This window comes from Streptomyces sp. NPDC047982 (assembly GCF_043204165.1).
GTDB lineage: Bacteria > Actinomycetota > Actinomycetes > Streptomycetales > Streptomycetaceae > Streptomyces.
In genome coordinates this window covers 115,344-230,686 of sequence record NZ_JBIDBS010000003.1, presented here as the reverse complement: position 1 = coordinate 230,686, position 115,343 = coordinate 115,344, and the positions used below count along the sequence as shown (strand labels likewise).

Below are 115,343 nucleotides of genomic sequence, written 5' to 3'. Positions count from 1 at the left end.
CGGAACCATCCCCACGCACACAACCCGCACCACGTACGGAACCGGCTCCGCGTCCAGAATCCGCATCGCGTACGGAGGTCGGCACGGGTGCGGCAGCCACCGCACAACGCACAGAGCTCGACCGGCTGCACGCGGCCTGGCTGGGCAGGGCCATCGGATGTCTGCTGGGCAAACCCGTGGAGAAGATTCCGCTCCCCGGCATCCGCGCCATCGGCCGGTCCACCGGCAACTGGCCCCTGCGCACCTGGTTCACCGAGCGGCGCCTGGATCCGCGGATCGCGGCGGCGTACCCGTGGAACCGCAGGTCCCGCCCCACTTCCCTGGCCGAGAACATCGACGGCATGCCGGAGGACGACGACCTCAACTACCCGCTTCTCAACCTGTTGCTGCTCCGACGCCACGGCCACGGCTTCACCACGGACGACGTGGCGCGACTGTGGCTGGACGAATTACCCGCCGGACGCACGTTCACCGCGGAGCGCGTCGCCTACCGCAACCTGCTGGCCGGGCTGGAGCCCCCGCTGACGGCCACGTACCGCAACCCGTTCCGCGAGTGGATCGGCGCGCAGATCAGGGCTGACGTCTTCGGCTGGACGAACCCGGGCGCTCCCGCACGGGCCGCCGAACTCGCCCGCCGCGACGCGGTGCTGTCACACACGGCGAACGGTGTCTACGGCGCGATGTTCGTGGCGGCGGCCATCGCGCACGCAGCCGGACCCGCCCCCACCACGGTCCACGAAACCCTCACCGTCGCCCTGGCCCACATCCCGCCGAACTCCCGCTACGCACAGGCGATCCGCTTCGGCGTCGACACCGCCCGGGCGGAACCCACCGGCACCCCGGCCGGCTTCGAGCGGGTCGTCGACACACTGCACGCCCGCTATGCCGCCGACCACCACTGGGTGCACGTGCTGCCGAACGCGGCCCTGCTCGCAGCCGCTCTCACCCACGCGGACGGGGACTTCGCGGGTGCCATCTGCCGTGCCGTGTCCGGCGGTTGGGACACGGACTCCAACGGCGCGACGGCCGGTTCGCTCACCGGCCTGCTGGCGGGCGACCCTGACTCGCTCGGCGAACGCTGGACCGCCCCGCTGAAGAACCGCCTCGCCACTGGCATCGGCAACTTCGACGGCGTCGGCTTCGACGAACTGGCCCGCCTCACTCTGGAGACCCGGGAGTTCGAAGGCAGGGCCTACCCTCGGCGACCATGAACCGCACAAAGCAGAAGAAACTGTCGCAACACCTCGTCGCGGCCGGCGCGTTCGGTGCCGCCACCGACGTGGACGCACGCCTGCGCAGGGGAGCCCGGCCGGAGGCGGTCGATTTCTACGGCACAACCCCTCTGTAAGCGGCGGCTGTTCAAGCAAACGCCGACATCAACCGTCGTCTGCCGGCGGCCGGAGCGCCGCCCGACGAGGAGAGCGGCTACCTCACGGAGGGCACACCGCTGTGCGCGGCCGAGTACTGGGGTCACACCGAAGCGGTGCGCGAACTCCTTGCCCACGGCGCCGATCCCGATCTCCGCGAGGATCACGGTACGGGCCGCTCCCCGCTCGAATGGACGCGGAGCGGGCCCGCACCCGGAGACGGCCGCCGCACTGCTCGCCGCAAGGCCACTCCTCACGAGGGCTTCCTCGCGTAGCCCGTGGACGCGCCGCCGAGAGGAAACCCTCCTCGCGCGTCACATCCCTCAGGGGGTTTCCAACGGCCTCACGGTGAGTATCTGCTGGGCCTGTCCGACGGGTCCGTGGACGTCGTGGAGGACGGTACTGGTGAGGCCGTGCCCCTCGGCGCCGAAGACGACGGAGGTGTCCAGACCGACCCAGCCGCCCCGTGGTTGGCGATGCAGATGAATGGTCAGATCGACGTTCGGGAACATCCACTTCCCGGGCGGCTGACGTACCGCGACACCATTGGCGGTGTCGACGAGGCCCACGTAGGACGCCAGCGGACTCGCCGTCTCACCGGTTACGAGGGGCGTGCCGGTCGACACCCAGGTCCTGGCCCGGCCGGGCTGCGGCGGATCGACGGCCCGTGCGTCGAGCGACGCGATGAACCCGCCGGGCCAGAGCGAGGCCATCGGCCAGGGGTCCACCCCGTCGGGATCGGGAAGCGCCTCGGCCTCGCCTCCGGCGACGGAGGCGGTGTCGCCCGCCGCGAGCAGCCAGGCGCGGGCGCGCACCGTGGACCGCCCCGCGATGACCACGGTGGCCTCGACCAGCTCGATGGTGCGGCCGGGGCGGATCGTCTCGACGTGGATCTCGGTGTCGTCGAGGGCGATACGGCCGAGGATGTCGTAGCTGACGCGGCTCAGGTGCAGTTCCGGCCCCGTGCGTTCGCGAGCGGCCAGGAAGCGCTCGATGGCATGGACGACCAGCCCGCCGAGTGGGCTGAAGTGCTGTTCGTCCGACTGCCAGGCGCCACCGGCGTGGACGGTGGGCCGGTAGGTCCGTGCGTCGATGCGCTCGAAGTAGCCGGCCGGGGGAACGTCCGAGGTGTGCAACTGGCCTCCTGCGTCCGGTGACGGGGTGATCACTTGCAGGGTACGACCACGTCATCCGGCCGAGGACGGGGAGGGTGCCGGTCGAGCGGTGGGTTGATGGCCTCGTGGTTCGGGCTCCTTCTGACCGTCCGGGGCGGTCTCGTCCGAGGGCCGACAGGCGTAGGGTTCCCTCATGACGGATGAGAGCGAGCGGTTCATCCAAGCGGCCATCGACGGCGAGATGCGGCTTCTCGACCCCGCGGTGCGTGCTGTCCCCGACCGTGTCCTGGAGCTTCTGGACCCGGAGTTCCACGAGATCGGCGCTTCCGGACGCCGATGGGACGCGGAGTCGATCCTCGCGGTCACGAGTGGCGACACCGTATCCCCAAAGTCCCCTGCCGAGGTCAGCGACATGTCGGGGACGGTCCTTGCCCCGGGCCTCGTCCACCTGACGTACTTCACCGACGACCAGGGTCGTCGGGCATGGCGAAGCTCCCTCTGGCGCCTGACGGAGACGGGCTGGCGGATGTACTTCCACCAGGGAACCCTCGTCGGCTGAAGCCGCCGGCGCCCGGCGCCCTGCCACACCCTCACGGTACGAGCAGCACAGCACACCACGTGGCTGGAGCAAGACCACAGGCGTCTGGACAGTTGTCTTCGTCCGCCCGAAAGCGAACTTCATACGCGCAGCAACGGTCACAAAACGTGATCGACGACCGCCCCTGGAGCAGCACCTACCAGTCGGCAGGTTCGTGTTCTGCAACCGGGGCACCAGTACCCGGCGGTACAGCAGTCGAAGCAGTCGTAACGACTCACGAAAGCGGGCTGGTGTGCCTGGACGGATCTATCACCCTGGCTTCCAACCGAACGGCCGACGCGTCAGATGGTGATGGAGTGGTCACGGCAGGCTCATGGTCCGCTTCTGATTTCCACACCGTCACCCTAGAATCCGTCTGTCCGTGGGGGGCAGGACGATGAGACGAACGTGTCGTGCGCAGGGGGACTGCTCGGGGAAACATGCGGTCGTTCGTGCAGCCACGCCCCAGCGAAGACGTCGATGCTTCCTTCCAGGCCCCGACAACGCAACGTGAGAGCAGGGACGACCAAGCGTGACAACTATTCCGGGTGAATTCGGGGGCAGTAGCGATCTGGAACGCCTCAAGAAGGTCCTGTCGGGTTGGCGCAGGTCGCTCGTGGATCTCAGCGGGCGCAACAGGCTGTTGAACTTCCGGCATACCCGCACCGCGACGCTTGAGCTGTCGGCCCCGTCACCGTCGGTTCTGATGAGCCAACTCGACAACCGCTCATTACACTTCGCCGCACTGCCGGACGAACTTCCTGCGGAAGAAGAGCAGTTGGCACTCCCTGCGCCCGGGGAGCACGAGATCGTCACGCAGAAGACCACAGCCCCAGCCTTGCAGAGGGCGTTACGCACCCTCCGTTCCAAAGCGACGCAGGTGTTCAACGACTACGGGTTGTGGACGCTTCAGCTCGGCATCGGCATCCTGCACTGGCGTGAGGACGGGGCCTCCACAAGTAGTCAGGCACCACTGATCCTCTTCCCGGTGGAACTCGTACGCACGTCCACCGGGCAAGTGCTGCTCCAGGCGAACAAAGACGAGGATCCACAACTCAATCCCGCACTGCCCATCAGGCTGGAACAGTTCGGCATCGACTGGGCACCTGTCGCGGAGACCGACTGCCGCGACGTGGACGCGGTGATCGAAGCCGTGCGCAAGGCCGTGGTCGGCAAGTCCCTGTGGAAGGTGGAAGAGCGGGCCGTCATGGCGCTCTTCGCCTCTCACAAGGAGTCGATGCACCAGGACCTGCTGGAGAACGAGAGCCGGCTTCTCTCAAGCGATCTGGTACGCGCGGTGGCCTTGGGCGCCGGGAACGCGGTGGCCTCCGACCGCTTCGACTTCGAGGAAGTGCCGTCGCAGCGGGTCGACGAGCTGGCCCCTCCGGAGGACACGCCGTTGGTCCTGGACGCGGACACCTCGCAGCGGCAGGCCATCGCCGCCGCCGTGGCCGGCAGGTCCTTCGTGCTCAACGGTCCTCCGGGAACGGGCAAGAGCCAGACCATCACCAACATCATCGCCGGGTTGATGCATGCGGGCCGAAGCGTGCTCTTCGTCAGTGAGAAGGCAGCGGCGCTCGACATCGTGCTGCAACGCCTGAAGTCGGTGGGACTGGACTCGTACGCCTTCGCCCTGCACAGCCGCAACACCAGCCGCAAGGCCGTGGCGCAGGAGCTGGGCCGCGCGTTGTCCGAGCAACCACAGGCGTCCGGGCTTCCCGACCGGGAGCGGATCCAGGCACAGCTCGACCGCGAGGCGCTGTCCGCCTACGCCACCGCGATGAACGAGGTACGTCAGCCCCTGGGACGCACCTTGCACGATGTGATCGGACGGGTTGGCCGGCTCGATGACGCCCCTGTCGCCTACCTCTCCACCTCCGGTGACGACACGTCCCGGCAGTTCGATGCTTCATCCCTTTCCTCAGCCGACATGGACAACGTGCTCACAGCCGCCAAGGACATCGGCGAGGCATGGCAGGCGGTGGCCGAACCCGACTTTCCGTGGCGCGGCCTGCGTACGGACCGGCCCTACCCCGGTCCGGCTCTCGAAGAGGCACGCACGGCCCTGACAGCTCTTTTGTCCGCCCTCGACGGCTACCAGGATCTGAACACAGCGGGCGCACCCTTCACCACGTCGCACCAGGTGGACCGGCTCGTCCGGCTGCTCGACCTACTGGACGCACGGCAGCCCGTGCCTCCGTCGTGGCTGACCGACGCGGACGTCGCCCTCGCCATCACCGATCCGGTCGAGTCCTTCCTGAACCTGCTGCGTCACGTGCGACGTTCCCAGCAGACCGCGCGGGACCTGGTGGGTGTCCGCTGGCAGGAGATCTCCCCGAGGCTTCGCCCCCAACCACCCACGGTGGAAGAAGCGCTGGCTGCCCTTGAGCCGCGAGGTCTGCGGTTGGCGCATCTGACTGAACGTCAGGCCCGGGCTATGTACGTCGACTTCAGCGAGGCAGCCGACCTGCTCACGAAAACCACCGCATCGGCTGGCGAGCTCACGCGGCTCCTGGGCGTCGATGAACCGCGCTCACTGACCGAGGCCATGGACCTGTGCGACCTGGCAAACCTGTCGGATGTGCCGCATCGCCCGCTCAAGGCGTGGTTCGCGCCGGAGGACTTCGCCGCCGCGCAAAAGGCGGCACTCGATGTCGTGGCAGCCGCGGTGGAAGAGTTCGAGGCTCGCCGCCACCGTACCGTGGCGGCCCGAACAACCGCACGGGAACATGCGGGGCCGGGTTGGGCGGACATGCCCTCCCAGCTGCCGCAGCAGCCGGAAGCCGCTGAGCGAGCGGTCGCCGCCCTGCAACCGCCAGGTGTCGATCTCACGGGCCTCGGCCGGGACGAGGCAGAGTCGCTCGCGTCCCGCTGGGGCGTTCTCGCCGACATGTTGGAGTCCACCGCGAAGTGCGCGGTGGACGCGTCGGACCTGCTGGGGTGCGAGTCGCCGGACGACGCGGCCGGGGCGCAGTCCCTGACGGAACTCGCCGCACTGGCCACCGTCGGTCACCGGGCACCCGGCGCATGGTTCGATCCGGCGGTACTGCCGCGTGTACGCCAGGTCGTGGACGAATTGCACCGCCTCATGGGTGTCCTCGATACGTGCAGGCGGGAGGCTCAGGCCGTGTTCGGTCCCGACACGCCCCGTACCGCGGGACTGACCGACGCGGTGAACCGTCTCTCGGAGAAGGGCCGACGCTTGACGGCGGGCCTGTCCCCCCGAGTCCGGGCCGACCGGAAGCTCGTCGGCGGTATCAGCGCGAACGGGTCGTGGAAGAGCGAGCTGATGGAAGAGCTGACCAAGGCAACGGCCTGGCAGCAGGCGCATCAGTCCGTACGGACCGTGATGACCGAGCATGCCGACCTCCTCGGTGCCTATGCCGGTGACGGCCTGCCCGACTGTGACGCGTTGGCCGCCGCGCTGCGCCAGGCCGAGGACGCCCACCGCCTCGCCCCGACCGTGTTGGCCGATCCGGCCCGGCGCCGCTGTCTGGTCGCGCAACTGGCCGAGGGATCCACCACCTCACCCGCTCTCATCGAGTGGGGTGAACGATTGGAGGACGATCTCGGTACGTGGGCGTCGGCTCTGCAGGAACCGCGGCTGCGCGGGCTCCGCACGCCTCCGGCCCACCTCGCTCCGGCCGCGGCCTCGGCATGGTTGCGCGCCCATGTTCCGGCGCTGGAAGACGCCGTACGGCTCATCGACGCCGTCCAGTCCATGGGGCGCCGGGAGTTCGCCGGGGGAACGGCGCACACTCTCGCCTCCGCGCGTGCGGCTCTTGCGGCGGCGCGCGCGGCGCAGCACGAGGACGCCGCGTTCTTGGCCCACGAAACCCGGGACCGGGACCTGCTGGGAACCTGGTACGCGGGGCTGGACACCCGGCTCGACGAGCGGCTTCAGGACGCCCCCGGCACAGCGGTGGAGGACGAACTGCTGTGCCGGGCCCGGCGGCAGTCGGTCGCAGACGGCGGTTCCCGGGCGGATACGAATCCTCCCGGGCCCGTCGAGCTCCTGGGCGAGTACGCACCGGCCGGCCGGCCTCGCACGGCGGCCCTGGCAGCGTCGCTCGCCGTCGCGGCGAAGGCGCACCGGCTGGCCGGCCCGGTCCTGGCGAACCCGGCACCGCGGGGCGGGGTCGCCCGCGCCCTCGCATCCGGGCAGCCCGCCGTTCCGAGGTTGCTCGAGACGGCCGCCCGCCTGCGGGAACAGTGCGCCGACTGGGAGACCTTCACGGACTCGCCCGCCCTGGCCCCCGCCGCCTCCGGTCTGCGGGCCCGCTCCCTCCCCGAGTGCACGGCCTGGCTGCGCGCACACCTGGAACCCCTTGACGAAGCCGCTTCGTTGGTCCACTCGGTAGCTCGCGCAACTGACACCTCGGAAGGAGCGGCCGATCGGCTGACACTCGGCGAAGCGCGCTCCGCCGTGACGGCCGTCGTCGCGGCGCGCGCCGCCGAGGAGGAATACCTGAAGGGCGAAGCGGAGCACCGCCGCCTGATCGGTGACCTGTACGAGGGAATCCACACCGTCCCGGAAACCATCCACAGTGCCCTGGACTGGGCCCTCAATGCCCGTCGCGTCGCTTCCGGTACCGGCTCCGCGGGTCCCCTGCCCCCCGAGGCCGCACGTCTGCTGCTGGACGCGGCGCCCGACACGTCGGTGAAGCGCCGCAATCGCGACTGGCTGGAGCGGGCAAAGGTGCTCGTCGACCACTTCGCGCCGCCCCGGGCCGCCTCCATCAAGGCGGAACTGGAGGCGGACTTCCCGTCCGTCGAGACACTCCTCGACCGCATGTCCCGCGACCCGTACGGCCCGGAGGCCTGGATCCGGGCCGCCAGGGCCCGCGATGTGCTCGGCAAGCACGGGCTGGAAGAACTGCCGGATCAGCTTGCGGACCGCGCGGTCGCGGCGGACCTGTTCCCCGTGGTCGTGGAACGCGCTGTGCTGCGCGCCTGGGTGGAGCACCAGTTGGCGACCGACAGCCGGCTCTCGGTGACGCGCGCCGCTGACCGGGACCGGTTGGTGGAGCGTTACCGAGAACTCGACCGCGGGCTGGTACAGGCGGCGCACGCGACGGTGATCGCGGCATGCAACGAACGACGTCCGCGCAGGGCGACGGCGGGACAGGCCGCGGTCCTGAGCCGTCAGGCCAAGTTGCAGAAAAGACACATGCCGGTACGTCGGCTCCTCGACGAGACTCGGGATGTCGTGCAGCGGCTCAAACCGTGTTTCATGATGAGCCCGCTGACGGTCAGCCAGCACCTTCCGGCCGACTTCCGCTTCGACGTGGTGATCTTCGACGAGGCGTCCCAGGTTCTTCCTCAGGATGCCGTGAACGCCGTGTACCGCGGTGACGCCCTGATCGTGGCAGGCGACCCCAAACAGCTCCCGCCCACATCGTTCTTCAGCGCCGGCGACGACGCGGACGATGACGACGAGTGGGACGAGGAGGCGCCCGACTCCTTCGAGTCCATCCTGGACGCCTGCACGACCAGTGGGGTGCTGCGCGAGCTGTCGCTGCGCTGGCACTACCGGAGCCGCCACGAGAATCTGATCGCCTTCAGCAATCGCGAGTTCTACGAGAACTCCATGGTCGTGTTTCCCGGCGCGATCACCCGCGGCCATGACGTGGGTGTCGCCTTCTACAAGGCCGACGGTGTGTACGACCGCAGCAACCGGCGCGACAACGTCCGCGAGGCCGAGCTGGTGGCCGAGCGGGTCATCCACCACTACTCGACGCGGCCCCATCTGACCCTCGGGGTCGTCACGCTTTCGAAGGCGCAGGCGGAGGCCGTCGAGGACGCGGTCGCGCATGCGCGCAGGACCCGTCCCGATCTGGACGAGTACTTCACCGAAGACCGTCTGGGCGGCTTCTTCGTGAAGAATCTGGAGACGGTGCAGGGCGATGAACGTGATGTGATCGTCCTGTCGATCGGTTACGGCCCCGACGCCCAGGGCAGGCTGCGCGCCGCATTCGGTCCGATCAACCGCGAGGGCGGCTGGCGGCGGCTGAACGTGGCCGTGACCCGGGCACGCCATCGGGTGGAGGTCGTGGCGTCCTTCCATGGCGCGGACCTGCCGGACAGTGCGAACAAGAGCGTGCAGCACCTCAAGCGCTACCTGCAGTACGCGGAACAGGGCCCCGCGGTCCTGACCACCGCGGCACCCGACGCGGACGCGGCACCGGAGAGTCCGTTCGAGGAGGACGTGCTCGACACCCTGCGCCGCGAGGGCTACGACGTACAGCCCCAGGTGGGCGTGGCAAGCTACCGAATCGACATGGCGGTCCGGCATCCGAAGGCTCCCGGCTCGTACGCCCTCGGGATCGAGTGTGACGGAGCGATGTACCACTCCTCCCGCGCGGCCCGTGACCGTGACCGGCTGCGTGAGGAAATCCTGCGTGGCCTGGGGTGGACACTGCACCGGATCTGGGGAACCGACTGGTACCGCAACCGCAAGGAGGCACAGCGGCGGTTGCTCGAGGCCGTCGAGACGGCCTGCTCAGCGGATCCGTACGCATCCGCACCGGAGCCCACGCCGGTCCCCGCGCCCGAAGAGGCACCGACAGGACTGGCGATCGTCCCGGTCGCCGAGTCCGACCGTTCCGGATGGAGTCGGCCGTACCGCGCTCTGAGCTGGGAGGACTTGTGCGGCCTGAAGGTCTCCCTGTCCGCGGGCGCTGGCCTTCCGGGCATCGGCCTCCACGAGCCCGAGGCCCAGCCGGTGGTGGCCGAGGTGGCACGCCACATCATCACGGTGGAGGGTCCCATCGAGGAAGAAGTACTGATCGGACGGGTCCGCGACGCATGGCAGCGAGACCGCGCGACCCAGGTCGTACAGAGCAGTGTCCGCGAGGCCCTGGCGCAGCTCCGCCGTACGAAGCAGGCGGTCCGCTTCGGCACCGCCTGGGACCTGCCCGGGCGGGATGTGACGGTGGCCCGTACGCCGAGCCGGGAGTTCGACCGCAAGGTCTCCCAGGTGCCCTCGGTGGAGCGCCGGATCGCGCTGCTCGGCGTCCTGTCGGAGTCGCCGGGCATGCGCCGGGAGGAGTTGGCCAGGGAAACCGCCCGGTTCTTCGGATGGCTGCGCCTGGGGTCGGACATCCGGACCGCTTTCGACGACGACATCGAGGTGCTCCTCACCAGGAACGTGATCGAAGAGGGCCCGTCGGGCCTGGTACCGGTGGAGGCCCCTCCAGGAGGCCCTTGACGGGGAGCGGGGCGCGGCGGCTTCCGCCCGCCTTCCGTCGGCTCCGACGGAAGGCGAAATAGCCCACCCGACAACGCGACGGCCTCGCGAAGAAGCGAAACGCGGGGCCGTCGACGAGCGGGTTCGGGCGCTCAACTACCCCCCTCCAAGGGTTGGTGACCGTAGTGGTCCCGGACTTGCCGGACGGATGGCGCGGCCCCGTAGGCTGAGCCCCCGTCCGCACTGTCTGGGAGAGTAATGACCAGTAGGTTCACCGAGTTGGTTGTCGACTGCCACGACCCGGAGCGGCTCGCGGCCTTCTGGTGCACGGTCCTGGGCTTCAAGGTGATCGACCGGAGCAAGGGGAAGGTCGAGATCGGCTCCTGGGAGCCGACCGTCGAGGAGGTCCGGGCCCGCCAGATGCCGCCCACCCTGCTGTTTATCCAGGTTCCCGAGGACAAGACGGTGAAGAACCGGCTCCACCTGGACGTCAGCCCGATCGACGGCAGTACTGACGACGAGGTGGCCAGGCTGCTCGGCCTTGGCGCCGCCAAGGTGGACGTGGGCCAGGGCCCTGGCCGGAGCTGGGTGGTCATGACCGACCCGGAGGGCAACGAGTTCTGTGTCCTGCGCACCCTGGCACCGTCCAACTGAATGATCCCTCCCAAGGGTTAGCAGGCGTAGGCGGTCAGTGAGCACAGGACGGGCTGTCTGCTCCGGCCGTTGCCCAAGAGGGCGGTGGTCAGCGTGACGATGCGCAGCATGACGCGGGCGATACCGGCGGGCGTGCGGTCGTGGGGCCGTTCCAGGTCGAGCTGACCCTTGAAGGTCTCGTTGACCGACTCGATGACCTGCCGCAGTGGTGTGAACAGCTCGGCTCCGGGCCGCTCCGGCTCGCTACGGCTTGCTGATCGCCAACGCGGACGTCAGCGACGATCGCGACGGGCACTCCGGCCCGCGTCGGACCGCTCGGCCACGGAGACCGCGTCGTCGTGGAGATCGAGCGCGTCGGTCGCCTGGAGGTCGGTGTCGACGGCAGCAGGGCCACCTCCTACGAGCAGCGACCGGGCCGTCGCAACCACTGACCCGGCGGCGCCTGCCGCCCTGGTGCCGCCTGACCATAGACTCACGGGCGAGCCGCCGCGGCGGGCCTGCTCCTGTTCGCCATGCGAGCAGGGCGGCCCACGCCCGAGCGGACTCCACGGCGTCCTCGCTCCCCCTCGGCGTCCTGCGCAGCCGGCGACATCTGTACGGACAGTCGGGCACAGTGCAGATCGGCCTTTGCCGGCCTCCTGCCCTGACGAGGCGTCAGGGCGAACGGCATTCGGGCGGCCGGCTCCGGCCCCACCAGCGGCGAGCGCGGTGCTTGTCGCTGTCGGCGCGTCAGACGGCCGGCTTCTGGAAGGAGGTCGGCTTGGTGGTGAGCAGTGCGGTGATCTCATCGGCGAGGTGCGGACCGAGTTCGCCCCAGCCGTCCTTGTAGCCGTAGACGCCGGCCAGGGTGCGGGCGTCGTAGTCGCCGTTCATGATCTCGATGTCGGTGGCTGTGATGAGTGCCGGGTGGGCGACGCCGACGGCCGCCGAGACCTTCATCAGCTCCTTGCGCAGGGTGCGCAGGTAGACAGCGGCCCGGGTGGCCTTCGAGGTCGGGTCGAGGCCGCGGGCCAGCCACGGGTTCTGGGTGGCGACGCCGGTGGGGCACATGTCGGTGTGGCACTTCTGCGACTGGATGCAGCCGATCGACAGCATCGCCTCACGAGCCACGTTGATCATGTCGGCACCCAGAGCGAAGGCGACCGCGGCGTTCTCGGGCAGGCCGAGCTTGCCGGAGCCGATGAAGGTCAGGTCGTCGGTCAGCCCCAGCTCGGCGAAGGTTCCGTAGACGCGGGAGAAGCCCATCCGGAACGGCAGCGACACCGAGTCGGTGAAGATGAGCGGCGCCGCCCCGGTGCCGCCCTCGCCGCCGTCGATGGTCACGAAGTCGACACCACGGTCACCACGCGCCATCAGCGTGGCCAGCTCCTGCCAGAATTCCATCTCCCCCACCGCGCTCTTGACCCCGACCGGCAGACCGGTCTCGGTGGCGAGCAGCTCGACGAAGTCGAGCATCGAGTCGACGTCGCTGAACGCGGTGTGCCGCGACGGGGAGGCGCAGTCCTTGCCGGGCGGTATGCCGCGGATCTTGGCGATCTCCGGGGTCACCTTCGAGCCCGGCAGCATCCCGCCCAGCCCTGGCTTGGCGCCCTGGGAGAGCTTGATCTCTATCGCCTTGACCGGGGCGCCGGCGACCACGTCCTTGAGCTTGTCGAGGTTGAAGCTGCCGTCCTCGTTGCGGCAGCCGAAGTACGCCGTACCGATCTGAAGGACGAGGTCGCCGCCGTTGCGGTGGTACGGCGAGAGGCCGCCCTCGCCCGTATTGTGCATCGTCCCCGCCAGCGCCGCCCCCTTGTTGAGCGCCGTGATCGCCGCGCCGGAGAGCGATCCGAAGCTCATCGCCGAGATGTTCACCACACTCGCCGGCCGGAACGCCTTGGCGCGCCCGCGCGGGCCGCCCAGCACCTTGGCCGAGGGCAGCGGGGCCTGCGGGTCCTGCGCGTCGGGCAGCGTGCCGGCGAACGTGCGCTGCTTCAGGTATGCGTGCCCCTGCACGTGCTCGACGTCGACGTCGGTTCCGAACCCGAAGTAGTTGTTCTCCTCCTTCGCCGACGCATAGATCCAGGTGCGCTGGTCACGACTGAACGGGCGCTCCTCCTCGTTGGAGGTCACGACGTACTGCCGCAGCTCCGGCCCGATCGTCTCCAACAGGTACCGGGCGTGCCCGATCACCGGGAAGTTCCGGAGCAGTGCGTGCTTCTTCTGGATGAGGTCACGGGCGGCCACCAGCGCCAATGCTGTTGCGGCGGCCACGCCGATGCTCCGGGCGCGCATAAACGTTCCTCTCCTCGATGCTCGACTCCCTCGCCATGCGGTGGATGTCATCGCATCGTGTTGGGCGTTGGCCGGCGGGCACGGCCGAGCGGGCTTCAGTGTCCGCCAAAGCATGTCAAATGATATTAGAGGCCCCATAGGTAAGGCGTCGTTTCACGGCCGCCGTGGCAGACGGGGGCCACTCCAGGCCCTGGGGATTGATGACACCCGTGATACGCAAGTTGCGCATGCTACGGGTGTGCCACGTGACGTCGCCTCTTTCGTCGACGAGTTGGCGGCCGGGAGCGGTTCGGGGACGCGCCCGACGCACGGCCCGCGCCGCCGGACCCCGGGGTCCGATTGACGGCACGGCCGGGGCGGTGTGACGATGCGCCGATGTCGGACCTGCACGCCCGGATGGCCGCCCGGGTCGGTGACCTCACGGCCGTCGTGGTCGCGCGCTGTGCGGCGGAGGCGCCGTTCTACGGGGCGCTTCCCCGCGCCACTCTCCAGGGCGAGGTGGCGCGGTCCATCGCGGCGGTGCACGCGCTGTTGCTCAGGGCACTGCGCGACGGCGGCGGGGGTCCGATCGGGCCGGGCGATCTGACCCGGCTCATCGAGTGGTCGGCGCGCCGGGCCGAGGAGCGCGTCCCCCTGGAGGCGGTGATCGCCGCTTACCTGATCGGCGCCGAGGTGTGGTGGCAGACGCTGACCGAGGTCGCGGAGCCCGGTGAGCTGGCCGGGGCGGGCGGCAAGCTGCTCGCCTGCCTGCACGCCGCGCTGCCCGCGGTCGTCCTCGCCCACCAGAACGCCCAGGAGGACCTCCACAGCGAGGACAAGCGCGTACGGCGGGCCCTGCTCGGCGCCCTGCTGGCAGGACAGCCGTACGAGGAACTGGCGGGCGTGGCGCGGGTGGCCGTGGTGGGTGAGCACGAGGTGGTTGCCTTCGCGTTCGAATCCGACCCGCCGAGCAGATTGGTGCAGTCCTCGCTCGACGCCTTTACCGGGATCCCTGTGCTGATGGACCACGTCGCTCGGATCGCCTTGTTGCCGGGCAGGTCCGACGTGCCGGGCCTGGTGGCCCGGCTGGGCAAGGACGTGGGGCAACCCGTGCGCGCCGCCGCCGCCCGCTCCTCCGTACCAGCGGCCATCCCCTCGGCGGCGCACGAGGCCGGCCGCGTGCTGGATCTCGTCCGGCGCCTGGGACGTCCGCCCGGGTGCTACCGCCTCGACGACGTGCTGCTGGAGCACCAGCTCGCGCGCCCCGGGGACGGCCTGGTGCGGCTGGCGGCCAAACTCGACCCCTTGGAGGAGCATCCGTACCTGCTTGAGACGCTGCGCGTGTTCGTGGAGCGGGGGCTCAACCGCCGCCAGACGGCGTTGGAGCTGTGCGTCCACCGCAACACCCTGGACTACCGGTTGCAGCGAGTGAGCGCGCTGACGGGCCTCGACCTCGCCATTCCCGCGCAGGCGCGGCTGATCCAGGCGGCGCTCGTCGCCAGGGACCTGGCCGGGCCCGCGGATCACCGCGAGGTCACCGGATGGCAGGGATCCGCAGGAGCAGCGGAAAGCGGATGAACCACGGCCGGCGTCGGCGAGCGCTCGGCCTGTCATCTGTCAGAGCCAGACGCAGAGTTCCTCGTGCCGGGGTGCGAGGACCGGGCCGGTGCCGGGGTGGTCGAAGACCATGACGGGCCGGTCCGCGTTCCAGCCGGACCAGCCCGGCTGTCCGGTAGTGGCGAAGGCGACCCAGGCCCGGTGCATGGCGTCGGCCAGCGGCTGGGGCGCGCCGGGCCCGGTCAGGTCCTCGGCGGCGCGCAGGTTGTCGAAGACGAAGCCGAGTTCCAGCGCATGGCACGCGCCGAGTCCCATCACGGGCGAGCGCCAGCAGAATTCGTAGACGAAGGTGCGGGCGGGCCGGGAGTCGGCGAGGCGGTTGAGCGGCCCCCGCAGCAGCAGGTCGGTGGCCATCTCCCCCAGGATCTCACCGGGTTTGGCGTGCGGCCGGGTGGCTCGGTACAGGCGTGCCGCACGTTGCGGGACACGGAGCTTCAGCAGTGCCAGCCGCAGGGTGAGCCGGCTGATCCGGTCCACGGTTCCGCCGGGTACGAACCACAGCCGGTACTCCTCCCGGTTGCAGCCCAGCAGCAGGTCGGCCTCGGGAAGGGGCGGGGCGGCGGGCACCACGTCGCCGTCGACCACGATGTGGAAGCCGGGACCGCCGCCGATGGGGTCGGACCGGTCGACGACGGCGGCCTGCGCGTCCAGCAGCCGGTCTCGGTCCACCGCCGCGAACGCCTCGGCGGTGGCCGGGATCCGCAGTCTCTTCGCCATCGACCGTACGGTCTTCGCGCCCTCGCGGCGCGACACCGTGTGCGGCGGGCCGCTCTGCAGGATCGCCCGGTGGAACAGCCCGGCCGCGCCGGGGCTGGTCATGAGGGCCGCGACGCTGATCGCGCCGGCGGACTCCCCGCACACGGTGACGTTGGCCGGATCTCCGCCGAAGGCGGAGATGTTGTCGCGGACCCAGATCAGGGCTGCGATCTGGTCGAGGAGGCCCCGGTTGACGGGGGCGTCGGGGAAGACCCCGAACCCCTCGACGCCGAGACGGTAGTTGACGGAGACGAGGACCACCCCGTCGCGCGCGAAGGCGCCCCCGTCGTAGAGCGGCAGGTTCGCCGAGCCGTTGCGCAGGGAACCCCCGTGGATCCAGACCATGACGGGCAGCCGGCCCTCGCCGACGGATGGGGTCCAGACGTTGAGGTTGAGACAGTCGTCCCCGGCGATGCTCGGATCGGGTATCAGCCGGTCGAGGGGCGGGCGGTAGGGGCGTTTGGGGGCGGTCGGCCCGTACTCCAGAGCGTCTCGTACCCCTTCCCAGGACTCGACCGGTGCGGGAGCGCGGAAGCGGTGGGCGCCGAAGGGCGGGGCGGCGTAGGGGATGCCGAGGAAGGTGGCGATCCCGTTGTGGAAACGGCCTCGGACCTTGCCCTGCCCGGTGGTCGCGATGAGGTCCATGTGGTCCTTCCATGTGCGAACGGGGGCCGGCCTCCCCCGGTCGCCGGAGCGTCAGGGGCGGGCGGCGTGGATCGGGACGGCCGCCGGTCACGGCGGAAGGGATCTCCGGGAGCGGGTCACCGGTTCGCGAGGCCGTTGCGGCGGACGTCGGACCAGGTGCCGCTGTCGGTGCAGATCCCGCAGCCGGCCCCGAAGAACTGCGCCCTCGCCGTCTGGTCCCCCATCAGGTGGGCCTTGAACCAGGCGGTGGTGGGCGCGGCGAACGGGCCGGGGTCGCCCACGACCGTGAGGTGATCGGCGCCGCGCAGTTCCCCGTAGATGGCCGGTATGTGGTCGGCGTCGTTGTAGAAGGTCTTGACCAGGGAGGGGAAGACGATGCTGTCCTTCTGCCCGGCCAGGAGGAGCGCGGGTACGTGTACGTCGTCGATGTCGGCGAGCGGCCCGGGCTGGATGGGCAGGATGGTATCGATCCGCGGGTCCGCGCCGACGACGATGGCGGCGGCGCCGCCCTGCGAGTGACCGGACGCGCCGATGTGCTCCAGGTCGACACGGTCGTGGAAGGGGCTGCCGTGGTCGGCGTTGCGACGGGTGAGCAGGTCGATCCCGGCGCGCATGGAGATGCCGAGGTTGGACTGCGGGGTGTTGGCGGCGGCGACGATGAAGCCCTGACTGGCCCAGTGGAGCAACAGGTCGCGGTAGACGACCGGGAAGGCGAAGGTGCCGTTTCCCCACACGATCACGGGGTGGCGGCGGTCGCTGGTCGCGATGTCACGCGGGTAGTACAGGGTGGTCACCGCCCCGACCTCCACCGCGGTGGCGTAGGGGCCGGGAGCGCCGTAGTCGGCCGCGGCCGCCTCGGCACTGGCACCGGCGGGGGAACCGGTGGACGCCGCTGCCGCTCCCGCGCCGGCAGAAGCCGTCAGCAGGAGCAGGAGCGAGGTCAGGGTGACGAGCAGTTTTCTCCAGAGCACAGCGGACTCCCGATGTCGTCACGGTGAACTGGATGTTTCATCCGGCTCACGCCTTGTCTGATCGCACATCCTGAAGCACGGTTCGAGACCCGTCTCTGCGCAATCGCGGCAAGCAGCGACGTCGGAATTTGTGCAACATGCCGAGAGCCCGAGCGCGGTGAGGGTGCCGTGCTCGGTTCCGCCACTACGACACAGAGCCCGCCGCCCGGTCCCGACAGGCCCCGGAAAACCCCAGGTCAGACGCATTCTTACGGCTCGGTCCACGAGGCACGCCGGACTACGAGCTGGGGGTCCAGTGCCTGGCGGAACGCAGACGAGACCTCGGACACCCGGGCGGCGACTCTCCTCCTTCACCCGACGACGGCCCTCCCACGTCCGGCTCCGGAGGCGCGCGGTCCCGTGCCTGCGCCCGTACGGGACCGTTCTCCGGCCGGATACCGTGTGCGGTGCGACCGGACACGTCAGCTCTGCCCTCACGCATCCGAGACCATCCGAGCAGAAAGGCCCCTCGTGCACATCGCCCCCCTGAGCCCGCATGACCCCGTAGAGCTGGGCGGCTACGAGCTGCTCGGCCGCATCGGGCACGGTGGCATGGGGCAGGTGTACCTGGGAGAGTCCCCCGGCGGGGAGCCTGCCGCCGTCAAGGTGATCAAGCCGTCGGTCGTGGACTCCGAGACCCGGCAGCGCTTCGCCCAGGAAGTGGAGATCCTCAAGACGATCTGGGGCGCGCGGATCGCGGCACTGCTGGACGCCGACGCGGAGGCCGATCCACCGTGGCTCGCGACCGAGTACATCGAGGGGCTCGACCTGAGCCGGCACGTGGCACTCCACGGCCCGCTCCCCTCACTGCTCGCCGCTTCCCTCGGGGCGACGCTCGCCGAAGCCCTCGCCACCGTGCACAAGCAGGGCCTGCTGCACCGGGACCTCAAACCCGCCAACGTGCTGCTCGGCCCCAACGGGCCGAAGATCATCGACTTCGGACTCGCGGTCTTCGCCGAGTCGAGCGTGTCCCTGACCGCACCCAACACCGTGGTCGGCACCCCGTCGTGCATGGCGCCGGAACAGGCGAGAGGCGACCGGCCGCTGACACCTGCGGTCGACGTGTACGCGCTCGGCGCCGTGATGCTGTTCGCCGCTTCCGGCCACCTCCCGTACCAGGCGGCCAACATCCATGTCCTCTTCCACCAGGTCATCGATCCGGAAACGGCTCCCGACCTGTCGTCGGTCCCCGACGAGCTGGCACCCCTGCTGACAGCCATGCTGGCGCACCGGGCCGAGGACCGGCCCGCCCTGAGCGCCGTCGTCCAGCAATGCCGGGCAGTGATCGAGGCACAGGGCTACAAGGTCGCCCAGGCACGGCGTCGCCTCACGACGCACACGGCGGCTCCTTCGCACCTGCTGGACAGTCTGTTGCCCACGATTGCCGCCCCGTCCCTTCCCACCGTCCCGACGGACCCGGCGGTTGCCGGGACGAACACGTCGCCGACGACAGGGACGACCGTGGTGCTTGCCCCGGCCACGCCCGAGCCGACCCCCACGCTCGTCGACCGTCCCGACCCGCACTCCGGCACCGCCCCGGCCGAGTCCTCGCCCGGTCCTGCCGCTCAGGAACCCGCCACAGGCACAGGCGGCGCCTCGTCCGCACGGCCGGGTGCTGCCGGTTCGCCCCGCAGCCGCTCCGGGCAACGGCTGCATTCGGCTCAGGCCCGGATCACCGCACAGCGACTCCGCGAGTCGTACGCGGCCCAGGCGGCGTTCTGACACCGGCGGACCCTTGATGTCGGCGGACCCGCGATACTGAAGGGCCTGCCACATCCGTCACGAAACAGCACAGGAGGCCACGGGTGACCGCCGTCCAGACCAGCCCCGAGCAGAACGGCGACGCACCGGATACGGCAGGGCAGGAGCAGTTCCCCGCAGGCGCGCAGGTCCTCGTACGCGACGAGGTGTGGCTGGTCAGGAACGCGGTACCCACCAGGGACGACGGTACGCGGGTGGAAGTGGTCGGGGTGTCCGACTTCGTTCGGGACCAGGAGTCCGTGTTCTTCACGGGGCTGGACACCGTCGAACTGATCGACCCGCGGGACACCCGGCTGATCGCGGACGACTCCCCCACCTATCGACGCTCCCGACTGTTCCTGGAGGCCGTACTGCGTCGCACGGCCCTGCCGCAGTCGGAGCGGCGGCTCGCGCTCGCGGACTCCTTCCTCCTGGATTCGCTTCCCTACCAACGCCGTCCCGCCGAGCTCGCGCTCTCCGGCGCCAACCTGCGTCCCCGGTTGCTGATCGCGGACGTGGTGGGCCTGGGCAAGACACTGGAAATCGGTCTGACGCTCGCCGAGCTCATCCGTCGCGGCCGTGGCGAGCGCATCCTCGTCGTCACACCCCAGCACGTACTGGAGCAGTTCCAGCACGAACTGTGGACGCGGTTCGCCATCCCGCTGGTCCGTCTGGACTCGGTGGGCATCGAGCGGATCCAGCGGGAGATCCCCGCGGGGCGGAATCCGTTCACGTTCTTCAAGCGCGTGATCGTCTCCGTCGACACGCTCAAGAACACCGATCAGTACCGTCACCACCTGGAGCAGATCCGCTGGGACGCGGTCGTCATCGACGAGTCGCACAACCTGATCAACCGCGGCTCCCTGCGCAACCAGCTCGCCCAGACCCTGGCGCCGCGAACCGACGCCCTGATCCTCGCCTCCGCCACCCCCCACAACGGAGACGCGAAGTCGTTCGCCGAGCTGATCGCCCTGCTGGACCCGGCGGCGATCCGTGACCCGGAGAACTACCGGGCCGAGGACATCGAGCACCTCTTCATCCGTCGTACGAAGATCAGTACCGAGGTCCGCGAGCAGATGAAGGGCCAGTGGGCGGACCGGGGGCCGTCCCGGGCGGTGCACTGCGCGGCCACCCCTGCCGAGGAGAGGATCTTCAAGGAGCTGGCGGCCGTCTGGCTGCCTCACGACGGCAGCCCGTCCGTGAGCTCGGTCCCGCTCTTCCCGTACACCCTCCTGAAGTCCTTCCTCTCGTCCCACGCGGCGCTCAAGGCCACCGTGACCGCCCGCATCAAGACGCTGGAGAAGAAGGACGACCCCCAGGGCACGGCAGCGGAGCTCTCCGCCCTGCACCGGCTCACGGAACTGACCGCGGACCTGACCGAGGGGGACTCGGCGAAGTTCGGCGCGCTGGTGGAACAGTTGAGGAGCATCGGTGTCGGCCCGGCCTCCGACACCCGCGTCGTGGTCTTCTCCGAGCGCGTCCGGACCCTGGAGTGGCTCGCGACCGTCCTGCCCGCCGCCCTCGGGTTCCGGGGCCGCGCGGCGAAGGAATGCCTCCGCGTCATGCACGGCGGTCTCTCCGACGAGCAGCAGATGCAGGTCGTGGAGGAGTTCGGGCTCGCCGGCGCTCCGGTACGGATCCTGCTGACGGGCGACGTGGCCTCCGAGGGTGTCAACCTGCACCGCCAGTGCCATCATCTGGTCCACTACGACGTGCCGTGGTCGCTGATCCGCATCGAGCAGCGCAACGGCCGCATCGACCGTTACGGGCAGGCCCACCCGCCGCAGTTCCGCGCCCTGATCCTCACCAGCGAGACGGAGGGTGCGAAGGACGACACCCTGGTCTCCGAGCGGCTCCTGGAGCGGGAGGACCAGGCTCACCGTTCGCTCGGTACGGCCGAGGCCGTCACCGGCCTCTACCGCGCGGAGGCCGAGGAGAAGTCCCTCATCCAGGATCTGCTGCGCGGCAGGACCGTGGACGAGTCCCTCGACGGGCGCCGGTCCGGCGAGGACTCCGGTACGGCGGCGATGGACGACTTCCTGGCGGACTTCTTCGGCTCGGTCGGCGAGGAGCCGGAGGCGGGGGCCGGCGGTGCCGCCGAGGAGTCCGCCGCCGAGGCGGTCGGAGGCGACACGGGTACGGGCACGGGCGCCGTACTCCCCCGCCTCTTCGACTCGACCGCTCACTTCCTGGACGAGGCGCTGCGCGAGGTGTATCCGGACGCCCGCGACCGGCTGGACCTCGACCGCGACGAGCAGTCGGGCCTGCTGTCGTTCCGTCCACCGGCCGACCTCCTCCACCGCCTCAAGGCGTTGCCTGTGGACTACCTACGCGAACAGCGGCTTCGCGAGCGGCTGTTGGTCACCTTCAACCGGCGTCTCGCCCAGCACTCGCTCCAGCGGGCCCGCGAGGCGGGTTCCACTTCCAGTTGGCCGGAGATCTCGCTGCTGACCGACCTGCACCCGGTGGTCGAGTGGCTGACGGACAAGGTCCTCGTCCGGCTCGGACGCCAGGAGGCGCCGATGATCACGGCGGAGGTGGCGGAGCCCGTCTATCTCGTCCAGGGCGTGTACTCGAACGCCCTGGGCAAGCCGACGGTCGTCAAGTGGATGGGCGTGACGCGGAGCGGGGCCGTGGACGACGACATGGTGTCCCTGCTGCGCCGTTCCGGAGTCGGCCCGACGATGGCGAACAAGCTCCGCTACCGGGACCCCGCCCCGCTGGCCGACGCCATCCCGGGCGTGCTGGAGGCCGCCGAGGCCTTCATGGAGCAGCACCGGGACGCCTGGGACCGGCCCCTGCGCGAGTCGATCGAGCGCCACAAGCTGCGACTCGGCGACTGGGAGCAGCCCACTCTCGCCGGCGAGCGCACCAAGCAGCGGCTCACCGACCTCGCCGACGACCTGCTGACCACCGGGCAGCGCCCGATGCTTCGCGTCCTCGCGGTGCTGCTGCCCGACCCCGACGCACCACCGGCCGCGTCCGCATCCCCGTCCGCCACGCCCGCCGCCCTGTGAGAAGAGCCCTGCCATGACGTACGACTCCCTGGTCAACCGCGGCGACTACTTCTCGGCCCACTACCTCGCCGAGGTGCTGCCCAAAGACCTCAAGTCGGGCCTGCTCCAGACGTGGAAGGAGCGGGAGGAAGCCGCCAAGCCCCCGACCGGTAAGGACGAGGCTGCGCCCGCCGACGGCCGGAACACCCCGCACGAGGACGCCGACCGGGCGCTGCCCGTCACCCCGCGGGCCGGGCTTCGGGCACTGCGCCGCGACTACTTCCGGGCCCGCTCCTTCTTCGCCCTCCCCGAGGACGCCGAGGGCACCACTTCCACGCCCGACACCGGGGACGACTCGGTGACGTACGACGCCCCCGCCTGGCGGGAGCGGATCCGCGCGCTCAACGCCGAGGTCCTGCGCGCGTTGGGCTACGACGCCAAGGCGGGCACACTCACCGTGGAGCGGGCGGGCCAGAGCCACGACATCACCGTCGCTCACGCCGAGAAGGGCCTCGTCGCGGTCGACTGCGGCTGGGCCGCCGAGGCGGACGCCGCCCTGGACCCCGACGGCCCCGGCCGTCTCCTCGACCCCGTCGTCCTCGACGGCTCGAACCGCCTGGTCACCGGCTCCAAGCTGGCCTCGTTCCTGTTCGCCTGCGACGAGGCCCCGCGCTACGTGCTGCTGCTCGTCGGCGGAGTCGTCGTCCTCGCCGACCGCATGGCCTGGGGCGAAGGCCGCTACCTCGCCGTCTCCCTCGACACCGCGCTCCAGCGCAACGACACCCGGCCGGGCGGCGAGATCGACACCGTCGCCGCGCTGTTCGGCGCCGACTCGCTCCGCACCCCCGAGGAAGGCGGCGAGAACCCGCTCGCCGAACTCGTCGGCAAGTCCACCAAGCACGCGGTGGGTGTCTCCAGCGAGCTGCGCGACGGGCTGCGGCTGAGCGTCGAGCTGATCGCCAACGAGGTCCTGGAGCGCCTGCGCGAGCAGGGCGTACACCCGCAGGACATCGGCGAACTCCCCGAACTGGGCCGTCAGTTGACACGCGAGTCGCTGCGCTACCTGTACCGCATCCTGTTCCTGCTGTACGCCGAGGCCCGCCCGGAGCTGGGCATCCTGCCGTCCGACTATCCCGAGTACCAGCAGGGCTACGGTCTCGGGCGGCTCGGCGAACTCGTGGCGGAGCGCGATCTCGTCGACGAGAAGTCCCGCCGGGGCTTCTACCTGTACGAATCCCTGGACCTGCTGTTCCGCAAGGTCCAGGACGGCTACCGGCCGCGCCGCACGCACGGGGAGGCCGCCGAGGAGGCCGAAACCGCCGATGTCGTCGGGTCGAAGACCAGCGAGGACCTCGGCCTGCGCTTCGAGCCCCTGCACTCCACCCTCTTCGAGCGGGACTCGATCAAGCTGATCGGCGCGGACACCGTCGCCGACCCCCGTCACGACGCCGACGAGGCCCTCGCCCGGGGCGAACGCGTCCGCTACCTCGACACCCGGCTCCGCAACGCCACCCTGTACGAGGTCTTGCACAAACTCATGCTCACCAAGGGCAGGAAGGGCGAGCGCGGCGGTTTCATCTCGTACGCACAGCTGGGCATCAACCAGCTCGGCGCCGTGTACGAGGGCCTGATGTCGTACTCCGGATTCATCGCGGGCGAGGAGCTGTACGAGGTCGCCAAGGGCGGCGACCCGAAGGACGGCTCCTGGCTGGTGCCCAAGTCCAGGGCCGACGAGTACCCGGACGTGGTCTTCGTCCGGCGCCCCGACCGGGACACGGGCGAGGAACTGCGCGTCCGGTACGCCCCCGGCTCGTTCGTCTACCGGCTCTCCGGCCGCGACCGCCAGACCTCGGCCTCGTACTACACCCCGGAGTCGCTCACCAAGGTCACGGTGCAACTGGCCCTCCAGCACCGTCTGGACCAGGACGGCACGGTGACCGAGGCGCGCGAACTCCTTGACTGGAAGATCTGCGAACCGGCCCTCGGCTCGGGCGCGTTCCTCAACGAGGCCATCAACCAGGTGGCCGCCGAGTACCTGCGCCGCCGGCAGAAGGAACTCGGCCGCTCCATCGACACCGAGCAGTACGCCGTCGAACTCCAGAAGGCCAAGGCGTACATCGCCCTGCACAACTCGTACGGCGTCGACCTCAACGAGACGGCCGTCGAGCTGGCCGAGGTCTCCCTGTGGCTCAACACCATGCACCCCGGCATGGAAGCCCCCTGGTTCGGCCTCCACCTGCGGCGCGGCAACTCCCTGATCGGCGGCCGGCGCGAGGTGTACGGTCCCGAACGCCTCAAGAAGGGCGGCTGGCTGGGCACGACCCCGGAGCGCTACCCGCTGGCGGACGCGCAGGCGGGTGTGCCACTGCCGGAGGGTGCGGTGCACCACTTCCTTCTCCCGGCAAAGGAGTGGGGCGCGGTCGCCGCCGAGAAGGAGGCGAAGGCGCTCGCACCGCAGGCCGCGAAGGCTCTCGCCGCGTGGCGCAAGGCGCTCACGAAGTCCCCGACGGCCAAGCAGACGGCCCAGTTGCAGGGCCTCGCGCGGCGGGCCGAGTACCTGTGGGACCTGGTGGTGCAGCGGCTGACGATCTCCGAGCGGGAGATCTCGCGGCGCGTGGACGTGTGGGAGGCGGAGCCCGAATGGCTGCGCCGGCCGAAGGAAGCGGTGTCCCGGGAGAAGGTGTTGGCCGACCTGACGGCGGTGGACACCCCGTACTGGCGGCTGAAGAAGCTCATGGACGCGTGGTGCGCGCTGTGGTTCTGGCCGGTGCAGGAGGTCGGGCTGCTGAACGGCACGGATGCGCGGTACGAACGCGCGGAGGTCGTACCCGCGTCGCAGGGTGGTGCCGGTGCGGGGTTCGGGGCGTCGGACGTGATCCGTACGTACGAGGAGGTCGACCTCCTCGGCAACATCACGGTGAAGGAGGTCAGGCGCGGCGACATCGACAAGCGGCGCAAGGGTACGCGCAAGGGCGAGCAGTCCTTCGCGGGCCAGCGCCGCGAAATCATCCCGCTGGCGAACCTGGACGACTGGCTGGACTTCGCCGAGGCGCTGCTGGGCACGCATGACGTGCCGGCGGAGTCGCTGGTGGCGTCTTTCGATTCGCTCGACGCGCTGGAGCGGTACGAGGACGAGCTGCCGGACTGGATGGGCATGGACCGGTCTCAGTGGCTGGAGAACCGGTTCCCGTGGGCTGGTGTCGCGGGGGACGTGGCGCGGCAGCAGGGGTTCTTCCACTGGGAGTTGGAGTTCGCCCAGGTGTTTGCGGGGCGGGGCGGGTTTGATCTACAGGTGGGGAATCCGCCGTGGGTGAGGCCGCGGTGGCGGGAGGACCTGGTTCTTGCGGAGCTTGATCCGTGGTTCGTTCTGGCAGAAAAGCCGAGCGCGGCCGAATGGAGACTACGCAAGGGCGAGCTGCTCGCTGCCAGGGAAAGTCGCCAAAACTTCCTACTCGGCGAGTTGGCTGTTCACGCGGGCACTGTCGCAATTCTGGGCAGCCACACCTCATATCCACTAATGGCGGGCACACAAGGCGACCTGTATCGGGCGTTCATGAGTCAAGTGTGGCGCCACCTTTCCCGTCATGGCAACGCAGGCTTGGTCCATCCAGATACGCACTTTGGCGGTGTACATGAAGGCGCGATCAGGGCAGCCGCATACCAACATCTTCGAGTGCACGGCCACTTCGTGAACTCGTCACGTTGGGCATTCGGCGACCTGAACTGGTCCCAGGAGTTCGGAATGCACATCTACGGGACTTCACGCGAACCCGACTTCTTGCACCTCAGCGAGCTGCGTGACGCCGACGTCCTTCCCAACTCGCTCACTCATGACGGACGCGGGGAAGCGCCCGGCATCAAGCATCACGGCTCCTGGGATATTCGGCCGCACCGCGAGCGAGTAGTGCACGTGGATACGAGCCTTCTAGCTAGTTGGCAGGCCCTGACCAATTCGGCAGGAAGCCCCCGGGAGACACCTCTGCTTTACCCTGTACTCGACAGCGAGCAGGAGGCAATTAGTGCGCTTGCTCGCTATCCGTTGTCACTCGGAGACTTCCAGCCGCCCATCACGCGAGGATACGACGAGGACACCGCCAAGAAGGTTGGTCTCATTCGCTGGCAAAACGAACCTGTCCAAGATATCTCCCGCGTAGTCCTTCAAGGGCCACATTTCGCCGCAGCGCTCCCCTTTTCTAAGCAACCCAGAATTCCCTGTCGAAGCAATCGAGACTGGGATCTCCTGGCACCCCAGGATCTTCCTGCTTCGCATATCCCAGTAACCAACTACGTGCGAGCCGCCAGCGAGGACGAGCACCTAGCAGCGCAGGACTCTTGGGGTGGTAAGCCGTCCACCTCATACTTCCGGTTGGCATGGCGGAGAATGATTCCGTTTGACAGCAGTCGCTGTCTCCATGCCGCGCTTATCCCACCCGGCCCCGCGCACATCCATGCAGTGCACTCAACGGCCCTGGCAAACAGTCGCCTCACCACGCTCAGCGCTGGATTCTGGGCATCTCTACCGCTCGATTATCTGCTGCGTATCACGGGGCGTGCCGACCTCACCCCTGCTGGCGCTAAGCAAATGCCTGCCCCTGACCCCAAGCACCCCCTGGCTCCTGCTCTCCTCCTGCGTTCCCTCCGTCTCAACTGTCTTACTGACCACTACACCCCTCTCTGGGAAGAGTTGTTCGACCCCCGCTGGGCGGGCTACGAGGACTGGGCCAACCCCGACTGGCCAGGGCTGGCGCCCCTCGCCGCAGGCCTGAAGCCCACCTGGGAGTACGCCACCCCGCTCCGCACCGAGCACGAACGTCGCGCCGCCATGGTCGAGTTGGACGCCCTCGTCTCCGTGTGGCTCGGCATCACCGCCGACCAGCTCGTCGCGATCTTCAAGTCGCGCTATCCGCAGCTGCACGACTACGAGTCGAGGACCTGGTTCGACGCCAACGGTCGCAAGATCGCCCAGAACTACAACGCATATGGCCACGGCCAGACCAAGCAAGACTGGCTCGACTTCGAAGCCCACCTCGCCGCCTCCGCCAACACCCCGCCCCCTGCCGGCTACGTCGCGCCCTTCTACAAGGCCGACCGTGAAGCTGAGATGCGGGCCGCGCACGCGCACTTCCAGGCGCGGCTGGACAAGGAGATCGAGCTCGGGCGATGGACGCCCCCGGCCCGCAAGGCGGCCGGGGAGAACGCGGCGTGACATACGGCTGCCCCGGACCCCTCCGAGGTCCGGGGCAGCCACGTTGCAGCTCTACCGGCTCGCAAAGCCGACGAAGGCAGTCCACGCAGATCCGTCGACCACGAGCCCGGGGCGGTTCGTGTCCTTGGAGTCACGGACGCGGACACTGCCCAGGCATTCAGCCACCTCGACGCACTGCCCGCCTTCGCCGCTGCTGTAGCTGCTCTTGACCCACTGAAGGTCCGGCACGCTCGGGTCAGGTATTGCCTTTTTCATGTCGCTCCAAGCAACTTCTCAATGAGTTCCAGCGATTCACGCGGAGTGAGGGCCTGGGCGCGGAGAAGGCCGTACTGTTCTTCAAGCTCCCGGACAGACTTCCGCTCCGTGTAGAGGCGACTGTGCTTGTAGGCCTCCACATAGGCAATCCTCCGCCCCTCCAGCGTTTCGATCAAGGTGAAGGGTCCGGCCAGTCCGGCATGCTCCTCCCGCCCGTTCGGCATCACCTGGATCTCCACATTGCGCCGTTGACCGCAGAGCAGAAGGTGTTCCATCTGCCCTCGCATCACGCTCCCGCCACCGAGCGGTCGCGTCAGTACCGACTCCTCGATCACGAAGCTGGTGGTCGGCAACGGCTGTCGGGTCAAAATGCCCTGCCTGGCCAGGCGGGCCTGCACACGCTCGTCGATCGTTTCCTCGCTCAGAAGCGGCCGCCTCATGGTGAAGATCGCCTTGGCGTACTCCTCGGTCTGCAACAGCCCGTTGACGATGTGCGTGTCGTACACGTGCAGCGCAACCGCCTCCGCCTCCAACTTGGCCGCACCCTGGAAGAACGCCGGGTACTGCGCCCGCGCCACCTCCTCCTTCATCTCCTTCAGGACCTCGCCCGCGTCCAGCAGGTCGTCCGCCTGGTCGATGAAGCGAGGCGGCGGCACCCTCCGCCCCTGCTCGTACGCCGCGATCGTCGAGGCGGAGTACCCCAGCCGCGCTCCGAACTCCGAGCGCTCCACCCCTGCCCGCACCCGGAACCGTTTCAACTGGCGGCCGAAGACACGCAGGATGCCCGAGCCCGGGTCCGGCGCGGCGTCGCCGCCTGGGTCGTCGTCCGGCTGCTGGGTGGATTCGTTCATGCTCGCCATCACCTCCACCGGCCAACGCCGCTCCGCGTCGGCCGTCACGCTCCGCGCCGCCTACAGACACCGACACGTCACATACCGCTACCGCCTGTAAGCGCTCCGTGTCTTACTCAGCGTAAGTGGCGCAGGAAACCCTGTGTCCCATGAACAGCGAAACTTCCCCCGCATCGGCGGCCCTTGAGTTCTCGATGCGCTTCACGTCCTCGCCTCGCGGCGCCCGCCTCGCTCGCCGGCTCGTCTCCCACCGCCTGGACACCTGGGGCCACCCCTACACCTCCACCGCCAACGAGACGCTGACGCTGATCGCCGCCGAGCTCACCGGTAACGCCGTACGTCACGGGCACGTCGCCGGACGGGACTTCCACCTCCGGCTCACCGGCTCGGCCGACACCTTGCGTGTCGAGGTCTCCGACGCCCGCACCGAGCGCGTACCCCTGCTCTCCTCCCACGAGCCGCCCGGAGACTCCGAGTCGGGTCGCGGGCTGCTCCTCGTCGCGCGACTGGCGAGCCGGTGGGCGGTGACGCCGCGCGTCGGCGCTCCCGGCAAGACCGTCTGGGCAGAACTATGCCTTTCGCGCCAATGACCAGCAGGGTTTCGGAAACCAGCCGACGGTCTGTCCGTGCGAGCCGCTAGCGTCGTCCGTCCGTGTGTGCACCGCACGGACAACCCAAGAGGGAGACCGCGAACCGTGAGCACCACCCCCACCGACCCGGCCGCCGGCTACCGCCTCTCCATCGTCGACGACGATCCGCTGCGGGCCCGGCGCGAAGCCCGCGAGCTGCTCGCCGCCCTCGCCGAGACCGACCCGCATGCCGCGCTCGACGTTCCGGCCCGCCCCGCGAAGGCCGGCGAGACCGACAAGGGCGGGCCGGTCACCGACCTCCTCAGCCTGGTGTTCAGCGGCGGCTCCCTGGCCGCCGCCGGGATTCAGATCTGGCTGGCCCGCGTGCCCCAGCGGACCATCGTCGTCACGCGGCCCGACGGCGCGACGCTGACCATCTCCGGCAAGCAGGCCCGGGCCGACGACGCGCGGATCGAGCGGTTCCTCAACGGGAACACGGATCCGGCGGACGACGACGGCGAGCAGGACGGGCCGGGCACGGCGTGAGCGAAAACGACCGGTACGCCATGCTCATTGGCGTATCCACGTACGACAGCGACCGCTACCACGATCTGCCGCCGGTCCGGGCAGACCTGCACTACATGCAGGCGGTGCTGGAGAGCACCGAGATCGGCATGTACAACGAGTGCGCGATGGTCGCGGAGCCGACGCGCGCCGAGATGCTGCACGCCATCGAGGGGTTCCTGGAGGAGCGGCAGGCCAGCGAGACGGCCCTGCTCTACTTCAGCGGACACGGGGAGTTCTGCGAGGCCGACGGCCAGCTGTACTTCCTGACCCGGGACGCCGACCCGGACGATCTTCCGGGCACCGCCGTGCCGGCCGAGTTCCTGGAGCGGATGCTCCAGTCCTGCCGGGCCTCCTCGAAGGTCGTGCTGCTCGACTGCTGCTCCAGCGGCTCCGTCGTCCAGGGGTGGACGGCCAAGGGGGCGTCCGACGGCGGTGAACGGCCCGCGCCCAGCACGCTCCTGCGGCCGACCGGCGTGTACTTCATCACCGCCTCGGACGCCCTCCAGGCCGCCTCGGCGATGGCGCCGGCCGGGTCCTCGCTCGGGACCTCGCGGTTCACCGGTGAGATCGTCGAGGGGCTGCGCAGCGGGCGGATCAAGGACAGCGGCTGGATCACGCCGGACGACCTGTTCGAGTACCTGACCGCGCAGATGGTCCGCATCGGCGTGCCCGAGGAGCAGCGGCCCACGAAGTCCACCCTCCGCGCGACGCATTCCCTGCCGCTGGCCCGCTCGGTGGCGCGGTCCGTCCAGCTTCCCCGACCGCCACGGGATGACGCCGAAGGTCTCCCGCCCTCCTCGGCCCTGCGGAAAGCCCGCAGCCTTGCTCTTCAGGATGCACAGGACGGCATCGACTGGCAGCGCCTTCTGCGCTACTACGCGCACTGTCTGGGGGCGCAGGCCGCGTCGAAGATGCTGCCCGACCGGGACAGCGGCCGGGGCTCCGCGTACTTCCTGCTGGGGAAGGGGTCGGAGACGATCCAGTCCGGGCTGGGGTCCGGTCTTCCCGCGCCCGGTGGGCTGCCGAAGGCGAAGAGCACCGGTGCGAAGGTCGACGAGGCCGGGCTGCAGGAGTACTGGTACGGGTACCCGGCCGTCACGCTGCCCGAGCGCGGCGGGAACGGCGGGCGCCGGGCGGCGGTGCGCATCGCGCCGCTGCTGATCCAGTCGATGGAGCTGGCACCCGACGAGAACGGACGGGACCAACTGAGACCGAGCGGGGTGCCGGCCCTGCACAACGGCGTGCTGACGGAACTGCTGGAGGACGAAGAGGCCGCCGAGTTGCTGGCTCACTGGCAGCCGACCTGGCAGGAGGGCAACGCCGCCCAGATGGTGAAGGCGGTGCGGGAACTCCTGACGCGGCTCGAACTCCCGGAGCTGGAGCCGCTCGACCTGTCCGCGCTCAGCGAGCGTTCCGTCATGGACTCGTTGCGTCCGGGTGCCCACAACGCCGCCGTCCTCCTCGCGCCCTCGGGGCTTGAGCGGACCGCGACCGACGGCCTCGTGGAGAACCTGCTCCAGATGTCCACACGCACCGCCCATATCCCCGGCACCGCCCTGGACGCGCTTCTCACCGGTGGGGGCGACGGCGGACCGGGCGGGCGGGACGCGCCGGTCCTGGTCTCCCCCGGGCCCTGCAACGAAAGCCAGGCGCAGGTGATCACGTCCGCGATGACCCGGCCGCTCACCGTCTCCACCGGGCCGCCGGGGACCGGGAAGAGCGAAGTGGTGGCGGCAGTGGTCGCCACGGCGGTGGCCGCCGGACAGTCCGTCCTCGTCGCGTCCACGAACAACGAGGCCGTGAACGTGGTGGCCGAGCGCTGCGACGCGATCTCCCCCGGACTGCTCATGCGGACAGGCAACAAGGAGGCCCTGGAAGCCGAGGCCGCGAAGCTGGAGCGGCTGCTCGCCCAGCCGGTCGAGGGCCCGGCGCGGGGGTCGGCGACCGTGGCGGGCGACCTCAGGAACCGGTATGCCCGGGCCGCCGTGCACGACGCCGAGGCGGCACGGCTGATCGGCGAGGAGGCGCGGCTGCTGGAGCTGCTGCGGGAGCGTGCGCGCCAGGCGGACGAGCTCCGGCTGCCGGTGGAGCTGCTGGACCGAGCATGGGCCGAGAGCGGAACCGCCACGCTCGCCGGCTGGGAGGAACGGGCGCGGAGGGCCGCCGTCGCCCGGTGGTACTCCTTCGGTCGATGGCGCAGAGGGCGGGCCCTGTCCGCGTTCGTCTCCTCGGCCGGGGAGACCTCTGCGGGCTCCTGGCCGGCCTGGGCCGCGGAACGGCCCGTACCGCCCGAGCTCCTGCTCTCCCTCGCGGAGGTCGCGGCGGTGGAAGGAACGCTCAGGAAGCTCGTACCGGGGCATCTCGCCCTGGACGAGGAGGCGCTGAAGCAGGCGCGGCTGGAGAGCCGCGCCGGCCTGTCGGAGGTTTCGGGCGAGCTGGCCCGGGCCGTGTCCGCCGAGGCGATGGCCCGTGGGCGGTCGCTGATGGCCCAGCGGCTCCAGGCCCTGCGTCAACGATCCAACTTCCGGAAGAGCCAGCGTAATCTGATGGCGCATCTGAAGGGCTGGGCCATCAGCACGCACTCGGTCCGCCAGCTCGAACTCACCCCGGAGCTCTTCGACCTCGTCGTGATCGACGAGGCCAGCCAGTGCTCGATTCCGGCGGTGCTGCCGCTGCTGTTCCGGGGGAAGCGCGCGCTGATCATCGGCGACCCGATGCAGCTCGGGCACATCCCCGGGATCACGGCGCAGCAGGAGCGGCAGGCCCGCGTGCGGGCTGGGCTGAGCGCGGCTCAGCTGGAGGATCACCGGCTCACGTACCACGTGTACACCTCGTACCATGCCGCGGCGCAGCACGGTGAGGCAGCGCTGTTGCTCAACGAGCACTACCGGTGTCACCCGGCGATCGCCGATGTCGTCAACGGTTACTGCTACGCGGGACAGTTGCAGGTCCTCACCGATGTCAGGAAGCAGGTCCCGGCGCTCGATCCGGTCGGGCTGAGCGATCCGGCTCCCGCGCTGGGCTGGGTCGACGTGCCGCACGGCGAGTCCGCGCGAGGCGCGGGTGGTCAGTCCTGGCGGAATCCGGCGGAGGCCGCACGGGTACGGGAGACGGTGGACGAGCTGCTCGCGCGGCTTCCCGAGGATGCGACGGTCGGTGTCGTGACGCCGTTCCGCGCCCAGAAGGAGGCTCTGGCACGGGTGTGGGCGGACGACGACCGTGTGCGGGTGGGTACCGTGCACGCCTTCCAGGGCGGGCAGCGGGACGTCATGGTCCTCAGCCCGGTGGCCACCGGCAACACCCCTCCCCGTACGACGCACTGGGTGGCGAGTCAGGTCAACCTGTGGAACGTCGCCGTCACGCGGGCGAGGTCGCAGCTGGTCACAGTGGGGAGCCATGCGTTCTGGCAGGGGCAGGCGGGGCTTCCGGCGCTCCTCGCTGAGCGCTCGGAGGTGCTGGGTGCGGGATCCTCGGTGGACGGGGCCGGCCCCGTCTTCGGCGCCAGGCCCCACAACGGCTTCCGCGAGGAGCTGATGGACCGTCTCCAGGACTACCTCGGTCGCCGTGGCGTCACCGATCTGGAGCGCGAGACGGTGGTCGGCGGGCACACCGTCGACCTGCTGTTCACCACAGATGGGGCGAACACCGCGATCCTCATCGACACCGGTCCCGAACACGAGCAGGACCTGGCGCGGCATCTGCGGTTGACGCACGCGCGCGGCGACCTGCTGCCCGGGCTGTCGTCCGGCGGATCGGGGGCGAAGCCCGGACCCGTGACACGGACGGTCCGGGTGCCGGCGTGGCGGATCCTGGCCGGCGAGACGATGCTGGAGCCGCTCTTCACCTGAGCCCGGCACCACGACAGGGTCAGGGCTGCAGACTCCGGACGACGTGCGTCATGTGCTGGACGTTGCCCGCCTGCAGCCAGGCCGCGGCGTTTCCGGTGCCTTTCGAGCCCTGCCCGTGCGCGCAGTCGCGCAGCCAGGTCTCACCCGCGCTCGCCGCCGCACCGCGGAAGTCCGGCAACGCCAGGACCTCTCGCGCGGCGGCCCGGATGGCGGCGGCGCGGTCGGCGCCTCGTGTCGGCACCTTCACGAGGACGAACGACTCGTCGGTGGTGTACCGCAGTACGCCCCAGGGCGGGCCGCCGTTGCCGGAGGAGGGTCCGCGAGTGATGCCGCGGGTGGAGTCGATGCCGTAGTCACCGTAGGCGAGCAGGCGGACGAACTCGCGCGTGCTGTCGGTCAGCTCGCCCCGAAGGAGCCAGTCCCAGCGGGGTTCCACGGCCGTGCCGTGTTCCAGGAGCCGGGCGGTCACATCGGGGAAGCCACCGCCCAGGACGGCGGCCGTCCGCCACGGCATCAGCGGTACGAGGGCTTCGAGTGCGCGCAGCGACTCCTTCGCCGCATCGGTCCGGTCGGCGCGCAGGGCGCCCAGGTCGAGCAGGAGGTCCGCCTCGACGGCGGGATCGACGCGGGCGACCAGATCACGGACTGCACGACCGAGAAGGTCGTCCCATTCGCCGGGCATCATGACGCGTATGGCGAGCCCGTTCCCGGTGGAGCGGGCGTGCTTGAGCATCGCGGCCTGATGGGCCTCGGAACGGTCGGGACCCGTCACCGGGCGCAGCGGACTCGCTTCGGCGTCCGTGGACAACACATCAGCCAGCACCGACAGTTGTGCTTCGTCGGCGAACGGGGCATCAACCCAGGCCGGATGGTGGCGATGGGCCTTTCTCACGCCCCACAGGTCCTCTCGTAGGCCCGTGGCGAGTGCGTCAGGGTGCAGGCATGCACGGGGCGGAAGGTTCCACAGCGGCATGACAGCCGCTTGTACTGATGGACTCAGCTGCCGGTACGCCTGACGGGCGTGCGGCTTCGCCGGCAGGACGGGAACGTACAGCGGTCCGGACATGGTGGCTCCCCCTCGGCTCTGCCCGCGTCCTCTTCCCTCGCGCCTTTCCTCGTTCCTCCTGCTCCCTGCTTCAGGATCCGCCTCATCGCCCCCGCACGTAATGACGCCTTTTCGGCCTTCGTGGCTGGAACGTTCAAGAACGTGGTGGCGCTGTGACCAGCGAGGTACTGTTCGTGAAGCCCGGCAGCCGAACTGCACGACGTCTGCACGTATATGACGGTGCGTCTGTCGTGGCACCGCTTGTCGGCCACGGCCCGGGCGAAGCTCCGGCCGCGGTTCCAGAAGATCAAGAGGTATGCGGTGGCCGTAGCCGGCGAGGCCGGGCTCGTCGGCGTCGTCATGTGTGCCGGCCTCGCATCGCGACCTGGCACGAGGCCGCGTAGCCCCGCGGCACAGGAACTCAGGAACCTCTATACGGTGGTATCGATCACCGGGCATCGGCAAGGCAAGGGAGACCGTCGTGAAGCCCACCATGGCCGCCGCCCAGTTGCGCGGCAGTCTGACGCAGTACCTCACGACGACGTACGCCCTCGCCGACGAGGGCACCCGGCGCGCCCTTGAGCGCTTCCTCGGGCACCCCGAGACGGGGATCTTCCGGGGACCGTACCTCCGGATCAGGACGCCGTTCCATGTGGCCGACGACGGCTGGCAGCGGGAGTTGGAGTGGACGGCAGGGTTCCCCGGCTTCGCCCCGTACCGGCATCAGGCCAGGGCATGGGCGCGCCTGTCCACGCTGCACGGCCCGGCTCGGCCGACGCTGGTGACCACAGGGACGGGATCCGGCAAGACGGAGTCGTTCCTCATCCCGGTGCTCGACCACTGCCGCCGCCGACGGGCGCAGGGCCACCGGGGCGTCAAGGCCGTCCTGCTGTATCCGATGAACGCGCTCGCCACCGATCAGGCCGGCCGCATCGGCGACTATCTGGCTCGCCCGGAGCTGGCGCAGGTCACGGCCGGTCTGTACATCGGTGACCGGCCCGACACCGACTTCCGCCGGGTGATGACGCGGCGCGAGGAGATGCGCGTGTCGCCGCCGGATGTGCTGATCACCAACTACAAGATGCTCGACCTGCTGCTCCAGCGGGGCGAGGACCGTTCGCTGTGGGAGGACGCCGACCTCACGTACGTCGTGCTGGACGAGTTCCACACGTACGACGGGGCACAGGGCACCGATGTGGCCATGCTGCTGCGACGGCTGGCCGCTGCGACCGGTGCGTCACGGCCGGGCAGGCCGCTCGGGTCGATCTGCCCGGTGGCGACGTCCGCGACCCTGGGTGAGGGTGCGCCGGGCATGGAAGCCGGCGGCATCCTCGACGTGGCGTCGCGGGTGTTCGGGATGCCCTTTCCGGCCGACGCCGTGGTCGGTGAGGAGCGGATGTCGGCCGAGGAGTTCACGGGCGCCGTGGACTACGAACTCCCCGAGCCGCCGACGCCGCAGGAGGTCATCGACTTCTCCGGCGGTCCCGGCGTGGAGGCCCAACCCGGCCTGCTGGACCTGGACCGACTGGCCGAGAGGCTGCTGGGCCACGCCGGCCTCGATGCCTTCCGCATCGGGAGGCTGCTCAAGCGCCACGACTTCACCCACGGCGTGCTGTCGCTGCTCGGCGGGGAACCACTGGACGAGTGGGGGCTGCGGGACCGGCTGGCCCGCTTCGGATACGCGTGGGGGCGCACGGCGCGGGAGAATCCGCAGCTCGTCCTTCAGGCGCTGTCCCGGTTCGTCGCCCTGCTGTCGGCGGCGCGGGACCCGGAATCCGACGAACGCCGCCCCCGGCCGCTGCTGCACATCGAGGCGCACCTGTGGGTCCGGCCCGTCACCCGTGTGCTGCGGGGTATCGGGTCGACCCCGGAGTTCCGCTGGTACGAGGACGACCGCACCACGGCTCGCCGGGCCGCTCTGCACGCAGCTCCGGTCACCGACGACGAGCCCGACGGATCGTCCGGTGGCTGGCCCTCGTCCTCCGCGCGGCCGCAGCCGCTGCCCGGGACCGACACCGCGGTCCGGCCCGCCGAGGTGCATCTGCCGGCGGTGTACTGCCGCAACTGCGGCCGCTCCGGCTGGGCGGCCCTGTCACCCGAGGCGGATCCCCAGCAACTGCTCATGGCGCAGGACCGGATCTGGCGGGCCGCCGTGGGCCGGGACAAGAGGCGCATCCGCTATTTCATCGCCGCCACGCAGAGCGAGCGGCAGCAGACGCTGGACGCGCTGACCGGCGCGCGGCCGTCGGACGGCGGCGTCGATCCTCTGTCGGTGGTGGTGCTGGACGGCGGGCAGGGCACGTACCGGCTGCCCACGCCGTCGGACGCGGGCGAGCTGATCGACGCCTGGTTCGCCCTGGCCGTGCTCGACAAGAAATCGGCCGACCGGGCCGCCAAGGACGACCGCTGCCCGGCCTGCCACACCGACAACAGCATCCGCTTCCTCGGTACCGCGCAGGCGGCGCTCGCCTCGGCGACCGTCACCCAGCTCTTCACGGGCGGCGACATCGCGCTCGTACCGGAAGAACGCAAGACGCTGCTCTTCAACGACTCCACCCAGGACGCGGCCCACCGGGCCGGATACGTCGCGAACGCCTCGTACACGTTCTCGCTGCGCTCGCTGCTCGCACACAACCTGGACGAGTCGGGTGCCCCGACCGCGCTCAACGACCTGATCGGGCATGTACTGGAATCGGTGGACGATCCCGAGGCGCTGGCCGCCGTCGTGCCTCCCGACCTCCATGACGAGCCCGGGGTCGACCGCCTCCTCTCGGGACGCGGTACCGGCGACGCGCGGACATGGAAGCTGATCGGCGAACGTCTCGCCTTCGCCACCGTCATGGAGTTCGGGCTGCGCAGCCGCATGGGGCGCACCCTGGAACTGACACGGACCGCCGCGGCCGAGGTGGTGGTCGCGGAACCCGACCGCGTCACGGCTCTCGCCCGCGACATCCATCTGTCCCTGCCGGGCCAGCTCCTCGTCACGGGCGGGCTGCCCACGCCCGACCGCTACCTCGCCTACGTGCGCGGCCTGCTGGAGCGCCTGCGGTTGCGAGGCGCGGTGCACCACCGCTGGCTCGCCACCTGGATGAAGGAAGCCGGCACGAACCGGTACCTCATCTCCGGTCGCAGGCCGGAGGGCATGCCCGCGTTCCCCGAGGGTGTCGCTCCTCCCCGCTTCCTTCTGGACGGGCAGAAGGACAAGTCGGAGTTCGACGCGATCACCGGGCGTCTGGGCTGGTACCAGGACTGGACCCGCCGCTGTCTGGGCCTGGAGGCCGCAGGTGCCACCGAGTACCTGCGCCGGCTGCTGCCCGCACTCGCCGACGAGCGGGTGCTCGCGGTGCGCACCACGCGTGACCGGCAGACGCGGCTCTACGGCCTGCAGCCGGGGCACATCGAGGCGCGGCTGCTCGACGACGCCGTCGTCAACAAGGCCTTCGTCAGCTGCGAGGACTGCGGCTGGCAGCAGGTGGTGGCGCCGGAGCGCCGCACCCGCTGGTACGGGCACCCGTGCCCCCGCTACCGGTGCAAGGGACTGCTGACCGTGCCACAGCCGGGCATGCCACGAAGTGGGTCCAGTACCTCCGGATTCGGCTCGACGGTCCGCGAGCGGGACTACACCGGGGACTACTACCGCCGTCTCTATCTGACCGGTGGGACGTTCCGCGTGGTCACCGCGGAGCACACGGGCATGCTCAGCAGACCGGAGCGCGAGCAGGTCGAACGCAGCTTCAAGGCGGGTACGCACTACACCGACCCGAACGTGCTGTCGTGCACCCCCACGCTGGAGCTCGGCATCGACATCGGGGAGCTGTCCGCCGTCCTCCTCGGCTCCCTGCCCAAGGGGCCGGCCAACTACGTGCAGCGGGCGGGCCGTGCCGGACGTCGTACGGGCAATGCACTGGTGGTCGCCTTCGGCGGGCGCCGGGCCCGCGATCTGTACTACCTGGACGAGCCGCGCGAGATGATCGCGGGGACGATCCTTCCCCCCGGCTGCTATCTGTCGGCCGTGGAGATCCTGCGCCGTCAGTACACGGCACGGCTGCTGGATCTCGCGGCCCGCGGCGAGCTGCGGACGTCCGACGGCGAACTCCTTGCGCCGGTGCCCCGGTTGTCCTCCGCCCTGTTCGGCACCACGGGCTGGTGCCAGGACCTGACGGACGCCGCGCAGACCCACGGTGCCACGCTGGTCGAGGAGTTCCTCGCCCTGTTCCGGGCCGGCAGCGACGGGGACGACTCCGAAGGCGGCGTGTCGGCCTACGCGGCGGAGGAACTCAGGGCATACGCCGCGGGCGGCATCGTCAGGGCACTGCAGGAGGCGGAGGAGGACTGGACCGGGCGGCGCGAGGAGCTCCGTCGCAGGATCGCGGCGATCGACGAGGCCGCCGAGCATCTGGTCCGCACGGACGTCGTGCAGGACCGCGAACGCCGGGAGCTGCTCGCCGAGCGGCGCAGCGCCGGGGATCTGCTGAGGGAGCTGAGCCAGTCGAGTGCGCACGGCACCCTGGTGGAACTCGGTCTGCTGCCGAACTACAGCCTCACCGACACCACCACGCAGCTGGAAGCGACGCTGTACTGGACTCAGACACCGGACGACGAGGAGGACACCCGGTCGGAGAACCCGGCGGGGGACCCGGCCAAGCGGGTGTACCGCAGCGAGACGAGGGACTACGAGCGCTCCCGCAAGCTCGCCCTGACCGAACTGGCTCCCGGGAACAGCTTCTACGTCAACGGCTACCGACACGTGGTGCGCGCGCTCGACGTCGGCGCCCCGGACCGCCGGGCCTGGGCGGAGTGGCGGCTCTGCCCGGCATGCGGGTACGCCCGCACGCACAACGCCAGGAAGGACACCAGCCCGTGCCCTCGCTGCGGAGGGCGGGAGATAGCCGACGCGGGTTGCGTGCAGCACGTGCTCCAGCCCAGGCGCGTCGTCTCGCGTGACAAGCGGGACGACGCCCGGGTACGGGACGACCGTGACGAGCGGGACCGTCGGCGCTACGCGGTGCTGACGACGGTCGACATCGACCCGGAGCGGATCACCCCCGGTTCCTGGCGGCACGAGACGGCCGTCTTTGGAGTGGACTTCACCCGACAGGCGAAAATCCGTACGTTCAACCTGGGGCTGGACCGCGAAGAGGGCAGCAGCACCGTGCCGCTCGCCGGTGCGGACGTGCGGCTGAATCCCTTCTACGTGTGCACCAGTTGCGGTGGCGCGACGGCGGAGGGGCGTCCCGTCGTGGACGTTCCGCAGCACGCGCTGACCGATTCCGGGGCGGCGAGCACCTCGGCCGCCGCCCACCACTTGCTGTGGTGTCCGCGCCGCCGGGTCAAGGGAACCCCCGCAGCCGGGTCGGACGAGCAGCAGGGCAAGGGACAGGACGTACCGCTGTTGCTCGCGCACGAGCTGAGCACGGAAGCGGTACGCGTGCTGCTCCCCGCTTCCGTGGCCCGCGCCAAGGAACGGCTGGCGTCGTTCACGGCCGCGCTGTTCGCGGGCATCGCGGCGCAGTACGGCGGCGATCCCGACCACATCGACATCGCCGAGGCGGCGATGCCCGACCACGCGGACAGCGACGGAGCCGACTGGCCGCGGCGGTTCCTCGTGGTCTACGACCGCCTGCCGGGAGGCACCGGCTACCTGCACCGGCTCGCGTCCGCCGACGGCTTCCGGGAGGTGCTGCTCAAGGCCCGTGACGTCATCGAGAACTGCGGTTGCCGCGAGAAGGGACTCGACGGCTGTCACCAGTGTCTGCTGCGCCGTGTGCCGGCGGCCGACTATGACAAGGTCAGCCGCAATGAGGTGCGGCAGATGCTGGAGGATCTCCTCGGCGAGGACGGCACGCGCTGGCGGACGTCACCCGTCGCGACGACCCGGCACATTCCGCTGGAGCGGCAGGCCGAGAGCGACCTCGAGATCATGTTCATCGACACGCTCCAGGAGTGGGCCAGGCTCACCGAGTCCAGGGCCGCGGCCGACGCGTACACCACATCGGCCGGCACGTACGCCCTCGACCTGCGGCTGACGGGGGACGACGGGACGACCGTGAGCTGGCGTGTCTCGCAGCAGCGCGCGCTGGACGGCACACGGCCCGACATACTCCTCGAACGCCTCGACGCGCCCAGCCCTCGCGTAGCCGTCTACCTCGACGGCTACGCCTATCACGCGACCCCCGCGCACAACCGGCTGGCCGACGACGCCACCAAGCGAACCGGGCTGCGCAGCGAGGGGCTGCGGGTGTTCCAGCTCACGTACGACGACGTCAAGGAGTGGCGTGAGCGCGTACGGGACACCGGATACGCAGGCGCGGGTCCAGCCGACCCGGTCTGGGAGCCCTACCCTGCGGAGGCGCAGAACCGGGCACGCGACTACTACAGCCGCATCGGCGGAGGGCTGCCCGGCGAGCTGTCCGACGCCGTCTGGGTCAACCCCTCGCAGCTCCTGCTCACGTACCTCCGTTCGCCCGACGCCTCACGCTGGCAACGGCGGGCCGAAGCGGCCGCCGCAGGACTCAGCGGCGCCGCCGGCACCCGAGGCGCCGCCCTCGGAACCGCCGACCTCGGGCCTGCCCTTCAATCGGCGCTGCGAGGCGGAGCGGCCACGGGCTCTGCGGGGCCGATCCGGCTGGTACACGGGCCTGACGCCTCCGGCTGTCAGCTCGTCCTGGCCGCGGACGGCAGGCGCACTCCGCCCGTGTGGACGGGTCTGACGGTCCTGGACGACAGCGTCGAGGCCATGGCCGACGCACCGGCCCATCGGCGGCGCTGGCGGGCCTGGCTGTACTGGAGCAACGTGCTGCAGTTCCTGGACCACGGAGGCGGCGACAGCGCCCAGCTCACCACCAGCCTGCTCGACGGCTTCGCCACCGAGGTGCTGACCGTGACCGGCGGCGAAGGATGGCTGCCGTCCACCCGGACCGAAATCATCCGGGCGGAGCCCACAGCGGTCGCAGCCGCCGCGTCCGCGGTGGAGGTCGGCGCCGTCCGGGACAGCACACCGGCAGCCGCCGCTGCCGAGGCATCCACGCCCCCGGCAGTGGGCCGGGCCCCGGGGTGGGAACCGGTGCTGGAATACCTCGATCCCGACGAGACCGGCCTCGCCGAGCTGGCTCGGGCCCTGGCCGATGCCGGGGTACCGGCGCCCGAGGACGGCTACGAGCTGGACGAGCGGGGATGGCAAGCCGAACTGGCCTGGCCCGCAGCCCGCATCGCAGTGGTTCTCGCCGCCCGGGAGGACGGCCCAGAGCCCGACCACGAGGCCATGGACAGGGACAAGGCGTTCACCGCAGCCGGCTGGGAGGTCCGTACGGCGACGGCCTGGGACACCGCAGACCTGGTCGCCCGGTTGCTCGGACGAGGCCACGGCATGAACCACGACAGCACGAGTGACGGGGAGCACACACGATGACCGCCTCGGGCGTGACGCTGCGCCTGCTCGACAAGGCCGACAAGGAGATCCTCAAGCTCCCTCGCACGGTCAAGGGCGCCTTCTTCGACTTCCAGCACAAGTTCAAGACCAATCCGCACACCACCGGTCTCAAACTCCAGCAGCTCAAGGGAGACAGCAGACTGTGGTCGGCGCGCGTCAGCGACGACTACCGGGCGCTGTTGATCCGACTCGCCGACGACGACTGGCTGATCGTCTCCGTCAAACACCGCAAGGATGTCTACGACCGGCTGTCGGCAGGGGTCAACCAGGTCACCGGTGGTATCGAGTACGTCGACCTGGAGGTCGTGGAGGAGAGCATCCTTCGCCGCCTTCCCGCTCCGCCCGTCACCCCGACGACCACGCCTGAACCTGCCAAGCCACAGGAGCTCTTCGCGGCCTGGTCCGACGCCCAGCTGTCGGACCTCGGAGTCGCCGAACCTCTGCTCCCGGTCATCCGGACGCTCACCACCGAGGACCAGCTGCTGGGTCTGGTCGAGTACGCGCCCCAGCTCACGGGTGAGGTGCTGCTCGCCCTCTTCGACGGCAAGCCGTACGACGACGTCCTCGACCAGGTGACCACGCCCGTCGCCACCGCCGAGCCGGTCGACCCCGACGACTTCCGGGCCGCGGCGCAGCGCCCGGCCACGGTGGTCACCACGTCCGACGAGGCGCTCCGAGAGGCCCTGGAGGGCGGCGACTTCAGCCGTTGGAAGGTCTTCCTCCACCCCACGCAGGCCAAGCTCGTGGAACGGCGTTACTCGGGCCCGGCCCGGGTCGGCGGGGGGCCGGGCACGGGCAAGACCATCGTCGCCCTGCACCGGGTACGTCATCTGGTGGGGCAACTGCCTCCTGGTCGTGACAAGCCGGTTCTGCTGACCACCTACAACAAGAACCTCGCCGCGGATCTCCGGTCCCGACTGCTGGAACTGGGCGGCGAAGACCTGCTGGCCCGTGTCGAGGTCAGCCACGTCGACCAACTGGCGCTGCGCATCGTGCGCGAAGCCGAACCGGGCAGCGGCAAGCAGGTGACGGACGACAGCCAGGCCGTGCGGGAATGGCGGGCGATGCTGGACGAGCTGGGGGAAGAAGGCTGGGACCCCGAGTTCCTGCACGACGAATGGACCCAGGTGATCCTGGGACAGGCCGTCGCCACGCGCACCGACTACTTCCGCGCCCGGCGGGCCGGACGCGGCCGGAACATCACCCGCGGTGAGCGCGCCGAGATCTGGCAGCTCGCGGAACGCTTCGCCCAGCGCCTGGACCGGCTCGGACGGCAGACCTGGGACCAGGTCGCCGAGCGCGCCGCACGTCTGGAGATGGGCCGCGAGCAGCGGATCCTCTCTATCGCACGCCAGCGGGAGGAGGCCGGCGGTCTCGACAACATCCACCTCCAGGACGGCTCGGGCGGCTGGCTGCGCTACCGGTATCGGCACATCGTGGTGGACGAGGCACAGGATCTGCGCCCCGCGCACTGGAAGATGCTGCGTGCGATGGCCCCTCGGGAGGCGGACGACCTGTTCCTCGTCGGCGACACCCATCAGCGCATCTACAAGAATCAGGTGACGCTCGGCAGTCTGGGCATCAACATCCGGGGTCGGTCGTCCAAGCTGAGTCTGAGTTACCGCACGACGCGTCAGATCCTCCACTCCGCACTCGACGTGCTGGGTGAGACGGACTACGACGACCTCGACGGCAGCAAGGAGACACTGGCCGGCTACCGGTCCGTGCTCAGCGGAAGGCAGCCATCAGGGCACTCGTTCCCGGACTGGACCGCAGAGCGTGAAGGCATCGCAGCCCTCATCAAGGAATGGGACGCCAACCCCGATCTGAGCATTCCACATGAGCAGATCGCCATCTGCGTGCCGACGAACCAGATGGCCTCCGAGATCGGCTACACGCTCGGGTTGCATGGAATCCGACCGGTGGAGATCCGTGCCGACGGGCCGCACGGGGACGGCGGGGTGCATATCGGCACAATGTTCCGGTTCAAGGGACTCGAATACCAGCGGATGATCATCGCAGGCGTCGCGGACGGCCTGGTTCCACGCGATGCTGTGAGCCGGTTGCGCACAAGCGATCCAGCGCGGTATCGCCATGAGATGCAGCGCGCTCGGTCCCTGCTGTTCGTCGCAGCCACCAGGGCCCGGGACAGCGTGGATGTCTTCTGGCACGGCAACCCCAGTCCATTCTTGGGCCCCGCGCTGACGCAACAGGAATAGAACCGGGAGATCCCACGGCCACACCCGATGGGAGCCCCTCTGGGACTTCCGGCCGCACCAATCGGCACGACCGTGAAACAGCCGAAAGACAATCTGCGCAGGTCAGCCAGTCAGGGAGATGGAGCGCAGCAGGTCACAGAGCCACCGATTCTTTTCCGCGACATCTGAAGGTCTTCAGAAACCACGTCACTAACCTGCAATACCGGCAACTTAGGGGGGAATCCGGTCGTTGTTGTTGGTATGCCAAGAGCGGGTCAGCTGAAGTCGCCGGTCAGAGCCAGTGTTGCAACGACTGGTTGAATCCGGGCTCCACTCTTCTCGCCAGCCCCGGCATCTACGACGTGGTCCGGATAGCGCAATTCTGGCGCCCTGACCGGGAGCTTCTCCAAGCGTGCGCAAGGCATCGAGAGCGGGTAGCGCCGGTCAGCCCCGCCTGTCCGTCTCGGATAGCGAGAGAAGGGTCGTTCTCTGGAAGGAATTTCCAAACGCTTGAGGTCTTGCGCTTTCTGTAGCGCCCTGGGTCGCTCAGGGAGAGGAGCGAAGCCGGCACCACGACCTGAACCGTTCCGGGTTCGGTAGAGACTCTAGATTGTGGCTGTGACCTGCTGTTTCTGCGTGCTCTGGTAGTGGGTGGTTTCGTATTCGGCGGGTGGGACGTGGCCGATCTCACCGTGGAGTCGACGGTGATTGTACCAATCGACGTACTCAGCCGTGGCCAGCTCGGCATCGCTCAGGGCTTTCCAGGGCCGCTGCGGCTAGATGAGCTCGGTTTTGTAGAGCCCGATGACTCTTCTGCACAATTCGCGAGTCAGGCCGTGAGTCGGTAGGCGAGGCGTTCGAGGCGGCTGATGCGGGGGCGGTGCTGGTCGTGGCCGGTCCAGTAGGCGTCGAGTCTGACGACGTTGAGGGCGGTTGCGGAGAAAGCGTGTTGGAGACGGACCTTCGGGAGCCCGCGGTAGCGGGCCCAGCGGATGCCGGTGATATCGAGGGCCTGGTTGATGGTGCCCTCGACTCCCGCGCGCAGTGCGTACTTCGTTTTCCAGGTCTCTGTCTTCTGCTCGGCCCGGGCCCTGGCGAGGGCTTCTTCGGGTTCTCTCGGCCGCAGAGTGAGCATGCGACGGCCCAGGACGGAGCTGGTGCACTGCTCGCGGAAGGGGCAGGGGCGGCAGGTCAGGACGCCGAAGGTGATGACGATCGCGTCCGTCCCGTGCTGTTTGACCGGGTTCCAGTGCGCGTTGGTCTTCCCGGCGGGGCATCGGACCTGGCGGGCCTTCCAGTCAATGGTGAAGGCGCTCTTGTCGAAACCGGCGGCGTCCTTGGCTTGGGCGGAGTGGTTCAGGAGGACCGGGGTGACCATGCGGACGCCCTGGCCGGCGGCGGTGACGATGTCGGCCGAGGGATAGCCGGAATCGAGGTAGTGCTCAGCGGGCTTCAGACCGCGCTCTGCGAGACGTCGTTGGACCGGAGCCGTCGCCTTCACATCAGGCACGGTGGCGTCGGTGGTGAACACGTCCGTGGTCAGGTTCGGTGCCCCCCGGACACCGGCTTCGGCTTCGGCTTCGGCTTCGGCTTCGGTGGGAGTGTCACAGCTCTCCGTGAGATGGATCTTGTAGGTCGAGGAGGGCGTGGACTTTGTGCCAGCGCTCGCGGGTGGTCTGCTCGCGGACGCCGCCGGGCCGGGGCGGGTTGACGGCGGCCCAGCTGGGAGCGTGGGCGCGGACCTCGGCCAGGGCTTTGTCGCACAGGATCCGCCACAGATGCCAGCGGTCGCTGACCTGCACCGCGTCAGGCAGGGCCCGGCGGATCGCCTCGGCGTAGGTGGCCGAGCCGTCCCGGCACACGACTTCGATCCCTTTCTTCCCTCGCAGCCATGCCTCCAATGTGGCGGCTTCGCGGTCGGGCAGGACATCGATGCGCTCGCCTGTTTCGGCGTCGATGATGATCGTGGCGTAGCGGTGACGGCGGCGCAGGGCGAAGTCATCGACCCCGATCACCCGCGGGATCCGCACCGCCGGCGGGGGATTCCCCGCAGCACCCGCAGCGCCGTGGCGAACGAGACGGGCACGGCCAGTATCCGGGTGAGCCGGGCGGCCGCCCGGCCGCACAACTCCTTGACCACCCCCGAGACCTGGCTGGTCAGACGCGTGGTGCGGCGCTGAAGGCGCTCGATCAGCCCAGGGACCTGCTCGCGGAAGGTCTGCCGCCGGCAGCCCAGGACCGGGCAGACCAGACGTCGTACCCGGACGTTGAGCACGACCCGGCGGCCATCGACTGGCACATCCGCAACCGTCCGGACGTGGTATCCGTGCACCTTCCCCGTCGGCACCCCTAACGCCCACACCGCACATACCGCTCACCCACAAAACCGCAGGTCAGGAGCCCTTCGCGGCCGGCTCCAGAATCGCCACGCACTCCACGTGATGCGTCATAGGAAACAGATCGAACGCCCGCAGCGTCCGCACCCGGTAGCCGCTCTCGCGGAAGTACGTCAGGTCGCGGGCCAGGGCCGCCGGGTCGCAGGCGACGTAGGCGATGCGGCGCGCGCCGAGGCCCGACAGGTGCTTGACCGTTGCCCTGCCCGCACCCGCGCGCGGGGGGTCGAGGACGATGAGGTCGGTCTCGGTGATGCCGGTGCGCGGGAGGATCTGGTCGACCTTGCCGTGCTCGATGCGGACCCGGTCCAGGTCCTTGAGGTTGTGCCGGGCGTCCTCGACGGCGCGCTTGCCGGACTCGATGCCGAGGACCGCGCCCTTCTCGCCGACGCGCTGGCCGAGGGCGCCGGCGAAGAGGCCGACGCCGCAGTAGAGGTCGAGGGCGGTGTCGCCCTTGCGGGGCAGCAGGCCCTGCATGACGGCGCGGACGAGAGTGTCGGCGGCCCGGGGGTGGACCTGCCAGAAGCCGCCGGAGCCGACGCGGTAGGTGCGGTCGTCGGCGCGTTCGCGGACGAAGGCACGTCCGTGCACCCGGTGGACGCCGCCGTCGCGTTCGTCGACGCGCATCACGGAGACGGGCTTGTCGAGTGCGACGAGGGGCAGGCGGGCGCCGGGCCTCGGGGTGAGGATGACCTGGCGGTCGTGCGAGCCGGTGGCGGCGATGGCCTCCACCGAGGCCATGCCGGGCCATTCCCGCTTCTCGATGCCGAGTTCGGTGACGCCGGGGGCCGCGATCAGGCAGCGTTCGACGGGCTCCACGTCGTGCGAGCGGTGCTTGCGCAGGCCGACGCGACCATCCTCGTCGATGGCGTACTGGACCCGGGTGCGCCAGGCGGGCACCTCGCCCGCCGGGAGTTTGTCGCCCTCGGCCGGCATGACGGTGCCGTCCCAGCCCGCCTCCTCGGGTGTGAGGCCGGCCAGATGCCGGAGCTGTTCGGCGACCACCTCGCCCTTGAGCCGACGCTGGGCGCCGGGCTTGGCGTGCTGCCAGTCGCAGCCGCCGCACTTGCCGGGGCCCGCGTACGGGCAGGGCGCCTCGACGCGGTCCTTGGACGGTTCGAGGACGCGTACGGCGTCGGCGCGCAGGAAACGGGAATCGCTCGCGCCCTCGGTGACGCGGGCGACGACCTTCTCGCCGGGGAGCGTGTGGCGTACGAAGAGGACCCGGCCCTCCGCGGTGCGGGCGATGCAGTGCCCGCCGTGTGCGACGGGCCCGACCTCGACCTCGTACTCCTCCCCGACCAGCGACGACGTGGGTTCGTTCTGCATGACGGGGTGGCTCCAGGTTTCGTGGTGGACAACCGGACGACGACCTGCGGGTCGGCCGGACGACGACCCACGAGTCTACGTCGGTGTCGTCCGGCCGTTCACCACGTGCGGTCCGGGCGCCGGCGGGCCCCCGGGCCCGCTTCGGTCAGCCCTTGTTCGCGGGCTCCTTCGGCCTGCGTTCCACGGGTCCGCGGCGCACCGCGCCCGGCGCGCTCCACTCGGCGCGCTTCCTGGCCCGCAGCTTCGCCGCCTCGGAGGACTCCAGCTGGTAGGGCACCGACGTCACCATCACGCCCGGGGTGAACAGCAGCCGCCCCTTCAGGCGCAGGGCGCTCTGGTTGTGGAGGAAGTGCTCGTACCAGTGGCCGACCACGTACTCGGGGATGTACACGCTGACCACCTCGCGCGGACTCTCCCGGCGCAGGTTCTTCACATAGTCGATGACCGGGCGGGTCACCTCGCGGTACGGGGAGTCGAGGATCTTCAGCGGGATGTCGATGCCGCGTCGCTCCCAGTCCTCCCTGAGCGCCTTGGTCTCGGCCGGGTCGACGCTGATGGAGAGCGCCTCCAGCTCGCCCGAGCGGATCAGCTTGGCGTAGGCGAGGGCGCGCAGGGTGGGCCGGTGCAGCTTGGAGACCAGGACGATCGAGTGGACCCGGGAGGGCCGCACGGTCTCGTCGGCCGGGGTCTCGTCGGCCGCGATCTCGTCGGCGACGCGGTCGTAGTGCCTGCGGATGGCGGTCATCGTGGCGTAGAAGATCACCATGCCGAGGAGTGCGACCCAGGCGCCGTGCGTGAACTTGGTCGCGAGCACGACGACGAGCACCGTGCCGGTCAGGAAGGCACCGAAGGTGTTGATCGCGCGGGAGCGCATCATGCGGCGGCGTTTGGCCTGGTCCTTCTCCGTCGCCAGGTGGCGGTTCCAGTGCCTGACCATGCCGATCTGGCTGAGGGTGAAGGAGACGAACACGCCGACGATGTAGAGCTGGATCAGCCGGGTCGAGTCCGCCCCGTAGACCCAGGTCAGCAGGATCGCCGCGCCCGCGAGCAGCACGATGCCGTTGGAGAAGGCGAGCCGGTCGCCGCGGGTGTGGAGCTGGCGGGGCAGGTAGCGGTCCTGGGCGAGGATCGAGCCGAGCACCGGGAAGCCGTTGAACGCGGTGTTGGCGGCCAGGAAGAGCACCAGGGCGGTGGCCGCGGCCAGGACGACGAAGAAGAACGTGCCGTCGCCGAAGACGGCCGCCGCGACCTGCGAGATCACCGGGTCCTGGACGTAGTCGGCGCCGACCGGGACTCCGTTGCTGATCAGGTCCCTGGCCGGGTTCTCGGCCATCTTCACGCCGGTGGCCATGGCCAGGCCGATGATGCCGCAGAACATGGTGACGGCCAGCAGCCCCATCATCGCGAGCGTCGTCGCGGCGTTCCTGCTCTTCGGCTTGCGGAAGGCGGGCACGCCGTTGCTGATCGCCTCGACACCGGTGAGCGCGGCACAACCGGAGGAGAAGGCCCGCAGCAGCAGGAAGACCAGCGCGAAACCGGCCAGCCCCTCGTGCTCGGCCCTGATCTCGAAACCCGCGGTCGGGGCATGCATGGTGTCGTCGAGGACCAGGCCCCGGAACGCACCCCAGATGATCATGATGAAGACGCCCGCCACGAAGAGATACGTGGGGATGGCGAAGAGCTTGCCCGATTCCTTGACGCCACGCAGGTTCATCAGCGTGAGCAGCACGATGGCCACGATCGCGGCCGCAGTCTTGTGCTCGACGATGAACGGGATCGCGGATCCGAGGTTCTCCACCCCGGAGGAGATCGACACGGCGACGGTCAGCACGTAGTCGACCAGCAGTGCGCTGGCCACGGTGAGCCCCGCCCTGGGCCCGAGGTTGGTGGTGGCGACCTCGTAGTCACCACCACCGCTCGGGTAGGCGTGCACGTTCTGCCGGTACGACGCCACGACCGTGAACATCAGGACGACGACGGCAAGCGCGATCCAGGGGCTGAAGTCGTAGGCCGACACGCCCGCGATGGACAGCACCAGGAGGACTTCGCCGGGTGCGTACGCCACCGAGGACAGCGGGTCGGATGCGAAGACGGGAAGTGCGATGCGCTTGGGAAGGAGCGTTTCCCCCAGCTTGTCGCTGCGCAGCGCCCGTCCGATCAGAATCCGTTTGGGCAGGTCGGTCAGTTTGGACACGCAGAGGATCGTAAGCGTTCCGTATGGAAGTCGCAGAACTGCGTGCGTCGTGGCCCGCCATTTCCCTGCGCTCGGCCGAAACCGCCACGAAATCCTTAACGAAATCCTTGCGCCCGGTCGTCGGGAACGGCACCCGGGAACGGCACCGGGCACTGTGCCGGTGCCGGGTACTCCGTTCGAGCACCGCCGCAAGCCCCGGCCAGGCGCGGGCGTGCGCGTGCTCAGGCGCCGGGGAACAAAGCGCTGTAGCCATTGAGCGCGGGCTGTCCCCTCCAAATGTGCGTAAAGAATCGTGGAATCCCGCGGGATTTCTCCGCGTGACACGAGATCGATCGTTCCCGTCATCGATTTCCCCTCGTACACGGGTCGGTGATCATCCCGTCGGGACGGGCGGCGGGCCGCGTCCCGCCCACAGGAATGCGTCCGCCGACACGTGCACCTCCCTCACGCACGGATGCCCGGCGTGGCAGGGTGGCCGGAACCGACTGCTTCCACGGCACGGCGCGGTGGCCGGAACGGGGCGTCCTCCAGGCCCCGTCGCGGGCGCGGTGAAAGCGCGGTCGGATGAGGCTTCGCGCTTCCCGCCGCATAAGCTCATCCTGGGCAACGGGACGGACCGTTGCCCCGTTGTTTTGCCCGGCAAGCTGAGGAAGAAGTGTGAGCAGGGTGTTTTCGCAGGTCAGCCGGATGACCAGGACTGCGAGGTAGGCACAAGGTGCACATCGTCATCATGGGCTGCGGGCGAGTGGGAGCCGCTCTCGCGCAGACCCTGGAGCAGCAGGGGCATACGGTCGCCGTCGTCGATCAGGACCCCACGGCGTTCCGCCGCCTCGGGTCGGGCTTCGGTGGGCGACGCGTCACCGGTGTGGGCTTCGATCAGGACACCCTCCGTGAGGCCGGGATCGAGGAAGCCGGCGCGTTCGCCGCGGTGAGCAGCGGTGACAACTCGAACATCATCGCCGCCCGGGTGGCCCGCGAGATGTTCGGCATCGAGAACGTCGCGGCGCGGATCTACGACCCGCGGCGCGCCGAGGTCTACCAGCGTCTCGGCATCCCGACGGTCGCCACCGTGCGCTGGACCGCGGACCAGATGCTGCGGCGGTTGCTGCCGTCGGGCGCCGAGCCGCTGTGGCGCGATCCGAGCGGTGGTGTGCAGCTCGCGGAGGTGCACACCACCCCGTCCTGGATCGGCCACAAGATCAGCACCCTTCAGGAGGAGACGGGCGTCCGCGTGGCATTCCTCACCCGTTTGGGCGAAGCCATACTGCCCACCTCGCAGACGGTGCTGCAGGAGGGCGACCTCGTCCACGTGATGATGCGTACGGACGAGGTCGCGAAGGTCGAGGCTGCCTTCGCCGAAGGGCCCGAGGAGGGCGGTCACTGATGCGTGTCGCGATTGCCGGTGCCGGCGCGGTGGGCCGTTCCATCGCCGGCGAGCTGTTGGAGAACGGGCACGAGGTGCTGCTCATCGACAAGGCGCCGACAGCCATCTCGGTGGAGCGGGTACCGATGGCGGAGTGGCTGCTGGCGGACGCCTGCGAGATCACCTCGCTCGACGAGGCGGCTCTTCAACGCTGCAACGTCGTGATCGCCGCGACCGGCGACGACAAGGTGAACCTCGTCGTCTCGCTGCTCGCGAAGACCGAGTACGGCGTGCCGAGGGTCGTCGCCCGGGTCAACAACCCCAAGAACGAGTGGCTTTTCAACGAGGCGTGGGGCGTCGACGTGGCGGTCTCCACGCCTCGTCTGATGTCGGCCCTGGTCGAGGAGGCGGTGAGCGTCGGTGATCTGGTCCGGCTGCTGCGCTTCAGCCACGGCGACGCCAACCTGGTCGAGCTGACGCTGCCCCCGGAGTCGGCGCTGGCCGGCATTCAGGTCGGCGATGTGGCCTGGCCCGAGGACACCTCGTTGGTCACCATCATCCGCGGGCAGCGGGTTCTGACGCCGAGCACGGAGGAGACGCTGGAGGCCGGTGACGAGCTGCTGTTCGTGGCCGCGCAGGCCCGCGAGGAGCAGTTGGAGGAACTGCTGTCGGTCTGCCGGGGCGACTCGGAGGACTGACGGGCAGGCGGGCGGACGCCGAGGGCCCGGAACCTGTTCCACGGTTCCGGGCCCTCGTGTCCGCCGATGCCGTCGGCGCTCTCAGAACTCCTGGGAGCGGGCCGCCGCACGCGCCTCGGCCGCCTCACGGGCCTGGGCCTTGCGCGCCTTCTCGGCCTGTTCCTCCGCCTCCATCTCGGCGAAGACATCGATGGGCGGCGGCGCCTTGGCGAGGAAGACCCAGGTCAGGTACACCGCGAGAAGGAACGGCGGGATCTTCAGGGCGACCAGGACCCAGCCGAGCTCGGTGGTGTCGGCCCACCAGTACAGCGGGAAGAGGATCGCGCACTTGGCGAGCAGGATCAGTCCCCAGGCGTAGCTGGCCTTGGCGTACGCCTTCTTGCGGCCGGGGTTCCTGGTGCGCCAGGAGAGGTTCTCCTTGAACACCGGACCCAGCATCAGACCGATCAGCGGCACCCCGGCGAGGGTGGTGATCAGGTAGGCGAGGGCCAGACCGAGCGTGTAGAGCATGCCCGGCAGGTAGAAGTCCTTGGCGTTGCCGGTCATCATCGCGAAGGCCACACCGAAGGCCACGCCGAAGACACCGCTGAAGGCGTGCTTGACGGTGTCCCGGCGGATCAGCCGTACGACGACGAGGAGCAGGGACACCACCAGGGCCGCGATGGCCGAGACGTGCAGATTCTTGTTGATGGTGAAGATCGTGACGAAGAGCAGCCCGGGAAGGACCGTCTCCAGCATTCCCCGCACACCGCCGAACGCCTCGAAGAGCGCTGCCTCGGTGACCGCCTTGGCGACGGCCCCCTGCTGGTCGGTGCGTGTGGTGCGGTCCGTGTCGGACGTCGGCTTGTCGAGAGACGTCACCGGCTACTCCTTGCCGAGCGGTCGGAGTTCGTATTTGGGGTTGAACAGCACCCGGCGTCCGTGACTCATGGCGATCCGGCCCGAGGCGATGAGCCTGCGGCCCGGTTCTATGCCGACGATGGAACGTCGGCCGAGCCAGACCACGTCCAACGGGGCGGTGCCGTCGAACAGCTCCGCCTCCAGGGCGGGCACTCCGGCGCGCGGACGCAGGGTGACGGTCCGCAGCGTACCGGTCACCTTCACGATCTGCCGGTCGGTGCATTCTGAGATCCGCGTACAGCCCGAAGCCTGCGAGTCCTCCTGCAGCTCCTCGGACTCCAGGTCCTCCTGGGAGCTGGACAGTCGCTCGAGCATGCGCCGGAAGCGGCCGGAAGGCTTCTCCGCCTTGCCGGACCTGCCGGACTTCTCGAATCGAGGAGCAGCACTCATACCCGAAGGGTACCGGTCTCAGATCCTCCGAGTGGATGTCCGGTCCTACTCGAACGGATTGCCGACATGGTTGCCGCCCACGGGCACCCGGCGGGCTCGCCGGCGTGGTGCATGCCGACCGTGCACGCCGGGTCTCAGCCGCGTTCGACGAGCCCTCAGCCGCCGACGGAAGCCTTCAGCCGCGTTCGAAGCGGTAGCCCATACCCGGTTCGGTGACGAAGTGCCGGGGGTGCGAGGGGTCGGCCTCCAGCTTGCGCCGCAACTGCGCCATGTAGACCCGCAGGTAGTTGGTCTCGGTTCCGTACGAGGGCCCCCAGACCTCCTGGAGCAGTTGCTTCTGGCTGACCAGCCGGCCGCTGTTGCGGACCAGGACCTCCAGGAGGTGCCACTCCGTGGGGGTGAGCCGCACGTCGCGGCCCGCGCGCTGGACCTTCTTCGCCGCCAGGTCGACGGTGAACTCCTCGGTCTCGACCACCACGACGTCGCCGGAGCCCTGCCCGCCGACCGGTTCGGCACGGCGCACGGCGGCGCGCAGCCGGGCCAGCAGCTCGTCCATGCCGAACGGCTTGGTCACGTAGTCGTCGGCGCCCGCGTCCAGCGCCTCGACCTTCTCGTCGGAGGTGTGACGGGCGGAGAGCACCAGGATCGGCACCCGGGTCCAGCCGCGCAGTCCCTTGATCACCTCGACGCCGTCCATGTCGGGCAGGCCGAGGTCGAGGACGACGACGTCGGGGTGGCGGGCCGCGGCGAGCTGGAGCGCGGTGGCGCCGTCGGGCGCGGCGTCCACCTCGTACTTGCGCGCCTTCAGGTTGATCACGAGGGCGCGTACGATCTGCGGCTCGTCGTCGACCACGAGCACCCGGGTCATGGGGGCCCTGCCTTTCTGCTGTAGGGCGATCGCCTGTGCGGCGGTCTCCGGGGCGGCGGTCTCACGGGACCGCGGGGAGATCGGGGTGGCCCGCGCGGTCACGGGGCGGCCCGCGCGGAGAGGCCAGGATCGGCCGGGACGTGTCCCGGTGCCGCCTTCAGGGTCAGGACCATGGTGAGACCGCCGCCGGGGGTGTCCTCGGCGCCCAGGGTGCCGCCCATGGACTCGACGAACCCGCGGGCGACGGCCAGCCCCAGTCCGACGCCGGCGCCGCGCGGGGCGTCGCCGTACCGCTGGAACGGCTCGAAGATACGGTCCTTGGCGTCGTCGGGGACACCGGGGCCGCGGTCGGCCACCCGCAGCTCGACGCGCTCGCCGAGCGCGCTGGCTGCCACGGTGACGCGTTGCCCGTCCGGGCTGTACTTGACGGCGTTCTCGACGATGTTGGCGACGGACCGTTCCAGCAGCCCGGGATCGACGTCGACCATCGGCAGCGTCTCCGGGATGTCCAGGTCCACACTGCCCTCGGGAACACCTCCGAGCGCCATCGGGACCACCTCGTCGAGGTCGATCTCGCGGATCAGCGGGGTGACGGTGCCCGTCTGCAGCCGTGACATGTCGAGGAGGTTGCCGACGAGGTGGTCGAGCCGGTCGGCGCCGTTCTCGATACTCTCCAGCAGTTCGGCCTCGTCCTCGTCGGACCAGGCGACGTCGTCGGAACGCAGCGAGCTGACCGCGGCCTTGATGGCCGCGAGCGGGGTGCGCAGATCGTGGCTGACGGCGGCGAGCAGCGCCGTCCTGATCCGGTTGCCCTCGGCGAGCCGCCGGGCCTCCTCCGCCTCGCCGACCAGGCGCTGCCGTTCCAGTACGACGGCGGCCTGGGCGGCGAACGCGCCGAGCACCCGGCGGTCCTCGGCGGGCAGCACCCGGCCGGAGAGCGCGAGCGCCATGTGGTCGCCGACGGGCATGTCCACGTCGGCGTCCTCCGGCCGGGCCACCGGCCCCGGTCCGACGCTCCCGGCGCAGGTCCACGGGTCGACGTCGCTGCGCCGCTCCAGCAGCGCGACGGACTCCATGCCGAACGTCTCGCGTACCCGGTCCAGGAGGGCGTCCAGGCTCGTCTCTCCGCGCAGCACACTTCCGGCGAGGAAGGAGAGGATCTCCGACTCGGCGCGCAGCCTGGCCGCCTGATGGGTGCGGCGGGCCGCCAGATCGACGACCGAGGCGACCGAGACCGCGACCGCGAAGAAGATCACGATGGCGACGAAGTTCTCCGGGTCCTGCACGGTCAGGGTGCGGGTGGGCGGCGTGAACCAGTAGTTCAGCAGCAGCGAGCCGACGGCCGCCGACGCGAGGGCGGGCAGCAGCCCGCCGAGCAGGGCCGCGAGCACCGTCATGAAGAGGAACAGCAGGACGTCGTTGGCGAGCCCGGGGCCGTTGCCCAGCCCGCTCAGGAGCAGCGTGAGCAGGGCCGGGCCGCCCACACCGACCAGCCAGCCCCAGATGCTCCGGACCCGGCCCAGCCGGGCGCCGCGGGCGATGGGCAGCCCGCGCCCCTTGGCGACCTCCTCGTGGGTGACGATGTGGACGTCGAGGTCGGGGCCGGACTCGCGGGCGACGGTGGCGCCCACACCCGGTCCGTAGATGTACTGCCATGCCTTGCGACGGCTGGAGCCCAGAACGATCTGCGTGGCGTTCACCCCGCGGGCGAATTCGAGCAGCGCCGACGGGATGTCGTCGCCGATGACGTGGTGGAACGTGCCGCCGAGGTCTTCGACGAGGGTGCGCTGGACGGTGAGTTCCTTGGGCGAGGCGAAGGCCAGTCCGTCGCTGCGTGCGATGTAGACGGCGAGGATCTCGCTGCCGGAGCCCTTGGCCGCCATCCGGGCGGCGCGGCGGATGAGCGTACGGCCCTCGGGGCCGCCGGTGAGTCCGACGACGATGCGTTCACGGGCCTGCCAGGTGGTGCGGATGTTGTGCTCACCGCGGTACTGCTGGAGGTATTCGTCGACCCGGTCGGCGACCCAGAGGAGGGCCAGCTCGCGCAGCGCGGTCAGGTTGCCGGGGCGGAAGTAGTTGGACAGGGACGCGTCGATCCGGTCCGGCTTGTAGATGTTCCCGTGGGCCATCCGGCGGCGCAGGGCCTGGGGTGACATGTCGACGAGTTCGATCTGGTCGGCCCTGCGGACGACCTCGTCGGGGACGGTCTCGCGCTGCCGTACCCCCGTTATCGACTCGACGACGTCACCGAGCGACTCCAGGTGCTGGATGTTGACGGTGGAGATCACGTCCATGCCGGCCTTCAGGAGTTCCTCGACGTCCTGCCAGCGCTTGGCGTTGCGGGAACCCGGCACGTTGGTGTGCGCCAGTTCGTCCACCAGGGCCACGGCCGGGGCGCGCTCCAGGACCGCGTCGACGTCCATCTCCGTGAAGAGGGCGGAGCGGTACTCGATCTCGCGGCGCCTGATCTGCTCCAGCCCGTGCAGCATCACCTCGGTGCGCGGGCGGTCGTGGTGCTCCACGAAGGCGACGACGCAGTCGGTGCCCCGCTCCACGCGACGGTGTGCCTCGGAGAGCATCGCGTACGTCTTGCCGACGCCGGGTGCCGCGCCCAGGTAGATCCGAAGTTTGCCCCGTGCCATGGCCTCATTGTCTTCTCGAAACACGGCTGCGTCCGATGCGGCAGCCACCTCGAAGCTACCCCGCCGATTCCCGGCAAATGAGGCAGGGGGGTGGGGGTGCGGGCCGAATTGACAGGATTCTGATGCCCGGGACCGGAAGTCCCCGGCCGACGGCACCCTCGCCCTCCCGCCGCGCACGGCCGACGGTGTCCTCGCGCGCCGCACGCGACCCGGCGGCGCCCCCTGTCGCGGCACACCGCCGACGACGCCCTCGTCCCTGGACGACATCTCCGGACAACGGCTTCTCGACACGTTCCTGACATCGGCCGGACAGTCTGCGGAGGTCAGCCGGTCCGCCGGTCCACCGGGCCCGGCCCCCGTCCTCGAAGGCGTGCGCATGACGACCCGAAGGAGTTGCCCTGCAGCGCATCGCCGGCCGCGACGGCGGCACCCGCGCGCACGGCACGAGGGGGTACGCGCACTCCGTGGCGTACAGCCGGACACGCCCGGGGGCGGGGACCGCGTCGTCGGGGAGGAGGCGACGCGGTCCCCCTCTCCCCCTCAGCGCCCGTTCACCAGTTGCCGGAGGGAGATGTTGAGCTGGAGGACGTCGACCGTCGGTTCCCCGACGAAGCCGAGGATTCTGCCCTCCGTGTGCTGCTCCACGAGCCTGGCCACCTGGTCCACTCCGAGGTGGTTCCGCTCGGCCACGCGCCGCACCTGGAGCCGGGCGTACTCCGGAGAGATGGCCGGGTCGAGGCCGGAGCCCGAGGAGGTGACCGCGTCGGGCGGCACGTCGGCGGGGCTGACGGGGTGGCCGGGGACGGAGTTGTCCCTGACGACGGCGGCCTTGGCGGCCTTCACCTGGTCGACGAGCTTCTTGTTGTCGCCGGCCAGGTTGGTCGCGCCGGAGACGAGCAGCTCGTACTGAGTGTTGACGCTGTTGGTGCCGAGGCCGGCGGAGGGGCGCGGCTGGAACCATCGCAGGTCGGGGGCCGCCGTGGTCTGCCCCTTCTTCAGCGGCAGGTCATAGCTCTGGCCGATGAGTTCGGAGCCGACGACCTTGCCGTTCTCGGTGATCTCGGACCCGTTGGCCTGATGGGGGAAGACGCCCTGGGCGACGCCCGTCACCGCGAGCGGGTAGAGCACGCCGCAGACGACGGTGAGGACCAGCAGGGCGCGCAGCCCGGCCCAGAGCAGCCGGGCGGTGTTCGCTACGGATTGGTTCATGGCAGCTCAGCCGATTCCTGATTTCGAGTCGGGGCGGGGTGGAGCGGGATCCGGCCCGGGGGACGGAGGACTCGCTCCAGCCCGGACGGGTGCTCAGTGCAGCCCGGGGACGAGGGAGATGATCATGTCGATGGCCTTGATCCCGAGGAACGGGGCGACCAGGCCGCCGAGGCCGTAGATCCCGAGGTTGCGACGGAGCATCGAGTCGGCACCGCCGGGCCGGTAGCGCACGCCCCGCAGAGCGAGCGGGACCAGCGCGACGATGATCAGCGCGTTGAAGACGACCGCGGAGAGGATCGCGGACTGCGGCGAGGACAACTGCATGATGTTGAGCTTGTCCAGGCCCGGGTAGACCGCCGCGAACATCGCCGGGATGATCGCGAAGTACTTCGCGACGTCGTTGGCGATGGAGAACGTCGTCAGCGCGCCACGGGTGATGAGCAGTTGCTTGCCGATCTCCACGATCTCGATCAGCTTCGTCGGGTTGGAGTCCAGGTCCACCATGTTCCCGGCCTCCTTCGCGGCCGAGGTGCCGGTGTTCATGGCCACGCCCACGTCCGCCTGGGCCAGCGCCGGGGCGTCGTTCGTGCCGTCACCCGTCATCGCGACGAGCTTGCCGCCGGACTGCTCCCTCCTGATGAGTGCCATCTTGTCCTCGGGCGTGGCCTCGGCGAGGAAGTCGTCGACGCCCGCCTCCTCGGCGATGGCGCGGGCGGTCAGCGGATTGTCGCCGGTGATCATGACGGTGCGGATGCCCATCCGGCGCAGTTCGTCGAACCGTTCCCGCATGCCCTCCTTGACGACGTCCTTGAGGTGGATGACGCCCAGGACGCGCGCGCCCTTCTCGTCCTCCAGCGCCACCAGCAGCGGTGTGCCGCCGGCCTCGGAGATCTTGTCGGTGAGCTCCCGCGCGTCCGGGGAGACGGTGCCGCCGCGCGCCTCGACCCAGGCGACGACGGAACCGGTCGCGCCCTTGCGGACCGTGCGCCCGTCGATGTCCACGCCGGACATGCGGGTCTGGGCGGTGAACGCGACCCAGGTGGCGTGTCGCAGCTCGCCGTGGTGGCGCTCGCGCAGGCCGTACTTCTCCTTGGCGAGCACGACGATCGAGCGGCCCTCGGGCGTCTCGTCGGCCAGCGAGGACAGCTGGGCGGCGTCGGCCAGCTCGGCCGCCGTCGTGCCCTTGACGGGGACGAACTCGGCCGCCTGCCGGTTGCCCAGGGTGATCGTGCCGGTCTTGTCGAGCAGCAGGGTCGAGACATCCCCGGCGGCCTCGACCGCACGCCCCGACATGGCGAGCACGTTGCGCTGCACGAGCCGGTCCATGCCGGCGATGCCGATCGCGGAGAGCAGTGCGCCGATGGTCGTCGGGATGAGACAGACCAGCAGCGCGGTCAGCACGATCATCGACTGCTCACGGCCGGCGTGGGCCGCGAACGGCTGGAGGGTGACGACGGCGAGCAGGAAGACGATGGTGAGGGACGCGAGCAGGATGTTCAGCGCGATCTCGTTGGGCGTCTTCTGCCGGGCGGCGCCCTCGACGAGGGAGATCATCCGGTCGATGAAAGTCTCACCGGGCTTGGTGGTGATCTTGATGACGATGCGGTCGGAGAGCACCTTGGTGCCTCCGGTGACGGCGCTGCGGTCGCCGCCCGACTCCCGGATCACCGGTGCGGACTCGCCCGTGATGGCGGACTCGTCGACGCTCGCGACGCCCTCGACGACGTCTCCGTCGCCGGGGATGATGTCGCCCGCCTCGCAGACGACCAGGTCGCCGATGTGCAGGTCCGTGCCCGGCACCCGTTCCTCGGCGCCGTCGACGACCCGTCGGGCGACGGTGTCGGTCTTGGCCTTGCGCAGCGTGTCCGCCTGCGCCTTGCCGCGCCCCTCGGCGACCGCCTCCGCCAGATTGGCGAAGAGCGTGGTCAGCCAGAGCCAGGCCGTGATCGCCCAGCCGAACCAGTCGCCCGGGTCCAGGCAGGCCAGCACGGTGGTGAACACCGAGCCGACCAGCACCACGAACATCACCGGGGACTTGACCATCGACCGGGGGTCGAGCTTGCGTACGGCGTCCGGGAAGGACGTGAGCATCTGCCGGGGGTCGAACAGTCCCCCGCCGACGCGTCCTTCGCCCGAGCGGCCCGTGGGCGTGTCCCGGTGCGGTGCCCGGGCCGGAGTGACATGGGACATCGGGTCCTCTTGCTTCGTGCGGGAGGTCATGACGCCAGCCCTTCGGCCAGCGGCCCCAGCGCCAGGGCCGGGAAGTAGGTCAGCGCGGTGACGATCAGGACCGTGCCGACCAGCAGGCCGCTGAAGAGCGGCTTGTGCGTGGCGAGGGTTCCCGCGGTCGCCGGTGCGGCCCGCTGCTCGGCGAGCGAGCCGGCGAGCGCGAGGACGAACACCATCGGCAGGAACCGGCCGAGCAGCATCGCGAGACCGATCGTCGTGTTGAACCACTGCGTGTCCGCGTTCAGCCCGGCGAACGCCGACCCGTTGTTGTTGGCGCCCGAGGTGTACGCGTACAGCACCTCGGAGAACCCGTGCGCGCCGGAGTTCAGGATCGAGTGGGGCGGCGTGGGCAGAGCGACCGCCAGGGCGGTGAAGCAGAGCACCAGTGTCGGCGTGATCAGGATGTAGCAGGCGGCGAGCTTGATCTCGCGGGTACCGATCTTCTTGCCGAGGTACTCCGGTGTGCGGCCGACCATCAGCCCCGCGATGAACACCGCGATGACCGCCATGATCAGCATGCCGTAGAGGCCGGATCCGACGCCGCCGGGCGCGACCTCGCCGAGCTGCATGCCCAGCAGCGTGATGCCGCCGCCGAAGCCGGTGTACGAGGAGTGGAAGGAGTTCACCGCGCCGGTGGACGTGAGGGTCGTGGTGACGGCGAAGATCGACGATCCGGCGATGCCGAACCGGGTCTCCTTGCCCTCCATCGCACCGCCCGCGAGGTCGAACGCGGGCCCGTGGTGGGTGAATTCGGTCCACATCATCAGGGCGGTGAAGCCGAGCCAGATGGCACCCATCGCGCCCAGGATCGCGTAGCCCTGCTTCGGCGAGCCGACCATCCGGCCGAACGTCCGGGTCAGCGCGAACGGGATGACCAGGATGAGGAAGATCTCGAACAGGTTGGACAGCCCGTTGGGGTTCTCGAACGGGTGGGCCGAGTTGGCGTTGAAGTAGCCGCCGCCGTTCGTGCCCAGCTCCTTGATGACCTCCTGCGAGGCCACCGCGCCACCGCGCCACTGCTGCGAGCCGCCCATGAACTGGCCGACCTCGTGGACGCCGGAGAAGTTCTGAACGGCGCCGCAGGCGACCAGCACCAGCGCCCCGGCCACGGAGATCGGCAGCAGGACGCGCACGGTGCCGCGCACCAGGTCGGCCCAGAAGTTGCCGAGCTCGCCGGTGCGGGACCTGGCGAAGCCCCGTACGAGGGCGATCGCGACGGCGATGCCGACGGCGGCCGAGACGAAGTTCTGGACCGCGAGGCCGCCGGTCTGGACGACGTGGCCCATGGCCTGTTCGCCCGCGTACGACTGCCAGTTGGTGTTCGCGACGAACGACGCGGCGGTGTTGAATGCCTGGTCGGGGTCGATCGAGGCGAATCCGAGCGATCCGGGCAGGACGCCCTGGAGCCGCTGGAGGAGGTACAGGAAGAGGACACCCACCGCGGAGAAGGCGAGCACACCGCGCAGATAGGCGGGCCAGCGCATCTCGGTGTCCGGGTCGGCGCCGATGGCCTTGTAGATCCACTTCTCGGCCCGGAGGTGTTTCCGGGAGGAGTAGACACGGGCCATGTAGTCGCCCAGGGGGCGGTACACCAGGCCCAGCGCCACGACGAGGGCGAGGACCTGGAGCGCTCCGGCGAGGACGGGGCTCATATCGTGCTCAGAACCTCTCCGGGTGCAGAAGGGCGAGGACGAGATAGCCCAGCAGGGCGACGGCCACGACGAGGCCGACGACGTTCTCGGCGGTCACAGCCTGGCCACCCCCTTGGCGACGAGGGCCACCAGCGCGAACACCGCGATCGTGGTGACGACGAAGGCCAGATCAGCCATCGTGTGCTCCTGGATGAGGTACGGATTCTCTGACCTCCTGAGCAAACCCGACATCGGGGCCTTTCCGACGTGCGTTGACGGCTCCCTTACGGCGTTCGGGCGGCCTTTGACGGCGCACATACGTGCCTCATACGCGCCCCCTACGCGCGCCGCTCGTAAGCCCCTGAGCCCGGCCCTCGCCCCGCCCCACGCGTCCCTCCCGAACGCGCCGAAAGGCCGGTGGGCCGTACCCCTTCGCAAGGGGTACGGCCCACCGGCCTTCGGTCGTACGGGTCGCTGCCCGTGTCGCCGTGTCCGCTCAGCGCACCTCGGTGATCTCCGGGCCGCGCTGGAGCTGGCCCATGCCGCCGGAGAACCGGGAACTCGCCTGGTCCTCCTGCTGGACGCCCTCGGGCACCATCTGGGCATCCTCGGGAAGCTTGAGGACGATCGGGTCGCGGGGCGCCATCGGGCCCTCGCCTCGGACGACCACGGTGTCCCGGAAGATCGTCTCCAGCAGCCCGGCGGCCTCCGGCTGCACGGCGCCCTGGCCGGAGATCACTCCGCGCAGGAACCAGCGCGGACCGTCGACACCGACGAAGCGCACCAGCTGCGCGCCGCTCGTGCCGTCCGGGAGCTGTACGGGGACCTGGGCACGCAGCTCCCAGCCCAGCGGGCCCTCGACCTCGTCGATGATCCCGCCCTGCTGGGTGATGCCCGTGGCGATCTCCTCGCGGACCTCGCCCCAGATGCCCTCCTTCTTGGGGGCGGCGAACGCCTGGAGCTGGACGGCGCTGTCGCGCAGCACCACGGTCGCGGCGACGATCGCATCACCGGCCACCTCGACGCGCAGTTCCATGCCCTCGACACCGGGCACGAACATGCCGCCCAGATCGACCCGGCCCTCACCGGGCCGGGAGACCTCGGTGACGTCCCACGGTCCGTCCGGCCGCGGCGCCGGCGGGAGATTCACCCGGCGCGAGCCGCCGTCGGCGGCGTCGCCCTCGTGCTCGTCGACGACCTGCTCGGCCTCGCGCGCTTCGTCCGCCACGTCCTCGGCGGCACCACTCTTCTTGCGACGTCCGAACACGTCACTGTCCTTCCCGGTCGGGTACGACCGAAGCGTAGCTGTTCCCGCCCTGGATGATCCCGTCCCCGACGCCATCGGCACCGGCCCAGGCGTGTCCTCCGGTGGATCCGAAGCCTCCCTCGCCGCGGGCCGAACCGGGAAGTTCGGCCACCTCGTGGAAGCGCACCTTCTCGACCTGCTGCACGACCAGCTGGGCAATCCGGTCGAAACGCTCGAACCGCACGGGCTCACGGGGATCGAGATTGATGACGATCACCTTGATCTCTCCACGGTACCCGGCATCGACCGTCCCCGGGGAATTCACGAGGGCGACTCCGCAGCGCGCGGCGAGACCGGAGCGCGGGTGCACGAACGCGGCGTATCCGTCGGGCAGTGCGATCGACACCCCGGTGGGCAGCACCGCCCGCTCGCCCGGGGCGAGCTCGGCGGACTCGGTGGTCACCAGATCGACCCCGGCGTCACCGGGGTGCCCGTAGGCCGGAATCGGCACCTCCGGGTCGAGGCGGCGGATCAGAACGTCCACGGGCCGCCGCATCAGGGGTTCACCTCGAACGCGCGGGCGCGCCGGACCTGGTCCGGGTCGGCCATGGCGGCGCGGATCTCGGCCGGACGGCCGTTCTCGATGAAGTGGTCGACCTTCACCTCGATGAACAGGGCCTCGGCGCGGACCGCGACCGGTCCGTCCGGGCCGCCTATCCGGCCGGTCGCCCGCGAGTAGATCTTCCGGCCGTGCACCGCGGTGACCTCGGCGTCGAGGTGCAGCACGGTGTCCACCGGCACCGGGCACACGAAGTCGGTCTCCAGCCGCCCGGTCACCGCGATCACCCGCAGCAGCCAGTTCAGCGAGCCCAGCGTCTCGTCCAGCGCGGTGGCCAGGATGCCTCCGTGCGCCAGGCCCGGGGCGCCCTGGTGGGCGGCCTGCACGGTGAACTCGGCGGTCACGCTCACGCCCTCGCCGGCCCGGGCCTGGAGATGCAGCCCATGCGGCTGCGCCCCACCGCAGCCGAAACAGTGTTCGTAGTGCGCGCCGAGGAGCTCGCCGGGGGCCGGGGCCTCGGGGTGCCGTACCGGTGCCACCGCGTCGGCCGGGGGATTCAGAGCCGCAGATGTTCCACTCACAGGCGCAGACCTTACCCGCGCGGCCGATGCCGGGGCGCACCGTGCCAAGCTTGGTGCATGCAGCCCTCCGCCCCGCCTTTCGACGAACGACTCACCGCGCCCCGCTCGTGGTGGCTCATCGCCTTCCTGATCGGCATCGCCTGCGCGCTGATGCTGCTTCCGCTCGGCACCGTTCCCCTGCTGGCCGGTCTGGTGGGCGGCACCGCACTGTCCACGATCGCGGTGAGCTCGTACGGCTCGGCCAGGATCCGTGTGGTGTCGGGTGCCCTGGTGGCCGGGGACGCGCGGATCCCGGTCTCGGCGCTCGGCGAGGCCGAGGTGCTGGACGGCGAGGAGGCTCGCGCGTGGCGCACGTACAAGGCCGACGCCCGTGCGTTCATGCTGCTGCGCAGCTACATCCCGACGGCGGTCCGGGTGGAGGTCACCGACCCGCGGGACCCGACCCCGTACGTCTACCTCTCGACCCGGGAGCCGCGGGCGCTGGTCGCGGCCCTCGGCTCGGCCCGCTCCTGACCCCGCGCTCCCGGCCCCTGACCCGGCTCTGCCGGCCGTCGCAGGGGTCCGTCCGGGGTTCCGCCGGGCTCCGGGCCCGCGCGGATCAGTTCTCCGGTTCCTTCCACGGCCCCCCGTGGGAGCCGCGCGCCCGCTCCAGGGGCGGCAGCTCCGGCAGCCGCTCCCAGGGGACCTGGCGCTCGCGCAGGTCCTTCCTGACCTTCTCGGCGAGCTTCCGGGTGTCGCGCCGGTTCATCAGCGCGCCGACGGCGGCGCCGACCATGAAGGGGATCAGGTTCGGCAGATCGCGCGCCGCGCGCTTCACGATCTGCTGGCGCAGCTCGCGCTTCATCTGTCCGCCCAGCGCGGCGTCGACGGTCGTGGGGCGGGAGACGTCGATGCCCCGCTCCTGCGTCCAGGACGTGAGGTAGGCGGTGGACCGCTGGGGGAGCCCGCCCGGCGGGCGCAGCCCGTAGACCTCGTGCAGCTCCGCGACGAGCTTCAGCTCGATCGCGGCCACGCCGGTGATCTCCGCCGTGAGTTCGGCGAGCATCGCGGGCGGCACCGGCAACATGGCCGCCGCGCCGATACCGGCGCCGACGGTGGCGCTCGCCCTGCTCGCGCCCGCGACGAGCTTGTCGGCGAGGTCCTCGGGCCCGAGGCCCGGGAACTGCTTGCGCAGCGTCGCGAGGTCGCGCGCGGGGATGCGGGGAGCGGACTCGATGATCAGGTCGGCGATGTGGCCGATCGCCGCCCTGGCGCCCTCCCCGCCCTTGCGCACACCCCGTTTCACCAAGCTCGGGCGGCCCCCTCCGGCCGGGGACCCTGTTCTGTCGAGCTGTCCGGCCCCATGGGCCGGGCCTGCTCCTTCACGTCCCACGTCCGCGGTCACCGCTTCGCATGCCGCGGTCGCTTCGAGCGAGGCCGGCCGGCCTCGCTCGGGGTACCGCTCCCCCGGGGAGGACGACAGGGCGGACCGCTCGGCAGGCGTTGTCACGCCTTGCGCCGGGCCTGTTCCGCCCTGGTTCGCCTCCGACGACTTCTTGCGCCGCAAGCGTCGCTTCCGGAACGGTTCGTCGCCTGTCACGGCCGACTCGGCCTAGTCGCAGTCGCGGCAGATCGGCTGGCCGTTCTTCTCGCGTGCCAGTTGGCTCCTGTGGTGCACGAGGAAGCAGCTCATGCACGTGAACTCGTCGGCCTGCTTCGGCAGGACCCGGACGGCCAGCTCCTCGTTGGACAGGTCCGCGCCGGGCAGCTCCAGGCCCTCGGCGGCGTCGAACTCGTCGACGTCGACGGCGGAGGCCGTCTTGTCGCTGCGGCGTGCCTTGAGCTCTTCGAGGCTGTCCTGATCGACGTCGTCGTCGGTCTTGCGTGGAGTGTCGTAATCGGTTGCCATGTCGCTCTCCCCCTCTGGGTGTCTGCGGTGTCTCAGCGCACGTAACGCGTGAGAGGCCGGACTTGTGCCCGACCTGAGGCGGAGATTTTGCCTCACATCAAGGTCTGTTACTCAATCGACACCCAAAAGGGCCGCTCGGGAGTGACCGGCCTGGGTGGCGATGGGGACCGTACACGGCCCTCGCGTTGCGCTCCACGGGCGCCACCCCGTGTACTTCCCGTGAGGTCAGGCCCCGAAAACCCCGGCTTTTGCGGGGTTTCGGGCGCGACCACCGGTCACGGAGCGTTGACGCATAGGAATTCGTTTCTGTGATCGATCACACATGATCATCTTGGTCACAGGCTCCGAAAATTCCACCCAAAGCGAACAAAATACTTTGGGTGCGGTTCGCTGTGTCCGCACGCTCAGACGGGCAGGGAGACACGCATCACGAGCCCTCCTCCCTCGCGGGGCTCCGCGACGATACGGCCGCCGTGGGCGCGTGCCACGGACCGCGCGATCGACAGGCCGAGCCCGACCCCCTTGTCGCTGCCCGTCCGCTCCGTACGCAGCCGCCTGAAGGGCTCGAAGAGGTTGTCGATCTCGTACGCGGGCACCACCGGTCCCGTGTTCGAGACCACCAGCACGGCATGGCCGGACTGAAGCGTGGTGGTGACCTCCACCCAGCCGTGCTCCGGCACGTTGTAGCGCACGGCGTTCTGCACGAGGTTCAGCGCGATCCGTTCCAGCAGGACGCCGTTGCCCTGGATGACGGCCGGGGACCGCTCGCCGCGGATCTCCACGCCCCGCTCCTCGGCCTCGGCGCGCGTCTGGTCGATGGCACGCGAGGCGACCTCGGCCAGGTCGACCGGCTTACGCTCGACGATCTGGTTGTCGCTGCGGGCGAGCAGCAGCAATCCCTCCACCAGCAGCTCGCTGCGCTCGTTGGTGGCCAGCAGGGTCTTCCCCAGCTGTTTGAGCTCCGGCGGCGCCTGGGGGTCGGAGAGGTGCACCTCCAGCAGCGTGCGGTTGATCGCGAGCGGCGTACGCAGCTCGTGCGACGCGTTCCCGACGAACCGCTGCTGGGCCGTGAAGGCGCGCTCCAGCCGGTCGAGCATCTCGTCGAAGGTGTCGGCGAGCTCCTTCAGCTCGTCGTCCGGACTGTCCAGCTCGATCCGGCGGGACAGATCCGTTCCGGCCACCCGGCGGGCCGTCCGGGTGATCCGGCCCAGCGGGGAGAGCACCCGGCCCGCCATGGCGTAGCCGAAGGCGAACGCGATCACGCTGAGACCGACCAGGGCGAGCAGCGACCGGTTCAGCAGCGTGTCCAGCGCCTGCTGCCGCTGATGGTTGACGCAGGAATTCATCGCCGCGTTGATGGCTTCCGGCGTCGGGTTCGTGCCGAAGTTGCACACGTCGCTGACGATCCGGCCGCTCACGATCCTGAAGGGCAGCTCGCTGCCCACGTGCAGGGCCTGGGCGGCCAGCATGTAGATGATCGAGAGCAGCAGGATGCCCGCGATCAGGAACATGCCGCCGTAGAGCAGCGTGAGCCGTATCCGGATGGTCGGGCGCAGCCAGTAGGGCGGCTCCGGCTGTTTGGGCTCCCACGTGGGCTTCGGAGGCACCGTCGGGGGTGCCGGGACGCTGGGCATCGGCGCTCAGATCCGGTAGCCGGAGCCGGGCACGGTCACGATCACCGGCGGCTCGCCGAGCTTGCGGCGCAGCGTCATGACGGTCACCCGGACGACGTTGGTGAACGGGTCGGTGTTCTCGTCCCACGCCTTCTCCAGCAACTGCTCGGCCGAGACGACCGCGCCCTCACTGCGCATCAGGACCTCCAGCACGGCGAACTCCTTCGGCGCGAGCTGGATCTCGGTCTCGCCCCGGAACACCTCCCGGCGGTTGGGGTCCAGCTTGATGCCCGCGCGCTCCAGCACGGGCGGCAGCGCCACCGTCGTACGCCGCCCCAGCGCCCTCACACGGGCGGTGAGCTCGCTGAACGCGAACGGCTTGGGCAGGTAGTCGTCGGCGCCCAGCTCCAACCCCTCCACCCGGTCGCTGACGTCCCCTGACGCGGTGAGCATGAGCACCCGCGTGGGAACGCCCAGCTCGACGACCCGGCGGCAGACGTCGTCACCGTGCACCAGGGGGAGGTCCCGGTCCAGCACCACGACGTCGTAGTCGTTGACCTCGACACGCTCCACGGCCGCCGCCCCGTCGTACACGACATCGACGGCCATGGCCTCTCGGCGCAATCCGGTGGCCACCGCATCGGCGAGCAGCTGCTCGTCCTCCACGACGAGTACGCGCACGGCGCTTGTCCTTCCTCAGAGAATTCACGATCAGACTTCATCACGTCGAAAACGCAGAACGTGTCGATGCACATACGGTCCGTAATGGGGGCCGCTCATCGATACGGTGATGCGCTGCTCCATCCTGCCCGCAACGCGCATAAACCGGCGGTAAGACGGCGCTCACCTGCCCGGACCCTCAAGGAATCCCCCGGATTTCCGGGCCAGTTGAGGTTTCTGTGAGGTTCGCGCCGGGGAGGACGCATTCACACCCGAGATCACGCCTCCGATGTGGCGTTCCGCAGGCCACTCCGTCCCCGGAGAGCGCGTGATCACCGCCCTACCGCCACCGTGCGGAGGGAAACCCCGGGCACACCCCCGTGCCACCGACACAGGATGAGGGGGCGCATTATGGACGCTTTCACCGCAGGTCTGCTCCAGCGGATCAGGAGGACCGAATCCGACCTCACAAGGGCTCGCGAGACGGGCGACGACTTCCTCGCGGATGTCGAGCAGGGCGAACTGGACGACCTGCACCGCCTCGCCGCCGAGCACGGCGTCAAGATCGGCACCACTGGCGTCTGAACCGTCGTCGGAGGGCCCCGGATCACCGTTCTGGTGGCCCGGGGCCCTTCTGCCGCTCCGGGATCCCTGCGGGCCCTCTCCGGCCTCCTCGGCCGGGCGACGGCGCCGTAGTGCCGTGACCGGCGTCCGGTGCGGTGCATCGCAAGGCGGAGGGTCGTCCTCGTACCGGGCGTACGTGGACGATCCCGACGACGTGGCGAGGCGCCGTGCCAGGCGTCGCGGGCCGGACGGGACTTTCGACGCCCTAGTCGTGCCAGGCGCCGTACTCCTCCAGGAGGGCCTGCAGCGGTTCGAAGACGCCCGGCGTCGCGGCGACGGTCAGGTCTCCGTCGGCGGGCCGCCCGGGACGGCCCCCGGTGTACGCCCCCGCCTCGCGGACGATGAGGTCGCCGGCCGCCAGGTCCCAGGGGTGCAGCCCGCGCTCGTAGTAGCCGTCGAGGCGGCCCGCCGCCACGTCGCACAGGTCCACGGCCGCCGAGCCGCCGCGCCGGATGTCGCGCAGCCGCGGGATCAGCTTCCGGGCCACCTCGGCCTGGTGCGCGCGGACGTGGCCGACGTAGTTGAAACCGGTCGAGACGAGAGCCTGGTCGAGCGGTGGCGCGGGCCGGCAGCGCAGAGCGGTGCTCTCGCCGTACGCCCCGCCACGGGCGTACGCGCCAGCGCCGAGCACGGCCCAGTACGTCTCCCGGCGCATCGGGGCCTCCACGACGCCCACGATCCGCTCGCCGTCCCGTTCGGCGGCGATGGAGACGGCCCAGGTGGGCAGGCCGTACAGGTAGTTCACCGTGCCGTCGAGCGGGTCGATGACCCAGCGGATGCCGCTGCTGCCCGGCGTGCTGGCGCCCTCCTCGCCGAGGAAGCCGTCCCGGGGGCGGCGTTCGGCGAGAAGGCCGGTGATCAGCTTCTCGGCGGCGATGTCCATCTCGGTGACGACGTCGATCGGGCTGGACTTGGTCGCGGCCACGCCCAGATCGGCCGGGCGGCCGTCGCGCAGCAGCTCACCGGCGCGACGGGCGGTCTCCAGGGCGAGGTCAAGCAGTTCGGACGGGTTCGGGTCGGTCACAGCGCTCCAGGTGTCGGCGGGCTACGGCGGTTGCACGGGCGACGAGAGCCACGAAGGGCCCTCGACCGGGGCGGGGGCGCAGGGGCGGCGGTGCCGCCGTCAGGCGCCCCGGCCGGCTCAGGCGTACGGGCTGTCGGCGCCCGCGGCGGCGGGCCTGGGCGCCCGGGCCGGGCAGCACCCGACCGGGCACAGGTCATGGCTCGGGCCGAGCGCGCCGAGCGCGCAGCGTTCCGGAGCGCACCCCCGCTCGGTCGCGGCGCGCTCCAGAAGCAGTTCGCGCACGGCCGCCGCGAACCGCGGGTCGGCGCCCACGGTCGCGGACCTGCGGACCGGGAGTCCGAGTTCGGCCGCCTTCGCGGTGGCCTCCGTATCGAGGTCGTACAGGACCTCCATGTGGTCCGAGACGAAACCGATGGGGGCCATGACCACGGCGGGGACGCCCTCGCCGTGCAGGCTCTCCAGGTGGTCGCAGATGTCGGGTTCCAGCCACGGGATGTGCGGGGCGCCGCTGCGGGACTGGTAGACGAGCCGCCAGGGGTGTTCGATGCCGGTCTCGTCGCGCACCGCGTCGACGATCAGGCGGGCGATGTCGAGATGGGCGGCGACGTAGGCGCCGCCGTCGCCGTGCCCTTCGACGGGGCCTGAGGTGTCGGCGGCGGAGACGGGGATGGAGTGCGTGGTGAACGCGAGGTGCGCCCCGGCCCGTACCTCCTCGGGCAGGTCGGCCAGGGAGGCGAGGACGCCGTCCACCATGGGCCGCACGAACCCGGGGTGGTTGAAGTAGTGCCGCAGCTTGTCGACGCGGGGCACCGGCAGCCCCTCGGCCTCCAGCGCGGCCAGCGACTCCGCGAGGTTCTCGCGGTACTGCCGGCAGCCGGAGTAGGAGGCGTAGGCGCTGGTGGCGAGGACGGCGATGCGGCGGCGGCCGTCCGCGACCATCTCGCGCAGGGTGTCGGTGAGGTACGGCGCCCAGTTGCGGTTGCCCCAGTACACCGGCAGGTCCACACCATGCTCCGCGAAGTCCTCGCGCAGGGCGTCCAGCAGTGCTCTGTTCTGGGCGTTGATCGGGCTGACGCCGCCGAACAGGAAGTAGTGCCTGCCGACCTCCTTCAGCCGCTCCTCGGGGATGCCGCGGCCGCGGGTCACGTTCGCCAGGAACGGGAGCACGTCGTCCGGGCCTTCGGGACCACCGAAGGAGAGCAGCAGCAGGGCGTCGTAGGGAGCGGGGTCACACGGATCGGACATGCCGACGATCCTGCCACTCGCCCCGGACGGTGCTTCCACCGACATCCCACCGGGGCTTTCACCGACGTCCCACCGACCGCCGACTCCGCGACGCCGACCCGGCCCACTCGCCCGCCACCGGGCCCGGTCCCCGTCCCCGGTGCCCGCCACGGGGCCGCTGCCCGTCCCGGTCCGTCCCGGCACCCGCCCCCTTCGCGTCCGGCGGCCCGCCCATAAGCTGTACCGGCCGTATTCAGGCGTAACCGTCACGTTCGTCACATGCACGTTCGATCACGTCGCTCCGGAGCCTTCCTTGCCCAGTCCCTACCGCGCGATATTCGCCGCCCCCGGCTCCAAGGGGTTCTCGGCGGCCGGATTCCTCGGCCGGATGCCGCTGTCCATGATGGGCATCGGCGTGGTGACCATGGTTTCCCAGCTCACCGGCCGCTACGGGCTCGCCGGAGCACTCTCCGCGACGCTGGCGATGTCGGCGGCGGTGATCGGGCCGCAGATCTCCCGACTCGTGGACCGGCACGGCCAGCGCCGGGTGCTGCGGCCCGCCACCCTCGTCGCCCTCGCGGCGGTGGCCGGCCTCCTGGTCTGCGCGCAGCAGCGGCTGGCGGACTGGACGCTCTTCGTCTTCGCGGCGGGTGCCGGCTGTGTGCCCAGCGTGGGCTCGATGATCCGGGCCCGCTGGGCGGAGATCTACCGCGGTTCGCCGCAACGGCTGCACACCGCGTACTCGTGGGAGTCGATCGTCGACGAGGTGTGCTTCATCTTCGGGCCGATCATCTCGATCGGCCTGTCCACGTCCTGGTTCCCGGAGGCGGGCCCGCTGCTCGCGGCCGTCTTCCTGCTGGTCGGCGTGTTCTGGCTGACCGCGCAGCGTGCCACCGAACCGGTCCCGCATCCGCGCGAGCAGCACACCGTCGGCTCCGCGATGCGCTCCCGGGGCCTCCAGGTGCTCGTGGTGACGTTCGTGGCGACCGGGGCGATCTTCGGAGCGATCGACGTGGTGACGGTGGCCTTCGCCGAGGAGCAGGGGCACAAGGCTGCGGCGAGTCTGGTCCTGGCCGTCTACGCCCTGGGGTCCTGCGTGGCCGGGGCCGTCTTCGGCCTGCTGCGGCTCAGCGGGAAGCCGTCCAACCGGTGGCTGCTGGGAGTGTGCGCGATGGCCGTGAGTATGATCCCCCTCCAACTGGCCGGGAGCCTGCCGTTCCTGGCCGTGGCGCTCTTTGTCGCGGGCCTCGCCATCGCACCGACGATGGTCACCACCATGGCCCTTGTCGAACAGCACGTACCGCGCACCGCACTGACCGAGGGCATGACCTGGACCAGCACCGGGCTCGCCGTCGGCGTGGCACTCGGCTCCTCGGCCGCCGGCTGGGTGGTCGACGCCTCGGGGGCCGAGGCGGGGTACGCGGTGCCCGCCGTGGCGGGAGCGCTCGCGGCCGCGGTGGCGTTCCTGGGGTACCGCCGGCTCAGCGGGCCGGCTGCTACGGGAGGGCGTGGGGAACATGACCGCAACCGGCGCACGGACGACGACGAGCGCGTGGCGTAACTGGGCAGGGAACGTCACGGCACGTCCCGAACGGGCCGTGACGCCCGCCTCCGTACCCGAACTGGCCGAGGCCCTGCGCCGGGCCTCCGAGAACGGCCTGCGGGTGAAGCCCGTCGGCTCCGGGCACTCCTTCACGTCGGTGGCGGCCACCGACGGCCTGCTGATCCGCCCCGACCTGCTCGGCGGCATCCGGGAGATCGACCGCGAGGCCATGACGGTGACCGTCGGGGCCGGAACGACGCTGGAGCGGCTCAACACCGTGCTGGCGCGGGAGGGCCTGTCGCTCACCAACATGGGCGACATCATGAAGCAGACGGTCGCCGGGGCCACGTCGACGGGCACCCACGGCACCGGCCGCGACTCGGGGTCCATATCCGCGCAGATCCGCGCCCTCGAACTGGTCACTGCCGACGGCCGGGTGCTGACCTGTTCGGAGAAGGAGAATGCCGACATCTTCGCCGTCGCCCGGATCGGGCTCGGCGCGCTGGGCGTCGTCACGGCGATCACCTTCGCCGTGGAGCCGGTCTTCCTGCTGACGGCCCGTGAGGAGCCGATGAGCTTCGACCGGGTCATGACCGACTTCGACCAACTGGTCGCGGAGAACGAGCACTTCGAGTTCTACTGGTTCCCGCACACCGCCAACTGCAACACCAAGCGCAACAATCGCAGCGCGGGCCCCGCCGCTCCGCCCGGGAAGGTCAGCGGCTGGATCGAGGACGAGTTCCTCTCCAACGGGATCTTCCAGGCGGCCTGTGCGGTCGGCCGGGCGTTCCCCGCGACGATCCCGTCGATCGCCAGGGTCTCCAGCCGCGCGCTGTCGGCCCGTACGTACACCGACATTCCTTACAAGGTCTTCACCAGTCCGCGCCGGGTGCGCTTCGTGGAGATGGAGTACGCCGTGCCGCGCGAGGCCGCCGTGGAGACGCTGCGCGAGGTCAGGGCGATGGTCGAGCGCTCGCCGCTGCGGATCAGCTTTCCGGTGGAGGTCCGTACCGCCCCCGCCGACGACATCGCGCTCTCCACGGCCTCGGGCCGGGACAGCGTGTACATCGCCGTCCACATGTACCGGGGCACGCCCTACCAGGCGTACTTCACGGCGGTCGAGAGGATCATGACCGCCCATGCCGGCCGCCCGCACTGGGGCAAGATCAACACGCGCGACGCCGAGTACTTCGCCGAGGTCTACCCGCGCTTCGGCGAGTTCACCGCCGTACGCGACCGGCTCGACCCGGACCGGCTGTTCGGCAACGCCTATCTGCGCCGGGTGCTGGGCGACTAGTGCCGTGAGGTTGGGACGCGGCTGGCGGGTGGTTCGCCTGCGAGCGCGGTGTCGTCCGCGGTGGTGATTCCTCGTGAACGTTTCCCTGATGCGGCACCAGTGCCCCCTCCCGGCACCCTTTGCCTCCGTCGCGGATCCGGTGAGGACCGACGAAGACGGACCGGCCACGTCGCCGTTTCCCGTCCCCGCCGGTTCTCATCGGCCGGTGTCCGCGCCGGTGGTGGCCTGTCCGCCCTGCGCCGGGGCGTCCCCGGCGCCCGGGGGCTCCGGGGCGACGCCGCCGTCACCAGGGGCCGACGGGACGGGTGTGGCCGCCGGGGAGGGATCGGTCACGTCGCCGCTGCCGCCGGGCCGCGTGGGGCTGGGCTCCGGATCGGCCGGGGCACGGCCGTCCTGACCGGAGTCGGGGTTCCGGCTCTGTCCGCCGGTCGGGGCGGTGCCGGGGGCCTCGCCGCTCTCCTGCCCGGGCGTCCGGTCCCGGTCCGGGCCGGTGCTGGTCGACGGCGCGGGGTCCTTCGTCCCGGAGTCCCGTTCGCCGCCTCGCACGACGGAGCCGACGGTCGTGCCCCGGCCACCGCTCAGGTCGTTCCCCGAGACCAGTTCGTACGTGGTGATCCCGGCCATGGCCACGGCGAAGACCACGGCCGCCCCGGCCGCGGAGCGCTTCCAGCCCCGGAACCGGGTGCCGTGCGTGGTGGCCTCGGAGAACTCCTCGTCGAGCGCCCCGTTCCGGCCCGGACGCCGGACCGCCGCGAGCGGCCGGGTCTCGTCGAACGGAGGAGGCGTGTCGAGCGGCCGGGTGGCGTCGAACGGCCCGGTCGGCCGGGTGTGGTCCTGACCGGCGCCCACGGCGCGCAGCACGGTCGTGGCATCCGCGGCGGGAAGCATCGTCGTGGCGTCCTCGGCTCCGGCGGGGCCCGGGTCCGGCGAGGAGCGCCGGCGCCTCGGTGTGGTTCGCGCGTCGCCCGCTCCCCGGTTCCGCCCCGCCGCCTCCCGGCCCTGGTGTTTCGCCTGGCCCGTGGCCTCGCGGATCTGCTCTCCGGTGCGGCGGAAGAAGTGCTGGAAGATCGAACCGCCGCACGTGGCGACGACGCTCATCACTCCGGCACCCAGGATCGTTCCGTAGACGCCCAGCTGGGAAGCCGCCACCGCCGCCGCGACCGCCGCCACGGCACTGCCCGCCACCTGCGGCAGGCTCAGATCTATTCGCTTTTCCTTGGGATCCGTGCCACTTTCCGGCTTCTGCACCATTTCCAGCCCTTGATTGACATCTCTCCCACCATGCACCAGAAGAAGACACCTGAGCGAAGTGATTAGTTCCGCTTCGGGAGATTCTGTGAAGCAGGACACGGGCGAGGGGCAAACGAGGCCCGGCTGGGTAGCTCAACCGCCGCACCCGGCGACAACTTCGACGGCGCGGCGGTCCACTCACGTGGCCCGAATGGAGTACTGTGACGAGCCCTGGGCCGGATTCCCGAACGGGTGTCCGGGATCTTCGGGAAGGGGGCCGCGAGGAGGCGCTCGAACCGGCGGCACCGCGGCATCGCACGGGGACCGGCTACATGATGTGACCAGAAGTCACTTCATGTAGCACAATGGGTTACCGTGTCATACCGGCGGTCAAGGGCTCACGCTCGACACACCGGGCAACACGGCAATGTTGTGGCAGGCTGCACCCGGGCAGGCCACACTCGACTAGCGGAAGCAGCGACGCACGTGACGTCGGCAGGCACCACCCGGGAGGTCCCCATGCCCGAACTGCGTGTCGTGGCCGTCTCCAACGACGGCACACGACTGGTGCTCAAGGCTGCGGACAACACGGAGTACACGCTTCCGATCGACGAGCGGCTGAGAGCCGCCGTGCGCAACGACCGTGCGCGGCTGGGCCAGATCGAGATCGAGGTGGAGAGCCACCTCCGGCCGCGCGACATCCAGGCGCGGATACGGGCCGGCGCCTCCGCCGAGGAGGTCGCCCAGTTCGCGGGGATCCCGGTCGACCGTGTCCGCCGCTTCGAGGGCCCCGTCCTCGCTGAGCGCGCCTTCATGGCCGAGCGCGCCCGGAAGACCCCCGTGCGCCGTCCCGGCGAGAACACCGGTCCCCTGCTCGGCGAGGCGGTGAAGGAGCGGCTGCGGCTGCGCGGCGCCGACAAGGAGACCGTCCAGTGGGACTCGTGGCGCCGGGACGACGGCACCTGGGAGGTCCTGCTGGTCTACCGTGTCGCGGGCGAACCCCACTCGGCGAGCTGGGCATACGACGCGCCGCGTCGGCTGGTCCAGGCCGTGGACGACGAGGCGCGTTCACTGATCGGCGAGACCGACGACGCCGCGCCCGAGCCGACCTTCCCGTTCGTGCCCCGGATCGCCCGGCTGCCGCGCGACCGGCCGCTGGACCGTCCGATGGAGCGCCCGTCGGTCCCCGCCCCCGTGCCAGACCCCGAGGAGCACGTGGGCGGCATCTCGGCCGGCGAACGCGACTCGCTGACCAGCCTGCTGGAGGCGGTTCCGAGCTTCCGCGGCGACATGGTCGTCCCGGACCGACCCGAGCCCTCCGTCCCGGATCCGGTCGCGGAGGAACCGGAGGCCGACGAGCCGCCCGCGGCGGCCGCCTCCGCGGGTGCCGGTTCCGCCTACGCGGATGTGCTGATGCCCCGGGCGGTGGCCGGACACCGCGACCGGCTGATCGGGACCACGGACCGCCAGGCCGAGGCGGACGGCGTCCGGCCGGGCCGCCGGGCCGCGGTGCCGAGCTGGGACGAGATCGTCTTCGGTACACGCCGGAAAAAGCAGGACTGAACGGGGCGACCACAGCATGACGAGGGCCCGTACGCCACAGCGTGCGGGCCCTCGTGCCGTGTTGTGCGTGCGCGGCACGAGAGAACCGTGCACGCCGAAAGAAGCGCGTGCCCCGGAAGAGGCGCCCGGCGCGGGAGCAGCGCGCGGCCGGACCGCGCCCCGGCCGCGCGCGCCGCTCAGGCCGGCGTGTCTCCCGTCACCGGGGGTCGGGCCCCGTGGCGACCGGGCGGGTCTCGTCGGCGGTCCACTCGGACCAGGAGCCCGCGTAGAGCGCCGCCGGAATCCCGGCGATGGCCAGGGCCAGCACCTCATGGGCGCCCGAGACGCCCGAGCCGCAGTAGACACCGACCTCGGACGCCCGGTCGGCGCCGAGTTCGGCGAAGCGGGCCGCCAGCGAGGGGGCGGGCAGGAACCTGCCGTCCTTCTCCACGTTCTCGGTGGTCGGGGCCGAGACGGCGCCCGGGATGTGACCGGCCACCCGGTCGATCGGTTCCACCTCGCCCCGGTAGCGTTCGGCGGCCCGCGCGTCGAGCAGCAGCCCCGACCGGGCCAGCGCCGCCGCCCCGTCGGCGTCCAGCAGCGGCAGGGCGCCGGGCACCGGCTCGAAGTCGCCCTCGGCAGGCGTCGGGATCTGCGTGTCGAGCTTCCCCTCCCAGGCCGCGAGGCCGCCGTCCAGCACCCGGACGTCCTCGTGCCCGGTCCAGCGCAGCAGCCACCAGGCGCGGGCCGCCGCCCAGCCGTGGCCGCCGTCGTACACGACCACCGGGGTGTCCGCGCGGACACCGGCCCGGCGCATGGTCGCGCCGAACTCCTCGGGGTCGGGCAGGGGATGGCGTCCACCGCTGCCCGCCGGACCTGCGAGGTCCGCGTCCAGGTCGATGAAGACCGCGCCCGGGATGTGGCCGGCCTCGTAGTCCGGGCGGCCGTGCGGGCCGCCCTGCCGCCAACGTACGTCCAGGAGCACCGGCGGGCGTGGCCCCGCGAGTTCGGTCGCGCATTCGGGTGCGGTGATGATGGGCTTCATAGGAGCCATCCTCGCGCGGGAGCGGCCCCACCCGTAACACCGTCACACCACCGAACCGGACGTACCGCATGTTTCCGGCCTCTCTTCCGAGATCCCGGAAGGTGCGGCGCGGCCGGTCCGTGTAGTGCGCCGGGTGGTGCGAGCATCTGCACGGGGCGCGCACCACCCGTGCCGCACCACGGCACACCGGCCCCCTTCCCCCGTACGGCCACCACGATGGTCCGAGGAGAGAGTGACGATGACCGAGGCTCCCGCCCGGCGCACACCCGGAACACCTTGCTGGGTGAGTCTGATCGTGCACGGTTTGAGCACCACGGAGGATTTCTACGCCGCTCTGTTCGGCTGGGAGTTCGCGCCCGGACCGGATCATCTGGGTCCGTATGTCCGTGCGTCGATCGGCGGGAAAGTGATCGCGGGCATCGGGCAGCTGCGGTCCGAGCGCCCCCTGCCCGTGGCCTGGACGACGTATCTGGCCACCGACGACGCCGATGCCACGGCGGAGCTGATCCGTTCCTGCGGCGGCACCGTCGCCGTCGGCCCGCTCGACGCGGGCGAGGCTGGACGGCTCGCCATCGCCGCCGATCCCGCAGGCGCGGTCTTCGGGATCTGGCAGGCCGCCGCGCATCTCGGCACGGCGCTCTCCGGCGCCCACGGCACCCCGGTCTGGAACGAGTTGCTGACCCGTGAGACCTCGACGGTCTGCAAGTTCTACCAGACCGTTTTCGGCTACGAGGCGGAGGCAGCCGTCTCGACCGACTTCGATTACCAGACCCTGCGTCTGGAGGGCCGACCGGTCGCCTCGCTGCACGGCGTCGGCCACGCGCTGCCGCGCGACCGGGGCCCGCACTGGATGACGTACTTCGAAGTCGCCGACACCGACGAGGCTGCCCGTCGTGTGGTGGAGCTCGGTGGATACATTCTGCAGCCGCCCCGGGAGGGGACGAGCGGCCGGGTGGCGACCGTGTCGGACCCGGAAGGCGCGGCCTTCACGATCGTCCGCTCGGACGTTCGCTGAGCCCTCCGGCGGGGTGTCGGCGTGCCCGGACCCGTTCCACATGCCGATGGGCGGGTCCGGCCAGCCGGGCGTGCATCTCGTCGAAGAGCTGCCGGGCGTGGGTTCCGCTCCATTGCCCGGGCAGCAGTTCACGCGCGACGCCGGGATCGAGGTAGACGAGGCGGCGCCAGTCGGTGAGGACCCCGATGTACGTCGTGAACGCCTGGCGGTCCGTCACCGGGGCACCGTTCGCGATCCGCTCGGCCACCGGACGGTGCGCGGCGAGGAAATCGACATACAGCCGCTGCAGCCGGTCGGTGTCCCACCAGGAGCGGACCTTCGCGGCGAGTTCGTCGGCGTGACCGCCGCCGGCCGACAGGTAGTCGGCCCGGAAGAGGTCGGCGTAGGAGCGCAGTCCGTGCCTGGCGAGCATGGACTCCGCCTCGTTGCGCACATGCCCCGGAGCGATCCACACTCCGGCGGACACGGACCCGAAGCCGAGCCGGGTGAGCTGGGTCCGCAGGGTGTGCCGCCTCGCGCGCTCGGACTCGGGCACCGAGAAGACGACCAGTACCCAGCCCTCGTCCACGGTGGTCCGCCGGGCCGCGAAGATGCGCGGATCGCCGTCGCGCAGCATCCGTTCGGTCTCGGGCGAGATCCGGTACCCGGCCGCTCCGGACACCGATTGGGCCTCCAGCAGTCCGGCCCGCTTCAGCCGGGAGACGCAGGAGCGTACCGTCGGCGCCTCGACATCGAGGTCGGCGAGGAGCTGGATCAGCGAGGCCACCGACATCCAGCCGTCGGTGTCGCGCGCGTACAGCCCGTAGACGGTCACGATCAGCTGCCTGGGCCGCACCTTGCCCAGCGGGGCCGGTCCGGACCCGGACTCTCGCGCGCTCACCGTGTTCACAGGCGTCATCCTAAGCAGCCGCGCACCACACCGACCGGGCGTCTCGGACGGAGGTCACGGGCAGTGTGCCCGGCGACAGCGCGCCGCGGGCATGCGCACTGGTCCTCCTGCGCTGGTGGTGGCGTCGACGCAGCCCCTCGTGACCGGCCTCGCCCGCACACTGGTCGGCACGCGGCGCGGCGCATTCGCCCACGGGCGGGTGCCGGCGCCCCGCCGCCCTCCTGCCCGCCCGCACCGGCCGAAGCCTCCCCGCGGGCGCTGCGCCGGCCGGCCTCGCTCGACCTCAGCGCGGGGAGAGGTCCTCGGGGAGGAGCAGCCGCAGGTCGTCCAGGCTCGGTACCGCGACGGTGCTCAGCCGTCCCGCCTGATGGGTCATCATCCGCTCCAGGGTCTGCCGGGCCAGCCGGGCGTTGCCGAACGTCTCCTCCCTGGGGATGCCGTCGAAGTGGTTCCGCAGGGCGCTGGCCGTGCCGGGTGCGCACTCGTAGCCGTTCTCGGCCGCGTGCATGCGGACGATGGTGACCAGTTCGTCCGAGGAGTAGTCGGGGAACTCGATACGCCGCGCGAAGCGTGAGTCCAGGCCCGGATTGGAGCCCAGGAACCGGTTCATCTCCGCGGTGTACCCGGCCACGATGACCACCACCTCGTCACGGTGGTCCTCCATCAGCTTCAGCAGCGTCTCCACCGCCTCCTGGCCGAAGTCCGACGAACCGGCTCCCGAGCGAGGCGTCAGGGTGTACGCCTCGTCGATGAACAGGACGCCTCCCAGAGCCCGTTCGAACACCTCTCGGGTCAGCTGCGCGGTGTGTCCGACATAGCGGCCCACCAGGTCCGCGCGTGAGACCTCGACGAGCTGGCCGCGGGGAAGTACGCCCAGGGAGGCCAGCAGTTCGCCGTAGAGCCGCGCCACCGTCGTCTTGCCCGTGCCGGGCGGGCCCGCGAAGACCAGATGGTTGCTGATCCGCGGCGCGGGCAGCCCGGCCTCCTTCCTCCGGCGCGCGGTGGCGAGCAGATTGACCAGGTTGCCCACCTCGCGCTTGACGGCCGCGAGGCCCACCAGGGCGTCCAGCCGCAGCAGCGGATCCTCGCCGCCCTGCCCGTCCCCCTGCGCACCGCCCGCCGGGACGCCCACGTCCTCCGCGGTCAGCACGGCCAGCTCCCGCTCGCCGGCGTCCGGCAGGGCGGCCAGCCGGGACGCCTGCCGGTCCACCATCTCCTCGAAGACCTTGCGGGCGGTACGGCCGTTGCCGAAGCCCGCGTCGCGGGGGATCCGCTCGAAGCGGGTGAGCAGTGCCGCCCGCGCCGCCGGATCCAGCTCGTAGTGGTGGCCGGTGCACATCCGCTCCACGATCGTGACCAGCTCGTCCGAGGTGTAGTCGCTGAACTCGACGCTGCGGGTGAAACGTGAGGCGAGACCCGGGTTGGACGCCAGGAAGTCCGTCATCTCCTTCGGGTAACCGGCCGCCACCACCACCACGTCCTCGCGGTGGTCCTCCATCAGCTTCACCAGGGTGTCGATCGCCTCGCGGCCGAAGTCGGCGCCGCTGCCGCCGCCGTCGGAGAGCAGGGTGTACGCCTCGTCGACGAAGAGCACCCCGCCCAGCGCCCTGTTGAAGGCCTCGGTGGTCTTGATGGCCGTTCCGCCGATGATCTGCGCCACCAGGTCGGCACGCGACACCTCCACCAGGTGCCCGGAGCGCAGCACGCCGAGCGAGGCGAGGATGGAGCCGTACAGCCGGGCGACGGTGGTCTTGCCGGTGCCGGGCGGGCCCGCGAAGACCAGGTGGCGGCTCATCGGCGGCGCGGGCATGCCGATGCTCGCCCTGCGCTGCGCCATCCGGTTGAGGTTGATCAGCGTCAGCACCTGCTGTTTGACCTCGTCCAGGCCGATCAGCGACTCCAGCTCGGCGACCGGGCCCGTACCGGACCGGGTGTCGGGCGCCGGGGCCGCTCCGCCGGGCAGCCGCCCGTCGCCCGCCGCTCCGGCGTCCTGCGCGGTGCCCCAGGCGTCCGGGGCACCGTTGTCCGCACTGACCAGTCCCTCGACGGCGAGCCGGTCACCGGGCACCGTCTGGCGCAATCCGCTGCCCCGGTTGGCGCGGGCGGTGCAGCCGGTAACCGACACGGCGTCGGTGCCTTCCACCCGGATGCCGTCGGCGCCCGAACCGGTCACCTCGCAGCCGTTGAGAGAGGCACGGGCGCCCGCGGACACCAGTACGCCGTGCTCGGCGGCATCCGTCAGCACGGCACGCACGGCCGCCAGTTCGCCCTCGGCCGCGATGTGGACGCCCGCGCCACCGGACTCCTCCACCGCGGTGTCCCGCAGCGTGAGCGCGCCCAGCGCGCCGATGTGGATTCCGGCCCCGGCGGAGTTGCGCAGCCGGCCCTTGCCCACGAACAGGTTGCCGTGGCCCGAGACATGGACCGCCGAGTCGCCCGACCGCTCGACGACGCTCTCCTCCAGCCGCCCCCTGCCGTCCTTGACGACCTCCACCCCGTGTGCGCCTGCCCCGGTGACCGTGGCCCGCAGCAGCAGCGGGTTGGCGCCGCTGCGGATCACGATTCCGGATCCGGCGCTGTCGCGCACCTCAAGACGGTTGAACTCGGCGGCCGAATCCTCGTCGAGCAGCACACCGATGCCCTTGGAGTCACGGACGACGGTGTCCGTCAGCACCGGTGAGGAGAAGCCGGTGACCCGCACGGCGGGTTCCTCGGCGGTGGCGAACACGCACTCCTCGAACGTGCCGCGGCTGCGCTCGGTCACCAACAGGCCGTGCCCGCCGGTCCGTTCGGTGCCGCACCGGGTCAGCGTCGGTGAACTGCCGCCGCCCAGAACGAATCCGTGCCCGGTGGCATCGCTGACCGCGACGTCCTCCAGGACGACCAGTCCGGCGCTGTTCACGAACACGCCGACGACGGCCTTGCGGACCGTGCCGCGCACCATCCTGACCGAACTCTCCTCCTCGACGGCGACGCCCGGCTTGCCGGTCGCCGATATCGCGCATTCCTCCAGGAGGACGTGTGCCTGCCCGTTGGCGAGGACACCGTTGCCCTTGGTGTCCCTGAGCCGGCTGAAGCGCGCGGTGATCCTGCCCCGTTCACCGGCCACCAGGGCCGAAGTCCCGAGGTGTTCGACGACGCAGTTCTCGAGGAAGCTCTCGGCCGAGGACGTGGACACCACACCGGCGCCCACCGGGTTGCTGATCCGGCACTGCCGCAGCGCCAGCGACCCGCCGTCCCGCGCGAAGAGCGCCGACCAGGCCGAACCGTGGATGTCGCACCGGTCCATCGCGAGCTGCCCGCGCGGCGCGTCGACCACGGGCAGTTCATCGTCGTGCCCGCGCAGCACGAGGTCCCTGACCATCACCGCGTCCCTGGTGAGCGTCAGCGCCGTTCCGCGCCGCGGCGCCAGCTCCACGGTCCCCTCGCCCTCGGCAGCGGTCAGGGTGATCGCGGCCGAGATCGTCACGCTCTCCTCGTACCGTCCTGGAGCGATCCTGACGACCGCTCCGGCACGGGCCCGTGCGACGGCCTCCCCGACGGTGCGGTGGTCGCCCGTCCCGTCTGCGGCGACGGTGAGCATCTGACGTGACACGTTCTGACCTCCCGGACCCCTGCGCCGTAGGTAACGGGGCGGAGGCGCGCGGCATGTAGGGCGTGGGAAACTGCTGTAGCCATCATGCCTGTTGCCGCAGGTCGCCCGCCATGGTGATCGGCGTTCCGGCGCCGCCGGAGCACCGGTTCGGGGCGATCCGGGGCAGGTACCGGTGGTGGCAGGGAGCGTCGTTACCATCGCCGCATGCGATCTTCGAGGTCCTCGGTGTCCCGCGCGCTCGGACCAGCAGCACTGGCCGCCCTGCTCCTGATACCCGGCACCGCGGCTCCCGCCGGTGCGGCGGGATCCGCGGACAGCCCCTCGCTGCCGGGAATACCCACCACTGTCGCCGACGGCCGCCCGTGCACTGCGGGGTCCGCCAAGAAATCGGCCCAAGTCCCCTGGGCGCAGAGCTTCCTGGGCATCGACAGGGCCTGGGAGCTCAGCCGGGGAGCGGGGGTGAAGGTCGCCGTCATCGGTACCGGAGCGGATCTGCGCCGGGTGCCGGCGCTGGACGGCCGGGTCACCGCAGGCCCGGATGTGGTGGCGGGCGGCACGGCGCGGGACGACTGCGTCGGATACGGCACGTTCCTCGCCGGTATCGTCGCGGGCGGGCAGCAGCAGGGCCTCGAAGCGGCCGGGGTCGCCCCGGAGGCCGAGGTGATCGCGGTGCGGGCCACCGACAGACATGGCGCGACCACACCCCAGGCGCTGGCCGAGGGGATCAGGGCGGCCACCCGAACCGGGGCGCGGATCATCCTTGTGGCGCTGAGCGTCCCTTCCGCCCCGAAGGAACTGAAGGACGCCGTCCTCGCCGCGCAGAAGGCCGGTGCGCTGGTGGTGGCGCCCGCCTCGGCGCGGGAGTGGGAGAGCGGGGCGGGGGGATCGCAGGCGGAGAAGGGGCCCGCCTACCCGGCGGCGCTTCCCGGGGTGCTCGCCGTCTCCTCGGTGGGGCCGGGCGGGAAGCCGGAAGCGCCAGGCACGGAGAAGGGGCGGCGTTCACAGCCGAGACTGAGCGCTCCCGGCGTCTCGGTGGTGGGGCCGGGCCCGGGTGGCCGCGGCCAGTTCACCGGCCGCGGTGACGCGGTGGCCGGCGCCTTCGTGGCGGGTACGGCAGCCCTGGTCCTCTCCTACCACCCCCGGCTGACCGCCGAGCAGGTCGCACACCGGCTGGAGTCCACCGCGTACGGGGCCGTGGGTGACACGCCGGACCCCGGCATCGGGCTGGGGATCGTGGATCCGGTGCGGGCGCTCTCCGCCGTACTTCCCGAGGAACGCCCACAGCCCCCGTCCGGAACGCGGCCGGCCTCGGCACCGGCCGTCCCGCCGCTCGACCCGCCGGAGGCGCGCAACCGGGCGCTGGCCGTGGCAGGCGGGGCGGCCGGGGTCGCGGTGCTCGTCGCCTTCCTCGCGTTCGCGCTGCCCCGAGGGCGCCGCCGGGGATGGCGGGCGGGCCGGGCCGGGGGGCCGGTCACGGAAACGGGCTGAGCCATGACCGCCGGCCGAGGCGCCTCGCCTTCCGATGACCGCTCCCCCGGCGCGACCTGCGACGATCCGCTCCTCGGCGCACCGGGCCGGAAGGCCCTCATCCCTTTCGGGAGCACTCGGTCGTGAGCCCCGTCACCGGCCTCCATGGGCGGAACGCCTAGGAACTTTCGGGAGCCGGGTCGGGCAGCAGCGGGGTCTGCACCTGCACCACACCCCTGCGCGTGATCAGCTGTGCCCGGCCCGGCGGCAGTTGCCTCGGCTTGGTGTCGTTGAACAGATATCCCTCCGAGGGCGGGCAGGAGAGCAGCGCGGCAGGCGTGTTGACTTCCAGCAGACGGCGCAGCAGAGGATCGTTCATCGCCCGCGCCACGCCGTTGGCGCTGCGTGCCACGATCAGGTGCAGGCCGAGCTCCGCGCCCTGGGCGAGGTAGTCGAGCAGCGGCCCGAAGTGGTTGTTCATGTTGCCGCCGGACACCATGTCGTAGTCGTCCACGACCAGGAAGACCCGCGGTCCGCTCCACCAGTCCCGCCGCTTCAGCCGGGCGGGCGAGATGTCCGCGCCGGGCAGGCGCTCCTTCATGGCCCGTGCGACGCCGTCCACCGCCTGCTTGAGCACGTCGACGGAGACGGCGTAGCCCAGCCGGTGCGACTCGGGGACGCTCTCCAGGAGCCCGCGCCGGTAGTCGATCAGCAGGACCCGCGCCTCGGCGGGGGTGTAGCGGTCGGTGACCGCCCGGCAGACCGAGCGCAGCAGGTTGGTCTTGCCGGTCTCCGCGTCTCCCACCACCACCAGGTGCGCCGTCTGTGCGAAGTCGTGCCACATGACGTCGAGCTGGTTGCCCTCCAGGCCCAGCGGCAAGCGCAGATCGCCGTCCGCGCCGACCTGGGCGTCGGGCAGCTCGGTGGGTTCCAGGACCGACGGCAGGGTGCGGACCGCGGGTGCGGGCGGGCCCTGCCAGTGCTCGGCCACCTGTGCCACCGCGTCGGCGACGCCCGCCCCGAGGTCCGAGGCGCTGTCGCCGCCGTCCAGCCGGGGCAGAGCGGTGAGGAAGTGATGCTTGGAATCGGTCATGCCGCGGCCGGGCGACTTGGGGATGGTCGCGGCCGCCCGCATATTGATCATGGAGTCCATGCTGTCGCCGAGTCGGAGTTCGAAGCGGGTGCCGAGCTGGTCCCGCAGCGCGGTGGGGATCTCCGACCAGCGGCCGGCCGCCACGACGAGGTGCACACCGTAGTTGAGCCCCCGCGCCGCCAGGGCCGTGAAGGTGTCCATGATGTCCATGAAGTCCTGGCGGATCGTGCCCCAGCCGTCGACGACGAGGAACACATCGCCGTACGGCTCGTCCGGCAACTCACCGGCGGCCCGGCGGGCGCGCAGCGTCGCCATGGAGTCGATGCCCAGCTCGGCGAACTGCTTCTCGCGCCGGGCCACCAGCCCGTGCACCTCGGCCAGTGTGCGCTGCACCCGTTCCACGTCCAGCCGGCCCGTCACACCGCCCACATGCGGCAGGTCGCGGAGCGAACCGAGTGAACCTCCGCCGAAGTCCAGGCAGTAGAACTGGACTTCGCGCGGCGTGTGCGTGAGCGCGAGCGACATGATCAGGTCGCGCACGAGGGTGGACTTGCCGCTCTGCGGACCGCCCGCGATACCGACGTGCCCGCCCGCGCCGGACAGCTCGGCGACCAGGGGTTCGCGGGTCTGGTCGAAGGGCCGGTCGATGATGCCCACCGGCACCGTCAGCGTGCCGTGCAGTTCGGGATCGATGGTGGTGAGACCCCGCTCGGCGTGCGGCTCCACGCCCATCAGCAGGATGTCCAGCGACAGCGGGCTGTCCAGCGGCGGCAGCCAGACCCGGTGCGCGGGCCTGCCGCCCTCCCGCATCCGGGACACGGCCAGCGCGAGCAGGGACTCCTCGCTCTCCTCCTCCGCCACCGGCTGCGGGGCCGGGTCGGGTGCGGGAAGCCGGGGCGCGGTCCACTCCGTGCGGTACGCGACGACCTGACCTGCGACGGCCGAAGCGCCGACCCTGCGGACGCCCCGGTAGGGGCCGGAGACGTACGCGGCCTTGAACCGGACCAGGGTCCCGGTGTCCTTCTTCAGGATGGCGCTGCCGGGCACGGAGGGCAGCTGGTAGGCGTCCGGCACTCCCAGGACCCCACGGCTCTCCATCGAGGAGAACGTACGCAGCGCGATCCGGTACGACAGATGCGACTCCAACTGGGTCATCCGGCCCTCGTCCAGCCGCTGCGAGGCGAGCAGCAGATGCACGCCCAGGCTGCGGCCGAGCCGCCCCACCATCACGAACAGGTCCATGAAGTCGCGGTGTGCGGAGAGGAGTTCGCTGAACTCGTCGACCACCACGAAGAGCGTCGGCAGCGGCTCCAGGTCGGTCCCCGCGGCCCGCGCCGTCTCGTACTCGAACGCCGACGTGTAGTTCCCGGCGCTGCGCAGCAACTCCTGTCGGCGCATCAGCTCACCGTGCAGGGCGTCCTGCATGCGCTCCACCAGGGAGGACTCCTCGGCGAGGTTGGTGATCACGGCCGAGGTGTGCGGCAGACCGTCCAGCCCCAGGAACGTGGCGCCGCCCTTGAAGTCGACCAGGACGAAGTTCAGCTTCTCCGAGGAGTGGGTGAGCGCCAGCGCCAGCACCAGGGTCCGAAGCAGCTCGGACTTGCCGGAGCCCGTCGCGCCGATCAGCACGCCGTGCGGGCCCATCCCGCCCTGTGCCGCCTCCTTGATGTCCAGTTCCACCGGGGTGCCGTCACCGGCGAGCCCCAGCGGAACCCGGAGCCTGGCCCGCTCGCTGCGATCGTCGCGCACGGCATCCAGGTCGACGGTGTGCAGGTCGGGGAGACCGAGCAGGGTCGTCAGCTGCACGTCCGAGGTGAGCGCCTCACCGTTGTCCGTGGTGATGCCCATCCGATAGGGCGACAGCAGTGTGGCCAGTGCCCTGGCCCGCCGGGGACCCAGGGCATCGGGCCTGCCGAGCGCGGACGCGGTCTCCTTCCCCGACCGGTCGGTGCTGACCAGTTCGAGCCGCTGCCCGGCGATCCGCAGCCGCAGCGTGTGGCGCGACGGACGCCAGGGCAGGGAACCGGAAACGTCCAGCGTCACCACGTTGCGGTAGCCGTCGGTGGCCAGCCGGGAGTCGGCGGGCGTCCGGGCGCTGTCCAGGATCACGACGCAGTAGGGCTCCTCGGCGCTCGGGACGGCGTCCGTCTCGAAGGCGGGCCGGCCCGTCAGTTCCTCACCGAGCAGCGATTCGAGACCCAGGACGGAATCGGTGACCAGTCGCACCGGTCCCCCGCCGTCGACGTCCGTCGGATGCTGGGCGTGCGGCAGCCACTTCACCCACTCCCAGGTCCCCCGGCGGTCATGGTCCGCCAGCACCACGATCCGCAGGTCCTGCGGCGCGTGGAACACACTCAGCTGCGCCAGCAGAGCCCGCACCATCGGGTGCGCGGCCTCCTCGTCGGACTGGAGCAGGACGCGCGCGTAGGTACGCAGATAGACCGCGACCGGCTGGTCGGGCACGGTCCCGTACGCCTTGATGAAGCGCCGCAGGGCGTGCGCGGACAGCGGCTCCAGATCCTCCACCGGCTTGGTGCTCAGTGGGGTCAGTTTCGTCGCCAACTGCTGCTCGCCCACCGCGATCCGCACCTCGGCGAAGTCCGCGTGCGTCGCCCGCCGCTCCCACAGCCTGGCCGTGGGCACCAGGCTCCACAGGGACGCCGGGTCCGGGTGCGACCACGCCTGCGCCTCCCGCTGCTGGTTGATCACCTTGCGTACACGCCTGCGGCTGATCGACAAGTACCGCATGTAGTCGCGCCGCTCACCGAGCAGGACCCGCTTGCGGTCCCCGGAAGCCCGGACGATCTGCGAGACCAGCATGCCGACGGCCGACAGCGCCATCAGGCCGATGGCGACGTACATCATGGGGCCGCCGCCGCTGCCGGGACGCAGGAAGATGAGCACCATGCCGAGCGAGCTGAGCGCCATCGGCATGTACGTGATCATGTTGCCCATCGCGCTCTGCGTCTCCGGCACCGTGGGCGGCTCCTGGAGGCTCAGTTCGCCATGGGGCATCTCGGGGCCAAGACGCCGGGGAGGCCTCTTGAAGAGGACCACGCTCAAAGGGAATCGCCTTCCTGAGGGGTGCCGGCGGTTGCCGTGACATGACTTTGAAATGACGGAACGTCAAACGCCTGCGGTACGGCCGCCGTTGCGGCAACGCAGGCCGGGGGTGTGGGTGTGGGCGGCGCAGATGATCTTGACCGCACCCCACAACGTACAGACTGCACGCACAAGTTAATGTGATCAATCCGACCGCGTCGACCACTGTCCTGGAAGGCGATGAAACGCGCTTGACCGACACATCCGCGGCACCACTGTGCCGCCTCACGGTGCTGACGCCCGACCGCTCCGTCGAACTTGCCGTACCGTCCGACATCGTGCTCGCCGATCTGCTGCCGACCATCGTCGACCACGGGGGCACCGACCTCTACGAACGGGGTGCGCAGGCAGGCGGCTGGGTGCTCCAGCGCCTCGGCCAGGAACCTCTCGACGACGAGAGCACTCTCGGCGACCTCGGCCTGCGCGACGGCGAAACGGTCCATCTGCGCCTGCGGGGGGACGCCCTCCCCGAGATCCACTACGACGACCTCGTCGACGGGCTCTCCAGCCGACTTCGTGAACGCCCCGACTCCTGGCGGCCGGTGTGGTCGCACCACCTCATGACCGCGCTCGCCCTGTGTGCCCTGGCCACCGGCCTGCTGCTCCTGATGCTGCCCGGCGCCATGGGGCTCAGGACGGTCTGCGCGGCGGCGACCGCGATCCTCCTGCTGGCCGGTTCGGCGGCAGCCTCCCGGGCGGTCGGCGACATCGGCGCGGGCGCCGCGCTCGGCGCGGCGGCCGTCCCCTACCTCGCCCTGGCCGGAGCCCTGGTGCCCCAGGGAGCCGTGTCCGACGCGGAACTGGGCGCCCGACTGCTCGCGGGCTGCTCCGCGGCGGCCGGCGCCGCCGTGCTCGCGCTGGCCGCCGTGGGCGCGTGCGCCCCGCTGTTCCTGGCCGCCGCCCTGGCCGCGGTCCTCGGGGCGGTCGGCGGAGCCGTGATGCTCTGCGGCGTCCCGGCCACCGGCACGGCCGCCCCGCTGATCCTGGCGGTCGTTCTGCTGGGACACTTCCTGCCCGCCCTGGCGTTCCGCCTGTCCGGCCTGAAGGTTCCGCTGCTGCCCACCAACGCGGGCCAGCTCCAGGAGGGCATCGAGCCCACCCCGGACGAGCGGATCGCCGCCCGTGGCGCCGTCGCCGACAGCTACCTCACGGGCCTCTACGGTGCCACCGGGCTGGTGGCAGCGGGCTGCCTCACGGCGCTGGCGTTCGAGAGGTCCTGGGCTCCGCTCACCCTGGCCGCGGTCCTGTGCGCGCTGATGTTCACGCACGCACGGGCGATCGGCGGCGCCTGGCAGCGGCTCGCCGTCGTCCTGCCGGCCGCCTACGGTTCCCTGCTGCTGACGGTGCAGTTGGTCGTTCGGACCGACGACGGCGTCCGGCCGCTGCTGCTCGCCGCCCTGCTGGCCGTCGCGGCCGTGCTCGCCATCACGGGCTGGACGCTCCCCGGCCGGCGTCTGGTGCCCTACTGGGGGCGCGCGGTCGACCTGCTCCATCTGCTCTTCGCCATCGTCCTCGTCCCGCTGGCCCTGCTCGTCGCCGGTCTCTACCAGTACCTGCGGGGCCTCAACAGCTGAGCCCGCTGTCCGGCGGCCGAAAGCCCCGGTATCCCGGGCCCTCGCGTGCCGGGCCGATGCCCGGTCGGAAAGGCAAGGAATGCAGTCCAGGCGGGACCAGGTCCACGCGCACATGTTCGTCATGAGCCGACTGTCACTGGGAATGCTCCGGGACGACCCGGACGCCCCCGAGTCCGCACACCGGCGGACCACGAAGGGTTTCGTCATCGGCCTCGTGGTCGCGGCCCTGGCCGCACTCATCGTGACGGTGTACGGGCTGGTGGTGCCCGGCGGCTCGAACGCGTGGAAGGCCAACGGAACGCTGGTGCTCGACGAACGTTCGGGCGCCCGCTATCTCACGCTCGACGGAGTCCTCCACCCGGTCCTCAACGAGACCTCGGCCAGACTGCTGGCCGGTGACCGGATGAAGGTGGTGAGCGTCAAGCCCGCCTCCATCGAGGACGCCCCGCGCGGCGCGACCCTGGGCATCGTCGGCGCGCCGGATCCGCTGCCGCAGGCGGGCGCGCTCAGCCGCGAAGCCTGGTCGGTGTGCGCCACCCGGCCCGACGCCGCCCCAAAGCCGCTCCTCACCCTGGCCGTCGGCCTGACCGCCGAGGGCAGGCCCGTCACCTCGGGCGGGGCCACCCTGGTGCGTACCGTCCCGGGCGGCACCACGTATCTCCTCTGGCACGGCACCCGGATGCGCCTGAACACCGCGAACTACGCCGTCCAGGCGCTGGGTTACAACCCGGACGATGCGCATCCGGTCCCCGACGCGTTCCTCAACGCCCTTCCGGCGGGCCCGGATCTGGCAGTGCCGGAAGTGACCGGACGCGGCAAGGCGGGCCCGTCGCTGGCGGGTCGCCCGACCCGGATCGGCCAGCTCTTCGACGGCTCCGGCGGCCACTACCTGCTGACGGAGCGCGGGCTGGCCAAGGTCACCGCGCTGGAGGAGGCACTGCTGAAGGGCGATCCGCGTACCCAGCGGACCGCGTACGCCAAAGGAGCCGTCGTCCTGCGGAAGATCGGCCCGGACGACCTGGCGCGCCACCAGGACCCGAAGGCGACCCGACTGGTGGGAGCCGGGGGCGGTACGGTCCCGACCGACCTGCCCAGGCCCAGCCCGGTCCGCGCGGGCGAGGGCGTCTGTGCCGTCGTCGGCACTGCGGACGGCAGGCCGACGGTCTCGGTCGTCCTGCCCCGCGCGGACGCGGTGGGGGGCCGGCCGGTGTCCAACCAGCCCGGAATCACCGCGGGTTTTGGGACCGCAGACATGTTCGCGGTACGCCCGGAGGGCGGTGCCCTCGTCACGGCACTCTCCTCGGCCGGCACCGGTACGGCGTACTACCTGGTCACCGGGTCCGGTGCCAAGTACGCGGTGCCGGGGGGCGAGAAGGGACTCCAGCGGCTCGGGTACGGAGCCGCTCAGTCCGTGCCCATCCCGTCAGGAGTCCTCGGGATGCTCGCGTCGGGGCCCGCGCTGGACGACACGGCCCTGCTGACGCAGGGACTCGTGGAAGCGTCGCGGGCAACGCCCTGACAGCCCATTTCCCTTAAGCATCACGGTAATTGAGGTTTCTTTGAGCATAGGAGGGCCGAAAGCACGTGCTTTCTCCGGCGTTTCCGCAGCTCAGACACGTGTCGAAGATGAACACTCAGATTATCGGGGCACGTTCGTACCAAGATCCCGTACCGCGTATTAGCCTGATGCTTCGTCGACCACCGCAGGACGTGATTCCCGGTGGTCGGCCCGCCGTGCGCCCGTGGTGCCGCCCGTGTTCCCGCAGTGTCCAGGAGGACCCCCATGCCTGATGTCTCCGGCTTCAACGTCAACTCGGCCGACGGCCTGTCCAACGATGAAACAGCGATGCTCCAGACGCTGAAGACGCTGGACCAGCATCTTCGCGACATGGACGAGGCGGGCCGCAAGGTCAGGGCCATCCAGAGCCAGGTGCGGGGCGCCTACCAGGCGGTCTCCTCGGAGACCCACGCGGCGGGCATCGACGAGTGGCTCAGGGCGCACAGCCGGGTCATGGAGCGCACCCAGTTCTTCCGGGAGGGCACCGCCATGGCCAACCGGCTCCTCACGGACGCCGAGCACGAGGCGAACACCTATGCCTCCCTGATCAGCGGCACGATCAACCCCGGGTGACCTTCCCCGCTCCCTCCCCAGCACATCTCTCTCCCCCGTTCTCTCCCCCGCTCTCTTAACTGCCTCACGAGGAGTTCCTTCATGTCCGTCAAGATCAGCCACCAAGGGGTCCTGGACGCCATCAAGAACATGGACACCGCCCAGCAGGAGATGAAGGAAGCGCTCGCCTGGATGGAGAAGAACTTCGGCGCGCTGCGCGACACCCTGAATGGTCAGACCCGGACCGCCTGGGAGGAGTTCCAGTCAGAGCTGGGCCGGATCAAGCTGCAGCTCGACGAGCAGTACGGGGTCGCCCGGACGACTCTCCAGCGGATGCACAACCGGCAGATCGACGGGGACCTCGACGGTGGCCGCGGCCTGAGCAACCTCCAGGGCAGCTGACCCGACCGACCGAATCGACTTATGAGGTATGAGCATGGCTGGTGACGAGAAGCCGGGCGACATGTTCCAGTCGACCGACGGCGTCTACCTCAGGTACGCGAACCAGGAAATCCCCACGTTCCGTCGTGACCTCACGGTCAAGCCGGAGTACGTGAGCCTGGGATCGAAGATCCCGCTCGCTCTCGGAAATCCCGAGAAGTGCTCGCAGGCGAAGGCACTCGAGGGCCAGATGGAGACGTACCGCGCCAGTATGCGCACCCGTTACGAAACGGCGATCGCGCTCATGAACAACTTCTCGGCCAGTCTGCGGGACGTGGAGACCAAGCACAGGGACGCCGAGGACGACTCCACCGGCATGGGTGGCGCACTCGTCGACGAGTTCTCCGAGATCCTGACCCCGAAGGGAAAGTGAAACCATGGCCGAGGTGCCGCCCGGGATGCCGGCCAGGTGGGAGGACATCCTCGCCATGTTCCACGACGGCACCACCAAGCTCCCTGACCGGAACCTCGTGGCGGGCGAGGGTGCCAGGTGGATCACCAAAGAGGTGAACGGCGCCTGGTTCGACGGCACTCCGAAGCTCAAGGCGGAGGAGTGGGGGCTTGACGGGTACCACGCGTTCGCCTTTCCGACCCGACCGAAGGAGCAATGGCTCATGTTCGGGTTCGGCTACAACTGGACCGACTTCGGCAATGAATCGGGGGCGCTGATGGAGTTCACCTCAGCACCCGATTCGATTCTTGGTTCGGTGGCGTCCGGGACGAACAAGGACGCCAATCCCCTGTCGTCGAAAAAAGCGTCCGAGATCCTCAACAACATGGACGTCTGGACGGGCGGATGGGCGGCCAAGTTCAACGAGTGGGCCGAGAAGGTGAGCGATGGCTCGGAGGAACTGCAAGGAGAGTCCGCCGCCCTCTTCGAAGCCGTTCTCCAGGCGGTGAAGCGTTCGCTCCAAGAGACCCAGTCCTTTTACATGGGTGGAGCGATCAAGGACGATCTCCAAGCGGTGAGCGATCAGTTGACGACCACCATCGGGGTGCTGAGGAAGAACTTCTTCGACTGGTTCGAGAAGCGGGAAACCGTGGGCACGGGCATCGAGCACCGAGAGGCCGGTGCCGTCTCCATGGCCTACACCCATCTGTATGCGGAGTTCTTGAAGGTCATGGCTACCCAGAACCCGACGTCGGACCACAATCCGAATGTCAGCGGGCCTGACTGGGGCGGCATAGAGTACCGCGCGAAATCGAACTGGCTCGCGTACGTCAAGACCGAACTCGACGACAAGTCCTCCCAGACGATGCTCGACCTGGCGACGGCCTACGACAAGGCGACCGGGAAGCTCTCCGACGCGAACTCCGTCGTGAAGCCGACGTTCACCATCTCGCTGACGCCCGAGGAGCAGAAGAACTTCTACGGCGACACGGGGGCGGGCGGTGACGGTGGCACCGGCGGCACCGACGACATCCTCAACAAGTTCAAGGAGATGTTCGGCAACGGTGCCGGCGGTGACGGCGCGGACGGGGGCGGCGCGGGCGGGGACGGGGGCGGCGTCGGCGGTAAGGGCGGCGGTGATCTCGGCCTCGGTGCCCCGCCTCCGGTCACCGGGCCGAGCGGCGGCACTTCCGGCACCAATCTCCCGCATACCAACAACCGCGGCCTCGGCCCGAATCCGGTCACGGGACCGAGCGGCAGCACCTCGGGGGGCACGGGAAACCCCCTGGGCGGCGGCGGGTTCCTGACGGTTCCGGCCGGCTCGCGCATCGACCCCAAGACCGGCGCCGTCACCGACTCCAAGGGCAAACCGGTTCTCGGCTCGAACGGCAAGCCCCTGATCGTGCCGCCCGGCTCCACGATCGGCCCCGGGGGTAAGATCATTACGCCCACGACCGGTGGCCCGAAGCCGCCGACGCTTCCGGGCGGCTCCACCTCCGGGGACCTGACGCGGGGCTTCGGGGTCGATGCCGAGGGCAACATCACCGTCCCCAAGGGCACCAGGGTGGACGCTCAGGGAAACCTGATCGGTGCCGACGGCAAGCCGCTGACCAATGCGTACGGCGGGAAGCTCACCGTCCCGCCCGGCTCCCGTATCAACGCCGACGGAACCATCAGCGACCCGCAGGGCAAGCACATCACCGAGAACAGCAACAACCTGAGGACCCGCAACCCCAAGACGCTCGACGAACTGCTCAACGGTCAGCGCCGTCCGTCCACGTCGAGCGGTGATCTCTTCGGCGGCTCGAAGGGAGCCACCGAGAATCTGCGCAGGATGGTCGACAGCAACGGCAACCCGGTCCGTGAGCCGACCGCCGTGGTGTCCGGGCTCAGCAACCGCGCCCGTGCCGCCATGGGGCTGCCCGCGATCCCGGCTGCCCCGCCGACGCAGGGCAATGTGTCCACCCAGTCGCTCGGCGCCCTCGGGCGGGGCGGAGCGGGGGGCGGGACGGGGACCGGCATGCCCTTCATGCCGCCCATGGGCATGGGCGGCGGTGCCCCGGGTGGTGGAGGCAACGGCGCTGACCGGCAGCGCAACGTATGGCTCTCGGAGGACGAAGAGGTGTGGGGCACCGAGCCCGACGCCGGAACGGGTGTGATCGGACGATGAGTTCCGCAGGTGCAGAAGCGGCCGGGATACCCGCCGGGGGCGGGGCATCCGCCATGCCCCCGGTACCTGACGACATCCGTACGGCTGCGCGCACCGCCCCCGAGCACTGGTTCGGCACAGTGGACCCCGCGTGGCGCGGAGAAGGCGAACCGCCGTTGTGGGCGGTGATCGGGCAGTGGCGTTCCGACGCCGACGGCGAGATCGTCGAATGGCAGCGGAACGACGATTACCGGCCCTCTCCCGGCATGCTCGGCTGGCCCGAACCGACCGACGACGTGGATGCCGCCATGCAGCTCGCTGCAACCGGCTACGGCCCGGTCGAGGGCGTCGCCATGGCCGTGGTCACGGCCGAACTGGCCGTGCTGACCGCTCCGGGCGGTGGCGCGGTCAGCGCCTGTACCCCGGACGGCGACCCGGTGGTGCCGGTGTTCACCGGGCCGGCCCATCTGGAGCGGGCGGGCGCGCTCGCCCATCGGGTGCTGCCCGTCTCCGAGGTGTTCGCACTCGTACCCGAAGGCCAGGACCTGTACCTCAACCCGACGGGCCCCGTCGCTCTGCGGCTGTCCGCGGACGACCTGTCCCGCGCGGTCGACGTGCTGGAAGCGGCGGCGGAAGGCAAGGAGGAGCAGTACTGATGGTGTCGTTCCAGGAACAGGTCGCGGAGGCCATGGCCAGCCTCGCGGAACAGACGAAGAAGATCCAGCAGGTCCAGGAGGAACTGGCCAGGGCATCCGCCTCGGCGACCTCCAAGGACCGGATGGTGACCGCCTCGGTCAACGCCCATGGCGAGATCCTCTCCTTCAAGTTCCACACCGAGGGCTACCGCAGGATGCCGGGGGCGCAGCTCGCCGAGGTACTGAAGACCACCGTCAACGCCGCACGTGCCGAAATGAACTCCAAGGTCAGTGGCTCCGTAAGACCGTTGATGGGTACTCAGGAGGAGCTGGCGAGCGGTCTCTTCGGCGGTGGTGAGCTGGACGATCTGCTCGCTCCGCTGCGCGCGATGCAGCCCGAGGGGCTGACGGAGACGGTGCTGGGCGGCGGGCGCAAGCCGTCCGCGAACCGGGGCGAGGAGGACGAGTTCTATGGCTGAGGGAACCCTGAGCGTTCCGTCGGATCTGCCGCGACGGTTCACCCAGTTCGGCACCATCGCGAGGATCGTCGGTGAACTGGGCGTCCTCAACGACAACATCAACCTGGCGAACAAGACGGCGGGCGGCCGGGACGATGTGTACGCGAAGGAGTACCACAAGTTCGTCGACTCGGCCGGCAAGGGGCTCACCTACGGCCTCGAGGGCCTCTCCGATCTGCTCGAAATGGTCGGCATCAGCGGCAACAACGCCTCGGTCATCCTGAACGACGCCGAGACCGACGCCACCCACATGGCCGCCGGCTGAGCCGGCCGAACTCCGAAGACGCGGCACCACGATGGCGATTGAGGTTTCCGGGGGATGGGCGACCCTCCTCAAGACTCTGACCGGCATGCCCTTCCCGCAGGCGAACGAGGACACCCTGCGGGTGGTCAGTGACGAGTATCGCCAGATGGCCGAGAAGTTCCGTGAGGTGGAGGAGCTTCTGCGGCAGGTCGTCGCCCGTGTCGACGAGGACTTCGAGGGCGAGACCGCGACGCGGTTCGTGACGTACGCGCGGCAGTTCGTCGAGAGGACGAACGGCAACGAGAGCATCCTCGAACGGGCCTACGAGGACGCCATCAAGCTGTCGAAGAACGCCCACAAGACCGCGGCCGACATCGAGTACACCAAGTGGATGATCTTCGGCCAACTGGCCCTGCTCGTCGTGCAGATAGCCCTGGCCCAGGCGCTGATGCCGGTGACCGCGGGGCTGTCCGAGATCTGGGCGGCCGCCGCGATCGCCGCGTTCCGCTCCATGGCCGTGCTGATCCTCAAATTCCTGCTGGCCCAGATCATCATGCAGACCATCACCGGCCTCGTCGGCGGCCTGCTGCTCGACTCCATCCTCCAGCTCACCCAGATCAGCCGCGGTGACCGTACGGAGTGGAACAAGGACTTCACCGCGGACGCCGCGAAGTTCGCCGCCATCGGCGGTGCGCTCGGCGGGCCGTTCGCGCTGCTGGGCGGCGGGCTCGGCAAGCTGCTCGGCAACCTGACCGGCAAGGGGCTGGGCAAGATCCTCGGCAATGACGCGGGGAACGTGCTGGGCAAGGGGCTGGCCGGGGGCGGCAAGGGCGCGGGCGGTGCCGCGGGCGGTGCGGGCAAGGCCGCGGGCGGTCTCGGCAAGGGCGCGGGCGGTGCGGGCGCGGGCGGTCTCGGCAAGGGCGCGGGCGGTGCGGGCGCGGGCGGTCTCGGCAAGGGCGCCGGTGGCGCGGGGGCCGGTGGCGCGGGCAAGGGCGCGGGGGCCGCCGGGGCGGGGGCGGGCAGTCTCGGCAAGGGCGCCGGTGGCGCGGGGGCCGGTGCCGCGGGCAAGGGCGCGGGCGCCGCCGGGGCGGGCGCGGGCAAGGGCGCGGGCGCCGCGGGCGACGGCGCGGCCGGAGCCGGCGCGAGGGCCGGAGCGGGTGCCGCGGGCCAGACGATCTCGGAGGAGTCCGCCCGCAAGCTCGGCGAGCGCCTGGGCAACATCATGGGCCGAACCAACGAGTCCCTGAACCATGTGGGGGCGGACGGCGCGAGGGGGGCGGCCGCCGGTGCGGTCGGCCGGGAGGTCGTCAAGGACTTCGCGAACGCCTTCGAGAAGAACCTCGGGGACTCACTCGGCAACGAGACCGCCCGGAACCTGGGCCGCGAATACGGTGAGGCGCTGGTCAAGAACTGGGGCGGCAAGGCCGACTGGCAGGGGCTGACCCATTCGCTGGACGACGCGCTCAAGCCGTACGTGAAGGACCTCGGGGAGGGCGGGGTGCGTGCCCTCTCGCACGACCTGCCCGGCTCGTTCGTACAGACCATCAGCAGGAACATCGAAGGAAACCTCGGCTTCCGGATCGGCAACTTCGTCGGCGAGATCGCCGGCGAATCGGGTCACGCCGTGGTCACCGAGGGCATGTACAACCTGCTCTTCGGGCCCGAGCACAAGTTCACGGTCAGCGGCTGGACGGCGGCCGCGGGCGCGGCGGGCGGCATCATGGGCCGGGGAGTGGCCCACGGCTTCCAGTCCCTGCACCACGCGGTCCAGGGCCCCCCGGCCGCTCCGCCGCCGCGCCCTCCGGTCTTCTCGTCCGACTCGCCCACCCCACCGTCCACCGCGCCCCGGCCGACCACCGAGTCGAGCACGACGGTGCGCGACGGTTCCGGCCCGCGGAACGACGCCGACAACCGTACGCTCACCGATTCGGCCTCCGACTCCGGTTCGGACAGCGTCTCGCTGCGGAGCGGCGACGACAACGCACCGGACAGCGAGAGCCTGTACTCCCCAGACGCGGACGACTTCTCGGACAGCCGGACGCTGTACTCGAGCGAAGACGACGGGAACGCCGCACCGTACAACCTGCCCGAGGCGTCCGCCCCCTCCTTCGCCACCAGTTCGAGCGACACGAACCTCACGAACAACACCAACTCCACGAGCTTCACGAACGACGGCAACTTCACGGACCGCGCGAACGACACCCACACCGCGGACAACTCCGGCGACTCGACCACCGACTCCCGCACGCCCGAACCCGTCGCACCGCCGGACTCGGTGCCTGAGCTGGACCTCCTGCTGAACGGCCTTGCGGACGTACCCGAGACGCCGCCCTCCCCGGACCAGGCGCACGAGAACGCGACGCCGGATCTCCGGGACGTGAACACGCTCCTGGAGGGCCTGCCGGACGTACCCGGCACCACGCCGGGCACAGTGCTGTCGCCGGAAACGGAGCGGCTCCTGGCGGACCTGCCCGAGGTACCGCGCCACGACCTTCCGCGGACGTCCGACGACGGCTCGGGCGTGGGATCGTCCAACCGGTCCCACGACTCCGGGCCGGGAAACCGGACCGCGACCGATCTCGATCGCCTTCAGGAGCGCCTGGACCGGCTCAAGGACCGGCAGAACTCCGACGCCACGGACTCCGACCTGGCGGCACGCATCGCAAAGCTGCGTGAGGGCGACTCGGACGGCCTCGGCAGCCCCGCGCGGGTGGACGAACTCCGTGAGCAGTACCGCGCGGCCCTGGAGGAGGAGGGCACCGACGGGACGACGAGGGACCTCAACAGCGACGGAGCCCTCCCGTACAACGGTGCGGGCGGCATCGCAGCGCCGCCGCGCCCCGTACCGACCGTGTCCACGGCCCCGGGGGCCGGCGTCTCCCCCGGCGGATCGCGTCAGCAGACACCCGCGGGCCCGTCCCCGTCCCCGGACGGGCTCGACACGCTGTTCCCCGAGGTCCCGCGGAACGAACCCGGTGGCGGGCCCTTCGCGGGGGACGAGCCGGACCTCGTGTTCCCGGACGTTCCCGATGCCCCGCCCGGCTCCGAGTCCCCGGCCGGGAGCCGGGCGGAGACGGAGCGGACCGAAAGCGAGAGCGACGGGACGGGGGCGGCCACGGATGAACCGCCCAATCCCCTCCGTACGGAGTCGCAGGACGAACTGCCCTTCCGCGACGGTTTCGACGTGCACCACGACGGCGATGTCGATGCGCTGATCGCGCGCCTCGACGAACTGGGCGGCGTCACCGACGACCTGATACGGCTGGAGCGGCTGCCCGTCGTGCCCGAGGGCCTGGCCCCCACCGAGCAGCGCAGGCTGGCCCAGGACGTGGAACGGGAGACCGACGCCCTGCTGGCGGATGCGCGGCGGTTGGGCGTCGACAGGGAGACACGGCAGCGGCTGAGCGAGCGCATCCGGGACGACGTCCGGGCGGGCAGGCACGCCGATGCCGCCGACGGTCTGAGGGAACTCGGCGATCTCGTCGCCGAGCACGGTCTCGGTGAACGCCTCCAGCAGTTCCGGCGTCATATGGACGGCGGATACGAGGCACGGGCCGCTCAGCTGGGCATGCGCCGTACGGAGTGGCTGCGCCATGCCCTCGACATCGAGCAGTCGGCCCTGGGCGGCGATCCGCGTCGCACGACCCAGCTGCTGGACGAGTTCGAGAACCGGCTCGGCGCCCTCGGGTCCGAACTGGGCGCACGCGCTGACAGCGGCCCCGAGGCGCTTCGGAAGCGACTCGCCGACAGCCGGCGGGCCGACGCCGAAGAAGCGGGCATGGACCGCGAGCGGTTCCTCGAATGGGAGGACCGCCGGGAGCAGGCGGCGACCCCCGAGGATCTCCGCAGGGTGCAGGCCGACTACGACACCGAACTGGAGACGTCACGACGGCTCGCGACCTTGCGGGATCTCGGAGCATCGGAGCGGGAGCTGGCCACGTGGAAGAGCCGGTTCGAAGGGCCCGGGCGGGGAAGCGACCTCGACGCGCTGTACGAACGCCGTACGGTCACCCTCGGCAGGCAAGCCGAACTGGCGTCCTTCCGGGCGAGGCTGGACGCCCTGCGTGAGGGCGGCAATCAGCAGGAGTCCTCGCAACCGCCGCCCCCGCCGCAGGACGGTCCCGGCGGCGGCACGCCCGCCCGGGACCTGTCCGACGACTCCCGGGCGGAGAACGACCGGATTCTGGAGGAGCGGCTCGACCGGCTGCGCGAGGGCGCGGACGACACCGGGATGTCGCGCGAGGAGCGGCAGCAGTGGGAGGACCGGCGTGCGAACGCCGAGGACGACACGGCCAGGCAGGCTGTCGAGCGGGAGCAGCTCGACCGGATGGCGCAGCTGGAGCGTGACCGTCGTCTGAAGGCCATCGCGGACGGCGACCCCGAGGGGGCGCGGCGCAGCACCGAGCGCCGTGCCGCATGGCAGAACAGGCTGGCCGAGGCGGCGGACGACCCGCAGGCCATCGACCGGATCCTCGACGGCTACGACGCGGAGACGGCGGAGCTGAGGCGTGAGGGGCAGGAGCGCCTGGAGCGGGAACTGCGTGCTCCGGATCGGCTGCGGGACCTCGACCGGCGTATCGACCGCTCGCTCGACAAGCTGCCCGAAGAGATACGTGAACAGGCCGCCCATGACGCCCGCACGCTGGTGGAACGCCTGCGGAACCTGGTCGCCCCCGGCGATGGGCCCGATGCCCCCAAGGGGGACGACGCCGCGCCGGAGAAGAGCACGGACGTCCAGGACCCGGATCCGACGGGCACGTCGGGCCCCTCGAGTGCAGCACCGTCGGCAACCACGCGCGATCCGGCCTCCCGCACGAACGTCGACGAGGGTGCCGGCAACTCGGGTAGGACCCCGCGGCCGGCCGGCTCCGAGCGGGACCGGCGCGCTCCGGTGCAGCCGGGCGAGCAGCTGATGGAGGCTCCGCGGCGGCTGGACGACGCGTCGGTGTCCGGGGAGAAGGACGGTGAGAGCCTTCCCCCGCGGGAGCGGGACGACCTGCCGTCTCCGGACACCCGTCGGGTGCGCACACGGTCCGAGGACGACACGCAGTCCCTCGCCGACACGCGGACCGTCTCGGAATCCCGACCGGACAGCGACGTCGCTCTCACATCCGACGACGCCTCCGGCCCGAAGACCGATGACACGTCCGGTCTCACGTCCGGCGACAAGGCCGGTCACCAGGTCGAGCGTGATGCGGACGCACCGTCCGGCAGGAAGTCGGGCGACGACGACGCCGATTCCGTGGCCTCCGTCCCCAGGGACTCCGAAGGTCCGGCGAAGGACGAGGAGCCGCCGGGCGGCCCTGGCGGTGACGGCTCCGCACCGGCCGGCTCGTCGGGCGTGCGGCAGCCCTCGGCCCGCGACAGGGCCCTGAGCGCCCTCTCGGCGGACGAGTACGAGCAGCGGATGTACCGGGCACGCCGCGACCGTCCGGACCTGACGACCGAGGAGGCCCTCCGCGACGAGGTGTTCCGCCGGATCGAGAACCCCGGCGTGAAGGTGGAGACGACGGCCCTCGCCCCTCCGCTGCTGAGCCACGGTGTGGGTCCTCTCCTGCAGGAGGGGTCCGGTCGGTTCGTCACGTTCGACGACAACGCGATGCTGCCGAAGTCGATGAAGGGCCACGGGCACGGACGGATCACCATCCGGGGCGTCGACCTGCTGGCTGATTCCGTCGCGACGCAATGGCGTCTGCGCCCCGACGGGCTCGACGAGTTGAAGCGTGTGCTCACCCAGAGTCCGCATACGCTGCTCAGCCCCCGCACCTTCGTCCTGCCGACCGTGGACGGCGGCCACCGGGAGATCTCCCTCGCGGTGGAGAGCTACGGGAACTGGCGTCGCCATGCCGAGCCATCGGCGCCGGCCACCCCGGACGACGTGGCCGAGTCCGCACCGAGCAAGGACGGCAACGAGAACGAGGGCAGTTCGACCACGCCGCAGGCGCAGGAGCCGCGGGCAGCGGTGCCCAGGACCGACGCGTCCGGGACCGACGCGTCCAAGACCGACGAGTCGAAGACCGACGGGACCAAGGCCGCCGACGCCCCCGTCAAGATCGAGACCGAACTCCGCACCCGCCCCGGAGCGACGGAGACCAAGTCGCTGGGCACCTCCCGCGCCTTCGGAGTGGCGGTCCCGCTCGGGCCCTCCGCGGGTAGCTTCGGCGCGCTCGGGTCGGTGTCCCTCAGCGCGCGGCGCATGGAGGCCGGCTACACGTACACCCAGGAGAGCCGCGCCCAGAGCAGTGTGACCGCGGTCGGTAAGGGCGGCAGTCATCTGCATGTGAGCGACCTGCACATCGTCGTCGAGTCCTCGCACGTCTGGGACAAGAAGGGCCGTGAGCAGCGCGCGGACCAGCAACGGGCCGGCACCGCCGAACAGAGGCGCTACCGCATCCGGGACGGAGTCACCTGGCGGGTCCCGGACAGCGTCACCGACCCGGCGATCCCGGACCGGCTGCCCACCGCGTTCGCGTTCGCGCCCGGCGCCCGGCCGCGCCTGCTCGCGCCGCTGAGCGTCACCACGGAGACCCGGCTGCTGGACTGGGCACTCAGGCACTTTCCCGATGCGACCCCCGGGAGCTTCCTGCGCCATCAACTGGCCGATCTGTTCGGTGAGGAGAGCCTGCGCACCATGATCGCGCAGAGCTCCGGGGAGACGGTGGTCAGCGCCCCGCTCTTCGCAGGGCTGGGCAACCGGTCACTGGGCTCCGTCGAGCTCCGGCTGATCCCGGTCGATGCCACGCTGCTCCAGGCGTCCGACAAGACCGAGGTCAAGAAGGCCGACGCCCAGCGCTCCACCGCCACCACGGAGAAGAAGAACACCCAGGGCGCCGGGATCGGGATCTCCGCCGGTCCTCAGGTCGCGCTGCTCCAGCCCGCGGGCGCCCTGAACCTCCAGGTCGCGGGATCGGCCGGCCTGACGACCCAGCGTGCGGAGAGCAGCTACAGCGGCAACACGGCCGAGTCCGTGCGGACGCTCAACAGCCGTGGTCATTCGGGGCTCTACGATGTCCGCTTCCGGGTGGAGCTGCGCAGGCAGGGCGGCGTATGGGAATCGCCCGTGCCGGCCGAACGGACCGGCCGGGTCGGCCGGAACGATCCGGACGAGGCAGGTGCCTTCCTCACCGCCACCGTGCAGCTCCCGCGGGCCGACGCCCGTAGACTGGCCGGCTGGGACGACGGCACCGCGCCCGTCCCGGGCGCCGAAGCGCCCCCCGCCCCCGCGTACCTGTCGGTGTCGAACCCGGCGACGTTCGGCCTGCACGCGGTACTGGACCTCGTGGCGACCGGCGACCCCCGGTCGGTCCCACCCCAGGTGTCCCTGACGGACCAGCTGGTCGACCGCATCCAGGCCGGCCTGCACCACGCCTACCCCGACCTGGTGCTCGCGCCCCGGCCGGACGCCGCGGCCACCGGCGACCGCAACGGCGGCAGCGACCGGAAGTACAACAACGCGGTGCGCAACACCCATCTGCTGCGCCAGGCGCTCTCCCGTACGGTGCTGGAGGGCTCGCTCGACCGCCTCACGAGCACCGGAGTGCGCATCCAGCTTGAGCAGCTCGACTCCGTCAACAAGCGGTACGTCGTGCTCACCGTCCGGGCCCAGGCGACGGATCGGCAGTTCGTGGGCACCCATCACGACCTGGGTCTGGCCAACAACGTCCTGTCGACCCGCCGCGCGGACAGCGCGACCACACGTACGCACGGCTGGTCGGTCGGCGTCGACGTGGGACTGACCGGGATCGAGCGCCTCGGGGGCACCGGCAGCATCGGCTACCGGTACGGCAGGCAGACCGCCTACGGCATGACGTACGGTCCGACGCTGACCCCGGACGGCGGCATCACCAGTTCCGGGTCCCAGCACCTGTGGTCGTACGACCTGACCTTCGCGGCGGAGGCCACCAGTTTCACCCGGCCGCGCCAGATCGCACGGACCATGACCGGCGAGCTGCTCAGTACCCGGTGGTTCGTGAAGCAGGCCGCCGGGAGCGTCGATGTGCTGACCTCCGGGCAGGTCGACGGACAGGCCGCCCAGGCCCCCGTCACCGGCCGCGTCACCCTGGCCGTACCCGCGTCGCTGTCCGTCCCCCCGGTCCTGCCGGTCAACCGGCCGGAGACCGTCCCGGCACCCGTGCCCGTGGCGATGGACCGGGCCATGGCCGAACTGCTCTCCTCCGGGAAACCCGTCTCCACGGCTGACTGGAGACCCCACGCACTCTTCGACGGCCTGCACTCCGTGCAGGGCGTCACCTCGCCCGAGGTCGTGCTGCACCACCTCAAGGAACTGCTCGCCTCCGTCTCCGGCAACTCCTGGATCTACGGGACCGACGGGACCGCCGCATCCGGCGCCCTGGCCGAGGCGTTCGCGGTCGGCCGCAACGAAGCAGACTTCAGCGACGCGGCGCAGACGGGCAAGCACGTCAGCGACCTGTTCGGGCGGACGGCCGTCACCGACATCACCGCGTCGGTGAGCGCCTGGCCTCAGGTGCGCGGGACGCGCGTGCTCGCCGTCGTCGACTCCAAAGACCTGGCCCTCTCCAACATCGGCTCCGGAACCAGTGGGGCGGGGCACTCGGTCGCCCACGTCCGCAGTCACACCATCTCGTCCCTGCTCGCCTTCCGGGCCAAGCACACCGACGCGTTCCAGACCGCCGGCACCTACGGTCTCACCGCGTCGCCGTATCAGCGCACGAGCACGGCGACCACCGCCGAGACCTTCTCGGCGAACCCGGCCCACACAGTTCAGTACACCGGACCGATGGTCCTGGTCAGCGCCGATGTGGCCTGGCACCTCGCGGCCCGCTCCCAGCCGTCCGGTCTGCTCCAGGCGCCCATGGAGCTGATGCGTGGACGGCCGCCCCAGGGCCGGATCGTGGAGATCCCCGACGGTCTGCTCGTGTGGTTGCCGCTCGCCGAGGCAAGGAAGGCCGGGCTCTTCGACGACGGTCTCACCGCTGCGCCGCCCCCGCAGCTCTACACCGCCGTCGATGCGGCCGCTCATGCCACGCTCACGGTCGGCCGCCTCGACATGGCACCGGCGATCAGCGCTTTCACCAACCGCCTGTTGGAAACCCTGCCCCAGCACAAGAGCTGGCTCGGGCCCAGCAGTCTGCTGGCCGACCAGCTCGGGGGCCTGGCGCGGCAGATGACCACTTTGTCGCCGTCCGGTATGCGCGCTCTCCAGACGGGCATGGAGAACGGCGGCACCTCCCTGCGGCTGGCCCGGAACAAGATCGGGCCTGCCAAGGACGCCAGTCTCACAGTGACCCTGGAACGGTCCGGTTTCACCGCCGGTGCGCTGCGCCACGACGTGAAGCCCACGATCACCCGGCCCACGTCCACGGCGGAGACGGTCACGGAGAAGCTGGCGCGCGGATACGAGGCCGGTTACCGGCTCGGCGAGCTGCCCACCGTCCTGGGCCAACCGGGGCTCAAGAGCGGCGGCTTCACCCTCGACGACCGGATCGGCTCCACCCGCTCGTCCTCCCTGGCACACGCGGTCACCGACGCCGTCAGCGCCCAAGTCGCCTTCGAGGGGCCCGTGCTGACCGGTCGAACGAGGTTCGACGTCACTTTCACCCTTGAGCTGCCCGACGGGACAGTGGTGAGGGACACGTACGCCGTCGGCGACGCCGAGGTGGTGCTGCCCCTCAGCCTCTCCCGACCTCGGACCGCCGAACCCCGGACCGCCGAACCGCGGACCGGACCGTCGGTGGCACGTACACCCCGGCAAGCCGCACGCCCGGTGCTGCTTCCCCCGGACCAGCAGCAGGCCGTGGCACTGCGGGAGCGCAACGCGGCGGGCAGGAAGCTGTTCGCGGCCGGTCCGGAGAGCGTCGTCGTCACCACTGTGGGCGGCATCACCGTCCTCCGGGACGCCGCGGCGTACGCCGTCGACCTCGCCGTCAAGGGACGCGGCGCCACGAGCGACACCGCGACGGCCATGCCCGCGGACGGCAACGGCCGTTATGTGCGCAGGACGATGCTGACGCGGCCCGGCACCGCAGCCGGTGAAGCCCTCAACGGAGCCATCAGCACCGATGTGCTGAGCGCCTACCTGCCGCAGATGGTCCGCGACAGCCTGACCGTCACACTGCACGACACCACCTCGACGATCGGCGGGTCGGACGCGACCCTGCGGATCTCCGCGGACATCGATCTGTCCGGGGCCCGTCTGCTGGCGGTCGACCCGCAAGCGGGACTCGGCGGCAGCCGGCGGACCATGGACAACGACACCTACACGGGTGACACGACCGAAACGCACATGCCGGCAATGACCGCCGGACCGGGCTTCCAGACACAGCCCCTCATCCAGACCACGGCCGCCGTGCCCGGCTGGGCGGACTCCGACGCGGCGGGCGGTGCCGCCGACCGCCGGACCTCCGCGCTGAGCACGCTCAAGCCCTTCGCCGGCGGCGCCGTACTCGTCCAGGCACCCTTGCGCATACTCCAGACGGCGAAGGCATCGCACCGCATCGCGGACCTTCCGGTCGTCTTGTCGGTCCTCAGGTCCGGGTCCCGGCCGCCGGTCACCGTCGAGCACACGGTGCAGGACGGGGTGACGATGTGGGTGTCCTTCGACGTCGCCCGGGAGCACGGACTGCTGCCACCCGAGGTCGAGGCCGCCGCGGCCATCGTCAAGGAGCAGACCAAGAAGTACACCGACGCCGCCGAGAAGGTCGAGACGGCCGAGCGGCGCCTGCGCGCACTCGACGGCGATGCCTCCTCCCTCCGGACGGAGCTCCGGCGCCTCCTGGAGACGCCGGCTCCCACCGGCACGGACGTGGCCACGGCGCGGGAGCGGCTCGCCACGGCCCGCTCCCGGTACGCCGAAGCCCAGCAGGACCTGGTCAACCATCGCCGCGACCTCGCGACCGTCGAGCAGCACCTCGCCGGTGCCTCCGAGGCCGCCTGGAAGGCGGTCGAGCACTACACGATCAGCGGCCCCCGTCCCTCCGGGACACCGCCGGTCACCTGGAGCGAGCCGGCCGCGGCCGCGGCCGCCGAGGAGGTTCCCGTCACGGTCGCCGGCTACCCCCCGCTCACCGAAGTCCTCGGAGCCCTCGAAGCCCCGGTGCGCCACGCGGGCCCGGCCGCCGGGCCCGCCGGACTGCCGCACCCGGTCACACGGCAGGACGTCCTCGCCCGAACGGAGTTCTGGCTGGGCGACGCCGGACCGCTGTCGGACACGGACGCCGTACGCCGGGAGCAGACCAAGGCTGCGGGCTGGGCGCAGCGTCTGCGGGTCGCGGACGCCGCCTACCGGTCGTCGCTGGAGGCCGTACGGGCCGCCCGGCACACCGTGGAGGCCGCCCAGCTCCGGGAGGCCCGAGCGCGCAAGACACCGGACCGGGAGGTGGTCGCGGGGCGGTTCGACGCGGTCGACGCCGAGCTGCGGGACGCGCGGTCGGCGTATGACCGGGCGGTCGCACAGTTGACGGCCGACTACCGCGAACTCGCTCTGGTGCAGCGGAACTTCGAATCGGTGGACGCCTCCACGCGCCGGGTTCTGGAACCACGGCCCGAAGGAAGCGTCCCCCGCGTCGTCACCCCCTGGCACCCCGCGCCGGAACCGGAGGGCTACGTCCGTCCGGCCGACGCGACCTCCGTCCCCGACCCGTACATCGCCGAGGGCAAGGACACCGAGGGCAGGCCGGTCGCCCTGAAGACGCCGGACGGCCGCGTCCTCCACCTCGTGGAGCCGCCCTCCATCGGACCCGCGCGCCTCGATGCCGGTACGAGTTTCCACCGGTCCCTCCTGGACGCGGTCGAGCGCGCCCATCCGGGGCTTCTCGCCGAGCTGGGGCTCCACGCGCGGGGCAGAAGCCTTTCCGCCGCTGATGTCCAGCACTTGAGGCAGCGACTCGCCGATCGCCTGATGGCGGACCGCGACGAACTCGCGGAGTTCCTCGCCATCGATCCGCAAGAGCGGTTCACCCCGCAGGAGCTGACCGACGCGGGAATCGCGCTCAGCGCGGCGCAGACCGCCGAACACGTCGACTCGCGCGGGCGCCTCCCGGACACGGTGGCCGCCGCACTGACCCCCGACCAGCGTCTGGAACTGGCCCGTACGACACTGCTGCGGTCCGGCGACGGGCGCATCGGCGACCGCAAGGACACCGGCTGGAACCACTCCGCGGGCGACCTGGCGGCGCTGCTCGCGGCCCGTGTGCTCGGGGTCCCGGTGACCGTGGTCCTGTCGGACCTGAACCATCTGACATTCGGTGCTCCTGGAACGGGCGCGGAAGGCAACACGCGGTCGGGCGTGGTGCTGCACGTGGCGGACGACCGTTACCGGCCCGCCGTCCCTCTCGTGACGGACGACCTGCTGCTCAACGCCGAGTCGGAGATCACGCAGTTGCCGGCCGAGACGGTTTCGTCCCGGAGCACCGCGACCGCTTCGGCCGGCGATGCGCCTCCTGCCGGTCCGGTCCACTACGTGGGCGCCGGTCTCGGTCCGTCGGCCGTGGTTCCCAAGGAACTCAATTTCGTCTGGCTGGGCGGCGAACTGACGGACGGTGCACGCGCCAACCTCCGGACATGGGCGGCCAAGGCACGAGAAGCACAGTGGAAGCTGACGATCTGGACGGACCAGGGCGGCCGGCGCAACAACAAGGAGTTCCTCACGGACCTGGCGGATTCCGGCACCGTTCACCAGGGCCGGGTCGAGGACCTGTTCAAAAAGGACAAGACCACCGGCGGGGAGAAGCTGCCCTCCAAGGTGTCCAAACTGTACGAGGCCGCGCGCAACGAGAACAGCTTCGCGATGGCCTCCGACATCGCCAGATACGCCCTCCTCCACAAGCACGGCGGGGTGTATCTCGATGTGGACCTGGGCCCGGGAGAGGTGGTACTGCGTCCCGAGGGCGTGACGATGCCCAAGGGCGACGACACCCTGCCGATGTTCGGTCCCATGCTTCGCGACCCCAAGAGCGTACGGAAACTGCTCGGACTCGAAGAGAACGCACCCGTGACCGCGGACCATGTCTACCAGGCCGCCGAAGTCGCTTACCAGGAAGGCCGCTTCGGGAACCAGTTCATCGTCACGCACCCCCGAAGCCGCTTCATGAAGCAGGTCCTGGACAATCTGCCGGACATCAACAACAAGGACGCCTACGCCAGAGGCGTCCTCGAGCTCGCCATAAAGTCGAAGAACGTGGGCGCCAGCACCGGTCCGATATTCCTCCTGCGGCAGTTCAACGAGCACATCAAGTCCCTCGACACCACGCAGGCCCCGAACATCAGGTTCGGGCCGCCCGCCGAGTTCCGTGTCCGGGCAGCCGAATGGGAAGACTGGACCCGCCTGGACTGGCTGACCGACGAGAGCGAGAACCAGGAAACCCCCCAGAGCACGCCCGCACCCGCCCCCGGCAAAACACTGGCCAAGCGCCTCGGCGACACCGTCAGAACGATCAAGGGCTCCATACGATGGGGCAGCGGAAGATCCGGTACGGACACAGCACTGCTACCCAACAACGGAACCCTGCTGAGCGGCCTCGACCCCGCACCACAACAACTGGAACAAGGCAACGGCACACCGAAGGACGAACTCGTCGGCAACGACGGCCGAAAGGTCTCCTTCGCGCAGGCACGCCAGAACCTCCGCACGATCCGGGACGCCACGGGCGAAGTCATCGGATATGCCTCGCACAGCGACCAGGACTGGGGCCCACGCAACGACTTCTACACGAAGTACCGCGCCGACGAGACGTCCTTCAAGGTCTACCGGACGACGGACGACGGCAAGTTCGTCCCCGTGGCCGAGGACGAAGCGTCGCCCCGCACGGTTCCCTGGCGCACCGGCACGAACGCCCCGGCCGGGCGGCGGACACCCGAACCGGTCTTCTTCGACGCGCACGGCTCCCAGGACGGCGTCAAGCTCCACATCGCCGGCGACCTTCCGCTTGAGGTGGATGGTGCGCAGTTCGCGCGTTTCATGGATTCCCTGAGTGATCCGGGCCGGCCTCCGGCTCCGGTGGTGCTCGTGGCGTGTGACACGGCGAGCGTCCGCTCCACGGACGGTGGAAGCGTCGTGCGGGACGCGGCACGGGCGGTGCCCGGACGCCGCTGGTACGCCCCCGATGTCGCGGTCGGCCACGTGGGACCGCGGGCCGGGGCCGCCGCTGGCGCGGCAACCGGAGTGCTGGCCCTTCTCCAGGACCGGACGACCGGGCGCCAGGGCCGGTGGGTGACCGCGAGCGAGCCCACCGAACTCGAAACCGGCCCGGACTTCGTCCCCGACACGCAGGGGGAACCGGTATCGTCCACCACCGCGTTCTCGGACATGATCTTCGAAACCCTCAACTCCGCTGCGCGGCACGGTGTGGAGCAGGTGATGTCCGACGACCTGGCGCAGAGCGGCCCGCAGGCCAGGCAGACGAAGCCCGCGCCACCGGCGCCTCACGAGGCCGACCGCTGGCCGACCTCTCGCGCGCCGGAGGGCGGCGACGTGGTGCCGTCGCTTTCACCCCCGTCGGGGGAGTCCTTCCGTGCGACCGCGGAGATCGCCTTCGCGGAGGGTTCGCAGCGACCCCGGGAAGACCAACCGACCAAGACCGAGGACTTCTCGGCTTCGGTCAGCATGGCGCCGCCTCATGTTCCCGATAGTCCGTCAGATGCCCGGGTGCCGAGTCGTCCGGCTCGCCAGGTGCCCTTCCCCGCCGCCCCCTCGACCTGGGTGGAGCGTCGGAAGGGGGTGCCGACGGGGCATGTCGGGCGTCTGCATGTCGAGAGGTTCGACCCGGCCGTCGACGCCATGAGCCGCCACCGCGTTCCCGGCACGCTGGCCGGCTCGCAGACCCTGATGCGCGCCGAGGTCTCCCGTATCGAGGCCCCCAACGGCACATGGGTGCGCGACCATGTCGTGACGCTCCCCGTCCGCCTGGCCGGCAGTGGCTTGTCCGAGCAGGATCTGGCCGGCCTTCGGGCAGGCGTCCAGGGCGCGCTGGACGAGCACTTCAATGCAGTCGGCTACGCGCTTCCGCGCTCCGGTGATCAGTTCAACGTCGAGCTTCGACTGGTCCATGACGACGATCACCCCGAGCATGTGATCGTGAGCCGGTCCGACAACCCCGGTCGTTCCGACCAGCGGCACTGGAACCTCGGGCCGTCCACCGAGGACCACAGGTACCTGCCGGTGGTGATCCACGAGGTCTTGCACTACCTGGGCCTGCCCGACGAGTACCGGGACCGGGACTTCCTCTTCCGCCGGAACGCGGACAGCGTGGCCGTCCACACCGATGGCTTGATGGCCGACACCGCGCGCCTGGCGCCGCTGCCGGAGCGCTATCTGGCCGCCATCGAGGACACCGTCGACCTCAGCACCGTCTTCCACGACCACCCCCTCACCGCCCCGGACGAGAACCCCGCAGTCCAGCGCGACCACCGCCCCACCACCGACCCGGCCCTTGACCGCTGGCCCACGTCACGCTCCCCCGGTACCCCCGCTGACGCTCCGACGACGGAAACGCCGAGCACGCTCCCGACCGATGGCCGCGGGGCCGGGGACAGCGAGATCATCGACAGTTGGCTGGCTCTGTCGACGCTGCCGCGGGCGCGGCGCTCCCACGCTCTGCGGCGCATCGATACGGCTGTCCACGAGTGGGCGAACGGCGGCCGGCAACTGCCCGGCGCCCATGGCACCAACCAGCGTCAGTTGGAGGCCATCCTCGATGCCGTGGAAGCGTGGAGGTCCGGCAAGAACGGCCCCAGCGACCGTGCCGAGGCGGTCGACCGCCTCACCGCACATGTCCGGTCCGAGTGGGCCACTCTGCAGCAGCGCATCGCCGAGCGGGCGCACCAGGCACAACTCCTCGACCGGTACGCCCGTATCCATCCTGATGTGAGCGACTTCGCGGGCCGGCGGTTGCCGGATCGGGTCGATCCGGCGAACAACACCACGCACGACATCTTCACTGGCGACCGCACCCCCCACGGCGCTTTGTCGGACGGTGCGCTCGATGCTGCCGATGAGCTCTCGCGCCAGCAGTTGGCGGCCAAGCGGGATCAGGCGGCGACCGGTGGGGTGGCCGTCGACGCGGGTGTGTCCGCCGATCGTGTGCGGGAGCTGATGGACAGCGCCCTCAACGACCTGACCCGCTCCACGCTCTACCCGGAACTCACCTCCTACCTCGACCGGGCCGACCAGGACGAGGCACTCGACACCGGCTCCCACCTCGGAAACCTGACGCCGGTGGTCGAGGACGTCCACGGCACGCAGGTCACCGTCCACGGGGACCCCACGGACAGCCTCCGCGACGCTCGGATCGACAACTTCCGCAAGGCCGTGATCACAGTGCAGGAGGCCGGCTTCCACGTTCCCGATGTCGAACTGCACCTGCCCAAGTACGGCCGGTTCCTGGAAGTCCACGACGACCTCGTCGCCGAGCGGAGCGGGGGCCGGCTACAGCGCGCCGAGTACCTCGCACCCAACGCGGTGATCGCTTCGCCCGATATCGTCGGCAATCCGTTGACCAACAAGCTCGCGGGCAATCGGTACCGCTACCTCTCGACCGAGCTCGACCCCTCCGGCGTCGGCACGATGGTGCATGAACTGGGCCACTTCCTGCACTACGTCAACGCCCGCGCCCAGTACCACGATCTGGCATTCACGCAGTTCACCGGCCGCAGCGGGCAGGACGGCGACGCCGTACCCCATCAGGCTCTCGCCCTTGGGGTGAGCGCCTACGCCGCCGGCAACCCCCGCGAGTTCGTGGCGGAGGTCTTCACCGGGCTGGTGTACGGGAAGCCGTTCTCGCCCGAGGTCATGCGGATGTACCACGGGCTCGGGGGCCCCACCCCAACTCCACGGACGGACGTCAGGTCTCCTTCGGCCAGGTCTGCGAGGCATCCAGGTGATGCGTGACATTGACGGCCGGACGCTGGGCCACGCGTCGTACACCCCGCAGGACTGGGCGCCCCGGGAGGCCATAAAGTTGTCGGGGCCCGGCGTCCTCGGGGCCGATACCCCTTGCTCCAGGTGCTCAATGTCCACCTGCGTGATGCGTTCGGGGTGATGAACCACGTACGCGGCGAGTTCCCGCGGTTCCAGCGCCAGGGAAGTCACGTGCACGACGCCATGGACTGGCTGACGGGCGAGAACGGGGTTACGAGCGCATGCGACGGGCCGTCACATCGCCTGGCAGGGGCGGGCACCGAGTGCTCTCATCAGCAAACGAAGAGAATGAAGAGAATCAATGACAGGGAAAGAGGGGCGACCTGTGAAGCGAGAGCGGTCCAGCGAGGAGAGTGAGTCCGGTAACGGCCGGAGCGGGGCCTCGGGCGGAACGGCTCCGGACAGTTCGCAGGACGCGGTTCCCGGGAGCATAGGCGCTCCGTCCGCGCTCTCGTCCCGCACGGTGACGGAGGGCGGGGGCACTTCGGTCACGGGCGGCAAGGACGGCGGCGGCGCGCGGACACCGACCTCGTCGAAGTCCGGCCCAGAGGCCGGGGAACCCGCGGCCCGGACCCCGGCGGTGGTGCACGCGGCCGGGGTCTCCATCGGCAGGACCGCTTCCGGGACCGAGGGACAACCGGGCGGTGAGGACTCGGCGGTTGCCCGGGAAGAGGCTGCGCCGACGGCCGGAACGACCCCGGTGGTGGCCACCACCGCCACCACCACTGCTGCGGGCACTGCCTCCGCGGCCTCGTCGGGCGTCGCGGAGAGCACCGCCGGGAGGACGACCGGGGCGAGCACGTCGTCGTCCGCGACGGCCGCCGCGGAACCCACGCCCGCAGGGGGGCGCTCCGCGTCAAAGGAGGCAGCTTCCGAGGAGACCGCTTCCGAGAGGACCGCTACGGAGCCGGCTGCCGCTGCCGCGATGGCCGGTTCCAGCGCGGCGGCCGTCGCGGCCGGGCGGGCCACCACCACGGCCGCCGTGTCCGCCGCGGCTTCGTCCAGCCCTCCCGGCGATGCCGTGGCGGGCGACGGCGGTGCCCCGGAGCGCCCCGGCCGGGTGTCGCGCCCGATGGTGGTCGCGGCCGCCTTCGCCGGTGCGCTGCTCCTCGCGACCCCGTTCGTGGTGGCGGGCGCCCAGAAGGACGAGGCCAAGCCCGTGAACAGCGAAGCGGCGGCGGCATGGAAGGAGGACGGTCGGGCCGGCGGCTACGTACCGGGCACCGACCCCGACAGCCCCGAGGGCAAACGGGCCGTCGGTGGCGACAAGCCGGGTGGTGGCCCGGCCCGGGGTGACAAGGGCCCCGTCGGTGACGTACGCGCGGACACCGGGGACGGGCAAAAGCCCGCGGACGGGTCGACCGAGGAGGCGACCAAGGGCGGCAAGGGCACCACGGGTTCGGCCGACAAGACGGCG

The 115,343-nt window shown here is 70.5% G+C and carries 69 protein-coding genes and 1 pseudogene (2 of these 70 cut by a window edge); 35 read left to right on the top strand and 35 right to left on the bottom strand.

Features of this window, described 5'->3' with window-relative positions; genetic code table 11:
* The 3 genes in view from ACGF2V_RS04665 to ACGF2V_RS04655 are tightly spaced (at most 27 nt apart) and all read left to right on the top strand, a layout consistent with a single transcriptional unit that may run on beyond the window.
* Positions 1-1,211, top strand: partial view of an ADP-ribosylglycohydrolase family protein gene (locus ACGF2V_RS04665; RefSeq protein WP_362705619.1) — the 3' portion only. Its footprint begins 382 nt before the window's first position; the window shows 1,211 of its 1,593 coding nt (coding positions 383-1,593); the start codon falls outside the window, past its left edge; it ends in the stop codon at positions 1,209-1,211.
* On the top strand, positions 1,208-1,348 hold the full coding sequence (locus tag ACGF2V_RS04660; RefSeq protein WP_362705621.1) for a hypothetical protein: 141 nt from the start codon (positions 1,208-1,210) through the stop codon (positions 1,346-1,348). The genes ACGF2V_RS04665 and ACGF2V_RS04660 overlap by 4 nt, the downstream gene beginning before the upstream one ends.
* A 27-nt stretch (positions 1,349-1,375) precedes the next feature.
* Entirely contained in the window at positions 1,376-1,642 is a 267-nt protein-coding gene (locus tag ACGF2V_RS04655) for a hypothetical protein (RefSeq protein ID WP_392910868.1), read from the top strand.
* A 48-nt stretch (positions 1,643-1,690) separates the two neighbouring features.
* Here the strand turns inward: ACGF2V_RS04655 and ACGF2V_RS04650 are convergent, their stop codons facing one another.
* The gene (locus ACGF2V_RS04650; protein ID WP_362705623.1) at positions 1,691-2,503 is read right to left on the bottom strand and encodes a thioesterase family protein; all 813 of its coding nucleotides are present in this window, start codon (positions 2,501-2,503) and stop codon (positions 1,691-1,693) included.
* A 172-nt stretch (positions 2,504-2,675) separates the two neighbouring features.
* Between ACGF2V_RS04650 and ACGF2V_RS04645 the strand changes: the two genes are divergently transcribed.
* The 3 genes from ACGF2V_RS04645 (at position 2,676) to ACGF2V_RS04635 (ending at position 10,902) form a co-directional block, all read left to right on the top strand.
* Positions 2,676-3,041 carry a DUF4440 domain-containing protein gene (locus ACGF2V_RS04645; protein ID WP_362617723.1) on the top strand — a complete coding sequence of 122 codons (366 nt, stop codon included), beginning with the start codon at positions 2,676-2,678 and terminating at the stop codon, positions 3,039-3,041.
* A gap of 550 nt (positions 3,042-3,591) precedes the next feature.
* Positions 3,592-10,269 (top strand): DUF3320 domain-containing protein, encoded by a 6,678-nt coding sequence (locus ACGF2V_RS04640; protein WP_362705626.1) that lies wholly within the window; start codon positions 3,592-3,594, stop codon positions 10,267-10,269.
* Positions 10,270-10,506: 237 nt separating this feature from the next.
* Positions 10,507-10,902: a VOC family protein gene (locus ACGF2V_RS04635; protein WP_362705628.1), complete on the top strand. Its 396-nt coding sequence runs from the start codon at positions 10,507-10,509 to the stop codon at positions 10,900-10,902.
* Between the two features lie 729 nt (positions 10,903-11,631).
* Here ACGF2V_RS04635 and ACGF2V_RS04630 read toward each other — a convergent pair.
* Positions 11,632-13,176, bottom strand: a complete 1,545-nt coding sequence (locus tag ACGF2V_RS04630) for an FMN-binding glutamate synthase family protein (RefSeq protein ID WP_362617730.1) — start codon at positions 13,174-13,176, stop codon at positions 11,632-11,634.
* A 375-nt stretch (positions 13,177-13,551) separates the two neighbouring features.
* Here ACGF2V_RS04630 and ACGF2V_RS04625 point away from each other — a divergent pair, with 375 nt between their 5' ends.
* Positions 13,552-14,733, top strand: a complete 1,182-nt coding sequence (locus ACGF2V_RS04625; RefSeq protein WP_362705630.1) for a helix-turn-helix domain-containing protein — start codon at positions 13,552-13,554, stop codon at positions 14,731-14,733.
* Between the two features lie 39 nt (positions 14,734-14,772).
* Here ACGF2V_RS04625 and ACGF2V_RS04620 read toward each other — a convergent pair whose 3' ends face one another.
* Both ACGF2V_RS04620 and ACGF2V_RS04615 read right to left on the bottom strand, forming a co-directional pair.
* A complete protein-coding gene (locus ACGF2V_RS04620; protein ID WP_362705633.1) occupies positions 14,773-16,173 on the bottom strand; it encodes a carboxylesterase family protein in 1,401 nt (466 codons plus the stop codon).
* A 116-nt stretch (positions 16,174-16,289) separates the two neighbouring features.
* Entirely contained in the window at positions 16,290-17,144 is an 855-nt protein-coding gene (locus ACGF2V_RS04615; protein ID WP_362617738.1) for an acetylxylan esterase, read from the bottom strand.
* Positions 17,145-17,654: 510 nt separating this feature from the next.
* Here ACGF2V_RS04615 and ACGF2V_RS04610 point away from each other — a divergent pair.
* The 3 genes from ACGF2V_RS04610 to ACGF2V_RS04600 all read left to right on the top strand — a co-directional run bounded on the left by ACGF2V_RS04610 (position 17,655) and on the right by ACGF2V_RS04600 (position 27,125).
* Complete coding sequence (locus ACGF2V_RS04610; RefSeq protein ID WP_362617740.1) at positions 17,655-18,905, top strand: protein kinase; 1,251 nt, start codon at positions 17,655-17,657, stop codon at positions 18,903-18,905.
* Positions 18,906-18,988: 83 nt separating this feature from the next.
* Positions 18,989-21,940, top strand: coding sequence for a DEAD/DEAH box helicase (locus ACGF2V_RS04605; protein WP_362617743.1), 2,952 nt, complete (start codon positions 18,989-18,991; stop codon positions 21,938-21,940).
* Positions 21,941-21,953: 13 nt separating this feature from the next.
* On the top strand, positions 21,954-27,125 hold the full coding sequence (locus ACGF2V_RS04600; RefSeq protein ID WP_362705636.1) for a class I SAM-dependent DNA methyltransferase: 5,172 nt from the start codon (positions 21,954-21,956) through the stop codon (positions 27,123-27,125).
* Between the two features lie 51 nt (positions 27,126-27,176).
* Here the strand turns inward: ACGF2V_RS04600 and ACGF2V_RS04595 are convergent, their stop codons facing one another.
* The gene (locus ACGF2V_RS04595) at positions 27,177-27,380 is read right to left on the bottom strand and encodes a DUF397 domain-containing protein (RefSeq protein WP_362705639.1); all 204 of its coding nucleotides are present in this window, start codon (positions 27,378-27,380) and stop codon (positions 27,177-27,179) included.
* Entirely contained in the window at positions 27,377-28,231 is an 855-nt protein-coding gene (locus tag ACGF2V_RS04590; protein WP_362617751.1) for a helix-turn-helix transcriptional regulator, read from the bottom strand. The genes ACGF2V_RS04595 and ACGF2V_RS04590 overlap by 4 nt, the downstream gene beginning before the upstream one ends.
* Positions 28,232-28,380: 149 nt before the next feature.
* On the opposite strand from ACGF2V_RS04590, the gene ACGF2V_RS04585 reads away from it, so the two are divergent.
* From ACGF2V_RS04585 to ACGF2V_RS04575, 3 genes are all read left to right on the top strand, one after another.
* Complete coding sequence (locus ACGF2V_RS04585) at positions 28,381-28,821, top strand: ATP-binding protein (RefSeq protein ID WP_362705642.1); 441 nt, start codon at positions 28,381-28,383, stop codon at positions 28,819-28,821.
* A 105-nt stretch (positions 28,822-28,926) separates the two neighbouring features.
* A complete protein-coding gene (locus ACGF2V_RS04580; RefSeq protein WP_362705645.1) occupies positions 28,927-29,346 on the top strand; it encodes a hypothetical protein in 420 nt (139 codons plus the stop codon).
* Positions 29,343-33,215, top strand: a complete 3,873-nt coding sequence (locus ACGF2V_RS04575) for an AAA domain-containing protein (RefSeq protein ID WP_362705648.1) — start codon at positions 29,343-29,345, stop codon at positions 33,213-33,215. Before ACGF2V_RS04580 ends, ACGF2V_RS04575 begins: the two co-directional genes overlap by 4 nt.
* 19 nt (positions 33,216-33,234) lie before the next feature.
* Here ACGF2V_RS04575 and ACGF2V_RS04570 read toward each other — a convergent pair whose 3' ends face one another.
* Positions 33,235-34,281: a hypothetical protein gene (locus ACGF2V_RS04570; protein ID WP_362705651.1), complete on the bottom strand. Its 1,047-nt coding sequence runs from the start codon at positions 34,279-34,281 to the stop codon at positions 33,235-33,237.
* A 460-nt stretch (positions 34,282-34,741) separates the two neighbouring features.
* On the opposite strand from ACGF2V_RS04570, the gene ACGF2V_RS04565 reads away from it, so the two are divergent.
* Positions 34,742-41,668, top strand: a complete 6,927-nt coding sequence (locus ACGF2V_RS04565) for a DEAD/DEAH box helicase (protein ID WP_362705654.1) — start codon at positions 34,742-34,744, stop codon at positions 41,666-41,668.
* Positions 41,665-43,908 carry a UvrD-helicase domain-containing protein gene (locus ACGF2V_RS04560; RefSeq protein ID WP_362705657.1) on the top strand — a complete coding sequence of 748 codons (2,244 nt, stop codon included), beginning with the start codon at positions 41,665-41,667 and terminating at the stop codon, positions 43,906-43,908. The genes ACGF2V_RS04565 and ACGF2V_RS04560 overlap by 4 nt, the downstream gene beginning before the upstream one ends.
* Before the next feature lie 584 nt (positions 43,909-44,492).
* On the opposite strand, the gene ACGF2V_RS04555 is transcribed toward ACGF2V_RS04560, so the two are convergent.
* The 5 genes and pseudogenes from ACGF2V_RS04555 to ACGF2V_RS04535 all read right to left on the bottom strand — a co-directional run bounded on the left by ACGF2V_RS04555 (position 44,493) and on the right by ACGF2V_RS04535 (position 49,803).
* On the bottom strand, positions 44,493-44,642 hold the full coding sequence (locus ACGF2V_RS04555; protein WP_389045275.1) for an IS3 family transposase: 150 nt from the start codon (positions 44,640-44,642) through the stop codon (positions 44,493-44,495).
* A 74-nt stretch (positions 44,643-44,716) separates the two neighbouring features.
* Positions 44,717-45,418, bottom strand: a complete 702-nt coding sequence (locus ACGF2V_RS04550; protein ID WP_362705660.1) for a transposase — start codon at positions 45,416-45,418, stop codon at positions 44,717-44,719.
* 106 nt (positions 45,419-45,524) lie between these two features.
* A pseudogene (locus tag ACGF2V_RS04545) lies at positions 45,525-46,237 on the bottom strand (ISL3 family transposase); the annotation flags it as partial.
* 43 nt (positions 46,238-46,280) lie between these two features.
* Entirely contained in the window at positions 46,281-47,609 is a 1,329-nt protein-coding gene (locus tag ACGF2V_RS04540) for a class I SAM-dependent RNA methyltransferase (RefSeq protein WP_362705662.1), read from the bottom strand.
* A gap of 145 nt (positions 47,610-47,754) precedes the next feature.
* A complete protein-coding gene (locus ACGF2V_RS04535) occupies positions 47,755-49,803 on the bottom strand; it encodes an APC family permease (RefSeq protein ID WP_362617776.1) in 2,049 nt (682 codons plus the stop codon).
* Between the two features lie 715 nt (positions 49,804-50,518).
* On the opposite strand from ACGF2V_RS04535, the gene ACGF2V_RS04530 reads away from it, so the two are divergent.
* Positions 50,519-51,187 carry a TrkA family potassium uptake protein gene (locus tag ACGF2V_RS04530; protein ID WP_362617779.1) on the top strand — a complete coding sequence of 223 codons (669 nt, stop codon included), beginning with the start codon at positions 50,519-50,521 and terminating at the stop codon, positions 51,185-51,187.
* Positions 51,187-51,864, top strand: a complete 678-nt coding sequence (locus ACGF2V_RS04525; protein WP_362617781.1) for a TrkA family potassium uptake protein — start codon at positions 51,187-51,189, stop codon at positions 51,862-51,864. The genes ACGF2V_RS04530 and ACGF2V_RS04525 overlap by 1 nt, the downstream gene beginning before the upstream one ends.
* Before the next feature lie 81 nt (positions 51,865-51,945).
* Here the strand turns inward: ACGF2V_RS04525 and ACGF2V_RS04520 are convergent, their stop codons facing one another.
* The 12 genes from ACGF2V_RS04520 to ACGF2V_RS04465 all read right to left on the bottom strand — a co-directional run bounded on the left by ACGF2V_RS04520 (position 51,946) and on the right by ACGF2V_RS04465 (position 64,119).
* Positions 51,946-52,725, bottom strand: coding sequence for a DUF3159 domain-containing protein (locus ACGF2V_RS04520; protein ID WP_362617784.1), 780 nt, complete (start codon positions 52,723-52,725; stop codon positions 51,946-51,948).
* A gap of 3 nt (positions 52,726-52,728) precedes the next feature.
* Positions 52,729-53,154, bottom strand: a complete 426-nt coding sequence (locus ACGF2V_RS04515) for an OB-fold nucleic acid binding domain-containing protein (RefSeq protein ID WP_389045199.1) — start codon at positions 53,152-53,154, stop codon at positions 52,729-52,731.
* 175 nt (positions 53,155-53,329) lie between these two features.
* The gene (locus ACGF2V_RS04510) at positions 53,330-54,022 is read right to left on the bottom strand and encodes a response regulator (protein ID WP_362617787.1); all 693 of its coding nucleotides are present in this window, start codon (positions 54,020-54,022) and stop codon (positions 53,330-53,332) included.
* 98 nt (positions 54,023-54,120) lie between these two features.
* Entirely contained in the window at positions 54,121-56,664 is a 2,544-nt protein-coding gene (locus ACGF2V_RS04505) for a sensor histidine kinase KdpD (RefSeq protein ID WP_362705665.1), read from the bottom strand.
* A gap of 540 nt (positions 56,665-57,204) precedes the next feature.
* The gene (locus ACGF2V_RS04500) at positions 57,205-57,873 is read right to left on the bottom strand and encodes a potassium-transporting ATPase subunit C (protein ID WP_362617793.1); all 669 of its coding nucleotides are present in this window, start codon (positions 57,871-57,873) and stop codon (positions 57,205-57,207) included.
* A gap of 93 nt (positions 57,874-57,966) precedes the next feature.
* The gene (gene kdpB, locus ACGF2V_RS04495; RefSeq protein ID WP_392910865.1) at positions 57,967-60,063 is read right to left on the bottom strand and encodes a potassium-transporting ATPase subunit KdpB; all 2,097 of its coding nucleotides are present in this window, start codon (positions 60,061-60,063) and stop codon (positions 57,967-57,969) included.
* 26 nt (positions 60,064-60,089) lie between these two features.
* Positions 60,090-61,754, bottom strand: a complete 1,665-nt coding sequence (gene kdpA, locus ACGF2V_RS04490) for a potassium-transporting ATPase subunit KdpA (RefSeq protein ID WP_362617800.1) — start codon at positions 61,752-61,754, stop codon at positions 60,090-60,092.
* Between the two features lie 7 nt (positions 61,755-61,761).
* The gene (gene kdpF / locus ACGF2V_RS04485; protein ID WP_362617804.1) at positions 61,762-61,851 is read right to left on the bottom strand and encodes a K(+)-transporting ATPase subunit F; all 90 of its coding nucleotides are present in this window, start codon (positions 61,849-61,851) and stop codon (positions 61,762-61,764) included.
* On the bottom strand, positions 61,848-61,976 hold the full coding sequence (locus tag ACGF2V_RS04480; RefSeq protein ID WP_362617809.1) for a hypothetical protein: 129 nt from the start codon (positions 61,974-61,976) through the stop codon (positions 61,848-61,850). The genes kdpF and ACGF2V_RS04480 overlap by 4 nt, the downstream gene beginning before the upstream one ends.
* Positions 61,977-62,229: 253 nt before the next feature.
* Positions 62,230-63,000 (bottom strand): DUF3710 domain-containing protein, encoded by a 771-nt coding sequence (locus ACGF2V_RS04475; RefSeq protein ID WP_362617812.1) that lies wholly within the window; start codon positions 62,998-63,000, stop codon positions 62,230-62,232.
* 1 nt (position 63,001) lies between these two features.
* On the bottom strand, positions 63,002-63,535 hold the full coding sequence (gene dut / locus ACGF2V_RS04470; RefSeq protein WP_362617814.1) for a dUTP diphosphatase: 534 nt from the start codon (positions 63,533-63,535) through the stop codon (positions 63,002-63,004).
* Positions 63,535-64,119, bottom strand: coding sequence for a PaaI family thioesterase (locus tag ACGF2V_RS04465; RefSeq protein WP_362617816.1), 585 nt, complete (start codon positions 64,117-64,119; stop codon positions 63,535-63,537). Before ACGF2V_RS04465 ends, dut begins: the two co-directional genes overlap by 1 nt.
* A gap of 57 nt (positions 64,120-64,176) precedes the next feature.
* Here ACGF2V_RS04465 and ACGF2V_RS04460 point away from each other — a divergent pair, with 57 nt between their 5' ends.
* Positions 64,177-64,632, top strand: coding sequence for a DUF3093 domain-containing protein (locus tag ACGF2V_RS04460; protein ID WP_362617820.1), 456 nt, complete (start codon positions 64,177-64,179; stop codon positions 64,630-64,632).
* Between the two features lie 85 nt (positions 64,633-64,717).
* Here the strand turns inward: ACGF2V_RS04460 and ACGF2V_RS04455 are convergent, their stop codons facing one another.
* From ACGF2V_RS04455 to ACGF2V_RS04440, 4 genes are all read right to left on the bottom strand, one after another.
* A complete protein-coding gene (locus ACGF2V_RS04455) occupies positions 64,718-65,698 on the bottom strand; it encodes a hypothetical protein (protein ID WP_362617824.1) in 981 nt (326 codons plus the stop codon).
* Between the two features lie 12 nt (positions 65,699-65,710).
* Complete coding sequence (locus ACGF2V_RS04450) at positions 65,711-66,007, bottom strand: DUF4193 domain-containing protein (RefSeq protein WP_003965732.1); 297 nt, start codon at positions 66,005-66,007, stop codon at positions 65,711-65,713.
* Between the two features lie 404 nt (positions 66,008-66,411).
* On the bottom strand, positions 66,412-67,641 hold the full coding sequence (locus ACGF2V_RS04445; protein ID WP_362617828.1) for an ATP-binding protein: 1,230 nt from the start codon (positions 67,639-67,641) through the stop codon (positions 66,412-66,414).
* A gap of 6 nt (positions 67,642-67,647) precedes the next feature.
* Positions 67,648-68,301: a response regulator transcription factor gene (locus ACGF2V_RS04440; RefSeq protein ID WP_362617831.1), complete on the bottom strand. Its 654-nt coding sequence runs from the start codon at positions 68,299-68,301 to the stop codon at positions 67,648-67,650.
* 390 nt (positions 68,302-68,691) lie between these two features.
* Between ACGF2V_RS04440 and ACGF2V_RS04435 the strand changes: the two genes are divergently transcribed.
* The gene (locus ACGF2V_RS04435) at positions 68,692-68,865 is read left to right on the top strand and encodes a hypothetical protein (protein WP_362617834.1); all 174 of its coding nucleotides are present in this window, start codon (positions 68,692-68,694) and stop codon (positions 68,863-68,865) included.
* A gap of 244 nt (positions 68,866-69,109) precedes the next feature.
* On the opposite strand, the gene ACGF2V_RS04430 is transcribed toward ACGF2V_RS04435, so the two are convergent.
* Together ACGF2V_RS04430 and ACGF2V_RS04425 are read right to left on the bottom strand one after the other, a co-directional pair.
* Positions 69,110-69,928, bottom strand: coding sequence for an inositol monophosphatase family protein (locus ACGF2V_RS04430; RefSeq protein WP_362705672.1), 819 nt, complete (start codon positions 69,926-69,928; stop codon positions 69,110-69,112).
* Between the two features lie 117 nt (positions 69,929-70,045).
* Positions 70,046-71,173, bottom strand: a complete 1,128-nt coding sequence (locus ACGF2V_RS04425; protein WP_362705675.1) for a ferrochelatase — start codon at positions 71,171-71,173, stop codon at positions 70,046-70,048.
* Positions 71,174-71,465: 292 nt separating this feature from the next.
* Between ACGF2V_RS04425 and ACGF2V_RS04420 the strand changes: the two genes are divergently transcribed.
* The gene (locus ACGF2V_RS04420) at positions 71,466-72,713 is read left to right on the top strand and encodes an MFS transporter (RefSeq protein WP_362617845.1); all 1,248 of its coding nucleotides are present in this window, start codon (positions 71,466-71,468) and stop codon (positions 72,711-72,713) included.
* The gene (locus ACGF2V_RS04415; RefSeq protein ID WP_362617849.1) at positions 72,670-73,992 is read left to right on the top strand and encodes a D-arabinono-1,4-lactone oxidase; all 1,323 of its coding nucleotides are present in this window, start codon (positions 72,670-72,672) and stop codon (positions 73,990-73,992) included. The genes ACGF2V_RS04420 and ACGF2V_RS04415 overlap by 44 nt, the downstream gene beginning before the upstream one ends.
* A gap of 195 nt (positions 73,993-74,187) precedes the next feature.
* On the opposite strand, the gene ACGF2V_RS04410 is transcribed toward ACGF2V_RS04415, so the two are convergent.
* Positions 74,188-75,243: a hypothetical protein gene (locus tag ACGF2V_RS04410; RefSeq protein WP_362617851.1), complete on the bottom strand. Its 1,056-nt coding sequence runs from the start codon at positions 75,241-75,243 to the stop codon at positions 74,188-74,190.
* A gap of 498 nt (positions 75,244-75,741) precedes the next feature.
* Here ACGF2V_RS04410 and sepH point away from each other — a divergent pair, with 498 nt between their 5' ends.
* Positions 75,742-76,785, top strand: a complete 1,044-nt coding sequence (gene sepH / locus ACGF2V_RS04405; RefSeq protein ID WP_362617854.1) for a septation protein SepH — start codon at positions 75,742-75,744, stop codon at positions 76,783-76,785.
* Between the two features lie 196 nt (positions 76,786-76,981).
* On the opposite strand, the gene ACGF2V_RS04400 is transcribed toward sepH, so the two are convergent.
* Positions 76,982-77,809 carry a sulfurtransferase gene (locus tag ACGF2V_RS04400; RefSeq protein WP_362705678.1) on the bottom strand — a complete coding sequence of 276 codons (828 nt, stop codon included), beginning with the start codon at positions 77,807-77,809 and terminating at the stop codon, positions 76,982-76,984.
* Between the two features lie 238 nt (positions 77,810-78,047).
* On the opposite strand from ACGF2V_RS04400, the gene ACGF2V_RS04395 reads away from it, so the two are divergent.
* Entirely contained in the window at positions 78,048-78,824 is a 777-nt protein-coding gene (locus ACGF2V_RS04395; RefSeq protein ID WP_362617858.1) for a VOC family protein, read from the top strand.
* On the opposite strand, the gene ACGF2V_RS04390 is transcribed toward ACGF2V_RS04395, so the two are convergent.
* Together ACGF2V_RS04390 and ACGF2V_RS04385 are read right to left on the bottom strand one after the other, a co-directional pair.
* Entirely contained in the window at positions 78,796-79,722 is a 927-nt protein-coding gene (locus ACGF2V_RS04390) for a PaaX family transcriptional regulator C-terminal domain-containing protein (RefSeq protein ID WP_389045211.1), read from the bottom strand. The two genes, ACGF2V_RS04395 and ACGF2V_RS04390, sit on opposite strands and share 29 nt — an antisense overlap.
* A gap of 274 nt (positions 79,723-79,996) precedes the next feature.
* Entirely contained in the window at positions 79,997-83,296 is a 3,300-nt protein-coding gene (locus tag ACGF2V_RS04385) for a right-handed parallel beta-helix repeat-containing protein (protein ID WP_362705706.1), read from the bottom strand.
* 216 nt (positions 83,297-83,512) lie between these two features.
* Here ACGF2V_RS04385 and ACGF2V_RS04380 point away from each other — a divergent pair, with 216 nt between their 5' ends.
* Positions 83,513-84,796, top strand: a complete 1,284-nt coding sequence (locus ACGF2V_RS04380) for a S8 family serine peptidase (RefSeq protein WP_362705683.1) — start codon at positions 83,513-83,515, stop codon at positions 84,794-84,796.
* Positions 84,797-84,953: 157 nt separating this feature from the next.
* On the opposite strand, the gene eccCa is transcribed toward ACGF2V_RS04380, so the two are convergent.
* Entirely contained in the window at positions 84,954-88,883 is a 3,930-nt protein-coding gene (eccCa, locus tag ACGF2V_RS04375; RefSeq protein WP_362705686.1) for a type VII secretion protein EccCa, read from the bottom strand.
* A gap of 278 nt (positions 88,884-89,161) precedes the next feature.
* Between eccCa and eccD the strand changes: the two genes are divergently transcribed.
* From eccD to ACGF2V_RS04320, 11 genes are all read left to right on the top strand, one after another.
* Positions 89,162-90,544, top strand: coding sequence for a type VII secretion integral membrane protein EccD (eccD, locus tag ACGF2V_RS04370; RefSeq protein ID WP_362705689.1), 1,383 nt, complete (start codon positions 89,162-89,164; stop codon positions 90,542-90,544).
* A 79-nt stretch (positions 90,545-90,623) separates the two neighbouring features.
* A complete protein-coding gene (gene eccB, locus ACGF2V_RS04365; RefSeq protein WP_362617870.1) occupies positions 90,624-92,063 on the top strand; it encodes a type VII secretion protein EccB in 1,440 nt (479 codons plus the stop codon).
* A gap of 264 nt (positions 92,064-92,327) precedes the next feature.
* Complete coding sequence (locus tag ACGF2V_RS04360) at positions 92,328-92,675, top strand: hypothetical protein (RefSeq protein WP_362617873.1); 348 nt, start codon at positions 92,328-92,330, stop codon at positions 92,673-92,675.
* An 81-nt stretch (positions 92,676-92,756) separates the two neighbouring features.
* Positions 92,757-93,056 carry a hypothetical protein gene (locus ACGF2V_RS04355; RefSeq protein ID WP_362617876.1) on the top strand — a complete coding sequence of 100 codons (300 nt, stop codon included), beginning with the start codon at positions 92,757-92,759 and terminating at the stop codon, positions 93,054-93,056.
* A 34-nt stretch (positions 93,057-93,090) separates the two neighbouring features.
* Complete coding sequence (locus ACGF2V_RS04350; protein WP_362617880.1) at positions 93,091-93,468, top strand: hypothetical protein; 378 nt, start codon at positions 93,091-93,093, stop codon at positions 93,466-93,468.
* Between the two features lie 4 nt (positions 93,469-93,472).
* A complete protein-coding gene (locus ACGF2V_RS04345; RefSeq protein WP_362705691.1) occupies positions 93,473-95,656 on the top strand; it encodes a hypothetical protein in 2,184 nt (727 codons plus the stop codon).
* A gap of 53 nt (positions 95,657-95,709) precedes the next feature.
* The gene (locus ACGF2V_RS04340; RefSeq protein ID WP_362617885.1) at positions 95,710-96,291 is read left to right on the top strand and encodes a type VII secretion system-associated protein; all 582 of its coding nucleotides are present in this window, start codon (positions 95,710-95,712) and stop codon (positions 96,289-96,291) included.
* Positions 96,291-96,749: a YbaB/EbfC family nucleoid-associated protein gene (locus ACGF2V_RS04335; protein ID WP_362705693.1), complete on the top strand. Its 459-nt coding sequence runs from the start codon at positions 96,291-96,293 to the stop codon at positions 96,747-96,749. Before ACGF2V_RS04340 ends, ACGF2V_RS04335 begins: the two co-directional genes overlap by 1 nt.
* Complete coding sequence (locus ACGF2V_RS04330) at positions 96,742-97,053, top strand: hypothetical protein (RefSeq protein WP_362617890.1); 312 nt, start codon at positions 96,742-96,744, stop codon at positions 97,051-97,053. The genes ACGF2V_RS04335 and ACGF2V_RS04330 overlap by 8 nt, the downstream gene beginning before the upstream one ends.
* Positions 97,054-97,138: 85 nt before the next feature.
* Complete coding sequence (locus ACGF2V_RS04325; RefSeq protein WP_392910726.1) at positions 97,139-113,896, top strand: glycosyltransferase; 16,758 nt, start codon at positions 97,139-97,141, stop codon at positions 113,894-113,896.
* A 355-nt stretch (positions 113,897-114,251) separates the two neighbouring features.
* Positions 114,252-115,343, top strand: partial view of a hypothetical protein gene (locus tag ACGF2V_RS04320; RefSeq protein ID WP_362708786.1) — the 5' portion only. The gene runs 597 nt beyond the window's last position; the window shows 1,092 of its 1,689 coding nt (coding positions 1-1,092); it begins with the start codon at positions 114,252-114,254; its stop codon lies off the right edge, out of view.

What these genes read in the sequence shown, in the direction of transcription:
- ACGF2V_RS04660 (WP_362705621.1), top strand. Translation starts at nt 1,208, where the DNA reads ATGAACCGCACAAAGCAGAAGAAACTGTCGCAACACCTCGTCGCGGCC.
- ACGF2V_RS04645 (WP_362617723.1), top strand. Translation starts at nt 2,676, where the DNA reads ATGACGGATGAGAGCGAGCGGTTCATCCAAGCGGCCATCGACGGCGAG.
- ACGF2V_RS04635 (WP_362705628.1), top strand. Translation starts at nt 10,507, where the DNA reads ATGACCAGTAGGTTCACCGAGTTGGTTGTCGACTGCCACGACCCGGAG.
- ACGF2V_RS04630 (WP_362617730.1), bottom strand. Translation starts at nt 13,176, where the DNA reads ATGCGCGCCCGGAGCATCGGCGTGGCCGCCGCAACAGCATTGGCGCTG.
- ACGF2V_RS04625 (WP_362705630.1), top strand. Translation starts at nt 13,552, where the DNA reads ATGTCGGACCTGCACGCCCGGATGGCCGCCCGGGTCGGTGACCTCACG.
- ACGF2V_RS04620 (WP_362705633.1), bottom strand. Translation starts at nt 16,173, where the DNA reads ATGGACCTCATCGCGACCACCGGGCAGGGCAAGGTCCGAGGCCGTTTC.
- ACGF2V_RS04600 (WP_362705636.1), top strand. Translation starts at nt 21,954, where the DNA reads ATGACGTACGACTCCCTGGTCAACCGCGGCGACTACTTCTCGGCCCAC.
- ACGF2V_RS04595 (WP_362705639.1), bottom strand. Translation starts at nt 27,380, where the DNA reads ATGAAAAAGGCAATACCTGACCCGAGCGTGCCGGACCTTCAGTGGGTC.
- ACGF2V_RS04590 (WP_362617751.1), bottom strand. Translation starts at nt 28,231, where the DNA reads ATGAACGAATCCACCCAGCAGCCGGACGACGACCCAGGCGGCGACGCC.
- ACGF2V_RS04585 (WP_362705642.1), top strand. Translation starts at nt 28,381, where the DNA reads ATGAACAGCGAAACTTCCCCCGCATCGGCGGCCCTTGAGTTCTCGATG.
- ACGF2V_RS04570 (WP_362705651.1), bottom strand. Translation starts at nt 34,281, where the DNA reads ATGTCCGGACCGCTGTACGTTCCCGTCCTGCCGGCGAAGCCGCACGCC.
- ACGF2V_RS04560 (WP_362705657.1), top strand. Translation starts at nt 41,665, where the DNA reads ATGACCGCCTCGGGCGTGACGCTGCGCCTGCTCGACAAGGCCGACAAG.
- ACGF2V_RS04540 (WP_362705662.1), bottom strand. Translation starts at nt 47,609, where the DNA reads ATGCAGAACGAACCCACGTCGTCGCTGGTCGGGGAGGAGTACGAGGTC.
- ACGF2V_RS04525 (WP_362617781.1), top strand. Translation starts at nt 51,187, where the DNA reads ATGCGTGTCGCGATTGCCGGTGCCGGCGCGGTGGGCCGTTCCATCGCC.
- ACGF2V_RS04515 (WP_389045199.1), bottom strand. Translation starts at nt 53,154, where the DNA reads ATGAGTGCTGCTCCTCGATTCGAGAAGTCCGGCAGGTCCGGCAAGGCG.
- ACGF2V_RS04510 (WP_362617787.1), bottom strand. Translation starts at nt 54,022, where the DNA reads ATGACCCGGGTGCTCGTGGTCGACGACGAGCCGCAGATCGTACGCGCC.
- ACGF2V_RS04505 (WP_362705665.1), bottom strand. Translation starts at nt 56,664, where the DNA reads ATGGCACGGGGCAAACTTCGGATCTACCTGGGCGCGGCACCCGGCGTC.
- ACGF2V_RS04500 (WP_362617793.1), bottom strand. Translation starts at nt 57,873, where the DNA reads ATGAACCAATCCGTAGCGAACACCGCCCGGCTGCTCTGGGCCGGGCTG.
- kdpB (WP_392910865.1), bottom strand. Translation starts at nt 60,063, where the DNA reads ATGTCCCATGTCACTCCGGCCCGGGCACCGCACCGGGACACGCCCACG.
- kdpA (WP_362617800.1), bottom strand. Translation starts at nt 61,754, where the DNA reads ATGAGCCCCGTCCTCGCCGGAGCGCTCCAGGTCCTCGCCCTCGTCGTG.
- dut (WP_362617814.1), bottom strand. Translation starts at nt 63,535, where the DNA reads ATGCGGCGGCCCGTGGACGTTCTGATCCGCCGCCTCGACCCGGAGGTG.
- ACGF2V_RS04460 (WP_362617820.1), top strand. Translation starts at nt 64,177, where the DNA reads ATGCAGCCCTCCGCCCCGCCTTTCGACGAACGACTCACCGCGCCCCGC.
- ACGF2V_RS04450 (WP_003965732.1), bottom strand. Translation starts at nt 66,007, where the DNA reads ATGGCAACCGATTACGACACTCCACGCAAGACCGACGACGACGTCGAT.
- ACGF2V_RS04445 (WP_362617828.1), bottom strand. Translation starts at nt 67,641, where the DNA reads ATGCCCAGCGTCCCGGCACCCCCGACGGTGCCTCCGAAGCCCACGTGG.
- ACGF2V_RS04435 (WP_362617834.1), top strand. Translation starts at nt 68,692, where the DNA reads ATGGACGCTTTCACCGCAGGTCTGCTCCAGCGGATCAGGAGGACCGAA.
- ACGF2V_RS04425 (WP_362705675.1), bottom strand. Translation starts at nt 71,173, where the DNA reads ATGTCCGATCCGTGTGACCCCGCTCCCTACGACGCCCTGCTGCTGCTC.
- ACGF2V_RS04415 (WP_362617849.1), top strand. Translation starts at nt 72,670, where the DNA reads ATGACCGCAACCGGCGCACGGACGACGACGAGCGCGTGGCGTAACTGG.
- ACGF2V_RS04410 (WP_362617851.1), bottom strand. Translation starts at nt 75,243, where the DNA reads ATGGTGCAGAAGCCGGAAAGTGGCACGGATCCCAAGGAAAAGCGAATA.
- sepH (WP_362617854.1), top strand. Translation starts at nt 75,742, where the DNA reads ATGCCCGAACTGCGTGTCGTGGCCGTCTCCAACGACGGCACACGACTG.
- ACGF2V_RS04400 (WP_362705678.1), bottom strand. Translation starts at nt 77,809, where the DNA reads ATGAAGCCCATCATCACCGCACCCGAATGCGCGACCGAACTCGCGGGG.
- ACGF2V_RS04395 (WP_362617858.1), top strand. Translation starts at nt 78,048, where the DNA reads ATGACCGAGGCTCCCGCCCGGCGCACACCCGGAACACCTTGCTGGGTG.
- ACGF2V_RS04390 (WP_389045211.1), bottom strand. Translation starts at nt 79,722, where the DNA reads ATGACGCCTGTGAACACGGTGAGCGCGCGAGAGTCCGGGTCCGGACCG.
- ACGF2V_RS04385 (WP_362705706.1), bottom strand. Translation starts at nt 83,296, where the DNA reads ATGCTCACCGTCGCCGCAGACGGGACGGGCGACCACCGCACCGTCGGG.
- ACGF2V_RS04380 (WP_362705683.1), top strand. Translation starts at nt 83,513, where the DNA reads ATGCGATCTTCGAGGTCCTCGGTGTCCCGCGCGCTCGGACCAGCAGCA.
- eccCa (WP_362705686.1), bottom strand. Translation starts at nt 88,883, where the DNA reads ATGCCCCATGGCGAACTGAGCCTCCAGGAGCCGCCCACGGTGCCGGAG.
- eccB (WP_362617870.1), top strand. Translation starts at nt 90,624, where the DNA reads ATGCAGTCCAGGCGGGACCAGGTCCACGCGCACATGTTCGTCATGAGC.
- ACGF2V_RS04360 (WP_362617873.1), top strand. Translation starts at nt 92,328, where the DNA reads ATGCCTGATGTCTCCGGCTTCAACGTCAACTCGGCCGACGGCCTGTCC.
- ACGF2V_RS04355 (WP_362617876.1), top strand. Translation starts at nt 92,757, where the DNA reads ATGTCCGTCAAGATCAGCCACCAAGGGGTCCTGGACGCCATCAAGAAC.
- ACGF2V_RS04350 (WP_362617880.1), top strand. Translation starts at nt 93,091, where the DNA reads ATGGCTGGTGACGAGAAGCCGGGCGACATGTTCCAGTCGACCGACGGC.
- ACGF2V_RS04345 (WP_362705691.1), top strand. Translation starts at nt 93,473, where the DNA reads ATGGCCGAGGTGCCGCCCGGGATGCCGGCCAGGTGGGAGGACATCCTC.
- ACGF2V_RS04340 (WP_362617885.1), top strand. Translation starts at nt 95,710, where the DNA reads ATGCCCCCGGTACCTGACGACATCCGTACGGCTGCGCGCACCGCCCCC.
- ACGF2V_RS04335 (WP_362705693.1), top strand. Translation starts at nt 96,291, where the DNA reads ATGGTGTCGTTCCAGGAACAGGTCGCGGAGGCCATGGCCAGCCTCGCG.
- ACGF2V_RS04330 (WP_362617890.1), top strand. Translation starts at nt 96,742, where the DNA reads ATGGCTGAGGGAACCCTGAGCGTTCCGTCGGATCTGCCGCGACGGTTC.
- ACGF2V_RS04325 (WP_392910726.1), top strand. Translation starts at nt 97,139, where the DNA reads ATGCCCTTCCCGCAGGCGAACGAGGACACCCTGCGGGTGGTCAGTGAC.